The organism is Ruegeria sp. AL1 (genome assembly GCF_056540905.1).
Genome location: NZ_JBQFXP010000013.1, coordinates 1 through 111,584 on the forward strand (window position 1 = coordinate 1; position 111,584 = coordinate 111,584).

Here is a 111,584-nt window from a genome sequence, read left to right on the forward strand (position 1 = left end):
CGTCGCGCTTTGCGCGGCGCCCGGCCCAATGCCGCAAGGGGTATCGGCGGAGCCGATGGCACGCAGCGGGTGCGGGAGTGCCCCCGTTTTGGCTTTACACCTGACGGACCGCGCCTTTGGCGGCACTGGTGGTCAGCTTGGCATAGGCTTTGAGCGCGGTTGACACTTTGCGCTTGCGCGGTGCGGCAGGCTGCCAGCCGATTTCATCCTGCGTTTCGCGCCGGGCGGCCAGTTCCTCATCGGAGACGGCCAGATGGATCGTTCGGTTGGGAATATCGATCTCGATCCTGTCGCCGGTTTGCACCAGCCCGATCTCACCACCTTCGGCGGCCTCCGGCGAGACATGACCGATGGACAGACCCGAGGTGCCGCCCGAGAAACGCCCGTCGGTCAGCAACGCGCAAGCTTTGCCCAGACCTTTGGATTTCAGGTATGAAGTCGGGTACAGCATCTCCTGCATCCCCGGTCCGCCGCGCGGACCTTCGTAGCGGATGACGACCACGTCGCCTTCTTTCACCTTGCCGGTCAGAATGTCGTTCACCGCCTGATCCTGACTTTCGCAGACATAGGCCGAGCCGGTGAATTGCAGGATATTCGCGTCCACGCCCGCCGTTTTTACGATACAGCCGTCGCGCGCGATGTTGCCGAACAGCACGGCCAGACCGCCATCCTGACTGAACGCGTGTTCCTTGGACCTGATCACGCCGCCCTCGCGGTCTGTGTCCAGTTCCTTGTACCGGTTCGATTGGCTGAAGGCCTGAGTCGTCCGTACGCCACCCGGCGCGGCCTTGAACAGGTCCTGGGCCTTTGGGTTGTTGGCGACCTTGATGTCCCAATTGGCAATCGCTTCGCCCATCGTGCCGGAGTGGACTGTATTGCAATGCTCATGAAACAGCCCCGCGCGGCTAAGCTCGCCAAGGATCGAGAAAATACCTCCGGCGCGGTGCACGTCTTCCATATGCACGTTTTCGGTGTTGGGCGCGACCTTGCACAGGCATGGGACGCGGCGGCTGAGGCGATCCATGTCCTTCATGGTGAAATCGACCTCGCCCTCATGCGCGATGGCCAACAAGTGAAGCACGGTGTTGGTCGAGCCACCCATGGCGATATCCAGCGACATGGCGTTTTCAAACGCATCAAACGTGGCGATCTCGCGCGGGAGGAAACCTTTTTCGTCCAGATCATAATGGCGCTTGGTGATCTCGACGATACGGCGACCGGCCTCAAGGAACAACTCTTTCCGGTCTGAGTGCGTAGCCAAGGTCGAGCCGTTGCCCGGCAGGGCCAGACCCAGCGCCTCGGCCAGACAGTTCATCGAGTTCGCGGTGAACATGCCCGAGCACGACCCACAGGTGGGGCAGGCATTTTCTTCGATATGTTGGACCTGCTCATCGGTGAACCGGTCATCGGCGGCGGCGACCATGGCGTCCACAAGGTCGATCTTCTTGGCGTCCAGATCGGCGATGTCGATCTTGCCCGCCTCCATTGGCCCGCCCGAGACAAAGATCGCTGGGATGTTCAGACGCATCGCGGCCATCAGCATGCCGGGGGTGATCTTGTCGCAGTTCGAGATGCAAACCATCGCATCCGCACAATGAGCGTTGACCATGTATTCCACCGAATCCGCGATGACCTCGCGCGAGGGCAGGGAATACAGCATCCCGTCATGGCCCATGGCGATACCGTCATCCACGGCGATTGTGTTGAACTCTTTGGCAACGCCGCCCGCAGCCTCAACCTCGCGCGCGACCATCTGGCCAAGGTCCTTCAGGTGGACGTGGCCGGGCACGAACTGGGTGAATGAGTTGACGATGGCGATGATCGGTTTGCCGAAATCATCGTCGCCCATACCGGTCGCGCGCCACAGGCCGCGGGCACCGGCCATGTTGCGGCCATGGGTTGAGGTTCTGGAACGGTAGAGTGGCATGATGCTGTTTCCCTATTGCCTCGGGTTGCACGTCTTCAGGTTTGTGCGTTATAGCGCACGTATCACATGTGCGCTATAACGCACAAGAGGATTCGGAAGATGATGGCATGGCACCGGACGAGATTACGCTGAAACTACGGGATGTGCGGGCGGCCTCGGGGCTGAGCCTGTCGAAAGTGGCCGAGATGACCGGCGTGAGCAAAGCCATGCTGGGCCAGATCGAACGCGGCGAATCCAGCCCGACCATCGCAACCTTGTGGAAGATCGCCAAGGGGTTTCAGCTACCGCTCAGCGCACTGATTGACCCCGTGAAAGGCGAGGCCTCGGTGTTTCAAACGGTCACCTTCCCCGGCAGTATCGAGGTCAAGATCGTCTTTCCCTATGACCCTGCGCTGGGGGCCGAGACCTTTCACGTCAGCCTGCGCCCGAACCAGAGTCACGAGTCGCCTGCCCACGCGGCAGGCGTGACCGAAGAGGTTTTTGTACTGTCCGGAGTGCTCGAGATTCTGCGTGGCCCTGACTGGGTGCCGCTGAACACTGGGCAAGGGCTGCGGTTTGCGGCAGATATCGCGCATGGCTATCGCGCCGGGGCAGAGGGGGCGGAGTTTCTGAACATGCATCATTATGCCCAACACAGTGAACATTCTGAAAACGACAAGGCCCACCCATGACCGCTCTGCTTGACAGCCTGACCATTGCAGACGCTATCGGCTCATTCGGGGCGCTGATCGTGGTGGCCGCGTATTTTGCGACGCAGATGCGGATGATGAATTCCGACGATCTGGCCTTTCCGGTGGTCAACCTGCTGGGGTCGGTGCTGATCGTTTATTCTCTGATCCACAATTTCAATCTGGCCTCGATGCTGATCGAAGGGTTCTGGATTCTGATCAGCCTGATCGGAATTATTCAGTATTTCCGCCTGCGTCAGGCCTCGTAATAGGTTGAACCTGTTTCCCGGCGCGTATAGGGAAAAATCAAGCTCGCTCAGGGGAGGCTTTGATGCAGGACGATCCGAAAACCCTTGTTTCAACCGAATGGCTGGCCGCACATCTCAAGGACCCCGATCTGAGGGTTCTGGACGGGTCGTGGTATCTGCCAGCGCAGAACCGCGATGCGAAGGCCGAATATGATGCGGGCCACATCCCCGGCGCGCGGTTCTTCGATATCGACGATATCTCGGACCACCGGTCGGACCTGCCGCATATGGCGCCTCCGGTCGAGAAGTTCATGTCGCGCCTGCGGGCGATGGGCGTGGGCGATGGCCATCAGGTTGTGGTCTATGACGGGGCCGGGCTGATGTCTGCGGCGCGCGTCTGGTGGCTGTTTCGCTTGATGGGGCAGGACAATATCGCCGTGCTGGATGGCGGTTTCCCGAAATGGCAGGCCGAAGGACGCGCGGTCGAAGACCTGCCGCCCGTCATCCGCGACCGCCATATGACCGTTCGCGTACAGAACCATCTGGTGCGCGACGTAACGCAGGTGTCAGCTGCCGCCAAGCTGGGCGATCATGAGATCATCGACGCCCGCGCGGCCGACCGCTTTGCCGGGTCCGCGCCCGAGCCGCGCGAGGGTCTGCGCTCGGGTCATATTCCCGGTTCGCGCAATGTGCCTTTCGGTCAGTTACTGAACAAGGATGGCACGATGAAGTCACCCGAAGACTGCCGCGCCGTGTTCGAGGGTGCCGGGGTCGACCTGTCGAAACCCGCAATCACCTCCTGCGGCTCGGGCGTGACTGCCGCGATCCTCAGCCTTGCGTTGGAACGCATGGGCAAGAAAGACCACTCGCTTTATGACGGCTCATGGGCTGAATGGGGTGCCTTCCCGACCCTGCCCGTCGCAACCGGAGAGACCTGATGTTTGAGAACCTCAAACCCCAACCTGCCGACAAGATTCTGGCGCTGATGCAGATGTACCGCGACGACCCGCGCGATCAAAAGATCGATCTGGGCGTCGGCGTCTACAAGAATGCCGAAGGCGTCACGCCCGTGATGCGCGCGGTCAAGGCCGCCGAGCGCCGTCTGGTCGAAGAGCAGGAGACCAAAGCCTATACCGGTCTGGCCGGTGATCCGGCTTTTGCCGATGCGATGATCGGTCTGATCCTCGGGACGTCCGTGCCCCGCGCCAATATCGCCGCCGTGGCAACGCCGGGCGGCACCGGGGCCTGCCGTCAGGCGTTTGAGATGATCCGCATGGCCAACCCTGAGGCCCGCGTGTTCGTGTCGAACCCCACATGGCCGAACCACCTGTCGATCCTGAATTATCTGGGCATGGAGACGGTCCAGTACCGCTATTTTGATGGCGAAACCCGCGGCGTCGATTTCGACGGCATGATCGCTGATCTGAAAACCGCCAAAGCGGGTGACGTGGTTCTGCTGCATGGCTGCTGTCACAACCCGACCGGGGCCAATCTGAATTTGGTCCAGTGGCAAGAGGTCGTGAACGTCATCAACGAACTTGGCCTCGTGGCGATGATCGACATTGCCTATCAGGGCTTTGGTGACGGTCTGGAAGAGGATGCGCAGGCGACCCGACTGGTGGCCTCATCCGTCAAGCGCTGCCTTATCGCGGCGTCTTGCTCGAAGAACTTTGGCGTGTATCGCGAGCGCACCGGCCTGTTGATGGCGATCAGCGATGATGCAGCGCAAACGGCGCTGAATCAGTCCACGTTGGCCTTCCTGAACCGTCAGAATTATTCCTTCCCCCCCGATCACGGCGCACGCGTGGTGACCACGATCCTGAACGACGACGCCCTGCGCGCCGACTGGGCTGCTGAACTGGAAGAGGTACGGCTGTCCATGCTGGGTCTGCGCCAGAACCTGGCCGATGAATTGCAGCGCCTCAGCGGCTCGGACCGGTTTGGATTCATTGCTCAGCATCGCGGAATGTTCTCGCGTCTGGGGGCGGCCCCGGAACTGGTCGAGCAACTGCGCAACGATCACGGCATCTATATGGTAGGCGACAGCCGCCTGAACATCGCCGGTCTGAACGCCAATACCGTTCCGGTTCTGGCCAAGGCGATTGTAGACGTCGGCGTCTGATCCCGGCCATAGCAAACCAAAAGCCGCGCCCTAAAGCGCGGCTTTTTTTGTTGTGAAACGAAAAAGGCCGGGCGTAAATGCCCGGCCTTTGACTTGTTTTCTCAGGTCTTAACCCTTGGAGAATTCCGGGTAGGCTTCCATACCCAGCTCGCCCATATCCAGACCGTTGATCTCTTCTTCTTCGCCAACCCGCAGGCCAACGGTGGCCTTGAGGATCGAGAACAGGATGAAGCTGACCACGAAGACAAAGATGCCGATGGCCGCGAAGCCGATGATCTGGGTCACGAAAGACGCGTCGCCGTTGGTCCATGCCACGATGAACGTACCCCAGAAGCCTGCGATCAGGTGAACCGGGATGGCACCGACCACGTCATCGATCTTCATGCGGTCCAGCATCGGAACGGTGAAGACCACGATCACGCCACCGATTGCACCGATGATCAGCGCCTGAAACAGCGACGGAGCCAGCGGTTCAGCGGTGATCGAGACCAGACCGGCCAGCGCGCCGTTCAGCACCATGGTCAAGTCGACCTTGCCATACATAACCTGCGTCAGGATCAGACAGGCAACGGCACCGGCTGCGGCAGCCATGTTGGTGTTGGCAAAGATGCGGCTGATATCAGCCATATCACCGATGGTGCCCATAGCCAGCTGCGAGCCGCCATTGAAGCCGAACCAACCCAGCCACAGGATGAACGTACCCAGAGTGGCCAGCGCCAGATTCGAACCGGGGATCGGAACAACCTTGCCCTCTTTGTTGTACTTGCCGATCCGCGGGCCCAGTACGATGGCACCGGCCAGCGCTGCAAAACCACCTGCGGCATGGACCAGAGTCGAGCCTGCGAAATCGCTAAAGCCCATTTCGGATAGCCAGCCGCCGCCCCACTGCCAGGACGCCTCGATCGGGTAAATGACGCCGGTCAGGACGATCACGAAGATGAAGAAGGGCCACAGCTTGATCCGCTCGGCCACGGTGCCCGACACGATCGAAGCGGTAGTGGCGCAGAACATCAGTTGGAAGAAGAAGTCCGAGCCGACAGAGGCATAGGACAGATCGGTTTCAACACCCGCAAGGCCTACCGGCTCTAGCGATGTGGGCGAGATCGAGCCGAAGATACCCGGGATAATCCACGCATCGCCGGGATACATCAGGTTGAAGCCCACCAGCCAGTACATGATGGCGGCAAACGAAAACAGGCCCATGTTTTTGACCAGCTGCATGGCCACGTTCTTGGACCGCACCAGACCAGCTTCGAGCATGGCAAAACCGGCTGCCATCCAGAACACCAGAAAGCCGCCCATCAGGAACAGCAGCGAAGTCAGGATATATTGCGTGTGCTGCGCGGTCTCGCCGGCGGCGGCCTCTTGCGCAAGGCCCATCTGCGGCAGCGCGACAATCGCGGCAGCAGGAATGAGGGATTTCATCAGGTTCATGTGTCTTCCTCGGATAGTGTTGAGCGGCGGCGCTTACAGCGCTTCCTCGTTGGTTTCCCCGGTCCGCACGCGCAGCGCCTGCTCGACATCGAGGACAAAAATCTTGCCGTCACCGATTTTGCCGGTCTTGGCGGTTTTGGTGATGGTTTCGACGATCTGGTCGGCCATCGTGGCAGGAACCACGATCTCCAGTTTGATCTTGGGCACGAAGTTCACGGCATATTCCGCGCCGCGATAAATCTCGGTGTGACCGGATTGCGAGCCGAAGCCCTTGATTTCGGTCACCATCATGCCGCGCACGCCTGCCTGGGTCAGTGCCTCGCGCACCTCCTCGAGCTTGAACGGCTTGATTGTCGCAATGATCAGTTTCACGTTGATCCCCTCTGGTTCCCCGGTCTGTCCGGCGTGTTTGCACCTGCAGAAAAAAGCGCGGTCAGACGCGGTATGGAACGGTTTCCTATGGGGGACCTGCGTGGAAAAGCGGCAAAGTTGCACAATTTTTGCACAAATATTGTGATATGATTAAATATTGTGCGAAACAAGGAAGGGGAATTGCAGACATTTCGCACCTCTACACCAGCGCGAAGGCAGGGTATGGTGCCCCAAAAGTAAAATCGGGCAGAGTTTGAGCATGACTGAGTCCAGGCGCCGCAAGACACCGCTTGTCGCGGATAAAAGGTACCCGTCAAAAGGGCGGAAGAAAGCCGCCTCCAAGCGCACGACCAAGCCTGCGGGAAAGAAATCCACGGCGCGCAAGACGACGACCCGCCGGACCACGCGCAAAAAGACACGCCGTAAATCGGGCGGGGGCGGGGGCATCTTCCGACGGATGTTCAGGTGGCTGTGGCGTCTGTTCTGGGGCGTGACCTGGCGGGTCGGGGCGGTTTGTGGCCTGCTGTTGGCACTGGCGATTGGGGTTGTCTATACCACTTTGCCCGATGTTGACGCCCTGCTGGACGGTCGAGCCCGCGGGTCGGTTACGATGCTGGATCGTGACGGCAAAGTATTTGCCTGGCGCGGCGATCAGTTTGGCGGGGTGATCACAGCGGATACGGTGTCGCCGCATCTCAGGAACGCGGTGATTGCGACAGAAGACAAAAGGTTTTACCGCCATTTCGGTGTCAGCCCACGCGGAGTCGCCAGCGCGGTCCGCATTAACCTTAGCGAAGGGCGTGGGCCATTGTCGGGTCATGGCGGTTCGACCATCACTCAGCAGACCGCAAAGCTTTTGTGTCTGGGTGTGCCATATGAGCCCGACGAATGGGAATCAGAGGCCGCGTATGAATCCGATTGCCGTCAGGGCTCGTTGTGGCGCAAGGCCAAAGAGGCCGTGTATGCCATGGCGATGGAGGTCAAGTATACGAAAGACGAGGTACTGACGATCTACCTCAACCGCGCGTTCCTGGGGGCAGGTGCCCGCGGGTTCGAAGCCGCAAGTCAGCGCTATTTCGGTATCTCTGCGGCCGAAGTGTCGCCTGCAGAAGCCGCCATGTTGGCCGGGCTGCTGGTTGCGCCGACACGCTATGCACCGACAAACAATTTGCAGCGTTCGCAGGACCGGGCGCGATTGGTTGTCGGTTTGATGGAGGATCAGGGCTATCTGACCACCGCACAGGCCAGCGAGGCGCGCAGCCGTCCGGCCGTGCTGTCGGACGCCGCTGCAGCGCGGGCCGGCGGGTATTTTGCTGATTGGGTCATGGCCAGCGGGCCCGAGTTTTTCACGCGAAACACGACCGAGGATGTGGTGATCCAGACAACTCTGGACCAGCGCATTCAGCAATCGGCGGAAGAGGCGCTGAAATTCATCTTTCAGGAAAAGGTCCGCGAAGGGTCCAAGGCGCAGGCCGCGATTGTGGTGATGTCGGCCGACGGGGCCGTGCGCGCCATGGTAGGCGGTCGCAAGACCCGCGTGTCCGGGGCCTTCAACCGGGCGACCCAGGCGCTGCGGCAGACGGGATCCTCATTCAAGCCGTTCGTCTATGCCACCGCACTGGAGCTGGGCTATTCTCCGTTGGATACGGTGATGGACGAGCCCTATTGCATCGACATTCCGGGGTCCGGTCAGTGGTGCCCCAAGAACTACACCAACAAGTTCTATGGCCGCGTGACGCTGGCGGATGCGTTGAAGAACTCGCTGAATATTCCAGCCGTTAAGGTGGCCGAGATTTCGGGCCTTGAAAACGTGCGCACAGTCGCAAGTGAATTCGGCATCGCCAGCAATCTGGCCGAAGGTCCGGCGCTTGCGCTGGGCGCGTCGGAAAGCACGCTGATCGAGATGACGGGCGCTTATGCGGGTATTCTGAACGGAGGCTCGGCGGTCGAGCCTTACGGCCTCACCGAACTCAAGTTGTTGGGAGACGAGACTCCCGTAATGGTAACAACCACCGGAATCGGCGAGCGGGTCATTAATGACAAAGCGGCCAGGCAACTGACCTGGATGATGGAGCGTGTGGTATCCGAAGGCACCGGTGGGCGGGCGAAACTGCCCGGATGGCAGGTTGCCGGCAAAACCGGCACGACTCAGGCCGCGCGCGATGCTTGGTTTGTGGGGTTCACCGCAGACTATGTGGCCGGTGTCTGGATGGGATACGACGACAACACTCCGCTGTCCGGCGTAACGGGCGGGGGGCTGCCGGCGGAAATCTGGAAAGAGACGATGCTGCGGGTGACCGAAGGTATGACGCCCACGCCGCTGCCGATGGCGGCACCGGACCCGCCGGTGCGCACCCCTCAACCCAGTCAGTCCCGGCGGCGTCAGGGCAATGGGTTCGAAAATGCGATCAACAACCTGCTGAATAATCTCTTTGGCAACTGAGGATTAAGAAAAAGGCGGTGCGCATGGCACCGCCTTTTGACTTTCAGAGGCTTTCGTCCAGTGCGGCGACAATCGCATCGCCCATTTCCGAGGTCGATACCGGTTCGACACCTTCTTCCGCCAACAGGTCTGCTGTGCGGACACCATCAGCCAGAACTTTCTCGATCGCGGCTTCCAGACGACCTGCCTCATCCCCCTGATCAAAGCTATAGCGCAGCGCCATGGCAAAGCTGAGGATGCAGGCGATCGGATTGGCCTTGCCCTGACCGGCAATGTCTGGGGCCGAGCCATGTACGGGTTCGTACATTGCCTTGGGACGGCCATTGGCCATCGGCGCGCCCAACGAGGCCGAGGGCAGCATGCCCAGCGAACCAGTCAGCATCGCCGCGCAATCGGACAGCAGATCGCCAAACAGGTTGTCAGTAACGATCACATCGAACTGCTTGGGCGCGCGTACCAGCTGCATCGCGCCGTTGTCGGCATACATATGGCTCAGTTCGACCTCCGGGTAATCCTCGCCCACACGGGTCACAACCTCGCGCCACAGGATGCCCGATTCCATCACATTAGCCTTTTCCATCGAGCACAGTTTCTTGTTCCGGCGCATCGCCAGTTCAAAGGCCGAGCGTGCGGCGCGTTCGATTTCGGATTCGGTGTAGCGCTGGGTGTTTATGCCCACGCGCTCATTGCCTTCCTCGAAAATCCCACGCGGCTCGCCGAAATAGACGCCCGAGGTCAGCTCGCGCACGATCATGATGTCGAGGCCCGCGACCACGTCTTTCTTAAGCGACGAGAAATCCGCCAGCGCGTCAAAGCACTGAGCAGGACGCAGGTTGGAGAACAAATCCATTTCCTTGCGCAGCCGCAGCAGGCCACGTTCGGGTTTCACGCTGAAATCCAGATCGTCGTATTTCGGCCCACCAACGGCACCAAGCAGAACCGCGTCGACCTCTTGCGCCTTGGCCATGGTTTCGTCCGTCAGGGGCGTGCCGTGCGCGTCATAGGCCGCGCCGCCGACCAGATCCTCGCTCACGTCAAAGTGAAGGCCGCGCTTGTCGCCGAACCAGTCGATGATTTTGCGCACTTCGGTCATAACTTCCGGGCCAATTCCGTCTCCGGGCAGGATGAGGAGCGAGGGGTTGGACATAGACGGTCTCCTTGCGTTTTGTTGCATTGGCCCTAGCGTCTGCATCGCATCGGGTCAATGAGACGAACCCGCCAAACGACGAGGAAAACACATGCTGACACCCGGAAATCCGGTTCCTGAGCTGAAAATTGAAACGGTTGCCCATGGTGACTTCGATCTTGAACGTGACAAGGGTGAAAACGGGACTCTGGTGATCCAGTTTCGCGGCCTGCATTGTCCGATCTGCATCCGGCAGATGGGCGAAATCGAGGCCGCACTGGATGATTTTGCCGAGTTGGGAGTCGAGGTTGTTATGATCACCACCGACACTGCCGAACGCGCTGCCGAGACCGCCGAAAAGGCAGGTGTGTCGCGTCTGCGTATTGGCCATGGCTTGCCGCTGGCGCAGGCGCGCGAGGCATGGGGTCTGAACATTTCCAAGGCGCGCGAAGGCAGTACCGAACCCGACCTGTTTGCTGAACCCGGGCATTTCTACATCGCCCCCGACCAGACGTTGTATTATGCGTGGCAGCAAACCACACCGTTTGGGCGGCCTGCCACGTCGGACATCGTGGGCGGGCTGAAATTCACCCTTGGCAACAACTATCCGCCCCGTGGAACTTACACCGGCGCGCTGTGACCGTCACAAGCTGGCTTTCAAGCCGTGCGCCAGCAAATCCCAGACCCTGCGAATGCGCGGGGTTTGACGCATCGCCTGTGGCGCGGCCAGCCAGACGGGCAGGATCGGGATGTCCACACCCAGTGAAACGACCTCGACCGCCGGATCGGCCTCGACAACCTGCAATTGGCCCAGGCCAACGCCACAACCGGCGCGAATAAGCTCCCAATAGGCGCTTTGCAGGTCACACCGGGTTGCAAAGCTGTCGCGGCTGATGGGCCAGCCCCGATCCCGCATCTTGTTGATGATCAGCTCATTGGCATCGAAGCCAACAAGATCATGCGTGAACAGTTCCTCAGGTGTTTCGGGTCGTCCGCACCGGTCCAGATACGAGCTTGCGGCGCAGAAGCAGAATTTCACATCGCCCAGGTATTTTGACACGATGTCCACTTGCGTGGGCCTATACATCCGCACCGCGATATCAGCTTCGCGGTACAGCAGGTTTTCGCTGGTGTCGGTCGCCACCAGCTCCAGCTGGATCGCGGGTTCTTCGCGGCGGATCGTGGCGAGGATGGGTGGCAGAAGGTGGTGGGATGCAAAGACCGAAGCGGTAATACGCACCGTGCCTTCCAGTTGCTGGGACTGCCCTGCAGCGGTCAGGCTGATGACTCCTATGGCTGCCTGCATCTGTTGCGCCATCGGCAGCAGTTGCGACCCTACGGGGCTAAGCTTCAATCCACGCGCGTGTCGTTCAAACAGCGACACGCCCAATTCCGCCTCAAGGGCCTGAATCTGACGACCAAGGGTGGGTTGGCTGCGGCCGGACTTTCGGGCCGCCGCCGAAAGTGAGCCGGTCTCGGCCACGGACAGAAAGCTTTGGATCAAGGACCAGTCGGACAGGGTTAGGGCACGTTCCATGCGAAAATGAATACATGATCTGCGATAGGCAGCAATTCCCTCGTCGATCTGAATGCGCGATCAACATGACAGCGGGACGCCGGGACTTTGATTCGGGTCCGGTAAGTTCTTGGCCTCTTGGCAGCGACTTATTTGTCGATCAGATCAACCCATACAATACGATGGCGACTGGCGGCCGCGGCTGCGGCGCGCCCGGCGCTGTCTTTGTCGGGCCAGTACACGCCGGACCCGACAATTGTCCAGTCGGCAGATGGCAGGACATAATCCACCCGCAGTTCTCCGACTCCTTTCCAGACGACGGTGGATAACGATCCCTGAGGGTCGCTTGGACGAGGGTCCTGAATTGCCGGATTGGCCAGCAAGTCCTGAATCGCCTGGTTGCGCCCATCGCCCCCAACGGGGTCCAGATTGGCGTCGCCTGCGATGACGAACCGGTCCGAAGGTGCGGGTCCAAGCGATCCGTTCAGCAACAATGTCCAGAGTCTGACCTCATCCCGGTTGCGAAGGCCATTGCGGTCTTCAGGGCCGTCGAATACCGGCGGGCTGGCGTGAAACGTCAAAACGGATATCCGTCCGCCCGGGGCCTGAATAGGTACGACCCAATGGGCGGTAGATGACAGTCTTTGAACGGCCTGGGCCTGAGGTGACGGAAAGGGTTTGCCGTTGATGGTTGGCAGTTCGGCACCGGGCAGGTCGCGCCAAAGCATATCCGAGAATGAGACGACTTCGTCCTCAAGGATGGGGTAGCGGGACAGCAGCGCGATCCCATTCTGGCCCGAGAATCGCCCCCACCCCTGTGCGTCGCCCGGGCCATGCGTGCGGCCATCCCCATCCAGATCAAGGTCGGTTGTATGCCCTGAATTTGGCTGTGCAGCATAGCTGTATGGGTAGTCGATCCCAGCCTTCCTCAGGGTCTTCACCAGTGCGGCGCGCGCCAGCCCATCATAATCCCAATCGAGTCCCTGCAGCGCCACAATATCGGGCGAGACCTTTGCCAAAACCTCTGCGATGGCCTCGGCCTGAGGGTCGCCGCGTCGCAAATCGCGCAGCAAGACGCCCGGTCCGTCCCGCCCAAGCTCGGTGTTGAAGGTGGCCACGCGCAATGTGTCTGCCTGCGCCGAAAGCGGCAGCAGCATCAGCGCAAGAACGCGGATCATGCAGTTTGAGTGGTTTCAGTCGTGGAATAAGCGCGGCGTTTTTCGACGATCAGCCCGGCAATGCGCAGGGTCGCCATGCCGCGCATGATCATGCTGGCGGGCAAAAAGGCCCAGGCACACAAGGTCCAGATCAGCGTTTGCGGGTTGCTGAGGGCAATCGGCGTCAGAAATCCTGCCGACATTTTGATCAGGGCAGGGATCAGGAAGGGCAGCAATGCGCCGATCGCGATGTTCAGTTTTCCGTCGCGCTGAAGTCGTGCGACCACGTCTCCGCCCTTGGTCGGGTCGAACAAGGGCAGGTTTGTCCAGACATTGAAGGCGCCATTGCCGGTGGGCCAGCTGCGGAATTTCACCGCGTAGGCAAAGCTGGCAATCGTCACCAGTGCAGCAACATAGGCAATACTTGCCGAGATTCGAACCAAATCCTGCAATCCCTGGCTGGCGTCGCCGGGCAGTACCAGAACGATCAACCGGACCGGCGAATAGGGGAAATCCGCCAGACTGGCGACGGCGTAACCGATTGTGAAGAACAGGCTGGTCAATTCGGTGGGGGCATAAATGTTCTTACAGATCAGCGTCAGGAACATGACCATCGACATCAGCCCGACAAAGCGCAGCCGGTTGACGGGTGGCGCGTCGCGAAATTCGATGAAGCTGGGGAAGGCCGAGTTGTATTCGGAAAAGGTCAGGATGAACGCAAGGATCGCGAGAAATACGATGATCTCGGTCCCGTTTGATGTTGAGGCAGGCAGATACAACGCTGGAGTGAGCACCATAAGTGCCACCAGCAATCCCCTTATCGCCGCTCCCGTAGTGCGTGCAATCACTATCCGTACCCTTTCCAAACTGGAGCAGTCGATTCTGTGCCGACTTGCGATCCAACTTGAACCCATCGATTGTTTTTTGACGGATGTCAGTTTGTCGCCAAGACTGGCGGCAAAGGACAATCAGCTCAAGCCAAGGTGCAGAAAACACGGAATTTCAGGCAAAATGATGGCGAAACTGGTGCGCTAATGCATCATTTTGGACGCAAATCCGACGTGAAATTTGGGATTTCCCCTACATGTTGTGGTTGCCGGCGACGGTGCCCCAAAATGAAAAAGGGGTCGCCGGGGCGACCCCTTTAGGTTGAGTGTTGTCAGATTCGACCCCGGAATCACACCCAGGGGCGGGCCTGGCTGGCATGTTCCTCGAACTTGTCGATGTGGTGATCTTTCTCCATGGTCTGGCCGATATCATCCAGACCATTCAGCAGGCAGTGCTTGCGGTGCGGGTCGACATCGAACGCGATGACCACGCCGTCCGAGGTTGTGATCTGCTGATCTTCCAGATGGACGGTCATGCGAGCGTTCTCGCCCTTGTGCGCGTCTTCCATCAGGATCGCGTGGTGTTCTTCCTCGACCACGATGGGCAGGATGCCGTTCTTGAAGCAGTTGTTGTAGAAGATGTCGGCGAAGCTGGTCGAGATCACGACCTTGATGCCGAAATCCTTGATCGCCCAGGGCGCGTGCTCGCGCGATGAGCCGCAGCCGAAATTGTCACCGGCCACCAGAATCTCGGTATTGCGATAGGCGGGTTTGTTCAGAACGAACTCTTCATTCTCGCCGCCATGATCGTGATAGCGCATCTCGTCAAACAGCACGACGCCAAGGCCGGACCGTTTGATGGTTTTCAGATGCACTTTGGGGATGATCATATCGGTGTCGATATTAATCAGCGGCATCGGGGCGGCCACCCCGTGGACTTTGTCAAACTTTTCCATGTCTACACTCCTGCGGGGTCGGGCCGCGCCCGTGCCTCGCGTTTAAGCTTCTTTCGTTTCGTCTTTGGGTGCGTTCCTGACAAAGAGCGCCATGAAGACCAGACCGAACCCGTTGAACAGCATCTCGATGCCCAGCAAAATGCCCAGCAGTTGCAACAATACGGCAGGGTCTGTGGCAGCAAAACGCCAGATCAGAACCGCCAGCACGATGGACATGATGCCAGAGATCAAGGTGGCCCAGAAGAACTGCGTGCCTTTCATCTGGAACGACAAGATGATCCGCGCGATGCCGCCTGCCATGAACAGGATCAGCATCACGGTTGCCAGTGTCAGCGTGCCCTGCAGCGGATGATCCAGAAAGGACCAGCCCAGAAACAGCATGACCGCACCCATGATGAGCGACAGGATCTTGTTGCCAACGCCTTCGACGGTAAAGCCGCCGACGACCTGCAAGACGCCCGAGATCAGCAGCAACACACCGGTCACGACCGTGACGGCAATGGAGGCCACCACGGGCGCACCCAGCACAAAGATGCCGAACGCTATGGACAGAAGCCCCAGCAGGAGCCATTTGATCCAGTCACTCATTTGTTCAATCCCTCAAATATCTAGATATGAGCGGACCTTACATCAATTCACGGACGTCCGTAAGACGTCCCGTGATGGCAGCTGCGGCGGCCATTGCGGGGCTCAGCAAATGGGTTCGTCCCCCCCGTCCCTGACGCCCTTCGAAGTTGCGGTTCGAGGTCGCGGCGCAGCGCTCGCCCGGTTGCAACTGGTCGGGGTTCATCGCCAGACACATGGAACATCCCGCCAAACGCCATTCGAAACCGGCCTCTTTGAAAATGTCTGCCAGTCCTTCTTCTTCGGCCTGTGCCCGCACAAGACCCGAGCCGGGAACGACCATGGCGCGCATCCCGTCCTTTATCTTCTTGCCCTTCAGGATCTCGGCAGCGGCGCGCAGGTCTTCGATCCGGCCATTGGTGCAGGACCCGATAAAGACAGTGTCGATTTCCACGTCACTGAGTTTCTGACCGGCTTCCAGGCCCATGTATTCGATCGACCGGCGGGCCGCGTCGACCTTCCCGCCTTCGAAATCTTCCGGGTGCGGTACTGAGGCGGTAATCGGCAGAACATCCTCGGGGCTGGTGCCCCATGTGACAACCGGTGCGATGTCTTCGCCGCGCAGGGTCACGACCTTGTCGAAATGCGCGCCTTCATCGGTATAGAGCGTCTTCCACCAATCCAGCGCGGCCTCCCATTGGGCACCCTTTGGTGCATGGGGCCGGCCTTTGACATATTCGTAAGTAGTTTCGTCCGGGGCAATCAGACCCGCGCGGGCACCGCCTTCGATCGCCATGTTGCAGACGGTCATACGACCTTCCATCGACAGATCACGGATCGCTTCGCCGCAATATTCGATGACATAGCCGGTGCCGCCAGCAGTGCCAGTCTCACCAATCACGGCCAGAGTGATATCCTTGGCGGTCACACCCGGCTGCAGTTTGCCGGTGATTTCCACCTTCATATTCTTGGATTTCTTCTGGATCAGCGTCTGCGTGGCCAGAACATGTTCGACCTCGGAGGTGCCGATGCCGTGCGCCAGCGCACCGAACGCGCCGTGGGTCGCGGTGTGGCTGTCGCCGCAGACAACAGTCATGCCGGGCAGGGTCCAGCCCTGTTCGGGGCCGACGATATGCACGATACCCTGACGGACGTCATGCACCGGGTAATAGTGAATGCCAAAATCCTTGGCGTTCTTGTCCAGCGCCTCGACCTGGATGCGCGATTCTTCGTTTTCGATCCCGTTCACGCGGTCATGCGTGGTCGGGACGTTGTGATCCGGCACCGCGATGGTTTTTTCCGGCGCGCGTACATTGCGGCCCGCCATGCGCAGCCCCTCAAAGGCTTGCGGGCTGGTGACCTCGTGCACAAGGTGACGGTCGATATACAGAAGACTGGTGCCATCTTCGGCCTCGTGGGCGACATGGGCATCCCAGATTTTATCATAGAGCGTTTTGGGGGACATCGGTCCTCTCCCCGTATGTAGATGAGAAATGGCTGGCGAATTGGCTCAGGCGACGGGTAGGCGTGCAAGAACCGTGCGGGCGGCCCCAAAGAACCGTTCGCGCAGGCGCGCGCGGTCTTCCAGGTTCTGGATTTGGGCCACAGTGAGTCTCATGCGCACCAGATATATCGGGGGGTGCCGTCAATCAAGGTTCAATCCGGCTGCGGGCTTGCATCGCCGCGCCGGGATGGTCAAGCTGACGGTATGAACCAGGACCTGCTACCGGAAACACTGTCCGAGCTTTACGCCAATCTGACAGCGGCCTTCTCCTCTCAATTCGACAACCTGACCGAGCTGATCGTCACTCCGGGCTGGCGTCAGTACCAACTGGTGATCATCCTGTTTCTGTGGGGTCTGGCCTTTTGCCTCAGGCTGTTGACCCAGCACCGGTGGGAGAGTTGGGCCCGCGCCCGGACCGGTTGGCCGAAATGGCGGCTGCGCACCCTGATTCAGCTGATGCGGCGGCTGACGCTGGTCTATTTCGTTGTGTTGTCCTGGGGCCTGTATTGGGTGATGCAGCAGGCCACATGGCCGTCGCGCAGCTATCTGATCGGCGTTGTGGCGACGCTTGCGGTGGCGTGGCTGGCCATTGCGATGGTCGCCCGGCTGGTGCGCAACCGAACGCTTCGGGTGATTTTCAAGTGGTCCATGTGGATCTATGCAACGCTGGCTGCACTGGGGCTGACGGACGATGTGGCCGATTTCCTGGACGGGGTTGCGGTCTCTATCGGCGATCTGCATATCTCGGCGCTGGGGATCATAAAGGCGGTTCTGCTGATCGGTATCCTGCTGACATTGGCCCGGGTGGGCACCCGCGCAGCCGAGAGGGGTCTGAAAAGCAACGACGATATTACGCCCTCGATGCAGGTGCTGTTGGCAAAGGGCATTCAGGTCCTGCTTTATGGCGCGGTTTTCATGGCCGCGATCCGCACGCTGGGGTTTGATCTGACCGGTATTGCCCTGCTGTCCGGTGCGATTGGTGTGGGGATCGGTTTCGGGCTGCAGAAAGTGGTCTCGAACCTGATTTCGGGCATCATCATCCTGATGGACCGGTCGATCAAACCGGGCGACGTGATCTCGCTGGGCGACACGTTCGGGTGGATCAATGCACTGGGCGCGCGCTATGTGTCGGTTGTCACGCGGGACGGGCGGGAATACCTGATCCCGAATGAGGATCTGATCACCAGCCAGGTGGTGAACTGGTCGCATTCCGACAAGTTCGTCCGTCTGGATCTGGATTTCGGGGCCAGCTATTCCGACGATCCCCACAAGGTGCGCGCCACGGCGATTCGCGCCGTCAAAACCGTGCAGCGTGTGCTGAGCGGCAGCACGCATGAACCAGTTTGCCACATCACCAGTTTTGGCGATAGCAGCGTTGATTACCTGCTTCGGTTCTGGATCAGCGATCCGACCAAAGGGCTGACGAATATCCGCGGCAATGTCTATCTGGCGCTGTGGGATGCGTTTCAGGCCGAAGGTATATCATTACCCTTCCCGCAGCGCGAAGTGCGCCTGCTCAAGGACGATCCCGACGACGCAGACGCGCAACAGCTCGCCAAAGAGTGAGCCGCCGTGGCCCGCCCGGATGCGGGTTTCATTGAAATGTTGCAATCCCCTTGTTACCTTAATAGTACCCCGGCGCCGGGGTTTTGACGGCGCGCAGCAAAGGAGGACTATGTCCTGTCTCTACATACCCAGGCGGGTTTGCCCGCCGAAGACGGGGCCAGCGTAATGGCCCACTCTCAGTCAATCAGCGACAAGCTGCTTGAACGCATCCTTTCCTCACTTTCCGATGACAAGGCCGAAGACGTCGTGCAGATCAACCTGCAGGGCAAGTCGTCTGTCGCGGATCACATGGTGATTGCCTCGGGTCGGTCGACCCGTCAGGTCTCGGCCATGGCGGAAAAGCTGACGGATCGCATCAAGCAGGAATTCGGTTTCACCTCGAAGGTCGAAGGCAAGGACGCCGGCGACTGGGTGCTGATCGATACGGGCGACGTGATCGTCCATATCTTCCGCCCCGAAGTGCGTGAATTCTATCAGCTGGAAAAGATGTGGCTGCCTCAGGGCGGCAGCGCCTCGGCGAACTGAGGCGCTATCCCGGCCCGTATTGAGGGGCCGGAGGCGAGAGAGATATGCGTATCAGCATAGTTGCGGTCGGGCGGTTGCGCGCCGGACCCGAGAAAGCCCTGCTTGACGATTACCTGACCCGATTTGACCGTACCGGCCGTGGGCTGGGTCTTGGCCCCGCGCGTGTCTTTGAGGTTGAGGATAAGAAAAATGCGGGTATGGGGGCTGAGGCGGCATTGCTGCGCAAGGCCCTGCCCAAAGGCGCTGTGATCTGTACTTTGGACGAACGCGGGCGGGTCATGTCCTCGCCGGATTTCGCCAGGAAACTGGGCGGCTGGCGTGATGCCGGGCGGCAGGATCTGGCGCTGATCATCGGTGGGGCGGACGGAATAGACCCTAATCTGCGGGCTGAGGCCGATTTTTCGATCTCATTCGGGTCGATGGTCTGGCCTCATATGCTGGTCCGTGTGATGCTGGCGGAACAACTGTATCGGGCCGCAACCATCCTAGCAGGCGGTCCCTATCACCGGGTCTGACATGGCGCAGCTTCTGATCGTTTACCATTCGCGCACCGGCGGTGCCCGGCAGATGGCCGAGGCGGCGGCTGAGGCTGCGCGCGATGAGGCAGATGTTGTCCTGAAACCCGCCGATCAGGCCAGGCCGGATGACCTGCTGGCCGCCGATGGTTATATCTTTTGCGCGCCCGAGAACCTGGCCGCGATTTCAGGTCTGATGAAGGAATTCTTCGACCGTAGCTATTACCCCGTGCTGGGCAAGATCGAGGGCCGCCCCTATGCCCAGATGATCTGCGCCGGGTCCGACGGGCAGAACGCCGCGCGCCAGATCGCCCGGATCGCTACCGGCTGGCGGTTGAAAGAGGTGCAGCCGCCGCTGATCATGTGCACCCACGCGCAGACGCCCGAGGCTATTCTGGCCGAAAAGACCATTCCGCAGGATCAGTTGGATCAATGCCGCGAGATCGGCGCGGCGCTGGGCGCAGGCCTGACGTTGGGTGTGTTCTAGATCGCCTTGCGTTTGATTTGATCCGAAATACGCTGTCTCTCACTGCGGTCGAACGTGCATTTCGGTCGCTTTGACTTGGAAAAACGCAAAACGCTTTAGTTCAGGGGGACCACAAAGGTCTCTTTGGCCCAGCCATCCACATTGGTGCGGGGCTGCACCTGAACCTGTGAAGTCCCGTCCGGGATGGCAACACCACTCAGCGAGCGTGTAAAGGGCTGTTCGTTCTCGTGCGGGTGGTGCAGCACGCGCATCCCCAGCTCTTTCCCATCCATATCCAAAATACGCCATCCGTCGGCATAGTCGTCCCATCCGGTTTCAGGGTGCGAGACGGTGACTTCGAATCGCCATGTGTCACCGCTGCGTTTGGCGACAACGTTTTCGATCACGGGATCATCGGCATAGGCCGGAGTGGCCAATAGGGCGGTCAGAACAAGATATCTCATGGTATGAACCTATCGTTTCGAATGCAGGCATGGGATCACGATTCGGTGTTGAGCAGAACTGTTCGGGAATGCGATGCGAACTCGCGCCGATACAGCATGGCGAGCGTGATCGCCGCGCCAAGGATCAAAGCAACCGGACCCAGTATCCAGGCCACTGCGGCCAGAGCGAAATACGTGGCTCGCAGACCCCGGTTGAAACTGCGTGCAGCGGTGACACATATTTCAGCCGCCTGTGCGGCACGGGGATAGGCGCCCGGGTTGTCGGGGTCATTTGGAACAGCGGCCATAAGAACGGCGCAATAGCCAAACAGACGGTGCGCCCAGACATATTTCAGGAATGCATTCGCCAAAAACAACAGGATGATCAGGATCTTGACCTCCCACACCAGCGCTGGGGCCGTTCCCAGCGCCAGATCCTGCGCCAGCCCGGCCAGTCGTTCGGTATTGCCCAGCAAGGCCAGCCCACCTCCGATGGCGATCATCGTCGTCGATGCAAAAAACGTGCTGCCCTGCCGCATCGTGCCCACCACCTGCGCGTCGAACATGCGGGGCTGGCGGGTCACCATCTCTTTCATCCAATCGCGCCGGTAGGAATCCATGATCATGCCCACAGATGGCTTTTGCGGCGCAGGGTTCTCGATCCGCCAGCCGATCCATAACCAGGACCCGATCAGCAGGGCAATCGCAGCAAAGTCCAGCGGCGAGAACAGCAGTGATTGATCAATCCACGACATGGGCGCGACACTACGTCGTGGTGTTGTAACTTGCCAGATCGGAAAATTGGTAATATTATTTTACCAAATTGGAGGACCAGTCATGGAAATGCCACCGCCAAACACCGAGGTGCTGCGTCGCAAGGATGCGGTTCTGCTCCGGTTGCTGCAAGTGTTGCCTGAAGATGCCGTGATCCATGATCCGGCGGAGACGCGCGCATATGAATGTGATGCGCTGACCGCCTACCGCTGCCCGCCGATGCTTGCGGTTTTGCCGGCGAGCACTGAGGAGGTCTCGGATGTGCTGCGCATCTGCAATGAGGAAGGCGTGCCTGTGGTGCCGCGCGGGGCAGGTACCTCGCTGGCGGGTGGGGCATTGCCAACGGCGGATTGCGTCATTCTGGGCATTGCCAAGATGAATGAGGTTCTGGAAGTCGACTATGACAACCGCGTCATCCGGGTGCAAACCGGCCGAACAAACCTGAGCGTGACCGGAGCCGTGGAAGAGGATGATTTCTTTTACGCGCCTGACCCGTCGTCGCAATTGGCCTGTGCAATTGCGGGCAACATTGCGATGAACTCCGGCGGCGCGCATTGTCTGAAATATGGCGTGACCACCAATAACCTTCTGGGCGTCAAGATGGTCATGATGGACGGCAGCGTGGTTGAGATTGGAGGCGCTCATCTCGACTCTGGCGGGCTGGATCTTCTGGGTGTTGTTTGCGGGTCCGAGGGGCAGCTGGGTGTGGTCACCGAGGCCACCCTGCGCATTCTGCGCAAACCCGAAGGTGCACGACCGGTGCTCATGGGTTTTGATGACAATGAGATTGCCGGGCAATGCGTGTCGGACATTATCAAATCGGGCATCCTGCCGGTTGCGATCGAGTTCATGGATACGCTGTGCATCCGGGCCTGCGAGAATTTTGCGCAAGCCGGGTATCCCGATTGTACGGCCCTTTTGATTGTTGAGGTTGAAGGGTCCGAGGCCGAGATCGACTACCAGCTCTCCAAGATCATCGAGATCGCCAAGCGTCACAATCCGGTTGAATTGCGTGAGAGCCAGTCGGCGGAGGAAAGCGCGAAAATCTGGCTGGGCCGCAAGTCGGCCTTTGGGGCGATGGGGCAGATGAATGACTACATGTGTCTGGACGGAACCATACCGGTCTCGTCATTGCCCGAAGTGCTGCGGCGGATCGGAGAGATGAGCGAGGAGTATGGCCTGCCGGTGGGCAATGTGTTCCATGCCGGAGACGGAAACATGCACCCGCTGATCCTTTTTGATGCAAACAAACCTGGCGATCTGGAGAAATGCGAGGCGTTCGGGGCCGATATTCTGAAGCTTTGTGTCGAGGTCGGAGGGTGCCTGACCGGCGAGCATGGGGTCGGGATCGAAAAGCGGGATTTGATGGTTCATCAATATACATCTGCAGACCTTGAAGCGCAGATGGCGGTGAAGGATGTTTTCGATCCCAACTGGTTGCTGAACCCTGCAAAAGTGTTCCCGCTGGGTGTGTCCGAGGCGCGCAGGATTGCGGCCGAGTAGGGGGCGCTGCCCCCGTCGCGGCGGGCCGCGACTCCCCCGGAGTATTTTGGAAAAGATGAAGTATCATGAGACCTGAGACAGAGGCCGAGCTGGCCGAGATGGTGGGCGGGCTGAATGGGCCGGTTCGTATTGCCGGAGGCGGAACGCGCGGAATCGACGGGCCGGAGCAGGTGATCGAAACGACGGGGTTGAGCGGCATTATGCTGTACGAGCCCGGCGCGTTGACGATTGTCGCAAGGACCGGGACTCGGGTTGCGGAGATTGAGGCGGCGCTGGAGGCAGAAGGTCAGCAACTGGCCTTTGAACCCATGGATCATCGCGGTCTGTTGAGCTCGGACGGAGCGTCGACAATTGGTGGCGTTGTTGCGGGCAATATTTCGGGGCCAAGGCGGATACAGGCCGGGGCGTGTCGCGACTTTCTGCTGGGCGTTCGATATGTCGATGGCGCGGGGCAGGTGGTCAAGAACGGTGGGCGGGTGATGAAGAATGTCACCGGCTATGATCTGGTGAAGCTGATGGCCGGGTCCTGGGGTACCTTGGGCGTGATGACAGAGGTGTCGCTGAAAGTGTTGCCGAAGCCAGAGGCGACGGCGACACTGGCGGTTCAGGTTGCTGATGTGGCAGGCGCGATTGGCGTTATGTCGGCTGCCTTGAAATCTCCTTTTGAGGTGAACGGTGCGGCCTATGATCCCGAGAAGGAACAGGCGCTGTTGCGGGTCGAAGGGTTCGCGGATTCTGTGGCCTACCGGCGTGCGCAGCTGAAAGCCTTACTGGCAGGATTTGGTGAGATTGCCGAACAGGGCAGCTCGGACAGTTTATGGCAGGCTGTTCGGGACGTCGAAGCGTTCCGTGGCAAGGACGGTGATGTCTGGCGCCTTTCCGTAAAACCCTCGGATGCGCCCGAGGTTGCTGCGCGGATTGAAGCGGATCAGATGCTGTTCGATTGGGGGGGCGGGTTGATCTGGGCGTTGGTTCCGGCCGGGACCGATTTGCGCGCGCGTCTGGGTCATGTGGTGGGGCATGCAACCCTGGTTCGTGCGGCGCCTGCGACGGCCCGGCGGCTGGGGCGGTTTCAGCCTGAATCCTCGGGCGTTGCCGCGTTGAGCAAGGGTTTACGTCAGAGATTTGATCCGCGCGGTTTGTTCAATCCGGGACTGATGGGGTAGGCACATGCAGACGACGTTTACCGAAGACCAGCTTCGGGACCCAGGCATCAAACGTTCGAACGAGATTCTGCGCAATTGTGTGCATTGTGGGTTCTGTACCGCCACATGTCCGACCTATCAGGTTCTGGGCGATGAGTTGGACAGCCCGCGCGGGCGGATCTACCTGATCAAGGACATGCTGGAAAACGCGCGTGTTCCGGACGACAAGACGGTCAAGCATATTGACCGGTGTTTGTCCTGTCTGGCTTGCATGACCACCTGTCCGTCCGGTGTGCACTATATGCACCTTGTGGATCATGCGCGTGAGTATATCGAGCAGAACTACAAGCGGCCCATGACCGATCGCGTTCTGCGATGGGTTTTGGCGCAAATCCTGCCTTATCCGATGCGGTTTCGCTGGGCGCTGATCGGAGCCAAGCTGGGACGTCCGTTCAAATTCCTGATGCCGGATGCGCGGCTGCGTGCAATGCTGGACATGGCCCCCAAGCACATCCCTCCGGTCAGTCGCAATGATGATCCTCAGAGTTTCGCACCCCAAGGTGCGCGCCAAAAACGCGTGGCGCTGATGACGGGCTGTGCGCAGAAGGCGCTGAATACGGATATCAACGATGCCACCATTCGATTGCTGACCCGGTTTGGATGCGAGGTTGTGGTGGCCGACGGGGCCGGATGCTGCGGGGCCCTGACCCATCATATGGGGAAGTCCGACGCCAGTCACAAAACCGCGGCTGCCAATATTCGGGCCTGGACCGCCGAGATGGATGGGGACGGGCTGGATGCGATCGTCATCAATACGTCGGGATGCGGAACCACGGTGAAGGATTACGGGCATATGTTCCGCAATGACCCGCTGGCCGAAGATGCTGCGCGGGTATCGGACATTTCGATGGATATCAGCGAGCTTCTGATGACGCTGGACCTGCCGGATGGTGATGAGAAAGAAATGACCGTGGCCTATCACGCGGCCTGTTCGCTACAGCACGGGCAGAAAATCAAGACCTATCCCAAGGATCTGCTCAAACGAGCGGGGTTTCGGGTGGTCGAACCCGCAGACAGTCACCTGTGTTGTGGCAGTGCCGGGACATATAATCTGATGCAGCCCGAGATTTCCGGAAAACTGAAACAGCGCAAGGTGAAAACACTGGAGACTAAGAAACCGGATGTGATCGCCGCTGGTAATATCGGTTGCATGATGCAGATCGGGTCAGGCACCAGGATTCCGATCCTTCACACAGTCGAATTGCTGGACTGGGCGACAGGCGGGCCAAAACCGCGCGCCCTGCAGGCGGGCTACGGCTCGGCATCGCAGGTGCCGATCCTGAGGTGAGGTCGATCAGGTCAGGTTTGAGCGGCACACCCGTATCGCGCCCTAATTTTGCCGCACGTACTGCTTAAGAGCGGAGGTCAGAAGACATGACCGGAGACCTGCGTGCGACATTGGATCATAGCCGCCGTGCTCAGCGTACTGCCATTGGTGGTACAGGCTAAAGATACACGACTGAAAAGCCTTGAAACCACCGATTCCGGGCGGGAGTGGATGGCCGTCGGGCGGTTGGATATCGGTGGAACAGGGTTTTGCACCGGGGCTTTGATCTCGCCCACATTGGTTTTGACGGCGGCGCATTGCCTGTTCGACAAGGCCACGCGCGAGCGAATTGATCCGGCCCGGATCGAGTTTCTCGCCGGATGGCGCAGAGGTCATGCCTCGGCCTATCGGGCGGCACGTCAGGCGGTCATTCATCCGCGATATCAATATGATGCAAGTGTATCGGCGGACCGGGTTCAACATGACATCGCGTTGATCGAGCTGTGGCAGCCGATCCGGAATACCTCGGTCGTTCCGTTCGAAACCGGACGCCGCCCGGCCCGGGGCGAAGATGTTGGCGTTGTGTCCTACGCACATGACCGGGCCGAGGCCCCTTCGTTGCAAGAAGTTTGCTCGGTCATGGCCCGGCAGTCAGGCATTCTTGTCATGTCCTGCGATGTGGATTTCGGGGCATCCGGTGCGCCGATTTTTTCATTCGATGGTGAAAGACCGCGCATCGTATCCGTTGTGTCCGCAAAGGCCGAATTGCGGGGCCAACGCGTCGCACTGGGAACGGCGTTGGAGGAATCGCTGCAATTGCTGCAGTCGGAATTGTCGGAAGGACGGGGATTTGGCCTGTCCAGCGGTTCGGGAACGGCCGGAAAAACCTTGGGAGCGAGATTTCTTAAACCATGATCAGATTTGTTTCTGCATTTCTTTTTTTGATTTTGGCGGCCACGAACAGTCAGGCTCAGTTGGCGGAAAAACGGCGGTTGACCGACCGCAATGATCTTTACGGCTGGGAGGCCGTGGGTCGGTTGGACATTGGTGATGACGGGTTTTGCACCGGCACATTGATTGCCAAGGACATTGTTCTGACCGCCGCGCATTGCGCCTTGGATAAGGCCACGGGCAAACCCTATGAGCCTGGCAAGGTCACGTTTCGGGCCGGTTTGAGCGATGGCGAGGCGCTGGCTGAACGCAAGGTGATCCAGATCGCATCACATCCCGAGTATATTGCCGACCAACCGGTTTCGGCCGCAAGTGTGCGCGTGGATGTCGCCTTGATGCGGTTGGAAGAGCCGATCCCTTATTCGATTGCGGATCCATTCGCGCTGCATAGCGGTCGCGTTGCGGGTAACGAGATCAGCGTCGCCTCTTACGGACGTGGACGGGCCGAGGCAATTACCCGTCAGCGTTCGTGCGAGATTTTGCGCCGCGCGCAGGGGGTGATCAGCTTCAACTGCGATGTGACATTCGGCTCGTCCGGATCTGCCATTCTGGCCAGAAACGGTCCGCGCTGGCAAATTCTGTCGGTTGTTTCGGCAGTGGGTTTCAATGGTGCGATCAAGGTCGGCTACGGTATGGAATTGGCAGACTCGGTATCGCAACTCAAGGCGATCCTGCGCCGCGACGCGCCCAGACCGACGGCCTCGATCCGCCGGTTGCAGCCGGGTTCGGGCAAGTCGGGTTCCGGGGCCAAATTCATCAGCGCAGGAGGGTCTTGAACCCGGTCAATACGCTCCCCATGTGAAGTGTACCGGATCGCCGCAAACGGGGTCCGGATAACATCACCGCCCGTCCGAACGGAGGGCTCAACTCGTAAATCGCTCAACCATGAGGATACGACACATGCGTACATTTGACTTTGCTCCGCTGCACCGCGCCACCATTGGCTTTGACCAAATCGCCGACATGATGGATCGCGTTCTGACCAACGACGTCGCGCAACCCACTTATCCACCGTACAACATTGAAAAGACCGATGCCGACACCTATCGCATCTCGGTCGCTGTGGCCGGGTTCGCGGAAAACGATCTGTCGGTTGAAGTGAAAGAAAACTCACTGGTCGTCGCCGGTAAGAAATCCGCCGAGGACAAAGACCGCAGCTATCTGCACCGTGGCATCGCCACGCGCGCGTTCGAACGCCGCTTTGCCCTGGCCGATCACGTGCGGGTCACAGGCGCCAGCCATGAAAACGGCATGCTGAACATCGACCTGAAGCGCGAGGTGCCCGAGGCCCTGAAACCGCGCCGGATCGAGATTTCCTCGGCCAATGCCATAGAAAAGGATGTGGTTGACGCCAAAGCCGTGAACTGAGGCCGTCTGACCACATGGCGGTAGTCCTGCCTCTCGGGATTATCGCCCCATACGCCCCGCGTTCCTCCAGGCGCGGGGCGACGTCATTGTGACCTGTTCTGAAATGATGCTGTGCGGTTCTCTATGACAGGATGGAAAACCGCTTGCGGATCGCCGCTTCTTGTTCTGCGGTCAGGTATGTCGGGTGATGCTCTTTCAGGATTTCCTGCGCCCGCCGCTTTGCCGCCGCCCACGCATCGGGGGCCCCGCTGTCCGCCCAGCTTCGCGGCTCGCTGCGGTCAGCGATTGACGGATAGAAATAGTCCCGCTCCATCGCGGCAAGAGTTTGTGCGCCGCCCAGAAAATGCCCTTCGCCCAGAACGGCATCGACGATGGCGTCAAACCCCAGGTTGGTTTCCGTCACCTCGACTCCGCGCAACGCGCGATAGATGCCAGAGTGCATCTCGTCATCCAGGATAAATGCCTCGAAACTTGCGCCCAGCAGCGAGGCGGTCATACCCGAACTTTCGTAGATGAGATTACCGCCCGCCAGTGCGGCGGCCAGTGCGGTGACGCCCTTTTCGCTGCCGTATTGGGCGTCAATGGCCTTGGCATCCGTCATCGAACTGGCCACACCAGAAGGCAAACCCAGCCAGTTGGACAATTGCGCCGAGGCCGCGTTCAGCAAAGCGGTTTCGCCGCTGCCACCGGAAAACGCGCCGGTGCGCAGATCGATGACAAACGGCCAGTTTGAAAAGATCATGGGAAAGCCCGGTTGGATCACGTTGACCATAACCAGGCTGGCCAGAGTTTCCGCGAGCGACTGGGCCAGAAACCCGGCCAGCGTCGCAGGCGCGGTCGCCCCGGCCTGAGCCGCCGTGATGCAGGATATCGGGATGTTATGAGCGATGCATTCATACACCACGTCGACCGCATCGGCCCCAAACCGCATGGGTGAAATCACCGGGCTTATGTGTGCCTTCAGAAAAGGCCGGGCGGCAAATTCACCGTCTCCGCCTGCTGCGATATTCAGCATCTCCATCATCGGCGCGACATGATGGGCATATGTGAATGCGGTTCCAACCGGTTTGGTGGTGTTCTTCAGCAATGCAAAAACGGTGTTGACGTCCAGGTCATAGCTGTCGGGAACATCGGTTGCGATGCAGCATCGGGTGAACCACGCAACGTTGGCCAGCGTATCCTGCAGTCGCGTAAAGTCGTGCAGATCAGAAAGGGTCGAAGAGCGATACAGCCCGGTATTCAAATCCAGCGTCTGAACTGCCGCGCCGCCGGTGCCAAAATAGACCCGCTCGCCGCCCACCTTGATGGACCGGGACGTGTCCCGGCCATGCAGTGTGAACGTCTTCGCGGCATCGGTGATGGCTTTTTCAACCAACGTCTCCGGCAGCACGATCCGACCGTCGCCGCGATCTTTCGCTCCGGCATTCAGCAGATCCCGGGCCAGCCGCTCCGGTACCTCACCCATTCCAAGATGCGACAGCAGCTTTAACGCCGTGTCATAGATTGCCGTCAATTCGGACGATGTCAGGGGTTGGTAACGCCCGCCGATCTGTCCCGGAGGACAGGGGTTGACCTCGGGTTTTGCCTCACGCTTGGCCAGTCGCGTCTTGCGGCCGCGTCGCGTTCCGGTGCTTTGAATCTGTTCAGTCATGCGCCCTCTTGCCGGTCAGCTGGTTCAACTACACAGAATGCGGGGTGAATCTCCAAGAGGTATTTTTAAAGTCCGAGGCGTTAAAGCTGGAAACAGCCTCCGCTCCTCTGTCTCACCCGAAGCGTCTTCGACGCTGTCATTGGCTGCTTCAGCGGGTTGTTTGTCCGCGTGAACGGTGATGACGTTTCATCCGGGCCGTTGTCGGCACTCGGACTTCGCGTTGCACCATTGCCGCGCGGGCACCTTTCTGTTCGCGCCTTGGTTGTCCCGCCTATCTTTTTCCACCCGAGTTTGTCAGTCTTTGCAGGAATTTAGCACCCAAGGGGATGTAAAAAGGCGTAACATTGCCTATCTTATTGGGGATATAAACAAAAAAGGGATAGCAGATGTCGAACCAGCAGTTTGATGCGTTGATTCAGGAAACTCAGACCAAGGTGCGCGAAAGCCAGTCGCAGATACAAAGCCTGACATCGCGGATCGAAGCCGCGCGCGCCAAAATCGGCACCGCCGAGGCGGATATCGACATCGAAAACGCCACGCTTGAGGATGTGCACGCCCATACCGAGGTGATGAACGCCAATATCGCCGAACTCATCATGGGGTTGGATGACGTCACCAACGCGTTTTCCAAGGATTTCGACGAGATGCGCTCGAAAACCGGGTGGGAGTCGTTTGTTGGCATCTTCGCCAAGGGCAAATCCGAGTCGATGCGGCAGGAGCGGATGCGCACCGCCAATATCGACGACAAGCTGCAGGACCTGATCGCCAAATCCGACGTGATCGTAAAACTGCTGGAGGGCCAGCTGTCCGTGCTGGAGGACCAGCGCGTGAAGGTTGAGGACAACCTGACCGTCACGCTGGATGACCGTGAGGCGACCGTGGCTGAGTTGGAGGCGCTGCGCGCTGAAATTCAGGACATGGACCCGACGATCATCACGTTGGAAAACAAGATCAGCGTTGAACAGGACGCCGCCGCGCGCACTCAGCTAGAGACTGAACTGGCCGAGCTGAACAAGCAATACAACGCCAAGGTTCAGGACGAGCAGGTCAAGCTGGCCAAATCCCAGACGCTGGAGCGCTATATCGAAAAGGGCAAGACCTGGGTCGATTCACTGCAGAACCAGGCGGCGACGCAGATGGTGTTGATCAACAAGCTGCAGACAGACACGCAACAGCGCGTGGTGCTGTATGACGCCCTGACCAAATCGCTGAAAACCGCGCAGCAGCAGGACGTCGCCCACCGCATCAATGAGATCGGCGTGCAGACGGACCAAGAGGCGCAAACCGCCATGGCCGCCATCGGCACCGCGACCAACCAGAAAATGGCCGACATGCTTGAGGCGCATGAGGGCCACATGGTTTTCGCTCGTGACGTGCTGGAGAAAAAGGCCAAGGCGGATGAACGCTTTGCCCGCCGGTTCGCCTCGATCGTCGAGAAGCACGATAAGAACTTGTATGGTGGTTAAGTGCGTTTCGCTCACCAGCAATTCCTCATGTTAACTGCAAGTCTTGGACCATTGGAACTGCCGCGAATACTGGAGCAATTGGGGTTCATCGAAGAGAAACCGGATTATCCAGAAGTCGTCCAGGCACTGCTGATGATGGTCGTTGTAGCTTCGTTAATAAGGCTGCTGTGTTGGCTCAGTTGGGGCAGTGAACGGGGGCATCGGTTTCAGCGATCAGTTGGAATTAATCCCGAAGTGGTCCTGAATAGCATGGGTTCGCCGTTATACCGGTGGTGGTTCCACATCGACAAAAATGGGAAGGACTTGGACGCTCCTAGATGAACGACATTGACCCCACCCAAGACCACGTTTGCCTGACCGACACCTTCGCCTCGCGCCGCTATTTCCGCAAATTCGAGGTGATCACCGTCCACCTCCTGCGCGTGGCTGCAACGATGGAAGCGGAGGGCGCGATCAGCAAGCAAGAGGTGCGGATCGTGTCGCGGTATCTCTCGGGGTTGCTCTACACCTTCCGCGCACTCAGCATGAAATACCTGCTGGTCGGGCGTGATACGGGGCGGTTCTTTGGCAGCCTCGCCATGGACAAGCGCGACAGCGGGTTTCCCGTGGCGACCGAGTTGCTGACCATGGCCAATGACGCGCAGCAGGCGCAGGTGCATCTTGCGAATATGCCCTCGGAGGATGATCTGAAAACCGACATGGTGCGGACGATCATTGGCGATCAGGAAATACCCACCAAGCTGCAATTCGCTCTGTCTCAAAGGCTCTACTACGAGGAATTGTTGAAAGGTCAGCTGTTCTGGGCGCGCAACGATCCCGAGTGCCACTGGATCGGGAATGAGGGTGAACGGCGCAAGTTCATGATCCACTGGGCGGTCTATGACAGCCAGATCAATCTGCCGGTCATCTACCTGATGCAGTTGGAGGACAGCGGTAAGACGGCCCTGCCCAAAGACCAACGTCGCTGGCCGGAGGTGCAGGCGCATCTGATGGCGCAATCCTTGGGCGGGCTGAAACTGGTAACGATTGCCAAGGGCTTTGATCAGGATTTCGACGACCTGCACCCCAAACACCTGCGTCGCATTCATGTGGGGCCGATGTATTCCTCGGCGTTCACGGAGCAATCCGGCCCCTTGCGGCAGGTGTTGGAAGGTGCCCAAGCGCCAGAGGGTCAGGACTGGGCACTGGCATGGACCACCGAAGAGCTGGAAAGCGAAGATGTCATCGAGGAACGCGCCGGGTGGTTCTCGACTGTTGAGCGCGAGATTTTTGCTTTGGATCCGTTTGGTGGGCAGGGGGCTGAAACCGGGGCAACACGCACCCAGCGATCGATCATCCTGCCTCAGCGTCCGTTTCAGGTTCTGGCCGAGCGTGACCCGCCGGGCTTTGGTGACGTGCGCAAGTTTGTGGTCAGCAAAACGGGGCAGGTGTTGAGGTATTGAATGACAAAGGCGGTAACAACTCTTGTTTTGTTTCTAACCGTTGCAGCTTGTGGTTTGGACGGCGCCGTCCAACGCAACTGGTTCTTTGAGAACAGCGAGGCCGGCACTTCCGCTGACGAACTGCGAAAAATGCTGGATAAGCGCGGCTTCCCATTGGAGTACGCGGAGGCAATTGAATTGCACGGTGACGCTATTCCAGCAGGTTCTGAGTGCTATCAGATACCCCCGGTAAACTTGGGCGGTTACTATCTTGCCTGCTTTACCGCTGATGAGAGCGGACACGTGAAGAGCCATAAGTTTTTCAACTATACCTATTGGTGAGAAGATGAGTTTGACGTCAGATCAGATGGAATTGCGGGAAGACGATATTCGCAAGCATTATCCGGCAGCGACCGCTTTGCTGAACGGATTTGAACATGCGCCTCGGATTGCCAAGGTGACTGAGGTGGCGGTCGAGCGGTCTCCGGGTGTGTCCACAGGGCGGCGGTTTCGGTCGACGACTCCGGGGTTGGCGACACGGCGGACGGTCCACGCGGATGGGGTGCATCTGGTCGAGCGGATCGAAGCGTCGGATGATGGTGATACGCTGGTCTCACCCCCTCAGGCCACCGCGCAGCAAGCCATTCGGCGCGCGATTGCCATCGCTCTCGCCGTTGCCGAAGCATATGCAGAGCAGACTCCGTTGGCCGATTTGAAGCGGGCCAATCTGGCGGGGGATTTGCCTGTTGCGCGCAAGACCGAGTTTTCGGAATTGCTGACGGCTGAGGCTTTGATCACATCTCATGTGCTGGGCAATGCGCTAGCTTATCTGATGTCGTCTCATCTGGGCGAAACCACGGTTGATCTGGGTGAGATCGAAGAGGTGTTGACGGACAATGGCCAGCTTGCCCTGCACGGCACCTTGTGGGAGCTGGATCAGGTGCTGGCGAAACATGCGACCGACGATGCGCATCTGATTGCCGCCACCAGTGTCTATGCCGAACAACTGATGGACAAGGCCGCCCTGCGCGCTGGGTCCGCTGGCCATCTGGCCCCGTTCCAGAACACCGCTTGGCATATCGAGGCCGACGATCTGACGATCCGCGGATTTGAGCCTGCGTCAAAGGCCAAATCCACCACCCTCACCATGACGTTCAAGAAACCGAATGAGGTGGTGGGCAACCATATCGCCAAGTATCAGGGGATGAAGCTGGCCAAGATGCTGATGGCCTATGATTTCGAACGCCGCCTGAACCCCTTTGCGGAACTCGGCGGGTTCATCTTTACCTTCATGGGCGACGGCAAACCGGGCACGGGCAAGACCACCCTGATCCAGATGATGGCCGGGCTGATCAACGACTATTGCCAGAACGCGGGCTATCCGTTCCGCTATCAGAACCTGAGCACCGACAATATCGACAGCTATCAGGGCAAGTCTGGCCAGAACGCCAAGGCGTTTATCAACTCGATCATTGATCCCTCGGTCATCGGGTTCGGCACCATCGACGACATCGACCAACTGGCGGGCAAACGCGGCGACCGGCAATCGTCAGCCGGGCAGCTGGAAATCACCGCTGTTCTGATGGAGAGCTTTGCAGGCGCCAACACCGTCGTGCGCGGCAACTGCACCTTTGGCATGTTCTCAAACTACCCCGAGAATGTCGACGACGCCTTGCGTCAGCGGGCGGGCGCGCGGTTTCTGGTGGACGGACCTCAGACGCGCGAGGATTACATCGACATCCTGCACCTGTTGATGGGTCGCAACCACGACATCCCGCTGGGCGAGCACGACGCCTATGCCGAGCAGGAGATCAAAAAGGCCGTCGCCGCCAGTTTCGAAAGCCATTCCCGCCCGCATGAGGATGCTCTGCTACAGGTCTATGAACGGGTTTCGGCTCAAATCGGCCAGATGGACACGATTGCCAAGCTGGGCACCTACCTCAAGGCGATCCAACAGGCGGATGAGCGGTTCACAGGCCGCGCGATCAAGAACATCACCGACGCGGTCAAGGTCCGTGCGATGGATTTCGAGCTGCCCGACGAATGGATGGAAAACCCTGACCTGTTCCTGTTCCGCGACTACGACACCAAGAAAGCGATGATCGAGGACCTACGCCAGCCGATCACGGTTGAGATGGTGATGCAGGAGATCAACCGCTACGCCGACAGCGAGTTCCGCTATGCCGACAAGAGCGACGAGGTCGCCATCGAAAACGCCGTGCGTGAGATGGGCCGGATGGAAGAGGCCAAACGACGGTATCTGGAGGGCAAGGGATGACAGGCGGCCTGATCCTGATCTTTGCAAGCCTGATCGGCGCGTGCCTCTTTTTCGGCAGGGCCATCGCGCGCCGTCGTCCTCCATCTGGCTGGGCCTTTGCCATGCTCACGCTGATCATCTTTGCGGTCACCTATATCTGGAGTTCCCTGTTCGAGATCTGGATGAACGGCGCATCCATCTTGCGCCCGATCTCGCTGCTCCACGCCTTTGGCCCCGGTGAAATGCCTTCACATTTCCTTGGCCGCGCGTTGTTCTGGTTTGTCCCCGCAATGATCTTGGCCGGAGGCGCGTATGCAACAACGCGCCATTGGTCAAAGGAGGCAAAGACATGACGTTGACACTTGCGATCACCGGTTTAGCACTCGTTCTGGGTTTCATCTTGCCTGTACGCTGGGGCGTGTTCGGCTTTCTGGGCGCAGTGGCGGTGCTGTTTCTGACCCAGTTCGGCGTGAACACAGGCGGCGGGTTTGAGGGCACGACATGGGAGGAAACGCTGATCCTGTTCGAAGGCAGCGTAGTGTCTTACATCGGGTTCAACTTGCAGATCACCGCGCGGGCATTTGCGTTGCCGTTGTTGGTGTTGGCGGTTGTGGTTGTGGGTCGGTTTAAGAGGAACGGATAGGACAAGTGGTGCAACGAACGAACAACCAAGCCGACGGCGAATTCCGCTATGCCGACATGAGCGACGAGGTCGCCATCGAGAACGCCGTCCGCGAGATGGGCCGGATGGAAGAGGCCAAGCGGCGGTATCTGGAGGAGAAGGGGTAGTGAACGAAGCGCATTGGGCAACGGGACCCGCTGAAATTCTTAGGCATGGCTTTTCACTTTTGGTGAATGATACGGACACAAACCGTCGACTTGCCATGATCAATATCGACAACGCTGTGGAGCTTATGCTTCAGACTTTCATAACTTTGCCGAAGCGTATTTCTGGAATAGATATATCGAGGAAGCAACGAGACGATTACTGCCAGAGTTTTCCGGGGTTGCTTGACGGTGTTGAGAACCATGCAGCCGAAAAAATCGTTGGGATAGATTTAGGGGTTATCGAGTGGTTTCACAGGCTTCGCAACGAACTATACCATCAAGGAAACGGCCTAACTGTCGAACGCTCAAAGGTAGAGGCTTACGCAGAACTCGCAGAGAAGTTGTTTGAAAGCCTGTTCGACTATTCGCCGAAACTGCCTAGCTCCAAATCTACAGAGCGTCTTGGACGGTTTCTACAAGCGTGGATACAGATCGAACGCTCGGTTGTCGGGCAAAATGCGCTTCGAAACGGGAATATCCTCGGACACGCAAGAGATATGCTGGCGTCCGAACCAGATGGGTCTAAGCTATTTTCGGAGCTTATAGGATTCCGTAAGCTAAGAAACATGTTGGTACATGGCGAAGAAGTTCAGGATACAGCGTTATCAGAGGAGAATTTAGCTAAAATCGAAGCGATTGCCACGACATTGGCTAGGTTGCGGGCAAATGATGAATAACCTGCTGAGAAGCATTCGCGACCCTTCAATTGAGGCCCTGGGCAAAGGGAGCGCCCCATGATCCGCCTCATCGAAAAAGGCCTGATGTTCGGCAATCTCGTCCACATCTCCAGCCCGGCTCTGGTCGAGCGGTATAACCGCGCGTTGCAGCATCTGGCGGGCAAGACCACAGCGCTTACGGATTTCCACGTCGATATCTCGGGCTATTCCCCCGAGATCGGGCAGGAGTTTGACGATCCGCTCTATCTCAACCCCAATGGGGTCAACCGGCAGTTCATTCTGCTGACGACCGAGCAGAAACGCGCGCCGCTGCTGAACGTCAAATTCTCGACCTCGCGCGACATCCTGCGCGACTTCATCGAAATGAACGAGGCGCAGCTGTTTGCCCTGACCGCCACCGACGCGGTGGCCGGAGAGCTGGTGAACTCTGTCTTCAAACTGACCGCACCTGCCGACCTGCTGAACCTGCGCAAGATAGAAATTGAGGCCGACACGGTGGGCGGCACCCTGCGCAAAGCGACGCAGCTGGCGGGTATGGTCGAGCGGTTCAAAACTGAAGAAGACGCCTGGTTCGACGACGTGCTGATCGCAAAAATGATCGAGACAGCCAGGGAGACTGGTGATGTCATGCGCAACCCGGTGCGACTGCGCCATACCGCGTTTGTCCAACCGAATTTCTGGACGGCGCATTACGGGGGGCTCTACCTGTTTCCGGATTTGGATCATCCGACCGCGATTTTCATGGGCGACCGGCCAGATGATTTGCCGTTTGACCATGTCATTGGCAAATCACAACAAAACAAGATTGCCAGTTTCCTCAGTTCAAACAACCTGACCGAGACCATAATCGAGGCGCGTGGCGTGAACTCTGCAGCAATCCTGCAGCAGAAGATGGATTTCCTGACCATCGCGGCCGCCGCGGATGCTGATGTTGATTTGTCGGGGCTGGATCGCACCGATATGCGCCGTCTTGCCCGCAACCATTCGGACCACTTGCCCGAAGCCTATCACGGGTTGGCGCAGCTGCAACGCTGGGCCCGGGACGGGGGGGCGTGGCCGCGCATCACCTCGGATCATCCGGCTTATTTCTATACGCTGCGCGCTGCCGATACACCGAACCGCGATCTCGTGAATATGCTGTTGGCCGAGATGGCGCCGTTGGACCCGCGCCAGATGTTCATTTGCCACAAAGAACTATTCTACAGCACATACGCCAAGTGGTCCGAGGCCAAAAAAGCCTATGTTGCCGACTTCCTTGTGCGCGAGTATCAGGTGGACAAAGCCGGTGCTCGGGCGGCGTTGTTCGGGCATGAGCAGGATATGGACGGCAATGATCGAATCAGCGATGCGGTGATCACACGTGTCGGGCCATGGGGCGCAGTAGGTAGAGTTTGAATGTTCGTCGCACTTCGTTTTCTTATCCCTTTGATGGTCGTGCTGACGGTGATTTATGTCGCCGTTTCGATCTATTCCCGTTGGGTGCGACGCGGTAAGCTGATCGCGCATTGGGAGAAAAAAGGGATGGTCGGGGATCGCGACGCTTTTGTTCAGCGCGGTCTCAGGAAATATGACGGATCATTTCGCCGAAAGCTGATCCTGGGGATCTATATCGTGCCCCTTGGCCTGATCATGATCCTGATTTATGTATCGAATTTCATGTGAGGGCATTGCCTATGCGCTATATCAAATGGGCCATTATCATCCTGTTCTGGGGAAGTGTCGCCTCGGTTCTGAATTACACGTTGCCGCAGCATGATATTGTCCGAATTTCAGATACTTATGAAAAGCGGATCGATCCGGGCGAAAACAGCATCTTCTGGTCGTCACAGGATGTGGGCAGCAACCCAAACACGCCCAACCGGGATGTATTTTTTATTCAAACCCGGAAGGCCAATGGCAAAGTCATGGTCTACAGAAACGAAGACACGGGTTGGGGTTGGCCGCCTTACTTCAAGCTGAACTCTTCCAACCTGCAGGCCGAGGCGGCTGATCTGAAGTCAGCCGAAGTCAGCCCACGATGGGTGGTTGTCCGGCATTATGGCTGGCGGAGCGAGTTTCTGTCGATCTTTCCGAATGCCGTGAAAATCTGGCAGGTCGATACGCCCGATCATCGCATCATTCCCTGGTTCAATATCATTTTCCTGACGGTTTTCTTTGCCCTGCTATGGGCCCTTTGGGTGCGCTGGCGCAGGTTCCGCGAAGCCCGGATCGATCCGATGATCGAAAACGTAGAAGACAGCCTTTATGCGGCTGGCGACGCGGTGGAAGAACAGGGCACCAAGGCGCGACGCTGGCTGGACAGTTGGAAATCAAAATAACCCCAGTCGCCGTTTGTGTGCCTGATCCCCGTGGGAAATGCCCTAGCGAACGACAAATTCTGCGTGCAGAGCACCAGCCGCCTTGATGGTTTTCAGAATGTCGATCATATCGCGGGGGGACACGCCAAGCGCATTCAGACCTGCCACCACTTCGGACAGGGTCGTTGCATCGGGGATTTCCGCAAGCCCGGTGCCTTCCTCCTCTTCGATGCCGGCAATTGTGCGGGGCACGACAACAGTTTCGCCCTGTGCGAACGGGTTGGGTTGCACCGCAATTGGTGCCTCCTCAACTGTAAGGGTCAGATTGCCCTGTGAGACAGCCACACGTGAAATGCGCACATCCTGCCCCATAACGATGGTGCCAGAGCGTTGATCCACAACCACGCGCGCCTTGCTTTCCGGCTCAATCAGGATGTTCTCGATGCGACCGATTGCATGGGCCGTGGACAGGGCCTGAGTCGCTTGGATATTGAGTTCAACGGTTCCTGAGTCGCGCATGATTGCAACGGGACGGTTGAATTCGGTGTTGATCGCAACCTCAATACGGCCCGCCGTTGTGAAATCCGGTTCCCGCAAGGCCAGACGCATTTGTGTCAGATCGGCAAGTTCGAAACCGACTTCGCGTTCGACCCGCGCACCCGACGGGATCACACCCGAGGTGGGCACGCCGCGAACTACCGAAGCGGCCTCTCCCTCCGCCGCTGCGCCGCCGGCCAGAACAGTGCCCTGCGCAACCGCGTATATCTGGCCATCGGCGGCATTCAGAGGAGTCATAATGAGGGTCCCGCCCAGCAAGCCCTTGGAGTCTCCGATGGCAGAAACGGTCACATCGATTTGCCCGCCAACCCGTGCGAAGGGTGGCAGACTGGCCGTGACCAGAACAGCCGCTACATTCTTGGGTCGAAAATCCTCTCCGTTCACGTTTACGCCCAATCGCTCGAGGATATTGGTCATGATTTCCTCGGTAAAAGGAGAGTTTCTCAACCCGTCCCCTGTTCCGTTCAGGCCGACCACCAGCCCATAGCCGACAAGGTCGTTGCCCCGAACACCATCGAAATCCACCAGATCCTTCAGCCGAATTGCTCCGGCATGCGCCAGGCAGGGTAGCAGGAAAAACAGGAACGCCAGAAGTCTCATCTCAGGAAATTCACCAGTGAAAGGTTGGCATTGCGCACTGTGACCGCGTAGAGGCTTTCCAGCTGGAACTGTACCGTTTGCAACCGTGCGGCGGTTTCATACGGATCAGCAGCAATCAATTCGTTACGTGCGAACTCCGTGCTGGTGCGTGCCGCTGTGTTGCGCGTGTCTGCTTGCTCGATACGCGCCTCTGCGGTCCCGATCTCGCCGCGAAGTTTGACGAGCTCGTCTGTCGCGCCAGCGAGATCAACGCCGAGATCTTTGAACAATGCAGTTCGCTGGGACGGAGGGAAACCCAGGGCAGCATCAGCGACAAGCGCGGTAAGGGCGACGTCACGGATCGCGGCTTTTATCGCTGGATCAAGGGCCGTTATTGGAAGATCAATCTGTTCCCCGTCCGAAATCTGCATCGGGGCCAGAGCATTTGCCGACCCACCATAGATAACCGCGTCAAACTTGGTCGGATCGTTCATCCAGTTATCGGCGGCCTGACGGATCGCGCTGGTCGTGACCAACCCGGTCAGTTCGGATTGTAGCGAGCTCAAAATGCTGTCCGCATCCGGTAAGGGCGAGACATCGGTCGCCGTCCCTGAAAAAAGGCTTCGCCCGCCCGTGCGGGCGTTGAGAGCGGACACCATCGTATCCAACTGATTGCGTGCCTGAACCGAGGCTTGTTGATGAGTAACCGCCTGGTTCGATGTTCCGAAAGACAACAAATCTGCCGACATATCCGAGGTCGATTCTGCAATAGTCTTCACGCTTGTCTGCATCGCTTCGGTAAACAGTCGCGCTTCGGTTGTCGCGATCGCATAGGCGTCCAGCCGTTCCAGACCGCGATCTAGTTCCAGCAGATAGGCGTAATCGCCACCTAATCGGCCCGAGATATCCTGAACCCGCCCTGTCGACATTTCATGAGACAGGGTTTCGATCTGAGTTTTGATGTCAGTGCTGCGCGCGCGCAGGGTCAAACCACGCGCCAGATCGCCGATGGAAGTCAGTGTCATGTTCAAAGCCTCAGCAAAGTGTCCATAAGTTCATCAACCACGGCGACAATTCTGGCGTTTGCGGCATAGGATTGTTCAATTAGTATCAACCGCTGAAGCTCGGCATCGCTGTCAACACCTTGCTCTGCTTCAATCTTTTGCATTTGCAGCTGAGCGTTTGCGGCAAACGCCCTGCGTTCCGTCGCCGTATGGGCTTTGGCTCCCGCGAACGACTGCAGCGCCCGAAACAGATCGGACATTCGCATATCTCCGGTCCCCAGGCCGGGCCCAGAAATTGGTCGTGCGGTCGTGAGAATTGCGCCAAATGCCTGCAGCTGGGCGGCGGTCCCGGGGTCGCCCGGGCCTGTGGCCCCCAGTCCGGTACGCAGCCGCCAGCTGTCACCGCCTTGGTTGGGAACGACAATCTCATTCACTTCGATCCTTGATGCAAGACCGGGAGGCGCGAGGGGATCAAACCGGGTGCCGCGATCGGTGAAAAGACCAGGATCCGAAGGCAAGGCTGTCGGGTCCAGACCCGGAGTTTCAAATCGTTCGATCAGATCGCGCGCGATGGTATCCAGATTAATCTGAGCCTCTACGGCCAGTTCGTCGCGTATTTTGAACTGCGCGGCCAACGCGCCACCTCGAATCTGCGCGAAATCTCCACTGACACGCACGGGCTGACCGTTGAGCGAAAGACCCGATAGCAAACCGTTAGCGACCGTCATATGGGGTTTGGTGTCCCCGGTGGTCGAGAATGCGAACTCGGCGGCAGTGCCTTCCAGAAGGATCAAGCCGCCATCGGAATAAAGTGACACCTGATTGTTGTCGCGGGCCACCACATTGACCGGAATCAACGTATTGATCTGATCGATCAGCCTTTGACGCTGATCCAGCATTGCGCCGACATCTCCACCGGAATTCTGAACGGCGACGATACGGGCATTCAGATTCTCGACATCTTGCAGAGTCTCATTCAAAGACGCCACCTGAGTGCCAATCGTCCGATCCGCGTCCGAGCGCACGTGGCGCAAGCCTTCGGAGGCTTTGTTTAGTGCGATACTGACCTCTTGTGCCGCCTGGACGGCCTGATCCAGACGCTGGGCCGAATCTGGAAGGCTTGCAGCCGTTATCAAACTGCTCTCGAACGTGGCCAAGCGCGAAGATACCGAGGCCGGGTCGTCCGCGGTTCCAACCAGCTTTTCGAAGCCGACATAAAAATCCGACATCACGCTGGCATGTGAGAGTTCCGCGTCCGTTTCACGCCGGTTCGCAACCAGGACAGGATCCTGATGTCTGGTGACGCCGACAATTCGTACGCCATTGCCCGAAACCGTACTGGTCGTCAGTTCCAGCGTGCGGCGGGCGTAACCTGGCGTCAGAGCATTTGCGATGTTGCCTGAAACAACCGCAGCCCCCCGGCTGGCGGCGTTCAGGCCACCTATGGCGTTGTTCAGCGCGGTTGAAATGCTCATTGAAAGGCTCCTTTCTTCAGGTCAGCGCGGCGATCAGCGTTTGATATTGGTGGTTTCCTGCAGCATCTCGTCCACTGTCTGGATGACCTTTGCGCTGGAGGAATAAGCGCGCTGCGTTTGGATCATTGAAGTCAGTTCCGTGGCCACGTCGGTTGTTGATTCTTCGCGCGCAAATGAAATCAGATCACCGGTCGGACCTTCGCCTGCGTTCCACAGAAAGAACGTCCCACTTTCGCGTGACGGTGCGTAGGTTTGACTATCCAGTGCAGTCAGCCCGTTCGGATTTGGCACATCTGCAAGAGGAATCTGGAACATGCGACGGCTGACACCGGTATCGTAGAAGGCGTAGACATATCCGTTCTCATCCACCTGCACGCTTGTCATCGTGCCTACGGCGGAGCCGTCGCGCGTGATGGAAACGGGGGCGAACGTATCCGAAAGCTGGGTAATGCCATCGGAATCCCCGATCTGGCCGATGTTGATCTCCATGGGTCCGCCTGCAACGTTGACCACGACACTGCCGGTCACCGGATCATATGCCCCGCCCGATATCGCTGTGACACTGGCCAATGTTCCCCCGGACGCGCGGCTGTTGGTGAAGGTTAACGTGTATTCACCTATGATCGCCCCGCCCGACGCGGAATCGCGCAGGGTCATGGTCCAGGTGTTGCTGGACCCCGTTGCCGGTACTGTGGGCGTTAACTCGATATCCACGCTTTCCGACTTGCCCAGATTGTCAAAATACTCGACCGAAAGCGGTTGAATGTCACCAGGAGCGCCGGCGTCGGTGGCAGTGGCGGGCAGATTCATGCGCAGGTTCATCTGGGTCGTTGGCGCCCCGGACAATTGGTTGACGCTCAGCTGGATCGGTTCCAGGGCGGCTGGCGTGTCGCGGGGCACCGACGGGATCGAGCCGTCAGGTGCGGCGCGCCATCCCAGCAGAACCAGACCTGATTCCGTGACGAGATAGCCTTCCTCATTCGTACGAAAGGACCCGGTTGTAGTCAGCAGCATCTCATTCGAGCCGCCCGCGATTTGCGAACTGGGCCGTACGGGCAGCATTCCGCGCCCACGTACGGCCAGATCAGTGGAATTGTTCGTCGTCACCAATGACCCGCGCTGGTCGATCAGGCGCTGGCTGGTGGTTCTGACACCGCCCGCCGAATAGCTGCCACCCTGACCAGAGGTGACCATGGAATGAAAATCCGTTTCGACCCGTTTGTATCCAAAGGTTGAGGAATTGGCGATGTTGTCCGAGATCGAGGCCAGCCGGTTGGCATTGGCCTTCAACGCCGCCACACCGGCATTCAGCGAAGAGGAAATGGTCATTGGCGCGCCTTTCTGTTGCGTCACTTATCGGTGCAACAGCTAACGCGTGGGGTCTTAACAGCGGGCTAACATCTAAAATCCGTCCAATATTAAGAGGGTTAAGGGTTGCGAAGAAAGACGATCTCGATCCGGTTGTTGCGTACAGCCATGGGGTTTGGAACGGACAATTCCCGGTCAGCATGGCCGGTGACACGGGCCATGCGATGATCCGGAATGCCCTTGTTTTCAAGAATTTTGCGCACGACACGCGCACGCGTTGTCGACAGCGCCCAAACCGGTTTTTCCGCCAGAACAACCGGAGCAGAGCGGACATGGCCTTCGACCGAAATGGCATTGGTCACCAGATCCGAGGAACGGGCTACCAAAAGAATCAGCGCCCGCATCATCTGGGTTGGCTTGTCGGAATCGGGCTCGAACAGCGGCTGATCCTCGGTGTCGAACAGTTCGACCACCAATCCTTCTTCTGTGACGCGGGTGACAATATGCTTGCGCAGCTTGTCAGACACCATGCTCTCTCCGGTTCGGCCAAGGAGGTGTGCTTCGAGTGTCGAAAAGTCCTCGGAAATCTTTTTGCCGCCCTGATCATTCACACCGATTGATCCACGCGCCTGTTGCGCGCGGGTTGGACTGCGGTTGCTTGCTCCCGATCCGTCCATCACCATGGTTTTTTCCGAGAACATGTTGTCGCCGCCAAAGGCCCCGTCCCCCCCGCCTGACACGGGATTCACGGGAATGGTCGGCGAGAAGTAATCTGCCAAACCTTTGCGTTGTTTTTCCGTCGTTGCGTTCAGCAGCCACATCAACATGAAGAACGCCATCATGGCCGTGACAAAGTCTGCATACGCGACCTTCCACGCACCACCGTGATGACCATCGCCACCCGTTACACGTTTCTTCTTGATGATGATCGGCGCCGCATTGGATTGCGCACCCATCTCCACCACCTTTTCTATCACCCGAAAACAGGAGTAACCGGGCAGGTCTTAAGGCGGGTTTAACGTTTAAAACTGTCTCGATTTTTTCATGCGGGCAACTTGGTGCCGGCGCGCCGCAGAATCAACTGCAAACGGTTGAAGCTATTTTGAATGTCGTCTGTTTCCGCCTTGCCGAAAAAGGCGTCCAATTCATCATGCACGCGCACTGCCTGGTCCAGAAGAAGGTCTGACCCCTCGGTGTATAGCCCCGCTTTGATCATCACCTCGGATTGTTCGTAACTTCCGACCAGTTTGCGGGTTTCCGTAATCATCCGGTTTTCGTCCTCGGTCGCAGCACCAGGCAGGCTGCGCGAGACGGAGCGGCTGAGGTCGATGGCAGGAAACCGGCCACGTTCAGCGATTTCGCGGCTCAGGACAATATGCCCGTCCAGCACGCCGCGCAGAATGTCGGCGATCGGTTCTTCCATGTCCGATCCGGCGACCAGAACGCTGAAAACGGCGGTGATATCGCCCTGATTGGCAATGCCGGGGCCAGCACGTTCGCACAAGTTGGCGATGAGTGGCGTGACGGAAGGCGGGAAGCCGCGCAACGATGAAGTTTCGCCCATGGCGACGGCGATTTCGCGATGTGCCTCGGCAAATCGGGTGACGGAATCCGCCAGAAACAGGACATTCAGTCCCTGATCACGAAGATATTCCGCAACTGACATCGCCGACCAGGCGCACCGCCTGCGCGCCAGCGCTGACTGATCCGAGGTTGCCGCCACGATAACCGCGCGTTTCAACCCGTCTGCGCCCAATGCGTGTTCGACAAACTCATTCACCTCACGCCCGCGCTCTCCGATCAGCGCAACGACGACGACTTCGGCCTGTACCGACCGTGCCAGCGTGGCAAGCAAGGTGGATTTTCCGACGCCAGAGCCAGCAAACAGGCCGATCCGTTGTCCCTGAACGAGGGGCAGCAAAGTATTGAGCATGGCCAGCCCGGTTTCAATCCTCTTGCCCAGTGGTTTGCGCGCAACGGCAGGTGGTGGGGGGGTCATGATGTCTCGATCTTGGGTGCCGGGTAGCAAAGGCTTGCCATCCAGCGGTTTGCCAAAAGGGTCGACCACGCGCCCCAACCAGTGCATTCCCGGCGCAAAGGCAGGCGTATGCTCGAGAATCACCTGATCGCCAAGACACACTCCGTCGGCCGCCGCCGCTGGCAGCATGTGAATGTATTTTGCTTCGACTTGTAGAACCTCTCCGTCCAGATCGGGCCCTGTGCGGCGGCGTAGGGTCAAGTGATCTCCGATCCGCGCATGACCTTCCAGCCCTTCAATTTCTATGGCTCCACGTCCGACGCCGGACACACGGCCCGTGTGATGCACGGCGGAAAGCCGGTCGAGCTGGCATTTCAGAAGAATCGGATCGAGAGCGGACATCTTTAGGCCTCCAGAGAGTTTCTGAAAACGGTTTCTAAAGGAATCGGGGTTAAGCCTTGATTGAAATTGATCGAGGGAGAAGCCCCGATGTTCTATGACCTGAACGTCTTTAAGACAGCGTACGCAATGGCAACCCATGCCGGACAACGGCAGGCGGTGATTGCGCGCAACATGGCCAATGCGGATACGCCGGGCTATCAACCCCGCGATCTTGAGGCTTTTCAGAAGGCCTTCGAAAAGTCTGGCCGCGAATCCGGCATGATCTCCACGCGTATGGGGCATTTGAACGGATCCGTCACCACCCGCCCCTGGACAGAATATGAGGCTACGCCCTCAGGTGATCCAAACGGAAACGGTGTCTCGTTGGAAGAGGAGATGCTGAAAGCGGTCGAAGTCAAACGCCAGCATGACCGCGCGCTGGCGATCTACAAGTCTTCCATCGGCATTCTGCGCACCTCTTTGGGCCGGGCATAAGGAAGGGATGACATGAGCGATTTTTCCCATTCCCTTACCGCGTCGGCCAGCGCGTTGCGTGCGCAGGCCGCGCGCCTGCGACATGTGTCGGAAAACATCTCGAACGCTGACACGCCCGGTTATCGGCGTAAGACCGTACCTTTTGAGTCGATCGAAAGAGATGGGCGCGAGATTGTGCAGGCCGGGCAGGTAAAGCTGGATCGTCGCGCGCTTTCTCGGATCTACGATCCCGGCCATGCGATGGCGGATGAGACCGGCCACTACCGCGGCTCGAACGTCGATCTGATGATCGAGATCGCTGACGCGCGCGAAGCGCAACGCAGCTACGAGGCCAATCTCAAGATGTTCGACCAGACACGCCAGATGTCGTCGAGCCTGATGGAACTTCTCAGAAAATAAAGGACACCAGAATGGATATCCGAGCCCTGAATGCCGCTCAGAATTATGCCGGCGCACGCCCTGCGACGCAGGCCGATCCTGGTCACGCCGGACTGTCGCAAGGGACGCGTTCGGCTTTTCAGGATTTTGCCGCAACGCTGAAACAGTCTGAACATATGTCGCAGGCCGCGATGACGGGGCAAGCCGATCCCCATGCGCTGGTTCAGGCGCTGGCACAAACCGAACTGGCTGTGGAAACGGCCGTAATCGTACGCAACAAGGTTGTCGAGGCGTATCAGGAAATCTTGCGGATGCCGGTCTGACAGGATGCTGGGCGAAGGACTTTTCTATGACATCGTGCGTCAGGCGCTGTGGGTCGCGGTGATCACTTCGGTCCCCATTCTGACCGTGGCGCTGGTATCGGGACTGGTTGTCGGCCTGTTTCAGGCCCTGACCTCGGTGCAGGAGATGACGCTGACCTTCGTGCCAAAGCTGATCGCCATCGTCGTCGTGTTTTGGATTTCGATGGGTTTCATGACCCAGACACTGGTCACGTTCTTCACTGCCACCCTCATCCCCTTGATCGCCGGAGGTCGCTGATGGATACCGCTTATACAACTTTGTCCCGCCAAACGGGTCTGATGAATGAAATGCGGCTGGTCGCCAATAACATCGCCAATGCCAATACCACCGGGTATCGTCAGCAAGGGCTGGTTTTTTCTGAATTCGTCCGGGATATGCCGGGTAATCCCTCCCTCTCCATGGCGCGGGCCGAGGCGCGAAATACCTCGTTGCAACAAGGCGTGCTGACCGAGACCGGAGGGCAGTTCGATTTTGCCATCGAAGGCGATGGTTTTTTCATGGTTGAGACACCGGATGGCAACCGTCTTACCCGCGCGGGGGCTTTTTCGCCAAGCGCCGAAGGCGATCTGGTCACCATGGATGGCCATCGGGTTCTGGACAGCAACGGCGCGCCCGTTTTCATTCCGCCCGACGCGGCCTCAATCGATGTGGGCACGGACGGCACGCTCAGTGTCGAGGGGCAGGCGCTGGGCCAGATCGGGGTCTATCGCGTGGCTGATCCGTCAACACTGGTGCGCGAAGGCAGCACCCGGTTCCGGGCCGAGGGGGACATTGCGCCGGTTGATAACCCGCTGGTTGTGCACCGGTTCCTGGAGGGGTCGAACGTAAACGCAATCGGACAGGTCACGCGGCTGGTCGAGATCCAGCGCGCGTACGAGCTGGGCCAGAGTTTTCTGGAGACAGAAGACGAACGCCTGCGCGGAGCCCTCAAGGCGCTGATGCGCTGATTTAGGAACGGAGGATTTGACATGCGAGCTTTGAAAATTGCAGCGACGGGCATGACGGCGCAGCAGATGCGGGTTGAGACGATCTCGAACAACCTGGCGAACATGAACACCACCGGTTACAACGCGCGCCGGGCCGAGTTTGCCGATCTGCATTATCAGCAGATGGCGCGGGCCGGAACGGTGAATGCCAATGATGGCACTGTATTGCCGACCGGTATTCAACTGGGACTGGGTGTCCGGCCGGCCGCTGTCACTGTGCATCTGGAACAGGGGGCTTTGTCCGCGACAGGCAGTGATCTGGATATCGCAATCGAGGGGCGCGGGTACTTGGAAGTGACGATGCCCAATGGTCAGTCAGCGTTTACCCGCGATGGCAGTCTGAAACGCTCTGCGGAAGGTCTGATTGTGACATCCGATGGGTTTGCCGTGGCCCCGGAAGTCACCATTCCGGATGACGCCCGATCCATTTCGATCAATGCAGCGGGTGAGGTCTATGCCTATTTCGACGACACCGCGGAAGGTCAGTTGTTGGGTGAGTTGACACTGGCCAGTTTTTCGAACGCCAAAGGCCTGGAGGCGGTTGGGAATAACCTGTTCAAGGAAACCGAAGCCTCTGGCACACCCACAACAGGCACACCCGGTGAGGATGGGTTGGGCACATTGCGGCAGGGGTATCTTGAGGACAGTTCGGTTGATGCCGTACGCGAAGTGACAGAGTTGATCGAGGCGCAGCGCGGATATGAGATGAATGCCAAGGTCATATCCGCTGTCGATCAGATGATGGGTGCAACAACGCAGGTGCGCTGATGCGGGGACTGATTCTGATACTCATCATGGCTCCGGCCATTTTACAGGCCGAAATCGTCGTGCCCAATCGCACAATTCGCGCCAAAGAGGTGATTGCCGCTGCAGACCTGGTGGTCAAAGACATGTCTGCAACCGGCGCCATCCGTGACGCTGCCCGGCTGGTTGGCCAGGAGGCGCGGATTGCGCTTTATCCGGGTCGACCAATTCGCCCATCCGATGTCGGCCCCCCGGCGATTGTCGATCGCAATGAACTGGTCACATTGGTTTTTGTTAGACGCCCGATATCCATCAAAACCGAAGGTCGCGCGCTGGGACGGGGGGCAGAAGGCGAGAGAATTCGGGTGATGAATCTGTCCTCTCGCACGACCGTGACCGGGGTTGTCCGCCCGGACGGGCAGATAGAGGTAAAGTGATGCGAAACATGACAAAAACCATCTTGATGGGAGTTGTGACCCTGTCTGCCTGCGCTCGCCTGGATCATCTGGGGAAGCCGCCCAGCCTGACACCCAATACGGAATCGCCTGAACATGTGGCAATGCTTTGGCCGGGCCTGCCGCTTCACGCGCAATCTCAGCGTACGGTCGATCAATCATCGCTTTGGCGTGGGGGGCAGCACTCTTTGCTCGGAGACCAGCGGGCGATGAAGAAAGGGGACATTCTGACTGTGGTGATCGAGCTGGATGAAAAGGCCGAAATCTCAAATGACACCAACCGCTCACGTTCGGGATCCGAGAGCCTGGAGGTGCCAGGCTTGTTTGGCCTGCCGCAGCGGGCAGCCGAACGTTTGCCGGATGGTGCTTCGCTGGATGATGCGGTCTCCATCGATTCATCGTCGGTCAGCAAAGGCAAAGGGTCGGTCAAACGGAAGGAGAAACTGACCTTAAGGGTTGCGGCAACCGTCGTTGACGTGCTGCCCAACGGGGTGCTTTCGATTGCCGGGTCGCAAGAGTTGCGGGTTAACTTCGAACTCCGCGAGCTGTTGGTGGCCGGATACGTCCGCCCCGAGGATATCTCGCGCCAGAATGAGATCACCTATGACAAGATCGCCTCGGCGCGGGTGTCATATGGTGGGCGTGGTCAAATCAGCGACGTTCAGCAGCCCCGATATGGGCAACAAATCCTTGATAGCCTGCTGCCATTTTAAGGTGTTGCAATGATTAAGAAGCTTCTGCCTGTTGTGTTGCTTGTCGCAGGGCTTGCAGCTGGTGTGGGTGCAGGTATCGTGCTTGCCCCGAAGGACGGCACAAAGGCTGATCCGCCCACGGTTTCCGCTGAGGAGAAACCTGGCGAAAGCACATCCAAGGACGATAGTATCAAGAAATCCATGGATGAGTCTGGTGCCCATGATTACTTCAAATTGTCCAAGCAATTTGTTGTGCCAATCGTGGAACATGATCGGATTTCGGCGCTGGTTACGATGTCGCTGAGTCTGGAGACCCGACCAGGATTGGAGGAAGAAATCTACAAGATCGAACCCAAGCTGAGAGATGGATTCCTTCAGGTATTGTTCGATCACGCCAATACCGGTGGGTTTGATGGCGCGTTCACCGAGTCCGGCAATCTTGAGACCTTGCGCCGGTCGCTGTTGGACGTTGCCAAACAGGATATGGGTGATGATGTCTCGGGTGTTCTGATCATGAGCGTCAGCCGTCAGGATACCTGAAACGGCTGGCGTATCGCTGTCATTCGCATGATCCTGCTTGTCAGGCGTTTCCCAGCCGGTCTTTGGGACGGGTTTTCTCTGCCAGAGAAGCCACGGCCTGTTTTCGCCCGAAGGTTTGGCGCAGCGTGTCCAACGCATCCAGCTTTTGCGCCCGCGCGCGCGCGAGTTCGATATTCAGCCTCCGACGTGCCGTGGCCTCCCAACTGTGCCACATCAAGTCCGCACCGGTCAGAAGGTATTCCTGCGATTGCGCCTCTGCGGTCCGAACCTCTGCCATCTGACTGTCCAATTGCGCCAGCTGTCCGAGAATGCGGGCTTCGTCGAGCAGGATCGGACGCAATCGTTCGTATTCGCGCTGAAACGCCAGTTCAGTCACTTTTGCAAGTTTGGACAATTGTTTCTGGGTCACGACACTTGCTCCTTGGCGCGTTTTCGCATCGCTTCGGCAAAACGAATGGCAGCGGCAACGGGGCGGTAATGGGCTTCGTCAATCTCAGCTCCAATTTCGACCGTTGCGTGCAGAGCACGCGCTGTTGGTGGGTCAGAATGGATCGGAACGCCTGCGTCACTGGCCTTGGTCCGGATCGCTGCGGCCACCTCATCCACGCCTTTTGCAACGCAGACGGGGGCTGTTCCGGTGGCGCGGGACCATTTCAGGGCGACCGCGAAATGGGTTGGGTTGACAATCACAACGTCAGCCGCGGGAACTTCGGCCATCATTTGGTTGCTGGCGATGTCCTGTGCGCGCTGACGCCGTTGTTGTTTGACATGTGGGTCGCCTTCGGAATCTTTGGTTTCATCCTGAAGCTCTTTCCGCGACATTCGGTTTTTGCGCAGGTGTTCAGCATGTTGCCAAAGGTAATCGATCAGACCAATTGCCAGTGCAACAAGCGTGACGATGAACAAAAAACGCAAAAGCAGGGTTATCATGAGCAGTATTGACGACCGGGCAGGAGCCGCGCTGGCCGTGAGAATCTCGGGCAGGTTCCAGTGGAGATACAAGGCCAGGCAGGCGCTGTAGACCAAAAGCTTGACGCTGCTCTTGGCAAACTCGAACAACCCGCCGCGCCCGAATTTGTTTTTGGCATTCGAGATCAGAGAGATACGCGAGGCACGCGGTTTCAACTTTTCCGGCGCGAAGATCAAGGCACGTTGCGCGATCAGATTGAGCAGAACTGCAAGGGCCGGAAGTACAAATAAGGGTGCGATGGATACGAGAGCTGACAAAAACAGGCCCCCGACCACACCCGTCGATGGGCCGGTGATCAGGAGGGCTCCGATTTCGTCGGACCGATCGATCAAGACCACAAATGACGTGCCCAGACTGCTGACCATGTGATGCCCCGCCAGCAGAAGCGCAATCAGTACTCCTGCATACGCGGCCACGACTGAAAGGTCGTTGGACTTGGCCACTTCGCCTTTCTTGCGTGCTTTTTCGAGTTTCTGAGGTGTTGCTTCAAAGGACTTGTCGCTGTCGTCGTCCTGCGTGCTCATGGTCCGACCTCAATCGGATTCAACAGAAAGGTCGAAAAGGCGTCAGACCAAACCGATAACACCAGCGGCGCCCCCGCGAATAACAGGAACAATCCCGCGAAAGTTATTGCCGGGGCGCCAACAAAGGCCACCATCAGTTGCGGCATCGCGCGATTGATCACGCCAAGCGCCAAATTGTAGATCAGCGAGGCGATGACAAACGGAGTGGCCAGCGCGAATGCCAATCCGAAACTGCGCGCGACTTGCTGAACGCCCCATTGTGACAGATTTGACGCGATGGGCAGCATTCCCATCGGCAGCAGAGTATAGCTGTGGATCAGAAACTGAGCGGCGTGCACGTGCAGCCCCATCGACGCGGCCAGCGCCAATCCCGCCATGGTCAGAAAATACCCCATGGCCGGAACCGGTTCCGTCGCTGCGCCCCCAAGGATTTGTGACAATGAGGTTGCCTGCGCGGCAATCGAGCCAGCGGTTTGCAATGCGAGAACAAACAAGCGCAGCCCGATGCCAAGAGCCAGTCCAACCAGAATCTCGGTTCCGATCAGGAGAAGGCTGACGTCAAAGCCATAGGAAGGGGCCGGGCCAGAGATCGCAGGCGCAACAATCAGGGTAAAGGCAGTCGCCACGCCGAATTTCACCCGTGTCGGGATGCTGCGCTCCCCAAAAGCGGGCATCAGCGAGACGATGGCCGAGACCCGCAAAAAAACGGCAAAACCAAGCCACAAACCTTCGCCGAGTTGCGACAATAGAGCGGTTGGCAGACTGATCACGCGGGCACCGTTCCAACCAAAGCGGGTCGCGCGTCCAGCCCGATCTCTTCGAAGGAAAGAACCGGATTGGCCACGCCACGAGCCTGCATGATCGTGCGCAACAATCTGCGGCGGCGGGTAGAGGTCACAACCGCAGGGAACAGGCCGTGGTCGGCCGATTGCGCGACCGTCGTGCTTACGCCATCCGCCAGTTTGTTGAACAAATTGGGCGGCAGTGCCACGTCCAACGAGGCATTTGGGGCATCAATCTGGTAGGTTGCAAAGGTATCTTCCCACTCTGGTGCTAGCTGGATGAGAGGGATCGAGCCGTCTTCGCGCTTCATGTCGGCGATCAGTTGGAAGCCCAGCCTTTGGCGCACCAATTCACAGATACCTTCGGGTTGGGTCGTGGTCAGCCGCGCTTCGGCAACCGTTTCAAGGATCAGCGCCATATTCCGGATCGATACTTTTTCATCCAGCAGTAGCCGCAGCACAGCGTGCAAGGTGTCGATCGGAACCTTGTCGGGTATGAGTTCGTCCAGCAGTTTACGGTTGGCCTCAGCCCTTGTCGGATCGCTTAGCCGCGTCATCTCGGACAGAAGGCGTCGCAGGGATTTCAGCGTTAGCAGGCGCGAGAAGTTCTGTTTGATGATCTCCAACAGGTGTGTCGCCAGAATTTCGGGCGGGGTGACAATCGTGGCCCCGTTCAGCGCAGCGGCTTCCTGATCCTTGGGCAGAATCCAGCGGGCCGGAGCGCCGTAGACAGGTTCGGTGACATCATTGCCATCCGGAAGCAGGTCATGGCCATCCTGTACCAGCGCCAGAACCAGATCAGAGTTCAGAACTCCCCGCGCCTGTTCCACACCCTGAACCTTGATCACGTAAGTTCCCGTAGGCAGGTCAGCGCGGTCGGTCAGACGGATTTCGGGCAGGATCAGGCCAAAACTGGATGCCACATATGTCCGCATATTGGCGATCCGTGCATCCAGCCCGGTGCCCGGATTCAGGACCATGCTCACCAGATCGGGCGCGAATTCCAGATGCACGTCATCCAGGTCCAGAATGTCTCCGATCGCTTGTGGCGTGGAGTGATCGCTGACGGGACTAGGGGTTTCGGCGGCGACGGCCTGTGCCTTTTGTTTCTTCAAACCGCTGTATGCGGCAAAGCCCAGAACTCCGGCCCCCAATATGAACGGAACAAAGGGCAACCCGGGCACCAGTGCAAACAGGATCATCAGCACCGACACCGCGCCCAATGCAGCTGGATGCCGCCCCAACTGCGCAAAGATCGCACTGTCCGTGGCACCCTGAGTGCCACCGCGCGCCAGCAGCAATGCAGATGCGATCGAGATAATCACCGCCGGGATTTGCGAAACCAGCCCATCGCCCACCGTCAGGATTGCGTAGGTTTCGAATGCGGACCCCACCGGCATCCCGTGCACGATCACGCCCATAACGAGACCCATTACAAGGTTCAACAAAGTGATCAGTAGGCCGGCAACCGCATCGCCTTTGACGAATTTAGATGCTCCGTCCAACGAGCCGAAGAACGTGGTTTCCTGCTGTTCCCGTTCACGACGCTCTTTCGCCTGTTGGTGGTCGATGGCCCCGGCCGACATATCGCTGTCGATGGCCAGTTGTTTGCCGGGCATTCCGTCCAGCGCAAACCGAGCGCCCACCTCAGCCATACGGGTTGCGCCTTTGGTGATGACCATGAAATTCACGATCAGCAGCACACCGAACACAACCAGCCCCAGAAAAATACTGCCGCCCATGACAAACTGGGCGAACCCTTCGATCACATTGCCCGCAGCGCTGGTTCCCGTATGCCCTTGCCCTATGATCAGCTTGGTGGACGACACGTTAAGCGACAGTCGCAACATCAGGGACGCCAGAAGGATGGTCGGGAAGGAAGAGAAATCCAAAGGTCGTTCTATGAACAACGTCAGGGTGAAGATCAGTATAGCCAGAGCAAAGGAGGTGGCCAGGCCGATATCCAACACCCAGGCGGGCATCGGCAGGATCATCATCACGATGACTGCCATCAAAGCCATCGCCAGCAAAACCGTGGGGGAAAAGAGCGCGCGAATATCGATCCGGGGCACCTGGGCCTCCTAGTTGATGGGGATGAAAGGGACGGTGCGTTTGTTATCTGGAACCAGTGACCCCAAAGCGGTGGGCCGGGCATCTGCTTGCAACGGGATCAGCGGGTTCGGCCGGGCCAGTATGATTTCGGTATTTTCCAGTGGGTTTGCGCCGGGTGAGTCCAACCCGGCCAGAACATTCCGGAACCGCTCGGTGTACCGTTGTGCAAGTGATTGCGTTCGCGAATGGTACGCACCGGCAGCAGCGGGCCACGAGCCGAGCTCTACGTAGAGTTGCCTCAGAAATCGCGCTGCATATGTTGCATTTTCGTCCGGGTCGAACATGGCGTCGATGGATCGAAAAGCCTGCCCGTGCCAGCGATAGTTGATCTGGAAACAGCCCACATCAAAACTGCGCGCGCCGGTTCTGAAAACATCGAAGAGGTATGTCTTCGCCTCTGCCTCGGTCTTAAACCAGAACCCTTTGCCCTCAAGATTGACGGTCCAGGGCCAGGGTTCAAACTGTCCGCCCTGTGTTCTTCCGGTTTCCACCCGGGAAATCGCGCGAAGAACGTTCAACGGGACGTTTTCGGCCCGAGCCGCCCGCTCGGCCGCGCGATCGCATGGATTTGTCATTGCCCAAGCGCCTGACGCTGTGAAAACCAGCGCCACCGCGGCAAGCGATTGAAATGTAAGGTTCTGCATTCTGCCAACCCGGGGATTCTGACATCGTCCCGCAACGCTAGCCGGTTTTCGGTTTACAGACCGTTAGCGACGTCTATGTCCTGTCGATCTTTCGACCGAACACAACGCTTGTGTTGGTGCGCAAAACCCCGGGTATCTTGGCCAATTCGTCCACCAGAATATCCAGATCTTCCAGCCGTGGAGCCTCGGCAGTCAGCAACAGGTCAAAGTCGCCGTTGATCGAGAGGCACAGCCTAACTTCGGGATAGGCTTCGAGGCGCTTGATGATGCGGGTGGTCTCTTTCTGCTGGACTTCGAGCAAGACAATCACCTGAACCTTGGGCGTGTCTTCGGTTTCGCCGAGCACCACCGAGTATCCCTGAATGACGCCCCGCTCCTCCATCCGGTGAATGCGTTCGTGTACGGTTGTGCGCGCAACCCCAAGCGTGGCAGCGATGCGTGTGGTCGAGGCGCGGGCATTGTGCTGAAGGGCGGCGATAATGCGACGGTCGAGCGGGTCCATTTAAGCTCCGGTTCAGGCTGGTATCGCCCTGATTTTGGTCGGTTTGGCTGTCGCGCTCAAGACAGACGCGGGAAATTCGGGTGCAGATCGTCGATCACGATGGGATGCGCATGTGGCGCGGGTCCCGAAAGATGCGGATGCGTTCGGGGCAGTTCGGGATGATCGTGGATAATGGCACCTTGCGTGGGGCGCGGCCACACGATCAGGCCAAGGCCAAGGCCCAGAACGGCGGCAGTCGCCATGCCGGCCAGTGCCACGGTCGTGCCAAACTGCGTCATGAGCCAGCCGGCCAGAGGGTATAGGAACAGCCAGCATCCGTGGGACAAGGTGAACTGAGCGGCAAACACAGCTGGTCGATCCTCGGGATGGGCCGAACGTGTCAGAAGGCGGCCCGAAGGCGTCAGCGTGGCGGCATATCCAAACCCGACCAGAGCCCAGGTCCCGGTCAGTGTCGCCAAAGACGGAGGTATTACCGCCGAAAGGGCTGCGGCCAGGGACATGACTCCGGTGGCTATTGTGGCGCCACTCAGCATCACGCGGCGATCCGGGAAACGCTCCAATATCCGGGGCAGCGCAAATGCCGCCAGCATCGAACCGCCGCCGAACCCGGCCAGCGCGATGGCCACGGCGCTTTCCGACAGACCCATCTGCGCGCGCACGATCACCACCGTGTTGACGATGACCATCGCGCTCAGCGCCGCCGCCGTCCAACTCAATGCCAGCAGGCCACGCAAGCGCGGTGTTTTCAGGTAGATGCGGATGCCCCGTGTTGTGCGATCGTAGATGCCACGCCTCTGGGTGGGTTTTGGCGATGGCAACGTGACCGATACCACCAGTATGGCAGAGGCCACAAACCCCAGGCAGGTTCCCCAGAACAGGTTGTCGAAGCTGACAATCAGCAATAACGCCGCCGCCAGCATCGGGCTGAGCAGGCTTTCCAGATCATACGCCAGACGGGACAGAGACAATGCCTTGGTATATTCCTGCTCATCGGTCAGAACATCCGGGATGGTTGCCTGAAAAGCCGGGGTAAACCCGGCCGAGGCCGATTGCAGCACGAATATCAGCACATAGACTTGCCAGACCTCGGTGACGAAGGGCAGACACAGGGCAACAAGAGCCCGCACCAGATCCAGCGCCACCAGCATACGCCGCCGGTCCAACCGTTCAGCAAAAGCCGCGGCCAGAGGCGCAATCGTGACATAGGCCACCATTTTGATGGTCAGCGCCGTGCCCAAAACCAGGCCCGCAGCCCCTCCGGCCAGGTCGAAGGCCAGCAACCCGAGCGCCACTGTGGCCAGCCCCGTTCCGGTCAGGGCGACCACCTGCGCGGCCAGCAGATGGCGATATGTGCGGTTTTTCAGAACGCTGAACATGTCTCAGAGATACTTTGTTATTTCTTTGAAACCCTCAACCTCTTCGCCCTTGGAAGACAGGCAGTGGTCGATGTGGTCATGTATCAGCGCGCGTTTCGCGTTGGTAATCGCTTTTTCCACGGCAAAAAGCTGTTGCGCGATATCTGCGCAGGGGGCCTGGTTGTCGAGCATGTCGATAACCTTGGCCAGATGACCATGGGCACGCTTCAGTCGCGCCGTGATCTGCGTATGCGCCTGGTGAGGGTTGGTTTTCATTTCTTATCCCTATCCTCCCCATGGGGATACAGTCAAGCAAGTATGGGGGTCGCGTGTGTGGCGAAGAGACGGCGTTGAGTTTGTGAACAAAACCTCCTATTTCGGGGTCAAGACCGGACAAAGGAATGTCGCGTGGCGAACCATTTATACAAGAACGATCTGCCGGACGGGCTGGATCTGGGGCCTGTTGTGGCCATCGATTGCGAGACGATGGGGCTGAACCCGCATCGCGATCGCCTGTGCGTTATCCAGATGTCGGGCGGGGACGGCAACAGTCACATCGTTCAGGTGGAAAAGGGGCAGACGACGGCACCCAATCTGTGTGCGATGCTCGAGAATCCCGAAGTTCTGAAGTTATTCCACTTTGGCCGCTTCGATATTGCTGCCATGTATCACACGTTCGGAGCGCTCGCGGCACCCGTCTATTGCACCAAGATCGCCAGCCGTCTGGTGCGGACCTATACGGATCGGCACGGGCTGCGAAACCTGTGTCAGGAACTGATCAGTGTCGATATTTCGAAACAGCAGCAGATGAGCGATTGGGGCGCGGAAACCCTGACAGATGCGCAGTTGGAATACGCGGCTTCGGATGTTTTGTATCTGCATCGGCTGCGGGACGAATTGAACCTCAGACTGGCTCGTGAAGATAGGACTGACGTCGCGCAGGCTTGTTTTGAATTCCTGCCGACCCGCGCGAAACTGGACCTGGCTGGTTGGCCTGAAACGGATATCTTTGCACACTCATGACCGACAACGAATCATTTCTGAAAACCGCCCGACAGGTTGTGACCGACGAAGCCCGGGCACTGGATGTTCTGGCCGACAGTCTGGATGATCATTTTGCCGAGGCAGTTCATCTTATTCTGCAGGCGACGGGTCGCCTTATTGTAAGCGGAATCGGTAAATCCGGGCATATCGGGCACAAGATCGCGGCGACCTTGGCCAGCACCGGTACGCCTGCGTATTTCGTGCACCCCGCCGAGGCCAGCCACGGCGATCTGGGCATGGTGTCGAAGGGTGATGTTGTCCTGGCCATCTCGAATTCGGGCGAAGCGCCGGAACTTGCCAACCTGCTCGCCTTTACGCGCCGGTTCGACATCCCTCTGATCGGGTTGTCCAGCAAGCCTGAAAGCACGTTGATGACGCAGGCGGATGTCCATCTGCTGATCCCGTCTCTGGGTGAAGCCTGCGGGTATGGCATGGTGCCCTCGATCTCGACCACGCTGACTTTGGCGATGGGTGATGCGTTGGCAATCGCGCTCATGAAATATCGCGACTTCAAACCAGAAAACTTCCGAGACTTTCATCCCGGCGGGAAGCTCGGAGCACAGCTGAGCAAAGTGCGCGACCTGATGCACAGGGACACCCCAGTGGTTCCATCCGGCACCCCCATGAGCGAGGCGCTTTTGGTAATGAGTCAAAAGGGCTTTGGTGTCGTCGGTGTTGAAAACGAAGATCATCGTATGCTGGGCATTGTGACCGACGGTGACCTTCGGCGGCATATGGACGGGCTGCTGAACCTGACGGTCGATCAGGTCATGACCACAAATCCCCGCACCATCGGCCCGGACGAGCTTGCCGAGGGCGCGGTGTCGCTCATGACGATGCAAGATCCCAAGATCACCTGCCTTTTTGTCATCGACCCGGAAAAAGACGGCCGCGCCGAGGGTATTCTGCACATTCATGACTGCCTGCGGGCTGGTTTGGGATAGGGGGCTGACGTGGATCGTTATTCCCGCATGGTGCAGTTCCTCAAGGTTCTGCTGCCGCTTGCGGCGATATTGCTGCTGTCCACGGTCTTTCTGCTTTCGCGCAGTGTCGACACCAATGTGAATGTCCCGTTTTCGGGTCAGGAAATCGATGAGCGCCTGTCCAATCAGGTCGTCACCCGCCCAAACTACAAGGGCGTGACCCGGGATGGTGAAGAGATTCAGGTTGTCGCGCGCCAGGCGCGTCAGGGGGCCGAGGCCACTGACCCGACCGCTTCCGAGTTGCAGGGCCGGTTCGGATTGCGCAACGGCGGTGAAATCACGCTGGAATCCAATTCCGGCAGAATTCGCCCCGACAAGGGCACTGCAACCTTTGTCGGCGATGTGGTGATCACCACAGCCGATGGAATTCAGGTGACAACCGATCTGTTGAATACGTCACTTAATGAGATCCGTGGGGATACGCCCGGTCAGATCAATGGCACCGGCCCCATCGGTGATTTTACAGCCGGACGAATGACATTCGGAACGGAAAAAAAGGACGGACCTGTCCATATTCTTTTTACAGATGGCGTGAAGCTGATATACGAACCTCAGAAAGCAGAAAGATAACCTGTGTATGATTTCCGTGTAGCCCTTGTTTGTATTGCCCTGACTCTGTCCGCTCTGCCATCGCTGGCGCAAGAGGCGCAGGTCGCCTTTGGGGCGGTCAAGGCCGACCCGACGCAACCGGTCGAAGTGACGTCCGAGTCGCTGAATGTGAATCAAGAGGATGGCTCGGCCGAATTTCTGGGCAATGTCATCGTCATCCAGGGCGAAATGCGTCTTACGGCGGAACGCGTGCTGGTGATTTACAATCAGGAACAATCGGCGATTGAGCGGATGGAGGCCACCGAGAATGTCGTTCTGGTCAGCCCTCCGGATGCGGCGGAAGGGGATTGGGCGGAATACACCATTGATACCGGCGTCATCGAGATGCGGGGCAATGTCTTGCTGACGCAGGGGCCCAGTGTCATCAGTGGCGATCAGATGACCGCGAACCTGACCACGGGCACCGCGACGATGACGGGTAACGTCAAAACCATCCTGCAGCAGGGGCAGAACTGATGGCACGCCCAAAGCTCTCGGTGGCCGAAGGGTCCTCGGGCCTGCGGATCGAGAAGCTGCGCAAATCCTATCGCAAGAAAACGGTCATCCGCGATGTCTCGATGACGCTGGATCGCTCAGAAGTGGTTGCGTTGCTGGGGCCGAACGGATCAGGCAAGACGACGACCTTCTATTCCGTGGCCGGGCTGGTGTTCCCCGAGGCGGGAACCGTCACCATTGATGGCCAGACCGTCACGACCTTGCCGATGTACCGCCGCGCCCGCTTGGGAATTGGCTATCTGCCACAGGAGATGTCAATCTTTCGCGGCATGAGCGTGGAAGACAACATCGCCGCTGTACTGGATATCACCGTCGATCACGCCCATCGCCGCAAGGAACGTCTGGAAGAGCTGCTTTCGGACTTCTCGATCGAACATTTGCGCCGCGCCCCGGCGCTGGCCTTGTCCGGCGGAGAGCGCCGCCGGGTCGAAATCGCGCGCTGCCTTGCAGCGGACCCGAAATACCTGCTGTTAGATGAACCTTTTGCGGGTGTTGATCCGATCAGCGTTGGCGATATCCGGCATCTGGTGGCCGATCTGAAAAAACGAGGTATCGGTGTCTTGATTACCGACCACAATGTGCGCGAAACGCTTGAGATCGTGGATCGCGCCTACATTCTGCATGACGGACAGGTCCTGATGTCCGGAACCCCCGACGAGGTTGTCGAAAACGAAAATGTACGCCGTGTCTATCTGGGCGAAAATTTCAGGATTTCATGAGGTTGCGCAGAATTGCGTCGGCTGCATGGCGGAAATCGCGTATATACACGGCTGTTTTGATTGACTTTTCCGCTGTGTCTTGCCTCAATTGGTTCATGGCATTTCTACGGTTCCAACCTGGATCGGATGGCTCCTTCATCGAAGGGCCGGGACGGGGACAACCGCAGCATATGTCGCGACCCCCCACCCGATAAAAAACAGGCGCATCTATTCGGATGACGTCAATAAGGGTGTGAATTGTGAAGGAGATCACATGCGTTACCAAATCAGCGGAAAACAGATCGACATCGGCGCGGCTCTGCAGACTCACGTGCAGACCGAACTGGGCGAGGTCGTTGGCAAATATGCCCAGCGACCGACAGATGCCAATGTCGTCTTTTCCCGTTCGGCGCATGAATATGTATGCGAAACCACCGTCCATCTGTCGACCGGTCTGACGGCGCAGGCCAAGGCCCATGCCACCGAGATTTACGCGGCCTTCGAGGGATGCTGTGACAAGATGGAAACACAGTTGCGGCGTTACAAACGTCGCCTGAAGGACCATCACAAGGATCGGTCCGAACCGGTTGAACTCTTTGGTGCGTCGTCTTATATCCTCGCCTCTGACGAATCGGATACAGCGGACGAGCCCGATTCTCTGCAGCCTATGATTGTGGCAGAGATGGAGACTAAGATTCCGTCGCTGAGTGTCGGTGAAGCTGTTATGCAGATGGAACTGGCCGGTGCCCCGGTGCTGGTGTTTCGAAATGAGAACAAGGATGGGTTGAATGTCGTATACCGTCGCGAGGACGGCAATATCGGCTGGATCGATCCTTAACAGGCAGGAAATTTTGGCCCGTCCCCGTGACAGTCGGGGGCGGCGCGCAGGAGCAAATCAATGGAGCTTTCGAGCATTCTAAAGCCCGAAGCGGTGCGCGTGTTGTCCGCGGCTTCCAGTAAAAAACGTTTGTTTCAGGAAATTGGCGATGTTGCTGCCGTAACTCTGGGTCTGGATGCGCAAACTGTCGTCGACAGTTTGCTCGAGCGTGAGAGTCTTGGTCCAACTGGCGTCGGGCACGGCGTAGCCTTGCCACACGCGCGCCTGACCGAGCTTGAGGCAGTGACCGGTGTATTCGTCATGCTGGAAAAGCCGATTGATTTCGGTGCGGTTGACCGCCAGCCCGTCGACATTGCGTTTTCCCTGTTCGCACCCGAAGAGGCCGGTGTCGATCATCTGAAGGCACTGGCACTGGTGTCACGCACGTTGCGCGAGCAGTCGGTCTGCGCAAAGCTGCGCGCCAACCCTGATCCGGTCAAGCTGTATGCAATACTGACCGAAGCGCAATCGGTTCAGGCCGCTTAACGCCGAAACAAAAAAGCCCCCGGTTTTCGGGGGCTTTTACGGGTGGCGACCGAGATCAGCCGCCGGTTCCCATCTCCAGCGTCCACCAGATTTTCCCGCCGTTTTCCTGGTGCCAGGCGAATCCCATTTGTGTCGCTTTCGGGTCCATGATGACCGACCGGGGCCCGGGCTCCTGCATCCACGCGGCGAGGGTTTCGGTCTCGGTTTCAAAGGTTTCCGAGATTGCCTCGCCCAGGAACGTGCCGAAATACCCAACGCGGGCAACCCGATCTATCGGTGACGAGCCGTCTGAACCAAAGTGCCACGGACGGTTCTGACGGGCCATGTCCTTGGAGTGGGTCGCGGCCGCCGCGTTGAGTTGTGCGTTCAATTGCACCGGCTGCAACCCGGAGGCCTGACGCAACGCATTGACAGAATCCAACATGCGAAACTGCAGTTTTTCGGGGTTGCCCCGGATCTTGTAAACCGTCGGCAGCGGTCTGCCATCCGCCCCCAACGTGCTGGTGCGCGAATCGGTACATGCCGCCAGCGCGACAAGACAAATCAGGATCAGGGAAAAAATGCGTGTCATGATGGGCCTTAAATCAGAGTTAACACGGGAAATACCTTGCCTCAGGGCGCAGGGCAAATGCCCATTGGGTCCGCCTTGCATGATTTTGCCGGTTTGATTTGCGACTGAAGCATTCTGGCCATAGAATGCCTCAGATTTCGCTTCTTTTCTTATCAAAGGACCGCACATCATGGTCAATAAACGCATACTCGTTCCGTCGCGCCGAGGATTTATGGCAGGCGCTGCCGCGAGTCTGGCGTCTCCGGCGATCGCGCAATACATCCCCGGAGACCCATTGCGTCCCGCGCCCGAGCCGGAAGCGCCGGTGCGCCGCAACGTATCGGGATTCCGGGCGCAGGACTGGCAACCTTACTTTTCGAACACAAAAAACGGGGCCATTCTGGTCGATACCGTGTCACGGGCGCTGCATTATTGGTCAGAAGATGAATCTGTCTATAAACTCTATCCCTCATCGGTGCCTTTGACCGAAGAACTGACCAGACGCGGACGCACCAGTGTTATCCGCAAGGTCGAAGGCCCAAGCTGGTCGCCGACACCATCTATGAAAAAGCGAAATCCGGAATGGCCGGATCATATTCCGCCGGGCCCCGATAACCCGTTGGGAACACACGCTTTGTACCTTAGCTGGAAGTACTACCGCATACACGGTACCCATGACACGCGCAAAATCGGACGTCGGTCTTCGAATGGCTGCATCGGTCTGTTCAACGAAGATATCGCCGAGCTTTTCGCGATGGCCGAGGTTGGCACGCAAGTGTTGCTAATTTGACGACATTTTCGCGCACGAACCCGCTTGTTTCGTAAGTAATAATTGCATTCCATCAGGATAGCTGATTAGAAAAAAACACGAGGTAAGTCTTAGATGTGCGGTTTCGCCAAATGAAACCGTGCAAATTCTGGAGGTTAATTATGAAGAAACTCGTTCTCGCCGCCGCACTGACCGCTGCTGCTTCGACTGCGTATGCTGGCAACCTGGAAGAGCCGGTTGTTGAAGCACCTGTCGTTGTTGAAGAGACTCAGGGTTCGTCGCAGGGCATCATCCTGCCGCTGATCCTGCTGGTTGTTGTTGCTGCTGCTGTTGCCGCAGGCTAATTCGACGAGCGATATCAAAAGAAAAGGCGGTGGGGCAATCCACCGCCTTTTTTCGTTCCCGGATGAAGGGCCGGATCAGTCCAGCCAGCCTTTCAAATTGGTCTCGATCACCTTGCTTAGCGCGGCAATGTGCGAATCATCATCGTTGAGGCATGGGATATAGGTGAAGGTCTCGCCGCCTGCTTCTTCAAAGCTTTCCTTGATCTCTTCGTTGATCTCTTCCAGCGTCTCGATGCAATCGGCTGAGAACGCGGGCGCGATGACGGCGATATTCTTTTTGCCCTGACGGGCCAGGTCGGCGACGTGATCGACTGTATAGGGTTTCAGCCACTCTTCGGGGCCAAATCGTGATTGGAAGGTGGACACCAGTTGATCATCTGACCAGCCCAGCCGCTCTTTCAGCAGCCGTGTCGTTTTAGCACACTGGCAATGATAGGGATCGCCTTGCTGCAAATACCGTTCCGGCATGCCGTGGTAAGAACAGACCAGAATGTCCGGCTTTGTGTCCATCTTGGCATACGCGGCCTCGACAGATCCGGCCAGTGCATCGATATAGGCCGGCTCATCGAAATAGGCCGGTACCGTGCGGCTGGCGGGCTGCCAGGCTTCCTCCATCAGGGCGCGGAAAAACTGATCGTTGGCGGTGGCGGTCGTAGCTCCGGCATATTGCGGGTACAGCGGGAAAAACAGGATGCGGTCACAACCAGCGGCAACCATCTCGCGCACTTTGGATTTGGTTGACGGGTTGCCATAGCGCATACAGAAATCAACCATAACCTGACCGCCATACCGGGCTTTCATCGCGTCATGCAGCTTGGCCGTCTGGTCCTTTGTAATGGTCATCAAGGGGCTTTCGCCCTTGTCATGATTCCAAATCGATTTGTAGGCTTCGCCCGAGCTGAAGGGGCGTTTGCTCAGGATGATGCCCTGCAGGATGGGCTGCCATTTCCACTTTGGATAGTCGATCACGCGCTGATCGGACAGGAACTCGTTCAGGTAGCGGCGCATCGGCCAATAGGTATAGTCGTCGGGGGTGCCCAGATTGGCCAGCAGAATGCCGACGCGGCCCATTTTGACCTTAGGATGGTCGGCAGGCGCATGAGCGGGGCGGAGGGCGTCAAACATATCGTGCTTCCTGAAAGTTTGCGTTCTGGGCTGAGATAAACGGAATTGGTGCGCCGTCAATCGGACAGTTTGCCTTCTTTGGTGCCCAGAGCGTCCGCAAGTCGTGTTTGTGCCGATCCGGGACGCAACGGTTTTTGCTGGCTGGCATCCGGCGACCAGCCGGTCAGGCAGATCAGGTCGAACGTGGCCGTCAACCGCCCGCTGGCTGTGCTGAAATGCTCGGAATAGATTTGCTGGGCCCGATCAAAAACCTGTCGCCGTGTCAGATGCTTCACACGCGCAGACAGGCAGTTGCTTTCACCCATGGCGCGCAAGTCATGCATCAGGTGCGACAGGTCTCGGTACTCTGCCGTCAGGCGCGCCGTGTCCGCCACAGGCAGCGCCAGCCCGGCGCGTTGCAACAAACCGCCCAAGTCGCGCAGCTCGGCCATCGGGGCGATGCGAGGGCTGAGCCCGCCGGTGACCTCGATCTCGGCTTGTCCGAGTGACGCGCGCAGCTCATTCAGCGTCTCGCCGCCCAGACAGATCACCAGCAACAGCCCGTCGGGGCGCAATGCACGGTGGCATTGAATCAATTGACCGACCGGGTCATTTGCCCAATGCAGCCCCATGGCATGGATCACCAGATCATGCGCGCCGGGGGTCAGCGCCAGCACCTCATCATCCCTTACGACCTGTGCCGTAGGAAACACACCCTGCCAGATTTGCGGGAAGGGGGTCACCACACCCGGTGCCGTAAAGGATTTGTTTACCATCAACAACCGATCCTGCACTTCGTCGATGGCAGCATGGTGCAGAAACAGGGCGTCATCCCGTGCGCGGGTGCGGTGCAGGGCAAGAGCTGGGCGATCAAACAGTGAGGGTGTGTTGGACTCGGGCAGTTTCATGAGGCGCAGTTACCGCAAATGGCCGCGGATTCAAACTGCGATAAAGCTGATCTACCCACCGCGATGCATGGGGTGTGGCGCGTTGACTGAATCCGATTTCGGTCTGTGCGGGTCCTGCTGGCGCGATACGCCGTTTATTGGTGGAGTGGTTTGCGAAAGTTGCGGGATACCCTTGCCGGGTGAGGCCGACGGGTATCGCACCGAATGCGATGACTGCATGAAATCGCCGCGCCCCTGGGCCGATGGACGTTCTGCCCTTTTATATGGCGGCAAGGCGCGGGCTTTGATCCTGGCGCTGAAACACGGCGACCGACCGGAACTGGCCCGCCCGGCGGCGCAGTGGATGGCGCTCGCCGGGCGAGACCTGTTGCGCGACGATGTGCTGATCGCTCCGGTGCCGCTGCATTGGTCGCGCCTGCTGAAACGGCGGTATAACCAATCGGCTCTGCTGGTCAGGCAACTGGGGCGGTTGACGGGGCTTGAGATATGCCCGGACTTATTGACCCGGCGGATAAGAACACCGGTTCTGGACGGTAAGACCGCGAAGGAACGTGCCGAGGTGCTGGAAAAGGCGATTGCGGTACATCCCGGACGCAAACACCGGATGCGGGGTCGGGATGTGGTGCTGGTGGACGACGTGATGACCTCGGGCGCGACGCTGACGGCCTGCGCCCGTGTTTGCAAAGAGGCAGGGGCAAATCATATTTTCGTGTTGACCCTAGCGCGCGTTGCCAAGGATGCCTAATTCCCGGAAGATCACGCGAAACCCGAAGGGACGGATTATGAAACCGGTAGAAATCTATACCTCACCGCTATGCGGCTTTTGCCACGCGGCCAAGCGGCTGCTGAAACAGAAGGGCGTCGAGTTCAAAGAGGTCGATGTGCTGATGCATCCCAAACGCAAGCCTGAGATGATTAAACGCGCGGGTGGCAAACGCACCGTGCCGCAGATTTTTATTGGCGCGCAGCATGTGGGCGGCTGTGATGACCTCTATGAACTGGACCGCCAAGGCAAGCTGGACCGCCTGCTGGCGGCATGAAGACAGCCCTGCTGCAGATCACCGCTTCGGACGATCCGGCCGAAAATCTGGACATGGTGCGCGACCTGATGGCCCAGGCGGCTGATCAGGGCGCGCGCTTTATCCTGACGCCTGAGGTGACGAATTGTGTCTCCACCAGCACCACACGGCAGCGCGCGGTTCTGCAGTTTGAGGAAGACGACTTCACGCTAGCGGGCCTGCGCGATCAGGCCGCTGCGCTGGGCGTCTGGCTGCTGATCGGCTCGCTGGCGGTCAAGACCCATGACACCGATGGGCGCTTTGCCAATCGCTGTTTCATGATCGACCCGCAGGGGCAGATCGTGGCGCGCTATGACAAGATCCATATGTTCGATGTGCAGGTCACTGAAACCGAGACCTTTCGCGAATCGAAGAACTACCGCCCCGGCGACCGGGCTGTGATTGCCGAAACCGAATTCGGCAAGGTCGGCCTCACCATCTGTTACGATATCCGCTTTCCGCATCTTTACGCTGCGTTGGCGCAGGCCGGTGCGCGAATCCTGACGGTCCCGGCGGCGTTTTCGCCGGTGACAGGGGCCGCGCATTGGGAATCGCTGTTGCGCGCGCGGGCGATTGAGACCGGCTGTTGGGTTCTGGCCCCGGCCCAGACCGGAGAGCACCCGAAAACGCGCGGCAAGACGCGGTACACCTATGGTCACAGCATGGTTGTCGCCCCGTGGGGAGAGGTGCTGATCGACGCAGGTACCGATCCGGGCATTCACATTTTCGATTTGGATGATAGTTCTGTGTCCGAGGCGCGCCGCCGGGTGCCCTCGCTGACCCATGTGCGGGCCTTCGACGGCCCCTGAACCAGAACCGGACTATGGCAGACGATACCAATGCCCTTGCGGTCACGCTGTTCAGCGAGATCCTGACCGCCGACCAATTGTTGCGCAACCGGCTGAGCCGGGTGCTGCCCAAGGGCATGGAAATCTCGCATTTTTCGGTGCTGAACCATCTTGTGTATGTGGGCGACGAACGCACCCCGGCCCAACTGGCCAGCACCTTCCACGTCACGCGCGGAGCAATGACCAACACCTTGGCCAAGCTGGAATGGGCCGGCTACATCCACATCCGCCCCGACTGGGACGATGCCCGCCGCAAGATGGTCGCCATCAGCCCCGCCGGCCGCCGCGCGCGCGATCAGGCGATTTCTTCGATTGCGCCGCTGATCAACCGAGTGGTCGGAGAGCTAGGGCTCGAGCGGGTCCGCAGCACGTTGCCCGTACTGCGGGATTTGCGGTTGCAGTTGGAGGGGGAGTAGCCTCAGGCGGGTTTCACACTCGCCGTCACATAGTTCACGCTCAAATCCCGATCCGAGATCGACCAACTCCAGAGGATCGGGTTGAACACGAACCCCTTGCGGTCCACCGGCTCCAGCCCGGCTTGGCGTAGCAGGTCGAACAGCTCATCGGGCGTGATGAACTTGTTCCACTCATGCGTGCCGCGGGGTAGCCAGCGCATGACGACCTCGGCCCCGAAAATGGCCATCGCATAGGATTTCGGGTTGCGGTTGATGGTGGAACACACCTGCAACCCGCCGGGTTTCAGCAAGTGTTGCGTGGCGGTGAGATAACCAAGTGGATCGGCCACATGCTCGACCACCTCCATGTTCAGCACCACATCAAACTGTTCACCCGCGGCGGCCATATCCTCGGCGGTGGTGTGGCGATAGTCGATCTGTAGGCCCGATTGTTCCGCATGGATGCGGGCGACGGGTAGGTTGCGTTCGGCGGCGTCAGCACCCACGACCGTCGCGCCCAAGCGTGCCATCGGTTCGCTCAGCAGCCCGCCGCCACAGCCGATATCCAGCAGGCGCAGGCCCTCGAAGGGGTTCGGAGCGGTCAGGTCGCGGTCAAACTCACCCGCGATTTGCTGGGTGATATAGTCCAGACGACAGGGGTTCAGCATGTGCAGCGGCTTGAATTTCCCGTGAGGATCCCACCATTCCGCCGCCATCGCCTCAAATTTTGCGATCTCGGACGGGTCAACCGTGTTCGGATGCGCTTGCATTCCTGTCTCCGTATGCTCTTTTACGTCTTAAGGACTATATAGGGCCATAATGGACAAGTACCCGGACCAAAAGCGCGCAGTTCAATATCTGTACCCGCCGATCGATCCTTTCGATCAGCGCATGGTCGATGTTGGCGACGGGCATCGTATCTATGTGGAACAATGCGGCAATCCTGATGGGATACCGGTGGTGATTCTGCATGGTGGGCCGGGGGGTGGCTGCAGCCCGGCGATGCGGCGGTATTTTGATCCGCGCCATTACCGGGTGATTCTGTTCGATCAGCGCGGCTGCGGGCGGTCGCGGCCCACGGCCTCGGTCGAGAACAACACGACATGGGATCTTGTGGCGGATATTGAGCGGCTGCGGGTCCTGTTCGATATCGACGAATGGATCGCCTTTGGCGGCAGCTGGGGCGCGACGCTGGCCCTGATCTATGCGCAGACGCATCCCGACCGGGTCAGCCGGTTGGTGCTGCGCGGCGTGTTTCTGGCCACGCAGGCCGAGCTGGATTGGTTCTATGGCGGCGGCGCGGGCAAGTTCTGGCCCGAGCAATGGGCCAAGTTCACCTCGCTTCTGTCTGAGGGCGAGATGGGCGACACCATCGCCGCGTATCACAAGCGCCTGTTTTCCGGCGACCGCGCAACCGAGGTTCTTTATGCCCGCGCCTGGTCGCATTGGGAGAACGCTCTGGCCTCGATCCACACGAACGGGTCGGTGGGGGAAAGCCCGGGGGAATATGCGCGGACCTTCGCGCGGTTGGAGAATCACTATTTCACCAACAAGGCGTTTCTGGAAAAGGACGGTCAGATTCTGGACCAGATGGATCGGATCGCCCATATCCCCGGACATATCGTGCAAGGCCGGTATGACATGATCTGCCCGCCTCAGGCCGCGTGGTCGCTGGCTGAGCGTTGGCCGAATGTCGAGCTTAAAATGGTCCGCCATGCAGGTCACGCATTGTCTGAACCCGGCATCAGCGCCGAACTGGTCCGCATCATGGACCGTGTAGCCGAGGAGAGCGCATGACCCGGATCGACCGCCGTGCTCTGTTTGCTTCGGGTGCCGCCGCTGCACTGCTGGCGGCCACGGGGGCTTCGCTGGCGGATACGCCCAAGACAGGCGGCACGTTGCGTCTGGCGGTGCCGCGCGATGACAGTCTGGACCGGGTGGCGCGCGGTGCGGTGTTTGACACCCTGACCGAAATTGCGCCAGACGGTACCCTGCGCGGAGAGCTTGCGTCGGGTTGGCAAACCGACGAACGGGCGCGGGTCTGGAGTTTCGATCTGCGCGACGATGCCCGGTTCCATGATGGCGCTGCCTTGAATGTTCAGGATGTGATCGCCGTTTTGCACGACGTTGGCCGGGCCGAGGCACTGGGCCCCAACCGCTTCCGTATGGAACTCGCCGAGGCGAATCCGGGCCTGCCCTTCCTGCTGGCCGACAGCCGGTTTGTTATCACGCGCGCGGGACAGGACGTCTCACCGCTGCACGAGGCCAACGGCACTGGCAGCTACAAGGTCGAACGGGCCGAGGATTCGCGTCATTTCCTGGGCCGCAGGGTTGAGGATCATTACAAGACCGGGCAGGCCGGATGGGCGGACCGTTTCGAGGTGATCGTCATCCCCGATCCGCATGTCCGGGCCGAGGCGTTGCGCGATGGTTATGTGGACGTCGCGGCGTTGCCTGACGCGGATGGTCTGAAAGATCAACGCGGTCTGCGCTACCACCCCAGTCAGACAGATATGGCGCTGGCCGTGGCGGCGCATGTCGGTATGCCGCGGCAGATTGGCAAAGCGACACTGGATGACGGGCGCATCGCGGAAAGGTGGTGGCTGGCCTGATTTGATCACGTTTTACGCCGGGGGTTGCAGACTCGGGAACTCCTGCGTATATGCATCTGCAACAGCGGCGCGTTGGACTTCTGGTCCAAGGCTCCACCGGAAAATTCGACGGGCCGCGCGCCCGTTTTTTTGTGCCCGATAGCAGGGTAGAGACCCGAATGACAAACGACCTGATAGCCAAAGCAGCCATCGACCGGCGACTGGCCGAGATTATCACCCCCGTGATCGAAGATCTGGGGTATGAGCTTGTACGCATCCGTCTGATGAGCGGCAAGACCACAACGATGCAGATCATGGCGGACAAGCCCGATGGCGGTATCGAGGTGGACGATTGCGCCGAGATTTCCAACGCGGTCAGTGCCACGCTGGATGTCGAGGACCCGATCTTGGACGCCTATACGCTGGAAGTATCCAGCCCCGGTATCGACCGGCCTTTGACCCGTCTCAAAGACTTTGAGACGTTTGAAGGGTATGAGGCCAAGATCGAAACCGCTGAATTGATCGATGGCCGCCGCCGCTTCAAGGGCGAATTGGCCGGAATCGAAGGGGACGAGGTTCTGATCAACATCCCCGAGGGGGACGAGACCATCACCATCGGTCTGCAATTCGACTGGCTGAGCGACGCCAAGCTGGTCCTGACCGATGACCTGATCAAGGAAATGCTGCGCCAGCGCAAAGACGCCGGTGCCCTGAACGAAAACGCTTTCGACGAGATTGAGACCGAAGGGTCCGAAGAGGAGACGAACTGATGGCAATCACCTCAGCCAACCAGCTGGAGCTGCTGCAGACCGCCGAGGCCGTGGCCCGCGAAAAGATGATCGACCCCGGTCTGGTTGTCGAAGCGATGGAGGAATCGCTCGCGCGAGCCGCCAAGAGCCGCTATGGCGCGGAAATGGACATCCGTGTCAGCATCGACCGGAAGACCGGTAAGGCGACATTCACCCGCGTCCGCACCGTGGTCGAGGATGAAGAGCTTGAGAACTACCAGTCCGAGTTCACCGTCGAACAGGCCAAGCAGTACATGGAAAACCCCGAGGTCGGTGACGTTTTCGTGGAAGAAGTCCCGCCGGTCGAAATGGGCCGGATTGCCGCCCAATCCGCAAAGCAGGTGATCCTGCAGAAGGTTCGCGAAGCCGAGCGGGATCGTCAGTACGAAGAATTCAAGGATCGCGCAGGCACCATCATCAACGGTGCGGTCAAGCGCGAGGAATTTGGCAACGTCATCGTCGATCTGGGCGGGGCCGAGGCCGTTCTGCGCCGCAATGACAAGATCGGCCGCGAAAGCTATCGCCCGAATGACCGCGTGCGCGCGTATATCAAGGAAGTGCGTCGCGAGGTGCGTGGCCACCAGATCTTCCTGTCGCGCACCGCGCCGGAATTCATGGCCGAGCTGTTCAAGATGGAAGTGCCGGAAATCTATGACGGCATCATCGAGGTCAAGGCTGTGGCCCGTGACCCCGGCTCGCGCGCGAAGATTGCCGTGATTTCCTATGATGGCTCGATTGATCCCGTCGGTGCCTGCGTTGGTATGCGCGGCAGCCGCGTGCAGGCTGTCGTGAACGAGCTGCAAGGTGAGAAAATCGACATCATCCCATGGAACGAAGATCAGCCGACCTTCCTTGTGAACGCTCTGCAACCCGCCGAGGTCTCCAAGGTGGTTCTGGACGAAGAGGCCGGCAAGATCGAAGTTGTGGTGCCCGAGGAACAGCTATCGCTGGCAATCGGCCGCCGCGGTCAGAACGTTCGTCTGGCCAGCCAGTTGACCGGTCTGGACATCGACATCATGACCGAGGCCGAAGAATCGGCGCGCCGTCAGAAGGAATTCGAAGCCCGCACCCAGCTGTTCATGGAAACGCTGGATCTGGACGAGTTCTTTGCCCAGCTGCTGGTCTCGGAAGGCTTCACCAACCTCGAAGAGGTGGCCTATGTTGAGATCGACGAACTGCTGGTCATCGACGGTGTCGACGAAGGCACCGCGCAGGAGTTGCAGACCCGCGCGCGCGAATTCCTGGAAGCACAGGCCAAAGCAGCGCTTGATGCGGCGCGTGCATTGGGCGCCGAGGACAGCCTTATTGACTTTGAAGGCCTGACGCCCCAGATGGTAGAGGCGCTGGCCAAGGACGACGTGAAGACGCTGGAAGACTTCGCAACCTGTGCCGACTGGGAACTGGCCGGCGGCTGGACCACAGTTGATGGCGAGCGCATCAAGGATGATGGTGTTCTGGAACCTTTCGGCGTGACGCTGGAAGAGGCTCAGGACTTGGTCATGACGGCGCGCATCATGTTGGGCTGGGTTGATCCGGCCGAACTGGAGCAGGCCGAAGAAGACGGCGAAGCAACCGACGAGGAGGTCGAGGCCTGATCTCAGGCCTCGGGTGGCTGACATGGGTCGCGGTGGCGTCCATAAGGATCGGTCGGAAGGCCCTGAGCGCAAGTGCATCGCCACGGGCGAGGTTCAGCCCAAATTCGGGCTGATCCGCTTTGTGACGGGGCCGGATGGTCAGGTCTATCCGGATGTCGCGGCGAAATTGCCGGGGCGCGGGGTTTATGTTGCGGCGGATCGCGCCGCGCTGGACAAAGCCGTTGGCAAGAAACTGTTCTCGCGCGGGTTCAAGGCGCAGGTGAGCGCGTCGAAGGACCTGACCGACGAGGTCGAAAAACAGATCGCGCGCCGTGTGGTTGAATTGCTCAGCCTGGCGCGCAAGTCCGGTGACGCGGTTGCCGGGTATGAAAAGGTCAAGACGTGGCTGGACCGGGAAGAAGCAAGCGTGCTGATTCAGGCCAGCGATGGATCGGGGCGCGGTAAGTCGAAACTCAGCACGCCGCACTTCGGCAAATACATCGGCTGGTTGACTGCGGACGAGCTTGGGGCAGCATTTGGGCGCCAAACCGTGATTCATGCGGCCTTGGCCTCTGGCGGACTCGCCAAACGTGTTGTAGAGGAAGCGCAGCGCCTGCGTGGCTTGCGCGAAAAGGATGACGGCGGCAAGGGCCGCGCGGAAGGGTAAGAAGCTTTATGAGCGATACTGACGGCAAAAAGACATTGGGTCTTCGTGGCGGGGCACGCCCCGGAAATGTGAAACAGAGTTTCAGCCACGGACGCACCAAGAATGTCGTGGTGGAAACCAAACGCAAACGCGTGGTGGTCCCCAAGCCGGGTGCCGGAAAGCCGAGCGGCGGTGCAACGCCTTCGGGTGATCCGTCGCGCCGTCCTGCCGGGATTTCCGACGCCGAGATGAACCGCCGCCTGAAGGCCCTGCAAGCCGCCAAGGCGCGTGAGGCCGAAGAGACCGCCGCCCGTGAGGCGGAAGAAAAGGCGCGTGAAGAAGAACGCGCCCGTCGTCGAGCCGAGCAAGAGGCCAAAGAGCGCGAGCAGCGCGAGGCTGAAGAAAAAGCCCGCGCCAAGGCCGAAGAAGAAGAACGCAAGCGCGTTGAGGCAGAAGAAGCTGCCAAACGTGCCGCTGCGGCCCCTGCGCCGGAAGAGCCTAAAGCCGCACGCGCCCCAGCCAATAAACCGGCCCCCGCAGCGACCCCGCGCAAGCAGGATCGCGAGCGTGAGCAGCGTGGTCGTGGCAAGGGCCGTGACGACAACCGCCGCTCGGGCAAGCTGACACTGGGTCAGGCCACCGGTGGGGAAGGCAATCGACAGCGGTCCATGGCCGCGATGAAGCGCAAGCAGGAGCGTGCGCGTCAGAAGGCCATGGGCGGCACGGTCGAGCGGGAAAAGGTGATCCGCGACGTGCAGCTGCCCGAGGCGATCATGGTTTCGGAACTGGCCAACCGTATGGCCGAGCGTGTGGCTGACGTTGTCAAATCGCTGATGCAAATGGGCATGATGGTTACGCAAAACCAGACCATCGACGCAGACACCGCCGAACTGATTATCGAAGAATTCGGCCACAAGGTGACCCGCGTCTCCGATTCGGACGTGGAAGACGTCATCAAAGAGGTCGAAGACAGTGAAGACGATCTGCAGCCGCGTCCGCCGGTCATCACCATCATGGGTCACGTTGACCACGGTAAGACCTCGCTGCTGGATGCGATCCGCGACGCCCGCGTTGTGGCGGGCGAGGCCGGTGGCATCACCCAGCATATCGGTGCCTATCAGGTGAAAACCGATGGCGGCACCACGCTGACCTTCCTGGACACGCCGGGCCACGCGGCCTTTACGTCGATGCGGTCGCGCGGGGCGCAGGTCACGGATATCGTGGTTCTGGTTGTGGCTGCCGACGATGCGGTGATGCCGCAGACGATCGAGGCGATCAACCACGCCAAGGCGGCCGGAGTGCCGATGATCGTGGCGATCAACAAGGTTGATAAGCCGGATGCGAATCCCGACAAGGTCCGTACCGATCTGCTGCAGCACGAAGTCATCGTCGAGAAAATGTCGGGTGAGGTTCAGGACGTCGAAGTGTCCGCCATCACCGGTCAAGGTCTCGATGAACTGCTGGAAGCCATCGCGCTGCAGGCCGAGATTCTGGAACTGAAAGCCAACCCCGACCGCGCCGCCCAAGGTGCCGTGATTGAGGCGCAGCTGGATGTGGGCCGCGGTCCCGTGGCCACCGTTCTGGTTCAGAACGGCACGCTGCGTCAGGGCGATATCTTCGTTGTGGGTGAGCAATACGGTAAGGTCCGTGCGCTGATCAACGACAAGGGTGACCGCGTTAAGGAAGCCGGGCCTTCCGTTCCGGTCGAGGTTCTAGGTCTGAATGGTACACCCGAGGCCGGTGACGTTCTGAACGTGACCGAGACCGAAGCGCAGGCCCGGGAGATTGCCGCGTATCGCGAACAAGCCGCCAAGGACAAACGCGCCGCCGCCGGTGCCGCGACCACCCTTGAACAGTTGATGCAGAAGGCCAAGGAAGACGAAAACGTCACCGAGCTGCCGATTCTGATGAAAGCGGATGTGCAGGGCTCTGCTGAAGCGATCGTTCAGGCGATGGAGAAGATCGGCAATGACGAAGTGCGCGTGCGCGTGCTGCATTCGGGCGTTGGTGCGATTACCGAAACGGATGTGGGTCTGGCCGAAGCGTCTGGCGCACCGATCTTTGGCTTCAACGTCCGTGCCAACGCCTCGGCGCGGAACACAGCGAACCAGAAGGGCGTTGAGATTCGCTATTACTCGGTGATCTATGACCTCGTGGACGACGTCAAAGCCGCCGCATCCGGCCTGCTGAGCGCCGAGATCCGCGAAAAGTTCATCGGTTACGCCGAAATTCGCGAAGTCTTCAAGGTCACTGGCGTCGGCAAGGTTGCTGGCTGTCTGGTCACCGAAGGTGTGGCGCGTCGTTCCGCAGGTGTCCGCCTGCTGCGCGACAACGTGGTGATTCACGAAGGCACGCTGAAGACGCTGAAGCGCTTCAAGGACGAAGTGGCCGAGGTTCAGTCGGGTCAGGAATGCGGTATGGCGTTCGAGAACTACGACGATATCCGCCAAGGCGACGTGATCGAGATTTTCGAACGCGAAGAGGTCACCCGGACGCTGGACTGACCCGGGTTCAAATTTAAACAGGAAGCAGCGGCTCAATTGGGCCGCTGTTTTTGCTGTGAAACCTTACGGCCTTTGATTTTCGAAATTTAGTTTGAAAGTCAGTATTTTACAGGTTTGATAGTCTTTCCTGTTCCATCCGTTGACTTGGAGCCCAACGGGCGCACTTTTTTGTGCTACCGCCATATTCGCTCCACAATTCATTCGCCCTATAGGTGATGAACCACCACTTGATTCAATGTTTCGTTTAGGAAGACTAAGAGATGCTTCGCAATCTTTTCAAATCCCGCCAGCACCGCCATGAGATATTTGTTCCTGCATCTGTGCTCGCAAAGGACGCGAAAGAATACGCTTTTGTTGGCTCAGTTGTCAGTTGGGTGAACGCCGTGCGTGATCGGGGTGCCTACTCCGCCAATGAGATCGTGGAGGAGGCTCAAGAAGCATACAATGCCGACTATTACTACGCACAGGTATGCAATGGGGGTCATTCCCAATTCCGGCACAATTCACAGATGGACCCTATGACGCTGGCTTATGCGCAGAATGGCTTGAAAAACGCAGGCCTGTCGGAGCTGGCGGCATGTTTGGATGCGCTTATCGAAGCCCCAGAGATGGAAGGCGCCGTCTTGGAAGCGCTGGATTCCCGGTTTTTTGCGTCCTATTCGGACTACCACAAACGGATCAATGCCTGGCTTCAGCCGCGCGTGCATGTGGTGCCGGATGGGGATTACCCCGCGAAATTGGAACAATTCCTGAAACTGGACGGAGCCCGAGGTCAACGTTTTCGGGACCGCGAAGCTGTGGGCCTTCAGGCCAAGATTGAGAATGCTCAACTCGCGGGCTACGCACAGGTAGCATATGAGGTTACGGGTGGCCTATTCCTTGGTGTGCGTCCTGGTAGTTTTGCAAGCGTTTTTGGCCAGCAAACAGTGATCTGGGGTATCCCTGTGCGTACCGAGCAGGGAGAAGAAATCGTCTTCAACGGGATAGAAGTGGCCGAGAGGTTTCTGCTTGTCCCGAAAATGCCGAAAGAGACCGTGGAAACAGAAGAGCAGCTACTAGCACTGTTTAACTCTGGTCGCAATTTGAAGAAGGAAGTCGTAGTCCAATATTGCGAACTTGCACGAAAAGAGCGTCTGGGCCTGATCGCTGCGCTCTTGCTTGACATGGCGCCTGATCTGTCATCCCAAGATGTTGTCGCCCTGCACCTGATGATCGACAATGACCCTGAAAGGAAAGAGCGCTATGTGGCGATCCACTGCGCAAGTCACAACAGGCCTTTCGTCCTACGTATCGATGATTCCAAAACGATGATCATCAGCTTGGCTGACAAGGCGGCCATAGCTGTCTTGAGCAATCGCGAGGTAAAGAAAGCGCTGCGTCAGTTTGATGCTCGGAATCGTGTACACTAACTTTTCTGGCTTTGAAGGGGTGCAAATTACGAGACTGCCTCTGACGCAAGCAAATATCAGTTGCATCGCAAGCTGCCCCGGAGTTTGATCTCGAATCTGATATTTTCCGGGGATGCTACGGCTCTACGTTCGTAGGACTTGAGTCGGTTTGTGAAACCAGGGTCAGATTTGTCCGAGGTCAAACCCCCGACTACTGCGATCCCGCCAGGAACGTGCCCGGATGCATGATGATGTCGAAATGCTGCATTCCCTTTTGCAGATCGAAACTAACCGAATGCCCGCCTTTGCGCAGCAGCTCGGCGTAGTCCCGGCTTTGGCGGATAAACTCGGGCGTGTCGCGCTCGGCGACTGTCACCCGGTATCGTGGGCCGGGGGCGGGCAGGTGCAGGATCGGGGACAGATCATGTATCTCGACCGGAGTCAGCTGCAAGGGATCGTTCACCGGCGTCAGGCTGATTGGCTCCAGATCATATACTCCGCTGATCAGGATAACGTCGCGCACACGCAGCCCAGCACGGGCCAGCGCATCAGCCGAAGTCGCCATGACCATACTTGCCAGATGTCCGCCTGCGCTGTGGCCTGACAGGGTGATGCGGGTCGGGTCGAATCCTAAATCAAACGCGTTGTCGGCCAGCCACAACAAGGCCTTGCGGCATTCCGCAATCATGTCGCCGATGCGCGCATTCGGGGCGAGCGTGTAGTTCAGTGTGGCAAAGGACTGTTCCGCCTCGATAATGGCGGGGGCGACCATCGCCGATTCCCGCTGACTGAGGGCCTGCCAGTACCCGCCGTGGATAAACACATGCAACGGCGCGCCAGCGCCCTTTGCAGGAAAGAAATCCAGAACTTGTGCCGGACCGTCGCCATACGCCAGATTTTCGCGGCATTTCATCTGCGCCCGGTGTTGTGCACTCAGCGCGGCGTAACTTTCAACATAGGGTGTCAGATCGCCGCCAATCATCGATCGGGGAGAGTATTCCCGATCCAGTTCATCCTGCGTGAAACCCCGATACAACATGGCTTACTCCTGTTCGGAATACATCAGTTCAGTGCGCATGTCGTACAGATCATGGAAAAAGCGCAAATCCAAGGCTTTGCGCAGGAAAGACACGCCGCTGGACCCTCCGGTGCCGGGTTGATTGCCGATCACCCGTTCGACCGCTGTGACGTGATCGAAGCGCCAACGCTGGAACAGCGACTCGACGTCCATCAGCTTTTCTGCCAGCGCATAGAGGTCCCAGTATTTCCCGGTGTTGCGGAACACCTCGACCCAGATTTTCACAATCCGCGGATCGCCGGAATAGGGCATGGCATAGTCGCGTTCAAGAAGGTCCTGAGGTACATCGAAACCCTGTCGCGCCAACATGTGCAGCACCTCGTCATAAAGCGAGGGTTTGGTCAGCGCGGCGTTCAGCAGACCCATAATTTCAGGGTCATGCTCGTGCACTTTCAGGGTCGAGGCATCCTTGTTGCCCAGAATGAATTCGATCTGACGGTAGCCATAGCTTTGGAAACCCGAGGAATTGCCCAGCGCCTGCCGAAAGGTCATGTAATCGGCCGGCGTCATGGTCAGCAAGGTTTCCCATGCGGCGATCAATTGCCTCTGGATGGCCTTGATCCGGTCGAGATTCTTCATCGCCGGGCCAAACTCGTCCTGTTGCAGAAAGCGGCGCACCTCGACCAGTTGGTGATGCATCAGTTTCAGCCACAACTCGCTGACCTGATGGATGATGATGAACAGCATCTCGTCCGGTTGCGCCGGATCCTGAAAGGTCTTTTGCAGGTTCAGCAGCGTCTTGAGCTGAAGAAAATCGCCATAGCTTTTACGGTGCGTTTCCGCGAAATCGGTGACCAGAGAATCCTCGATTCCGCGTTCCAGAAACCGGTCTGTCTTGTCGCTCATGTGGCCTCTTTGATGTGCAGTTTACATCTGTGTATGGCCTGCTTTTGCAACTTTCCAGTGCCTTACGTCCAGTCCAGCACCACCTTACCGGATTGGCCGGACTTCATTGCCGCAAAGCCCTGTGCGAAATCGTCGACCCCGAAACGGTGCGTGATCACGCGGGTGACGTCCAGACCATTTTGCAACATGGCGATCATCTTGTACCAGGTCTCGAACATCTCGCGCCCGTAGACGCCTTTGATGGTGATCGCCTTGAACACGATGCGCGACCAGTCGACCGGGGATTTGCCCGGCGGAATGCCCAGCAGCGCGATTTTGCCGCCCATTACCAACGCCTCGACCATCTGGTCCAGTGCGGCCTGAGAGCCCGACATCTCAAGCCCCACATCAAAACCCTGCGACATACCCAACGCGACGATGACGTCCTGCAGGTCTTCTTTCGAAACATCGACCGTGCGCACGGTTGGCACCACATGCTCGGCTAGCGACAGGCGGTCCGGGTTGATGTCCGTGATCACCACATGCCGCGCCCCAGCGTGGCGAGCGACGGCGGCGGCCATGATGCCGATGGGGCCGGCGCCGGTGATCAGCACATCCTCGCCCAGCAGATCAAAGCTGAGCGCGGTGTGCACGGCGTTGCCCAGTGGATCGAGGATGGCTCCGATCTCGTCGGGGATATCGTCGGGCAGCGGTACAACGTTGAAGGCGGGCAGTTTCAGGTATTGCGCAAACGCGCCCTGTTCATTGACCCCGATCCCGCGCGTGCCGGGATCGAGATGGAACTTGCCCGCCCGGCTCTGACGGCTGTCATTGGTGATCAGGTGCCCCTCGCCGGAACACCGCTGGCCGATCTCAAGCCCGGTCACGTTGCGGCCCATTTCGACGATCTCCCCGGCGAATTCGTGCCCGGTGATCGTCGGCACCGGGACCGTCGCGGCGGCCCACTCGTCCCAGTTCCAGATATGAATATCGGTGCCGCAGATGCCGGTTTTATGGATGCGGATCAGAACCTCGTCGGGTCCGATTTCCGGGACCGGGGCCTGAATCATCCACAACCCCTCTTTGGGATGAGATTTTTCAAGGGCTTTCATGGTGTTGGGTCGCATCAGATCACTCCCACAAATCGGTGGACAGGTATTTCAGCCCGCTGTCACACATTACAATGGCGACGCAGCCGCCTTTTTCGGGTCCGCGCAGAAGATCGATGGCTGCGGAAAGATTGGCGCCTGCGGAATACCCCGCGAATATCCCCTCGGCCCGGGCCAGCAACCGGGCACCTTCGCGCGCGGCGTCGCCGGACACCGACATATGGCCAGCCAACGTGGTTCTGTTCAGATGAACAAGGTCTCCCATAGCATATCCACCGCCCTGGATGGGATGATCGGGGGTACTGATGGTTTCTCCGGCCAATGCGCGTGCGCCTTCAGGTTCGACAGCATAACAGCGCACGCCAAGGGGGGTCAGATAAGCGGCCGCTCCGGCTAGCGTACCGCCGGACCCGGCAAAGTCGCAAAAGGATGTGACGCTGCCACCGGACTGTTCCCAGATCTCAGGCCCCGTACCGGCGGCATGCGCCTTCGGGTTTCCTGCGTGACCGAACTGATCGGCGCGAAACGCCCGGCGTTCGGTCGTGATACGCTGTGCGGCGGCGTCGACCAAAGCCAGATCGACCCCCGAGACTTCGCCGGGTTTGCTGCCTTCGGCTTGCGGAACGATGACAACCTCGGCCCCGAGGGCGCGCATCATGCGCGTACGCTCGACCGAGTTGCCTGCGCTCATCACTGCCACGAACGGGTGTCCCAGAATGCCGCAGACAATCGCCAGCCCGGTGCCCATATTGCCCGATGTCAGCTCGACCACCGTCTGGCCGGGCGACAACGTGCCATCCGCGCGGGCCAGTTCAATTACGGATTTAGCGGCGCGGTCCTTTTTGGAGAAACCGGGCAACAGATAGTCCAGCTTGGCCAGAATGCGCCCGTCCAGATCGAGACGTTGGCAAATACGGGTAAGATCGACGAGGGGCGTGTTGCCAATCGCGTCGATGACGGACGGCAAGATCATGCGATCACACCCAGGTCTTTGCCGACCTTGCCGAACGCGGCCAGCGCACGGTCCAACTCGTTACGCGTCAGGGCGGCGTTCATCTGGGTTCTGATCCGCGCCTGTCCGCGCGGGACCACGGGGAAGAAAAAGCCCGAGACATAGACACCTTCCTCAAACAATTTGGCGGCCATGTCCTGCGCCAGTTGCGCCTCGCCAAGCATCACCGGGATGATCGGGTGCTCACCTGGAAGCAGGTCAAAGCCCAGTTTCTCCAACCCGGCGCGCCAGTATTTGGCGTTGCCGAACAGTTGCGCGCGCAGCATGTTGCCCTCTTCCACCAGTCGGATCGCTTCCAATCCGGCTGCGACGATGGATGGCGGCAGCGAATTCGAGAACAGGTAGGGCCGCGCCCGCTGCCGCAGCAGGTCGATTACTGGCTGAGGTCCGGCGATGTAGCCGCCGATGGCTCCGCCCAATGCCTTGCCCAAAGTTCCCGTCAGAATGTCCACATCGACGTCGAAATGATCCGGCGTGCCCGCGCCGCGCGGCCCCATGAAGCCGGTGGCGTGGCAATCATCCACCATGACGATGGCGTCGTATTTGTCGGCCAACTCGCGGATTTTTGGCAGGTTGGCCAGATAGCCATCCATCGAGAAAACGCCATCAGTGGCGATCATGATGTGCCGCGCGCCGTCCTCGCGCGCCTGTTTCAGCCAGGCTTCGAGATCGTTCATGTCGTTGTTCAGATAGCGATAGCGCTTGGCTTTGCACAACCGTACCCCGTCGATGATCGAGGCGTGGTTCAGGCTGTCCGATATGATGGCGTCTTCGGGTCCCAGAAGCGGTTCGAACAACCCGCCATTGGCGTCGAAACAGGCGGCGAACAGGATCGCGTCGTCCTTGTTCAGAAACTTTGCCAAGCGCTGTTCCAACTCTCGATGAATGTCCTGAGTGCCGCAGATGAAACGAACCGAGGCCATGCCGAAGCCCTTGGGTTCCATCGCACCCTTGGCGGCGTCGATCAACGCCGGGTGGTCGGCCAATCCCAGATAGTTGTTGGCGCACAGGTTGATGACCTGCCGGTCGCCCACTGTGATCTCTCCGCCCTGAGGCGAGGTGATCATTCGTTCGCGTTTGTAAAGACCCTCGGATTCGATCTGCGCGAGTGTGTCCGAGATATGGGACAGGAATGCATCTGCCATGGCGGCCTCCGTTTACCTGAGTCGTGCATCTAACATAACGGAGGTAATTCCCAAATAGGGGAATTACAGTATGAAGGAAAAATATCCGTGAAGATGGATTTTTTACGTATGTCAGGCGTTCTTGACGATCAGGAAGACCCGCGCCGGTTCGGCGGCGGATATGGAATGAGCGATGTCCGCAGCATAGCGGGCGGTGTCACCGTGGCCAAGTTCAGAGACCGCAGTTCCGGATGTGACGCGAACCGACCCTTCCAGCACAGTCAGTTGTTCGCGCGCGCCACGGGCATGAGGTTGACTGTTCAAAGCACCGCCAGCGTCGAACTGAATGTCATAGACCTCGTGCCCGCCCGCTTCTTCGGGTGGCGACAGGATGCGGATCCTGCATCTCTGGCCCATATTGTCGATGCTGGGCACTTCGGATTTTTGCAATACCTCGATCCGATCTGTGGATTTTGAGTCTTCGAGCAGACCCGCGAAATCCACCTGCAAGGCGCGGGTCAGGTTCCACAGGGTCGAGATGGTCGGGCTGCTCTCGCCGCGCTCGATCTGACTGACCATTGAACGAGACACGCCGCTGAGGTTGGCAACAGCTTCTAATGACAGCCCCTTTGCGCGACGGGCCTCTTTCAGGCGGGCGGGCAAGCGGTTCAGGATATCGTCTGTGTTTTCCGTCATGACGGAAAACACATGTGCGAGGCGCACCGGTTTGTCAATTCCGGGCGTGACAGAGAGTCCAATATGCAACTTATGCTGCAAGTGCATAATGCGCGCAAATTCAGGAGGAGTAAGACATGACTGACGTAGTGATTCTGGACGGTGCACGGACCGCCATCGGAACATTTGGCGGCGCTTTGGCATCCACTGCACCTATTGATCTGGCGACTGTTGCCACCGAGGCGGCGCTGGAGCGGTCCGGGGTCGAAGGCGGTCAGATCGGGCATGTTGTCTTCGGTCATGTCATCAACACCGAGCCGCGCGACATGTACCTGTCGCGGGCAGCGGCAAAACAGGCCGGTATACCTGATGAGACACCCGCGATGAATGTGAACCGCCTGTGCGGGTCCGGGGCGCAGGCGATTGTTTCGGCAACGCAGTCTCTGATGCTGGGGGATGCGGATTTCGCTCTTGCTGGCGGTGCGGAAAGCATGTCGCGCGGACCTTACATCATGCAGCAGGCACGCTGGGGCGCAAAGATGGGCGATATCAAATCGCTGGACATGATGGTCGGTGCCCTGAACTGCCCGTTTGGGACGGGGCATATGGGTGTCACAGCCGAAAACGTGGCGGATGAGCATCAGATTACCCGTGAGCAGATGGATGAGTTTGCTGTGGTCAGCCAGACTCGGGCCGCGGCGGCGATCGAGGCGGGGTATTTCCAAAGCCAGATCACGCCGGTTCAGGTCAAGGTCAAGCGCGACATGGTCGATTTCATGGTGGATGAGCACCCCAAAGCGACCACCGCAGAGGTGCTGGCCGGTCTGCGCCCGGTCTTCAAGAAAGAGGGTCGCGTGACAGCGGGCAATGCCTCGGGAATCAATGATGGTGCGGCGGCGATGGTTTTGGCGACTGCGGATGCGGCCGAAAAGGCAGGTTTAAAGCCCAAGGCACGCATTCTGGGTTATGCTCATGCCGGTGTACGCCCCGAGGTGATGGGGATCGGGCCCGTTCCGGCAGTTCAGAACCTGTTGGCCAAGACTGGCTTGTCGATTTCGGATTTTGACGTGATTGAAAGCAATGAAGCCTTTGCGGCGCAGGCGTTGGCGGTGAACAAGGAATTGGGTCTTGACGCAGCCAGAGTGAACCCCAATGGGGGCGCAATTGCTCTGGGTCATCCGGTCGGCGCGACCGGTGCCATTATCACGCTGAAAGCGCTGTACGAACTTGAACGCACCGGTGGCTCCAAAGGGCTGGTCACCATGTGCATAGGTGGTGGTCAGGGCATCGCAATCGCTATCGAGCGGCTCTGATCCGGGATCGGGTAACGGGGGGGCTGTCCGCCCCCCATCGCGCCTGGTGGCGCGATTCCCCCCGAGGATATTTTTGGCCAGATGAAGCTGCGGGCTTGTGATTAACTGAGAGCGACAAGCAGGGCCGTGACTGTGGCGCCGACCAGGGCGCCTATGGCGGCAGGCCATATCACTTGCGACAGTCGGGCGCCTTGGGGCTCATCCTTCAAGGTTTGGGAAATCAAGGCGCTTTCGACCAACCCGGGCAGACGAGGGCCGAAGCGGGCCAGGACCAGCGCGGTTTTGCCCAGATCGTGCAGGGCCGCGCGGGGGCCGATGGATTTCTTGATGTAGTCCTCGACGACCGGGCGAGCGACTTCCCAGATGTTCATGTGAGGGTCAAGCGAGCGCGCGACGCCTTCGACCACCACCATCGTGCGTTGCAGCAGGATCAGTTCTGTGCGGGTTTCCATGCCGAAGCGTTCGGTAACCTCGAACAGGTAGTTCAGCAGGCGGCCCATCGAGATGTGGGTGGCATCCATGCCGAAGATCGGCTCTCCCACGGCGCGCAGGGCGCGGGCGAATTCGTCCACGTCTTGATTGGCGGGGACGTAACCGGCTTCGAAATGCACCTCGGCCACACGTTTATAGTCGCGGCGGATGAAGCCGAAGAGGATCTCGGCATAGACCCGGCGGGTATATTCGTCGATATGGCCCATGATGCCATAGTCATAGGCGATGATGTCTCCGTTCGCGGCGACCTTGAGGTTGCCCTGATGCATGTCGGCGTGGAAATAGCCATCGCGCAGGGCATGCAGCAGGAACAGGCGCAGGACGCGTTCCGCCAGATCGCGGCGGTTGTGGCCGGCGGCGTCCAGTGCATCGTTGTCGCCCAGTGGAATGCCGTCCGCCCAGCTGAGCGTCATGACGCGGCGCGCGGACAGGGACCAGACCACGGGGGGCAGCCAGAAGCCTGCGTCGTCCTTGGTGTTGGCGGCGTATTCCGAGGCGGCGGCGCTTTCCAGACGCAGGTCAAGCTCGCCGCGCACTACGCCGTCGAAATGCTCGATCACCTCCATCGGGCGCAGGCGGCGTGCGCCGGGGGCGCAGAGGGAAACGATGCGAGCAGCGAAATAAAAGGCGTCGACGTCCTTGCGGAAGGCACGCTCGATGCCGGGGCGCAGGACTTTGACGGCGACATCCTCGCCTGTGCTGGTTAGCTTGGCCTTGTGGACCTGTGCGATTGAGGCGGCGGCGATGGGTTCGCTGAAATCGCTGAAGATTTCTGACACCGGTTGGCCTAGCTCCCGTTCGACCTCTGCCATGGCTTCGGCCTTCGAGAAGGGCGGCAGTTTGTCCTGCAGCACACGCAATTGCGCGGCCAGTTCGTCGCCGACCACATCGGGGCGGGTCGAGAGCACCTGACCGAATTTGATATAGGCCGGTCCCAGCGCGGTCAGCGCGCGGGTTGCGGGCGGCATCTCGGGGTCGCCCTTGTAGCCGAGCCATTGGAAGGGTTTGCCCAAGCTATGCGCCACGATGCGCAGGGTGCGGGGCGCTTCGAACGCGTCCAGCACCACGTTCATGGCACCGGTGCGCTCCAAAGTGGCACCCGTGCGTATCAGGCGGATGATGTTGTGAGGGCCACGCATCTAGATTTTCCAGCCGGAATGCAGCGCGGCGATGCCCATGCTCAGGTTGCGGTATTTGGCGTTTTCGAATCCGGCGGTGCGGACCATCGACAGGAAAGTGTCCTGATCGGGGAAGTTGCGGATCGACTCGACCAGATACTGATAGCTGTCGTAATCGTTGGCGATCAGCTTGCCCATGCGCGGGATGACGTTGAAGCTGTAGAGGTCGTAAAGTTTCTGCAACCCGTCATTGGGCAGCTGGCTGAATTCCAGCACCATCAGGCGGCCACCGGGTTTCAGCACACGGTAAGCCTCGTTCAGCGCCTCTTGCGGGCGAGTCACGTTCCGGATGCCGAAGGAGATTGTGTAGACGTCGAATGTGTTGTCCTCGAACGGCAGGGCCATCGCGTCGCCCACCACCCAGTTCAGGCTGTCGGCCATCTGGTCGGCCTCAGCCCGTTGGCGGCCTTCGACCAGCATCGGCTCGGTCAGGTCCAGAACGGTGGCGTGGCCGTGGCCTGCTCGTTTGAGGAAGCGAAAGGAGATGTCTCCGGTGCCGCCCGCCACATCCAGCAGACGCTGCCCGGGGCGCGGGGCCAACCAGTCCATCATCGCGTCTTTCCAGACCCGGTGGATGCCCATCGACATGACATCGTTCATCACGTCGTATTTCGAGGCGACCGAGTTGAATACGCCCTGCACGCGCCCGGCCTTTTCAGCCTCGCGCACGGTTTCGAACCCGAAATGAGTGGTCTTGTCGCTGTTGTCGGACATTTGCCTTGCCGTTCGTCGAATTTCGCCTCTGTTATAGGGCCAAGAGAGGCGGGCACAATGCGGCCCTTTGGAATAGGAGCCATCTAATGCCCGAATTGCCCGAGGTCGAGACAGTAAGACGCGGCCTGTCCCCGGCGATGGAGGGGGTGGTGATCGAACGGGCAGATGTGAACCGGCCCGATCTGCGCTGGCCCTTTCCCGCGCGGATGGCCGAGCGGCTGACCGGGCAGCAGGTTCAGCGGCTGCGGCGGCGGTCGAAATACATCTTGGCCGATCTCAGCAGCGGTGAAACCCTTTTGATCCATCTGGGCATGTCCGGGCGGATGACGGTGTCTGGTGACCCTCTGGGGCAGTTCGTGCATGATCATCCGGCGGCGCAAAAGCATGACCATGTGGTGTTCCACATGGCTAACGGTGCGCGCGTCACCTTCAACGATCCACGCCGGTTCGGAGCGATGGATTTGCTTCCCACAGCCACGGCTGAGCAGCACAAGCTGCTCTCGGTCTTGGGGCCGGAGCCTTTGGGGAACGACTTTCATGAACAACACCTGATCGATGCGTTCAAAGGCAAGAACTCCCCGATCAAATCGGCGCTTCTGGATCAGGGAATCGTTGCCGGTCTGGGCAATATCTACGTTTGCGAGGCGCTTTATCGCGGCAAGGTGTCGCCACGTCGCAAGGCGGGGCAGATTTCTGCGCCGCGCGTTGCGGCACTTGTGCCGATCATCCGGCAGGTGCTGCAGGATGCCATCGAGGCCGGAGGATCGTCGCTGAGGGATTTCCGTCAAGCCGATGGAGAACTTGGATATTTTCAGCACAGCTTCGACGTCTACGGGCGCGAAGGCGAGCCCTGCCGGACCGAAGGATGCGGCGCGTCGATCAAGAGAATCACCCAGTCCGGTCGCTCATCCTTCTACTGTGCGCAATGCCAAAGATAGCTTGATCCAGCTTTTGCGCGTGATAATGAATCGTATCTGAACGGAACAACCGGAAGCTTACACCTCATGGCTTTTGAGACGATCATCGTCGAAATTGAAGACCACGTCGCCCTCATCAAACTCGACAGACCCGACGCAATGAATGCGCTGAACACCCAGCTGCTGGGTGAGCTGTGCGAGGCGTTGGAGGATGCCGACAAGAACGACAAGGTGCGCTGCATCGTCATCACCGGCTCGGAAAAGGCTTTCGCTGCTGGCGCGGATATCAAAGAGATGTCCGAGATGAGCTTTGTTGACGTCTTCGACATCAACCTGTTCGCGGATGCCAATGATCGCATCTCGGCCATTCGCAAGCCGATCATTGCGGCCGTGGCAGGCTATGCGCTGGGTGGCGGGTGCGAGTTGGCGATGTTGTGCGACTTCATCATCGCCGCCGATACCGCCAAGTTCGGTCAGCCCGAGATCAATCTGGGCGTCATTGCCGGGCTGGGTGGCAGCCAGCGCCTGACCCGTTTCGTGGGCAAGTCCAAATCGATGGACATGAACCTGACCGGGCGTTTTATGGATGCTGAAGAAGCTGAACGTGCCGGGCTGGTCAGCCGTGTGGTCCCCGCCAAGAAACTGATCGAAGAGGCGACCGGTGCCGCCCAGAAGATTGCGGAGAAATCCCAGATCTCGACCCTGGCGGCAAAAGAGGCGGTGAACCGCAGCTATGAGCTGCCGCTGAGCGAGGGCATGCTGTTCGAACGGCGCGTGTTCCATTCGATGTTCGCCACCGAGGATCAGAAAGAGGGCATGGCCGCGTTTCTGGAAAAACGCGCCGCGCAGTTCCGCGACAAGTAAGCGGCCTTCACGAGGGGCAACCGGGCGGGCTTTTGCCCGCCTTTTTCTTGCCGGATCCGCACAGTCAAGATTCCGCTTGGCAAACCCGCACAACTTGGATAGTAAGCGCCGTCATACATGCGCGTGCGGCCCGCCTGGCCCGACTCACACTCGTGATTTCTGATCCGGTGCGGATAATTCCCGTGGCGCGCAACCCAAGATAACCGTACCGAACAAAGGTCAGAGACACATGGCAAATTCGCCCCAGGCAAAGAAACGCGCCCGTCAGAACGAAAAGCGTTTCGCCGTAAACAAAGCGCGCCGTTCGCGCATCCGCACCTATCTGCGTAAAGTTGAAGAAGCGATCGCATCCGGCGACAAGGACGCGGCCACCGCAGCCCTGCGCGCCGCTCAGCCCGAGCTGATGCGCGGCGTCACCAAAGGTGTCTTCCACAAGAACACCGCAGCCCGCAAAATGTCGCGCCTGTCGGCCCGCGTCAAAGCGCTGGGCTAAGCAGTACGTGACCCATGGTCACGTCAGCAAAGCTGAATTATTTTGAAAGGCGTCGCCCCGTGCGGCGCCTTTTCTAATGTTGCCGGAAAGTCGCGCCTTCACGAAACCGAGAGATTCTTTCGGGTCCAGACACGAGTCAATATCAGAGTTTCGTTGCCGCAACCGCCGACCTGTTGTTACCACTGATATCAGCGATTCACTCGCTTGGGGGGACAGGCGGTTTCTGCGTTCCAACTGACGGGCATCAGTTGATCCGGAGACGAATGTTCGTTCGCTGGCTTTCGAGCCGGCTGGCGACCTGCAAAAGGTACCGGGCTGCCCGGATACCCGAGCCCTGTCGGAAATTGGGATTTGGACCTGTGGCCCGGCTTTTCGGGACATGTCTTGTTGCGGGACGATGTCTGCGCTGCAGTGTGCTGAATTTCCAAGTTGTACCCGCCAGACCATTGGTCTGGCGAAACGGTACCCTTGTGCGTGAACGTCATACACCCGGGAAACCGGGCCATATTGAATAAGGCCGAAGGGCCAATAAAGAATGGGATGCGTGAGGCGCTGGATGACACAAGAGAAATGGGGACAACTGCGAAGCAAGTTGATCAAGGCCGTTGGACAAAACAATTACACCACCTGGATCGAACCTCTGGAGTTCAAAGAGCTTCAGGACGGGGTGGCGGTGTTTTCTGCGCCGACGAACTTTATGGGCAATTACGTCAGTCAGAACTTTGCCGACCATATTCTCTATGAGCTGAAAACATCCGGTGAAACCGTGCAACGATTGGCGTTTCGCACGGCGGCCAACTCCTCGGCGCGCCCTGCCGCCACACGCGCGCCTGTGCAGGACTCTGTCACAGAACCGAGCCCTGCTGTGGCAGCCGATACAGGCGCGAGTGCGCTGGAATCGCTTCAGGCGGCGCCTTTGGATGCGCGTTTTACCTTTGACAGTTTCGTTGTGGGTAAGCCCAATGAATTGGCCCATGCCGCAGCCCGCCGTGTGTCCGAGGGCGGTCCGGTCACATTCAATCCGCTGGTGCTGTATGGCGGTGTCGGTCTGGGTAAAACCCACCTGATGCACGCCATCGCGTGGGAATTGAAGACCAAGCATCCCGAACTGAATGTTCTGTATCTGTCGGCAGAGCAATTCATGTACCGCTTTGTGCAGGCCCTGCGTGAACGCCGGATGATGGATTTCAAACACCTGTTCCGGTCGGTCGATGTGCTGATGGTGGATGACGTGCAATTCATCGCAGGCAAAGATTCCACGCAGGAAGAGTTCTTTCATACGTTCAACGCGCTTGTGGATCAGAACAAGCAGATCATTATTTCTGCCGACCGTGCGCCGGGTGAGATCAAGGATCTGGAAGATCGCGTGAAGTCCCGCTTGCAATGTGGCCTTGTGGTCGACCTGCACCCCACCGATTATGAGCTGCGGTTGGGTATCCTGCAAAACAAGGTGCAGCACTACAGCGCCACCTATCCGGACCTCAGCATCGCGGATGGCGTTCTGGAATTTCTCGCGCAGCGTATCTCGACCAATGTGCGGGTGCTTGAGGGGGCTCTGACCCGGTTGTTTGCCTTTGCCTCGCTGGTGGGGCGCGAGATCGACATGGAGCTGACTCAGGATTGCCTGGCGGATGTGCTGCGTATGTCCGAGCGCAAGATCACGGTCGAGGAGATTCAGCGCAAAGTGTCCGAGTACTACAATATCCGTCTGTCGGACATCGTCGGCCCCAAGCGGCTGCGCTCTTATGCCCGCCCGCGTCAGATCGCGATGTATCTGTGCAAGCAGTTGACCAGCCGGTCGTTGCCCGAGATCGGTCGGCGGTTCGGTGGCCGTGACCATACGACGGTCATGCACGGCGTTAAACGCATTGAAGAGCTGAAGCTGACAGATGGCCAGATTGCGGAGGATGTCGAGATTCTGCGTCGCGCTCTCGAAGCCTGAGTTTTTAGTCGGGTGTTTTTGCTATGCCCCGGGCCGACAGGTCTGGGGCGTTCGCTTGTGCGCTATCGTCCACAATCTGCAGTGATCTGTGTCAGATAGACCACGCGACCCTTGACGCACCGGTCAATCCGGCTGAGAAATCGATAGAAAGTCCTTGTGCCTCGGGGCAGAGCCGCTAACGTGCCAGTCCCGCCCATTTCGGCACGAAAGTCAAAGGAATTGAGGGTATGAAGATCAGCATCGAACGCGGCACCCTTCTCAAGGCCGTTTCGCAGGCCCAATCTGTTGTTGAACGTCGCAATACGATCCCGATACTTGCCAACGTTTTGATCGAGGCCGAAGGCGATCAGGCTCAGTTCCGCGCCACCGATCTGGATATCGAAGTGGTGGACAAGGCCCCGGCACAGGTGGAAAAGGCTGGTGCAACAACGGTGGCTGCGACCACGTTGCATGAAATCGTCCGCAAGTTGCCGGACGGTGCGCTGGTCACCCTGACCGCGGACAGTGCGGCAGGGCGTCTGACGGTCGAGGCCGGGCGGTCGAATTTTTCGTTGGCGACCTTGCCGAAAGAGGATTTCCCGGTCATGGCCTCCTCGGAATACCAGTCGAATTTCAAAGCGTCTGCTGCGCTGCTTCGGCGGCTGTTTGACAAATCCAAATTTGCCATTTCGACAGAAGAGACGCGGTACTATCTGAATGGCGTCTATATGCATGTGGCTGACGGATCAGATGGCGGAAAAGTACTGCGCTGTGTGGCCACGGATGGCCACCGTTTGGCGCGTATCGATGCCGATTTGCCGGAAGGCGCAACAGGCATGCCGGGTGTTATTGTCCCCCGCAAAACCGTGGGTGAATTGCGTAAGCTGCTGGATGATGACGAGATGGAGATCGCGGTTTCGGTCAGCGAAACCAAGGTGCGGTTCGCGACGCCTGACATAACGCTGACGTCCAAGGTGATCGATGGCACGTTTCCGGACTATACACGCGTTATTCCGCAAGGGAACACGCGTCAGCTGGAAGTGGATGCGGCTGAGTTCGCTCAGGCCGTGGATCGGGTTGCGACCGTGTCCTCCGAGCGGTCGCGAGCGGTAAAGCTGCAACTGGATGCGGACAAGCTGGTGCTGTCGGTCAATGCGCCCGACAGTGGCGCCGCCGAAGAAGAGCTGGCTGTTGCTTATGGTGACGAGCGGCTGGAGATCGGGTTCAACGCAAAATACCTGTTGGAGATTGCATCTCAGGTGGATCGTGAGAATGCGGTATTTCTGTTCAATTCCGCAGGTGACCCGACCCTGATGCGCGAAGGCAATGATCAGAGCGCGGTTTACGTTGTCATGCCGATGCGCGTCTGATCGCGCTGACGCGCGATGCCTCCCCTAACGGCGGCAAAGCCGCCTGCCGGGCAGAGGGACGGGAGTATTTTTGAAAAGATGAAGGGAGGGGTCATGGGATTGGCCCTGACCGAGCTTACGGTCTCGCATTTTCGGTCTCATAAGCTGGCGCGGTTGTCCTTGGACGGGCGACCGGTGGCGCTCCATGGGCCAAACGGGGCCGGGAAGACCAACATTCTTGAAGCGGTGTCGTTGTTTTCGCCCGGTCGCGGGATGCGGCGGGCCAGCGCGGCGGAGATGACCCGGCGGCCCGAGGCCTTGGGCTGGAAGCTTTCCGGCCTGCTGAGCGCGCAGGGCGGGCGGTATGAGATCGAGACATGGTCCGAAGGTGGCGCGGCGCGTCAGGTTCGGATTGATGACAAGGCCGCGAGTCAGATTGATCTGGGCAAGCTTGCGCGGGTGGTCTGGCTGATCCCGTCAATGGACCGGCTCTGGATTGAGGGGGCGGAGGGGCGGCGGCGGTTTCTGGACCGCATCGCGCTGAGCTTTGATCCGTCGCACGCCGAGGCATCTCTGACTTATGAAAAATCCATGCGCGAACGCAACCGCCTGCTGAAAGAGCAGGTGCGGGATGCGCATTGGTATGCTGCGCTAGAGGGGCAGATGGCCGAGATGGGGCATCGCATTCATGCGTCCCGTTTGGCGGCGTTGGAGCATTTGCGTACGGCGCAGGATCAGGCGGAAACGGCGTTTCCCTCTGCCGAGCTAGAGTTGGTGCAGTCTGAGGGTGCGATGCCGGAGACTGCGGGCGACTTGCGCGAGGCGTTGAATGAAAGCCGGTTTCGGGACCTGGCGGCGGGGCGCACGTTGGTGGGGCCGCATCGGTCGGATTTATTTGGCGTCTTTGCGGCCAAGGGCGTACCTGCCAAGGATTGCTCGACCGGAGAACAGAAGGCGCTGCTGGTCTCGTTGATCCTGTCGAATGCGCGGGCTTTGGCGGGGATGGTCGGCGCCCCGCCGATCGTGCTGCTGGACGAGGTGGCGGCCCATCTCGATGCCGAGCGACGTGCGGCGCTCTATGACGAGATTTGCGCGCTGGGCGCTCAGGCCTGGATGACGGGCACCGGGCCTGAGCTGTTTGAAGAATTGGAGGGTCGGGCCCAGACGCTGACTGTCACTGACAGCGGTGAAGGCTCGGTCGTGGCTTAGGCAGGCTCGCCGACTTTGCGTTCCCACAGGAAGCCGCGCATCACTTCGTCGACCGGGGTTTGTGCCATGTGGTTGACGTAATTCGACATGGTTTTCTGCGCCAGCCCCAACACCACGTCCAGAACTGCCCGATGAGAGTAACCTGCGTCAAAGAAGGCCTGCAGCTGCGCGTCTGTGACATTGCCGCGGCTCTGCATCAGTTGCAGGGTAAAGCTGCGCAATGCTTCAAGTTTGGCGGAAGGGAGCGGGGTTTCATTGCGCAACGCCTCGGTGATATCATCCGACACCTTCATCATCTTGGCGATGCCGGTATGGGCGGGAACGCAGTAGTGGCACTCGTTTTCCACGTTGATGGTCTGCCAGACGACGGTTTTTTCGTCGTTGTCGAAATCGGTTTGTAAGAACAGGTGGTGCAGCAGCTGATAGGCCTCAAGATGTTGCGGGCTTTCGGACATCACCTTGTGCAGGCCGGGCAGACGGCCAAAGGCGGCCTGCGATTTCTCCAGCAGCGGTTTGGATCCTTCTGGGGCGGTTTCGAGGTCGTGGGAGGGGAAATTTGCCATATCAAAACTCCTGTTTCTGGCGCGATGAGTCGTATTTAGGCTTTCTTGAGCGATCACTCAAGTATATATTTGAGCAAACGTTCAAAAATTGGTGACGCTGATGCCTCGCAAACCCTCATACGACCGCGATGCGCTGATCGGGCAGGCGCGGGATATCTTCTGGCGACAGGGTTGGGCTGGGACATCGTTGAAAGACCTGGAGCGGGAGTTGAAGCTGAAGCCCGGAAGTTTCTATGCGGCTTTTGGGTCCAAGGATGCGCTGTATGCGCTGGCGCTGGAGAAATACGCCGAAGAGGGGGTGGCGCGTTTGATGGCGCTGGCGGATGATCTGGGGCCGCTTGGCGCGCTCAAGGCGCAGCCGGGCATTGTTGTGGCTGGATCGGGCGCACCGGCCAAGGCCTGTATGCTGGCCAAAACCTATGCCGAGCTTTGGGCCAGAGATCATGAGCTTGCGGCCCTTGCCAGCACGCATTTGGCCGAGATGATGACTTGTTTTTCGACCCTTTTCCAACAAGCCCAACAACGTGGCGAGATCGGGGCGTCGAGCGATCCGGATCGTCTCGCGGCGCGGTATCAGTCTGACCTTCTGGGCTTGCGGCTGTCGGCGGAACGCAAGGATGTGGATGCGCAACAGATTGCTGCAGATATCGCCGCCGATCTGGATCGATTGTAACCGGTTGGAGAGCGGTTTCCAAAACGGTTGGAAAGCACGGTTGGGAACACAAAATGTTGGGGGACCGCGTGACATTCCCCACCAGAGAACGTATAAGTTACCAAAATAATATAGGTACTGACTGAATGTCCGAAGACACACAGGCTCCACAGGAATACGGCGCTGATTCCATCAAAGTTCTCAAAGGGTTGGAAGCTGTTCGCAAGCGCCCCGGCATGTATATCGGGGATACGGATGATGGCTCGGGTCTGCACCATATGGTGTACGAGGTCGTGGACAACGGAATTGATGAGGCGTTGGCCGGTCATGCCGACCATGTGACGGTGAAAATCCACGCCGATTCCAGCGTTTCAGTTAGCGATAACGGGCGTGGGATTCCGGTGGATATCCACCCCGAAGAGGGCGTTTCCGCCGCCGAGGTCATCATGACCCAACTGCATGCGGGCGGGAAGTTCGACAGCAACTCGTACAAAGTGTCGGGCGGTCTGCACGGAGTGGGTGTTTCGGTGGTGAATGCGCTGTCCGATTGGCTGGAGCTGCGCATCTGGCGTGCCGGCAAGGAACACGTGGCCCGGTTCGAAGGCGGCGAGACGGCAGAGCATTTGAAGGTGGTCGGGGATTGCGGTGATCAGACGGGAACCGAGGTGCGGTTCCTGGCCTCGACCAACACATTCTCGAACCTCGAGTATTCTTTCGAGACGCTGGAGAAGCGCCTGCGCGAACTGGCGTTCCTGAACTCGGGCGTGCGGATTATCCTGATCGACGAACGCCCCGCAGAACGGTTGGAAACCGAGCTGTTCTATGAGGGCGGGGTCAAAGAGTTCGTTAAATATCTCGACCGGTCGAAAACCCCGGCCATGCCCGAACCGATCTATATCAAAGGCGAACGTGACGATATCGGCGTTGAAATCGCCATGTGGTGGAATGACAGCTATCATGAGACGGTCCTGCCCTTCACCAACAACATCCCTCAGCGGGACGGCGGGACGCATGTGGCGGGGTTCCGGGGCGCTCTGACCCGGACGATCAACAACTATGCGCAATCCAGCGGGATCGCGAAAAAGGAAAAGGTCAGCTTTACCGGCGATGACGCGCGCGAAGGTCTGACCTGTGTGTTGTCGGTCAAGGTGCCCGATCCCAAGTTCTCATCCCAGACCAAGGACAAGCTGGTGTCGTCCGAGGTGCGTCCGGCTGTTGAGGGCCTGATGAACGAAAAGCTGGCCGAATGGTTCGAGGAAAACCCGAACGAGGCCAAGGGAATTGTCGGCAAGATTATCGAGGCGGCCTTGGCCCGCGAGGCTGCGCGCAAGGCCCGCGAGTTGACCCGCCGCAAGACGGCGATGGATGTGAACTATCTGGCGGGTAAGCTGAAAGATTGTTCCGAGAAGGACCCATCCAAAACCGAAGTTTTCCTCGTCGAGGGTGACTCGGCTGGTGGGTCCGCGCAGACGGGTCGGGACCGGCTGACTCAGGCCGTATTGCCCCTGCGCGGGAAAATCCTGAACGTGGAACGGGCTCGGTTTGACCGGATGCTGTCGTCGCAGGAAATCGGCAATCTGGTCATGGCGCTGGGCACCGGCATTGGCCGGGACGAGTTCAACATCGAAAAACTGCGCTACCACAAGATCGTTATCATGACCGACGCGGACGTGGACGGCGCGCATATCCGAACCTTGCTGCTGACCTTCTTCTACCGCCAGATGCCTGAGCTGATCGAGGGCGGGTATCTCTATATCGCGCAACCGCCGCTTTATAAGGTTTCGCGCGGCAAATCAGAGGTTTATCTCAAGGATCAGGCTGCTCTGGATGACTACCTGATCAATCAAGGGGTCGAGGGCGCGGTGCTGAAACTGGGCTCGGGCGAGGAGATCATCGGGCAGGATCTGACCCGTGTGGTCGATGAGGCGCGGCAGTTGAAGCGCGTACTGGACGCCTTCCCAACGCATTATCCGCGCCATATTCTGGAACAGGCCGCCGTTGCAGGCGCTTTCGTTCCGGGGGCGGTCGATGCCGACCTGCAAGGCGTTGCCGACAAGGTCGCTGCCCGCCTCGACCTGATTGCGCTTGAATATGAGCGCGGTTGGCAGGGCCGTATCACCCAGGACCACGGCATCCGTCTGGCTCGCATCCTGCGTGGCGTTGAAGAGGTCCGCACGCTGGACGGCCCCATGCTGCGTTCGGGCGAGGCGCGCAAGACCGGCAGCTTTACCCAAAGCCTGCAAGAGGTCTACAACTCGCCCGCAACCCTGATCCGCCGGGATCGGTCGCAGGCCATCCACGGGCCTTTGGATTTGCTGCGCGCCATTCTTGAGGAAGGTGAAAAGGGCCTGTCTCTGCAACGTTACAAGGGTTTGGGTGAGATGAACCCGGACCAGCTTTGGGAAACCACACTGGACCCGGACGCCCGTACACTCTTGCAGGTGCGCGTTAACGACATGGTCGAGGCCGACGATTTATTCACCAAACTGATGGGCGACGTCGTCGAACCCCGCCGCGAATTCATTCAGCAAAATGCGCTGAGCGTCGAGAACCTGGATTTTTAGGCTCATGTACGATTGCCCAAAAACGTTCGCGAACCTACTGTGGCCAGTTTTTTGGTTTTGGGAGTAGCTACAACTGACACCGACGCATTCTTGCAATAAGAATGGTCCAAACTTCGCTTGAAATTTCTCGCTGCAGATACGAGAGATACAATAGCCCGCGGCCAAAGCAGACAATCATCCACATACTTGGTAAGGGCTCAGTTATTTCCTCAAATCTAAGAGCTTGCCGAGGCTGGTATGCTGCGGCGAATTCGCGTTGGATGAAAGACAGGTCTCAAACCGCTTGCCTGGATATGACGCTGTGTTCAGCAAAACGCTAAGAGAGCTGTTGAATGCCTTGACCTGGCACCAAACGGTAGCTTCATTGAAAAAGAACATGACCTTATAGTTCGACAAATGAGCCACCGGTTATTTGGCGGATTAAGTTAACAAGGAGATGCTTGCTGTTAGAGCGCATGTAGAGATCATGTTGCTACCGCAAGCAAAACTTATTGATGTCCGATACAGCGTCCTGGCTAAAGAAAAATGGGTTGTCCAAGTATGCTGCTGCTTTTGCTGAACACGAGGTCGAATTCGGCGAACTGTCTGAATTAACTGACGCAGACCTTGTCGTCATCGGCCTCCCTCTGGGTCCGCGGAGGCGTTTCCTGAAAGCCGTTCGCGCCAGGTCGGAAAATGGGTTGCACCCGCCCGTCATATCCGGCGGTCCCGAGATCGTGGCGGAGCGGCGACAGCTTACGGTCATGTTTATCGATCTCGTTGGGTCAACGGAAATAGCGCAACGCGTTGATCCGGAGGATCTGGCCGATGTTCTGCGACTTTTCAAAGAAACCTGTGCCACGGCTGTTGCTGCGTTTGATGGCCATATTGCCAGCTATTATGGCGACGGGATCATGGTATTTTTTGGATTTCCACATGCGCATGAAGACGATGCCGAACGGGCCATTCGCGCGGGCCTGCGGATCATCGATGAGGTTCCGGCTATCCGAACCCACGCGAAACTCAATGTTCGAATAGGGATTGCAACCGGATTGGTCGTCGTCGGCGATCTGCGGGGCGAAAAAATGTTCGAAGACGGCACGGCGATGGGCGAGACGCCCAATCTGGCCGCACGCCTTCAGGCAATGGCGGACCCGGGCACAATGATCGTCGCCCCAACCACTCATCAGTTGGCCGGAGATGCTTTCGAGTATGTCCTGCGAGGCGCGTTCAAGCTCAAGGGCTTTGTCAAAGAAGTCGAAGGTTGGCAAGTGACCGAGGCACGAGAGACGGTCAGCCGCTTCATGGCGATAGATGACGTGATGCTCAAACCGTTGATCGGGCGAACGGCCGAACTGGAAGACCTGAACGACAAGTGGGACCTTGCAAATAGTGGCCAGGGGCAAGTTGTGCTGGTGTCAGGTGAACCAGGCATTGGCAAGTCGCGCCTGATTGAAGAATTTAGGCAGAACATTTCGGAGTTGCCCCACAAACAAGCGCGGTATCAGTGTTCTCCATACCATTTTGCGACCACACTCTATCCCGTTATTCGGCGTCTCGAAGGGGCCGCTGGTCTTCGATCCGACGAGGCAGACGAAGTCAGGCTTGAAAAAATCCGCGCCGTATTGAGTGATAAATCCGACGAAGCGTTGAAATTGGTGGCATCGCTTTTGTCGATACCTTTCGAAGATCGTCTGGGGCCTTTGGATTCGACACCACAACAGATCATGGATCAATCTCTGGATGTGTTGCTGAACAATCTGTCGTCCGAGGCCACGGATCATCCGGTTCTTGTCCTGTTTGAAGATGCACATTGGGTTGATCCGACGACCAAGCTGCTACTGGATCGGATCGTGGCCCGAATTCGTCATCTTCCCGTGCTTGTCATTATCACATTCCGGCCCGAGTTTGATCCGGGTTGGACGCTGCAGTCGAACCTTAAAAAGGTCGTTTTGAAACCGTTGGATTTTCAGCATGTCAAAAACATCGTGGACGAGGTCGCCAAGGGCGAGGCGATCGCCGATGAGATGTACGATCTGGTCGCGGCAAGATCGGATGGTGTGCCGCTATACGTGGAAGAGGTGACCAAGGACCTCCTTGAATCGGGCCTCCTGATCAAGGGTAGGGACACCTACACGTTGGGTGGGGCATCGCCGGCAAATTCTGTTCCGAGCACCTTGCATGATGCACTGATGGCGCGCCTGGACCGCTTGAGCTCGGCCAAAGAGGTCGCACAGATCGGCGCTGTTATTGGGCCTCAATTTACCTATCCGTTGATTTCAAAGGTGGCTGGCATCAGCGACAAAGCGTTGCGTGCCAATCTGGATCTTTTGGTAGAGGCAGGCATCGTTTCAGTTGATCGGACCGCCGATTTTGAAACGTTCAGCTATTGCCACGCTCTCATTCGTGACACTGCCTATAATAGTCTGCTGAAACGGGAGCGGCGAATTCTGCACGCGAGTGTCGCGCAACATCTGGGTGATGTGTCAGTACACACTGGTGATGCAAGCCCGGAAATTCTGGCGCACCATTACACTATGGCGGGCATGAACAAGGAAGCCGTCGATTATCGATACCTTGCAGGTCAGCGGGCAGTCCAGCGATCTGCCAATACGGAAGCAAGCACCCAATTGTCCCTTGCGATAGAGCAGCTTTGGAAGCTTGATCAGAGTGTTGAAAGGGACAGAAGGGAAATCGAGGTTCAGGTTCTCAAAGCTGGTGTTCTGCGATCGACTGCGGGAATCGCTGCCGATGAAACCGGTTCCGTTTACGCAAGAATACGTGACTTATGCGAGCGTGTCGGAGAAACGGAGCAACTGTTCCCGGTTCTCAATGGATTGTATTCCTTTCATTTGGTGCGTGCAGAATATGATTTGGCCAGAACTGTTGCTGCGCAATTGCTGAAGTTGGCGACCGCGACGCGTGAAACGCAGCATCAGATGGTCGCACATCGCGCGATGGGTGCGGTACTGTTCCATATCGGAGAGCTGAGACCGGCCCACAAGCATTTGAGCAAAGCGCTAGACCTCTACAGCCGGGAGCGCGATGGGCATCTGGCCTTCATTCACGGTTCGGATCATGCGGCCATCACCTCATGTTTTCTGAGTTTGGCTGTCTGGATGCAGGGAGACCCGGACAAAGCCCTGGATATCCAGAATCGAGCTGTGGCTGGTGCAAAAGAGCTGGAGCACGCGCATAGCATTGCACAGTCTTTGACCTATCTATGCATGATTCACCTACTGCGTCGTGAGCCAGAGAAAGTGCTGGAAGTGGTAGAACAGCTTGAAGAGCTGTCCATTAAACACTCCTTCGGATTCATGAAATTGACTGCGAGCCTGTGGCGAAGTTGGGTGAACGCCGATGTCTCGCCAAATCAGGAAACGATCAGCGCATTACACGAAGCGTCGATAGCCTGGTGGGAAAGTGGTGCAGGAAACTACAAACCGTTCTTTATAACTTTAGTTGCCGAGCTCACTCTGAAAATAGGTGACCGTGAAGGGGCCTTGAGCTTGTTGGCTCAGGCGCGTGAGCAACAGCATTCGACAAATGAAGGGTGGGCCCGATCCGAGACGCTTCGAGTCTACGCGCTCGCACGTTGCGAGAACGAGCTGGCGGAAAAGGAATTTCTTGAAGCTTTGGCCGCTGCCAGAGAGCAGAACGCAAAGATGTTTGAACTCCGAACGTCGGTAGATTACGCAGAGCAATGTAAACTGTTTGGGCAGATGCACAGGGCAATATCTGATCTTCGTACTGCTTTGAATGGCATTGCAGGAGGTGAGTCTACGATCGATGTGACGGATGCATCCAAGCTCCTGGATTGAAGACCACTAAACTAAACCTCATATTTTTCCAGGCATCCTGATCTACTCCCCAAAACTCCCGCGCTGCATGTCAAGTGTTGGAAGTTCAGCTGCAAAACGCGTGCAATAACAACGTGAGCCGCGCAATAGCGCGCTTTCTGTGTAGTATGAAACGCATCGTGGGGTGTACTTGAAAACGCGGCCGGGATTTCGGGTATCCAGAAAGATCGCGCACCAAATTCAGTAACCAGATATGCCTTTTGTTTAACCCATTAGGCAATTTGGACGGTGATAACCGCTTCACGGACACTGATTTTTGTATAAGAAGAACTTCACAAAGCGTTCACGCATTCTAAACTTGAAACTGGCACTGCTGGTTTTTTAGCTGGCGCATACGAAGATCAATGACGTCAACGACCCAGAGGATGAGCATATGAAACCCCTCCTGCCCGCACTGCGTATTTCGTCTCTTCGGCCCTGGGTGACAGGGTTTGGTGTTTCGGCGTTGCTGGCGCTTGGCGCCGGAAGCGGGGCGATTGCGGCAGAAGACAAGATCACCCGCAGCCATGGCTATTCCTATTTTGGCAACCTCGACTATTCCGCTGATTACCCGCATCTGGATTACGTCAACCCGGATGCGCCAAAAGGTGGACAGTTGTCGCTGGCCGGATCTGGCACATTTGACTCGTTGAATCCCTATTCACGCAAAGGGCGGGCCGGGGCGCTGACAACGCTGCAATATGACTCGCTGATCGACAGCACAGCAGACAGTGTCGGGCAGTATTATGGCGTGTTGGCCGAAAGCATGGAGTATGATGAAGGGCGCAACTATGTGATTTTTCACATGCGTCCCGAAGCGACCTTTTGGGACGGAACGCCGGTGACGGCCGAGGATGTGGTTTTCAGCCACCGTTTGTTCATTGAACAGGGCCTGCCTTCATATGCGCAAGCCGTGGGCCGCATGGTCCAAAACGCCGAGGCGCTGGATGATCACACCGTCAAATTCAGTTTCAGCCCCGAAGTAACCCGTCGGGGACTGATCGAGACCGTCGGCTCAACCCCTGTGTTTTCCAAGGCCTGGTTCGAAGCGGATGAAAGCCGTCGTCTGGATGAACCCCGGCTTGAGGTGGCAATTGGTTCGGGGCCTTATAAGCTGGACAGCTACGACATCAACCGCCGGATCGTTTACAAGCGACGTGATGATTACTGGGGGCAGGACCTGCCGATCAATGTGGGTCGTAACAATTATGATGTTATCCGGGTCGAGTATTTCGCCGATCAGACAGCGGCGTTCGAAGGATTCAAGGCCGGTGAATACACCATGCGGATCGAAAGCGACCCCAAGCTTTGGGCGTCAAGCTATGACTTCCCGAAACTGAACGAAGGCACGGTTGTACAAGACGAGATTGCGGATGGCAGCCCGCCCACGCCATCGGGATTTGTTTTCAATCTGGGCAAACCGCAATTTGCCGACAAAAACGTCCGCAAAGCCATTGCGCTGGCGTTCAACTTTGAATGGGCCAACGAGTCGCTGATGTTTGGTCTGAACACTCCACGCAGTTCGTTTGTGCAGGGCACGCATCTTGAGGCCACTGGCGCACCTGAAGGAGCCGAGCTGGCATTTCTGCAAACTTTGGGCGACGTTGTTCCGCCAGAGGTGCTCAGTGAACCGGCGCTGGTGACTCATGAATCCAATCCGGCACGTCTGAATGACCGTCGCAACCTGCGCAAGGCGTCGAAACTTCTGGATGAGGCCGGCTGGCCGGTCGGAGACGGGAATCTGCGCCGCAACGCGGAAGGCCAGACTTTGAAGATCAACATCCCTTATGCATCCAGTATTCCGACATCGACCGCGACGATGATCGAGACTTTTGTGCAGAATTTGCAATCCATCGGTGTAGATGCCTCGGCGGAAAAGGTGGATCCGTCACAGTTCACCCTGCGCCGCCGCGAGCGGGATTATGACATGGTGTATTCGACACGTTACGGATCATTCCTGTCCACCGGTGGCGGTCTGAGCCAGATGTATGGCTCGGAAGAGGCCGCGTTCAGCCTGTTCAACCCGGCCGGTCTGGCCAGCCCCTTGGTGGACGCGGTGATCGAAGCATCCTTCGATACCACAAATCAGGCGGAACAGGATGCGGCCCTTATGGCGTTGGATCGCGTGTTGCGTTATGAGTTCTTCGTCATACCGGACGGGTATGTCGCGGACTACTGGACAGCCTATTACGACATGTATGAATACCCCGAAAACCTGCCGCCCTTCACGCTCGGCTATCTGGACCTGTGGTGGGTGAACCCCGAAAAAGAGGCCGCTTTGAAAGCGAAAGGCGCGCTGCGATAATATGGGCGCCTATATTCTAAGACGCCTGTTGCTGGTCATTCCGACCCTTCTTGGCATCATGATCGTCAATTTCACTTTGGTGCAGTTCGTGCCGGGTGGACCGATTGAGCAGATTATCGCGCAGATCGAAGGTCAAGGCGACGTGTTTGCGGGTTTCGCGGGCAGTGGCGATGCGGGTGCTGCCGCAGAGCCCGCCGTTGGAGGGTTCGACGACAAATATGTCGGCGCGCGTGGTCTGCCGCCAGAATTCATCGCAGAGCTTGAGAAAGAGTTCGGGTTCGACAAACCGCCATTGGAGCGGTTCCTGTCGATGATGGGCAACTACCTGACGCTGGATTTTGGCGAGAGTTATTTCCGCTCGATCAGCGTGATTGATCTGGTGCTGGAAAAGATGCCTGTGTCGATCTCGCTGGGTCTTTGGTCCACGCTGATCGCCTATCTGGTGTCGATCCCGCTGGGTATTCGCAAGGCGATCAAGGATGGCTCGACCTTTGATACCTGGACCAGCGGAGCGATCATTGTCGCCTATGCCATTCCCGGTTTCCTGTTCGCGATCCTGCTGCTGGTGCTGTTCGCCGGTGGCTCCTATTGGCAGATTTTCCCGCTGCGGGGGCTGACCTCGGACAACTGGGACAGCCTTAGCCTGTTCGGTAAGATCACGGATTACTTCTGGCACATCGCGCTGCCGATCATCGCGCTAACCATCTCGGCCTTTGCGACGCTGACGCTGCTGACCAAAAACTCGTTTCTGGATGAGATCAAGAAGCAATACGTCATGACCGCCCGCGCCAAAGGCCTGAGTGAGGGCCGCGTGCTGTATGGCCATGTGTTCCGCAACGCGATGCTGATCGTGATCGCGGGTTTCCCGGCGGTGTTCATCGGCGTGTTCTTTGGCGGGTCTATCATCATCGAGACCATCTTCTCGCTGGATGGTCTGGGCCGTCTGGGCTTCGAGGCCGCCGTGGCGCGTGATTATCCGGTGATCTTTGGCACGCTGTTCATCTTTGGCCTGATGGGGCTGGTCGTCGGCATCATCAGCGACCTGATGTATGTGCTGGTCGACCCACGCATCGATTTCGAAAAGCGGGAGGGATAAATGGCGCTTTCCCCCCTCAACCAGCGCCGCTGGCGCAACTTTCGGCGCAATGGCCGGGCGTTCTGGTCGCTGATCATCTTCTCGGTGCTGTTCGGCCTGTCGCTGTTTGCTGAGTTCATCGCCAACGACAAGCCGATCCTGGTGAAGTACCGGGGTGAGTTCTACACGCCCGTCTTCAGCTTCTATGCCGAGACTGAATTTGGCGGCGATTTCCAGACCGAGGCGATCTATCGCGACCCCGAGGTTATGTGTCTGATCGATAGCGGCGGGCTGGATCAGTGTTTCGACGACCCCGAAGGCATCATCGACGAGATCAAGGCAGGCACATTCGAAGCCGAAGGCTATGAACGCGGCTGGGCGATCTGGCCTCTGATCCCCTATTCCTTCAACACCAGCGTGGATCGCCCCGGGGCCGCGCCACTTCCGCCCAACGGTCAGAACCTGTTGGGTACAGACGACACCAAACGCGATGTGCTGGCACGGGTGATCTACGGCTTCCGCCTGTCGATCCTGTTCACGCTGATCGTCACCGGGGCCGCCAGTCTGATCGGCATCTTCGCCGGGGCCATTCAGGGCTTTTTCGGTGGCTGGCTGGACCTGATTTTTCAGCGCATCATCGAGATCTGGTCCTCCACGCCCTCGCTTTACGTCATCATCATCATGTTCGCGATTCTGGGGCGAAGTTTCTGGCTGCTGGTCATCCTGATGATCCTGTTCAGTTGGACCGGATTGGTGGGCGTTGTCCGCGCCGAATTCTTGCGCGCGCGGAATCTTGAATATGTCCGCGCCGCGCGGGCGCTGGGCGTCGGCAACATGACCATCATGTTCCGCCACATGCTGCCCAACGCGATGGTTGCCACGCTGACGTTCATGCCCTTCATCGTCACCGGCACCATCGGCGGGCTGGCCTCGCTGGATTTCCTTGGCTTTGGTCTGCCGTCCTCGGCCCCGTCGTTGGGGGAGCTGACCTTGCAAGCGAAACAGAACCTGCAAGCGCCGTGGCTGGCCTTCACCGCATTCTTCACCTTTGCCATCATGCTATCGCTGCTGGTCTTCATCTTCGAAGGCGTGCGCGATGCGTTTGATCCCAGAAAGACCTTTTCATGAGCCTGTTGGATGTGAACAACCTCAAGGTCTCGTTCCGGCAGGACGGGCAGGTGTCGGCGGCGGTCAAAGGCGTGTCCTTCACCGTGGATCGGGGTGAGACGGTGGCGTTGGTGGGCGAATCCGGCTCGGGCAAATCCGTGACCGCGCTCAGCACGGTGTCGCTGCTGGGCGACAGTGCGATTGTCGAAGGGTCCGTTACTTATGACGGGCAAGAGATGATCGGCGCGTCCGACGACAAGTTGATGGATGTGCGCGGCAACGATATCAGCTTTATCTTTCAGGAGCCGATGACCTCATTGAACCCGCTGCACACGATCCAGAAACAGATGGCGGAATCGCTGGCGCTGCATCAAAACGTTTCCGGGGATGGTGCGCGGGATCGGATTATCGAACTGCTCACCAAGGTCGGCATTCGTGATCCTCAGGATCGGCTGGACAGCTATCCGCACCAGTTGTCCGGCGGGCAGCGCCAACGGGTGATGATCGCCATGGCGCTGGCCAACAAGCCGGACATTCTGATTGCGGATGAGCCGACCACTGCGCTGGACGTGACCATTCAGGCACAGATTCTGGAACTGCTGGCCGAGCTGCAGAAATCCGAGAATATGGGGATGCTGTTCATCACCCATGACCTTGGAATTGTACGCCGGATAGCCGACCGGGTCTGTGTGATGAAAGACGGCGAGATTGTCGAAACCGGTGTCACCACTGACATCTTCGACAACCCGCAACATCCCTATACGCAAAAGCTCCTGGCGGCTGAGCCCTCGGGTCACCCCGATCCGGTTGCGACCGACGCCGAAGAGGTCGCCCGCACTGATCACCTCAAGGTCTGGTTCCCGATCCAGCGCGGGTTTCTGAAACGCACCGTCGGCCATGTGAAAGCGGTCAATGACGCGACGCTCAGCGTCCGCGCAGGCGAGACGCTGGGCATTGTCGGCGAAAGCGGCTCGGGCAAGACGACGCTTGCCTTGGCCATCATGCGGCTGATCGCGTCCGAGGGCGGGATCACCTTCCGCGATCAGGACGTGCGTCGTTGGTCCACGCGTGAGTTGCGGCGACTGCGCAAGGATATGCAGATCGTGTTTCAGGACCCGTTCGGCAGCCTCAGCCCGCGTATGACCTGCATGCAGATCATTGCCGAAGGGCTGGCGATCCATAAAATCGACCCCCACCGCGCCCCTCGTGAGCTTGTGGCCGAAGTCATGACCGAGGTGGGTCTGGACCCCGAGGCGATGGATCGCTATCCGCACGAGTTCTCAGGCGGGCAGCGCCAACGGATTGCAATCGCGCGCGCCATGGTTCTGCGCCCCAAACTGTTGGTGCTTGACGAGCCCACCAGTGCGCTGGACATGACCGTGCAGGTGCAGATCGTCGATCTGCTGCGCGATCTGCAGCGGAAATACGGGCTGGCCTATCTTTTTATCAGCCACGACCTCAAGGTCGTGCGGGCGATGTCCCACAACGTCATCGTCATGCGAAACGGCGACGTGATCGAAATGGGCAAAGCCGACGATCTGTTCGAAAATGCCCAGACCGATTACACCCGCGAACTGATTGCAGCGGCGGGATAGGGCGGGTCTGACCCCGCCCTAAAAGGCATTAAAGGCCCAAATCTTTCGAAATCTTGTTGAATTTCGATTTGGCTGCGTCCCCGTTGACCTGTTTTTCCGGTTTGTGCCGGTACCACTCGGTCTTGTCGGGCATGTATCTTTCCCAAATCTGACCATCCGGCGCGGTCACGAATTCCCAGCATTCCTCGTAGGGGTCGGACTTGGTTTGTCCATTTTCGGACCAATACCATGTGGTCTCGTTACAAAGCCGCCCCCGCGTGGTGACAAACCACTTACCGATTCCGACCGCGTCACCCTTTTTGTTGATGCCCTTGTACTGCCCGCCCGGACCCCAATAGGCATGGCCACCACCGTTCCAGTTCGACGTTTTTCCGTTATAGAGCTGGGCGATGACCTGCGGGTCGGTTTTCTCGGCCCCTTTGGGTTTGCCCTTGGCGGCGGCTTGGCCCGCCCCCGCAGCGATCAGGGCGCAAATTGCCAGCGCTCGAAACGCTGTGTTTGAAATTGTCATCATAAACTCTCCTACAAAAAATGGGCTGAAATAGCCCGAAACAACCTAGGCCCCTGAATGCCCGGGGCCCAGGATTACGGATCAGGTCAGTGCGAATGCGCCAGTTTTTCTTTGTTCTGGGCATTTGGCACAGGCCCGCGCAATTCTTCGTAATGATCAAAGCTCAACTTGACCCAGCCGGTGCCGCGTGTTGCGCTGGCCAGGGTCCGGTGTAACTCGTCTTCGGCGACAGCGGGCAGTTGGGCGTTGAAAATCTCCCATCCCGAGGCGTTGGGATTGCCTTCGAAACCCAGTACCTGCCCTTGCAGAGAGCTGATGGTCGGCACCAGATCGCCCACGAAATCCGAGGGCAAGTGGATCTCGGCATTGAGAATCGGCTGCAGGACAACGGGTTTCGCCTGCGGCAGCGCCTCGCGCACCGCGTTCTTGCCTGCGGTGCGGAATGCATAGTCCGAGCTGTCGACATTGTGGTGCTTGCCATCACTTAAAGTGACTTTGACATCGACCACCGGAAAGCCTTCGGGGCCTTGCTCCAGCGCGTCCTTGGCACCGTGTTCAACCGACGGGATATAGTTGCGGGGCACCGCGCCGCCCTTGACGATTTCTTCGAACTGAAAGCCCGACCCGCGTGGCATCGGAGCGATTGTGATCACCACATCCGCGAATTGTCCCGCACCGCCCGATTGCTTGCGGTGCCTATGGCGGTGCTCGATCGGCGCGCGGATGGTTTCACGATAGGCGGTTTCGACCGCGTCGGTGGCGATCTCGATCCCGAAATCCTCGGCCAGTTTCGCGGCGACCCGGCGCATATGCTGCGGGCCTTGCGAGCCCAGCACCGCGTGACCGCTGAGTTCATCCTGCTCCAGATGCAGGCCCGGGTCGATCTCGACCAGACGGGACAGCGCGTTTGACAGGCGCACGTCATCGCGTTCATGCGCCGGCATCACCACCTGCCGGTGCGCTGCCGGGTGCGAAGACGCCCATTCCGGCAGCGGCGTCGCCGTGCTGCTGTCATAGAGGTTGCCGGGATTGAGGTGGTCGGATTTCACCGCCAGCCCAATCTGCCCGGCTTCCAGCGCGCCAATCTGCGTCTTGGCGTCCAGCGTGGTCAGATTGCCGACCGTCTCGCCACCCAGATCAGCGTGGGCTTTGACACCCTCGCCCAGACCGCGCAGGACGGTGATCTTGCCGATATGCTTCTTCACATCCGCAAAACCGGCAATGGCACGCGCGTTTTCGGCGGCCTCGTCACGCCCGGCGGCGATGTCGAACTCGGGCGCTTCGTGGCGCAGGGCTTTCATCAGCCGGGTCAGGCCGTTGCCATGGCTGGCGGCCCCAAGACAGGCCGGGATCAGCTGGTGGTTCTGCAGGACTTGCGCCGCCAGATCATAGACCTCGGCGCTGGGGGGCTGCTTGTCTTCGATCAGTTGCTCCAGCAGATGATCGTCGAAATCCGACAGGGTCTCCAGCAACTCGGTGCGTGCTTCTTGTTCGCGATCTTCGACCGATTGCGGCAGTTCGATCAGGGCCGAGGGCTGCCCTTCCTGATACTTCCACGCCCGCTCCGAGATAAGATCGACCGCGCCGATGATCGTGTCGCCTTCGCGGATGGGAACCTGCCGCAGCGCGATGTGATGAGTGCAATAGGTCTGCAGCGCCGAGATGATGTCGCGGATACGTCCGTTGGGATTGTCCATGCGATTGATGAACAGGAAACAGGGGATGCCAGCCTCTTCCACCAGCCGCAGATAAGGCGCGCACAGAACGGCGGCATCCGGGTCCGGGGGTACAACCACCACAGCCGCGTCAGATATGGCCATGGCAGGGCCGACATAGGCCAGATTGTCGCCGCCCCCGTCCACATCAATGGCGCACCACGGTTCGTCCAAATAAGAAAAACCGTGCAAATGCACGGTTCCGGACACATCAAATGTTGTCGGCCGGGCGTCGAGGCGGCTGATGGCCTCGACCAGGGTTGTTTTGCCCGATTGGCTGGGGCCGAGGACGGTGAAAACGCGCATGGGTGCTGTCCCTCTTTCAGTTGCAATTTGGCTGCACGAAAGGGGTTGTCGAACGCGGATGCGTCGGCACGGTCTGTCTGGTACTCGGCCTGCCTCGGGCGGCGGAGAGATGCGGCTCTCCACCGCTCAAGTGTGGAGAATATCAGAGGCGGGCGTCAAGCCCCTCATGCAGGTTTGAGGTGAACCGGTCGAGTGGCCGACCGGTTCAAATAGGTCATATTGCCGAGCTGTGCCCCGCCTTGCTTAGGTCATAGGTGTCAAAGCTGCGGGCGATCATACGGGTCAGTGCGCGGGCTTCGGGCGGGATGAACAGGCCCTTGTCGGTGATGTTCAGCAGGTTCTCGAACGCCGCATTGGCCGAAAGATACATCTGCTGCAACTCGCTGGCCGAGATGTCGTGGTCTCTCAGAATCTCGGCGGTGTCGATCTGGAAATCGCACATCAAGGCCTCGATCAGGCGTGAACGCAGAATGTCCTGCCCTTTGAACAGATGTCCGCGTGCCGTCGAGAACTGACCATCGCGAATGGATTTGGTATACGCGGACGTAGCTGACGCGTTCTGCGCGTAGCCCTGTGGAAACCGAGAGATCGAGCTTGCGCCCAGACCGACCAGAACGTCTGCCTGATCGTCAGTATAGCCCTGAAAATTCCGCTTGAGCTGTCCGGCCTGCAGCGCCCGTGTCAGGCCGTCTTCCTGCGTGGCGAAGTGGTCAATGCCGATTTCTGCGTATTTATCCCACAGGAACAGGCGTCGCGCCGTTTCGAACAGCTCCAACCGTTGTTCCGGCGTTGGAAGGGCGTCTGACGGGATCATCTGCTGCCGTTTTGCCATCCATGGCACATGGGCATAGCCGTACAGTGCCACGCGATCCGGTGTCAGCGACAACAACTTTTGCACACTTTCCGTCATGCGCGCCTTGGTCTGATGTGGCAGACCGTAAAGGATGTCGGCATTCAGGCTGGTGATGCCGCGGGCGCGGATCATGTCCACGGCCTTGCGAGTGACGTCATATCCCTGAATGCGACCGATGACTTTCTGGATTTCATCATCGAAATCCTGAACTCCGATCGAAGCGCGGTTCATTCCGGCTTCTGCAAGCGCATCAAGACGGGCCTCATCGATCTCATTCGGATCAATTTCGACCGAGAACTCGGCATCCGGGCCCAGCGGCACCACGTCGAGGATGCACGCGGCCAAATCGCGCATCAGATCGGGATTCAGCAGCGTTGGCGTGCCGCCGCCCCAATGCAGACGCGACAGCGTCACGCCTTCGGGCAGGCGCGCCGCCAGCAGGTCCAGCTCGGCCTTAAGCACATCCACATAGGCAACCACCGGATTGTCGGTCTGCGTGCCCTGTGTGCGGCAGGCGCAGAACCAGCACAGCCTGCGGCAGAAAGGAACGTGGACATAAAGCGAAATGGAGCTTCCGGGAGTGATTCCGGATATCCAGTTTCCAAACAGGTCGGGGCCCACATCGTTGCTGAAATGGGGGGCGGTTGGATAGCTTGTATAACGCGGAACCTTCGCGTCAAAAAGTCCAAGCCGCGCCAATTGTGGTTTGATTGTCATAG

The 111,584-nt window shown here is 58.7% G+C and carries 114 protein-coding genes; 70 read left to right on the top strand and 44 right to left on the bottom strand.

What is annotated here, in order from left to right; translation table 11 throughout:
* Nucleotides 1-94: 94 nt before the first annotated feature.
* Complete coding sequence (gene ilvD, locus ACRZ9X_RS18995; protein WP_480521653.1) at nt 95-1,927, bottom strand: dihydroxy-acid dehydratase; 1,833 nt, start codon at nt 1,925-1,927, stop codon at nt 95-97.
* A gap of 107 nt (nt 1,928-2,034) precedes the next feature.
* On the opposite strand from ilvD, the gene ACRZ9X_RS19000 reads away from it, so the two are divergent.
* From ACRZ9X_RS19000 to ACRZ9X_RS19015, 4 genes are all read left to right on the top strand, one after another.
* Nucleotides 2,035-2,598: a helix-turn-helix domain-containing protein gene (locus ACRZ9X_RS19000; RefSeq protein WP_480521654.1), complete on the top strand. Its 564-nt coding sequence runs from the start codon at nt 2,035-2,037 to the stop codon at nt 2,596-2,598.
* Nucleotides 2,595-2,864: a CBU_0592 family membrane protein gene (locus ACRZ9X_RS19005; RefSeq protein ID WP_480521655.1), complete on the top strand. Its 270-nt coding sequence runs from the start codon at nt 2,595-2,597 to the stop codon at nt 2,862-2,864. Before ACRZ9X_RS19000 ends, ACRZ9X_RS19005 begins: the two co-directional genes overlap by 4 nt.
* Before the next feature lie 62 nt (nt 2,865-2,926).
* Nucleotides 2,927-3,781 (top strand): 3-mercaptopyruvate sulfurtransferase, encoded by an 855-nt coding sequence (gene sseA, locus ACRZ9X_RS19010; RefSeq protein WP_480521656.1) that lies wholly within the window; start codon nt 2,927-2,929, stop codon nt 3,779-3,781.
* The gene (locus tag ACRZ9X_RS19015) at nt 3,781-4,965 is read left to right on the top strand and encodes an amino acid aminotransferase (protein ID WP_480521657.1); all 1,185 of its coding nucleotides are present in this window, start codon (nt 3,781-3,783) and stop codon (nt 4,963-4,965) included. Before sseA ends, ACRZ9X_RS19015 begins: the two co-directional genes overlap by 1 nt.
* 108 nt (nt 4,966-5,073) lie before the next feature.
* On the opposite strand, the gene ACRZ9X_RS19020 is transcribed toward ACRZ9X_RS19015, so the two are convergent.
* Together ACRZ9X_RS19020 and ACRZ9X_RS19025 are read right to left on the bottom strand one after the other, a co-directional pair.
* Nucleotides 5,074-6,399 carry an ammonium transporter gene (locus ACRZ9X_RS19020; RefSeq protein WP_480521658.1) on the bottom strand — a complete coding sequence of 442 codons (1,326 nt, stop codon included), beginning with the start codon at nt 6,397-6,399 and terminating at the stop codon, nt 5,074-5,076.
* Nucleotides 6,400-6,432: 33 nt separating this feature from the next.
* Nucleotides 6,433-6,771: a P-II family nitrogen regulator gene (locus tag ACRZ9X_RS19025; protein ID WP_480521659.1), complete on the bottom strand. Its 339-nt coding sequence runs from the start codon at nt 6,769-6,771 to the stop codon at nt 6,433-6,435.
* A gap of 259 nt (nt 6,772-7,030) precedes the next feature.
* Between ACRZ9X_RS19025 and ACRZ9X_RS19030 the strand changes: the two genes are divergently transcribed.
* Complete coding sequence (locus tag ACRZ9X_RS19030; protein WP_480521660.1) at nt 7,031-9,214, top strand: transglycosylase domain-containing protein; 2,184 nt, start codon at nt 7,031-7,033, stop codon at nt 9,212-9,214.
* Between the two features lie 43 nt (nt 9,215-9,257).
* Here the strand turns inward: ACRZ9X_RS19030 and leuB are convergent, their stop codons facing one another.
* The gene (leuB, locus tag ACRZ9X_RS19035; RefSeq protein WP_480521661.1) at nt 9,258-10,361 is read right to left on the bottom strand and encodes a 3-isopropylmalate dehydrogenase; all 1,104 of its coding nucleotides are present in this window, start codon (nt 10,359-10,361) and stop codon (nt 9,258-9,260) included.
* Between the two features lie 91 nt (nt 10,362-10,452).
* Here leuB and ACRZ9X_RS19040 point away from each other — a divergent pair, with 91 nt between their 5' ends.
* Nucleotides 10,453-10,980, top strand: a complete 528-nt coding sequence (locus tag ACRZ9X_RS19040; protein WP_480521662.1) for a redoxin domain-containing protein — start codon at nt 10,453-10,455, stop codon at nt 10,978-10,980.
* A gap of 3 nt (nt 10,981-10,983) precedes the next feature.
* Here ACRZ9X_RS19040 and ACRZ9X_RS19045 read toward each other — a convergent pair whose 3' ends face one another.
* The 7 genes from ACRZ9X_RS19045 to ACRZ9X_RS19075 form a co-directional block, all read right to left on the bottom strand.
* The gene (locus tag ACRZ9X_RS19045; RefSeq protein ID WP_480521663.1) at nt 10,984-11,877 is read right to left on the bottom strand and encodes a LysR family transcriptional regulator; all 894 of its coding nucleotides are present in this window, start codon (nt 11,875-11,877) and stop codon (nt 10,984-10,986) included.
* 128 nt (nt 11,878-12,005) lie between these two features.
* Nucleotides 12,006-13,034 carry an endonuclease/exonuclease/phosphatase family protein gene (locus ACRZ9X_RS19050; protein WP_480521664.1) on the bottom strand — a complete coding sequence of 343 codons (1,029 nt, stop codon included), beginning with the start codon at nt 13,032-13,034 and terminating at the stop codon, nt 12,006-12,008.
* Entirely contained in the window at nt 13,031-13,861 is an 831-nt protein-coding gene (locus tag ACRZ9X_RS19055) for a hypothetical protein (RefSeq protein ID WP_480521665.1), read from the bottom strand. The genes ACRZ9X_RS19050 and ACRZ9X_RS19055 overlap by 4 nt, the downstream gene beginning before the upstream one ends.
* A gap of 329 nt (nt 13,862-14,190) precedes the next feature.
* The gene (gene leuD / locus ACRZ9X_RS19060; RefSeq protein ID WP_480521666.1) at nt 14,191-14,796 is read right to left on the bottom strand and encodes a 3-isopropylmalate dehydratase small subunit; all 606 of its coding nucleotides are present in this window, start codon (nt 14,794-14,796) and stop codon (nt 14,191-14,193) included.
* A gap of 42 nt (nt 14,797-14,838) precedes the next feature.
* Entirely contained in the window at nt 14,839-15,384 is a 546-nt protein-coding gene (locus ACRZ9X_RS19065; RefSeq protein ID WP_480521667.1) for an HdeD family acid-resistance protein, read from the bottom strand.
* 37 nt (nt 15,385-15,421) lie between these two features.
* Nucleotides 15,422-16,825 carry a 3-isopropylmalate dehydratase large subunit gene (gene leuC, locus ACRZ9X_RS19070; protein WP_480521668.1) on the bottom strand — a complete coding sequence of 468 codons (1,404 nt, stop codon included), beginning with the start codon at nt 16,823-16,825 and terminating at the stop codon, nt 15,422-15,424.
* A gap of 45 nt (nt 16,826-16,870) precedes the next feature.
* Entirely contained in the window at nt 16,871-16,966 is a 96-nt protein-coding gene (locus ACRZ9X_RS19075; RefSeq protein ID WP_480521669.1) for an isopropylmalate isomerase, read from the bottom strand.
* A gap of 102 nt (nt 16,967-17,068) precedes the next feature.
* Between ACRZ9X_RS19075 and ACRZ9X_RS19080 the strand changes: the two genes are divergently transcribed.
* The 4 genes from ACRZ9X_RS19080 (at nt 17,069) to ACRZ9X_RS19095 (ending at nt 19,957) form a co-directional block, all read left to right on the top strand.
* Nucleotides 17,069-18,430, top strand: coding sequence for a mechanosensitive ion channel family protein (locus tag ACRZ9X_RS19080; protein WP_480521670.1), 1,362 nt, complete (start codon nt 17,069-17,071; stop codon nt 18,428-18,430).
* Between the two features lie 165 nt (nt 18,431-18,595).
* Nucleotides 18,596-18,955, top strand: a complete 360-nt coding sequence (gene rsfS, locus ACRZ9X_RS19085; RefSeq protein ID WP_058276550.1) for a ribosome silencing factor — start codon at nt 18,596-18,598, stop codon at nt 18,953-18,955.
* A gap of 44 nt (nt 18,956-18,999) precedes the next feature.
* On the top strand, nt 19,000-19,470 hold the full coding sequence (gene rlmH, locus ACRZ9X_RS19090; protein WP_480521671.1) for a 23S rRNA (pseudouridine(1915)-N(3))-methyltransferase RlmH: 471 nt from the start codon (nt 19,000-19,002) through the stop codon (nt 19,468-19,470).
* A gap of 1 nt (nt 19,471) precedes the next feature.
* On the top strand, nt 19,472-19,957 hold the full coding sequence (locus tag ACRZ9X_RS19095; RefSeq protein ID WP_480521672.1) for a flavodoxin family protein: 486 nt from the start codon (nt 19,472-19,474) through the stop codon (nt 19,955-19,957).
* Nucleotides 19,958-20,052: 95 nt separating this feature from the next.
* Here the strand turns inward: ACRZ9X_RS19095 and ACRZ9X_RS19100 are convergent, their stop codons facing one another.
* Together ACRZ9X_RS19100 and ACRZ9X_RS19105 are read right to left on the bottom strand one after the other, a co-directional pair.
* Nucleotides 20,053-20,400: a hypothetical protein gene (locus ACRZ9X_RS19100; protein ID WP_480521673.1), complete on the bottom strand. Its 348-nt coding sequence runs from the start codon at nt 20,398-20,400 to the stop codon at nt 20,053-20,055.
* A gap of 35 nt (nt 20,401-20,435) precedes the next feature.
* Nucleotides 20,436-21,134 (bottom strand): DUF599 domain-containing protein, encoded by a 699-nt coding sequence (locus tag ACRZ9X_RS19105; protein ID WP_480521674.1) that lies wholly within the window; start codon nt 21,132-21,134, stop codon nt 20,436-20,438.
* An 82-nt stretch (nt 21,135-21,216) separates the two neighbouring features.
* Between ACRZ9X_RS19105 and ACRZ9X_RS19110 the strand changes: the two genes are divergently transcribed.
* The 6 genes from ACRZ9X_RS19110 to ACRZ9X_RS19135 all read left to right on the top strand — a co-directional run bounded on the left by ACRZ9X_RS19110 (nt 21,217) and on the right by ACRZ9X_RS19135 (nt 27,447).
* A complete protein-coding gene (locus tag ACRZ9X_RS19110) occupies nt 21,217-22,656 on the top strand; it encodes an FAD-linked oxidase C-terminal domain-containing protein (RefSeq protein WP_480521675.1) in 1,440 nt (479 codons plus the stop codon).
* A gap of 65 nt (nt 22,657-22,721) precedes the next feature.
* Nucleotides 22,722-23,822 carry an FAD-binding protein gene (locus tag ACRZ9X_RS19115; RefSeq protein WP_480521676.1) on the top strand — a complete coding sequence of 367 codons (1,101 nt, stop codon included), beginning with the start codon at nt 22,722-22,724 and terminating at the stop codon, nt 23,820-23,822.
* Between the two features lie 4 nt (nt 23,823-23,826).
* On the top strand, nt 23,827-25,149 hold the full coding sequence (glcF, locus tag ACRZ9X_RS19120) for a glycolate oxidase subunit GlcF (protein ID WP_480521677.1): 1,323 nt from the start codon (nt 23,827-23,829) through the stop codon (nt 25,147-25,149).
* Nucleotides 25,150-25,251: 102 nt separating this feature from the next.
* On the top strand, nt 25,252-26,043 hold the full coding sequence (locus ACRZ9X_RS19125) for a trypsin-like serine peptidase (protein WP_480521678.1): 792 nt from the start codon (nt 25,252-25,254) through the stop codon (nt 26,041-26,043).
* 77 nt (nt 26,044-26,120) lie between these two features.
* Nucleotides 26,121-26,855, top strand: a complete 735-nt coding sequence (locus ACRZ9X_RS19130) for a trypsin-like serine peptidase (RefSeq protein ID WP_480521679.1) — start codon at nt 26,121-26,123, stop codon at nt 26,853-26,855.
* Nucleotides 26,856-26,979: 124 nt separating this feature from the next.
* Complete coding sequence (locus ACRZ9X_RS19135; RefSeq protein ID WP_480521680.1) at nt 26,980-27,447, top strand: Hsp20 family protein; 468 nt, start codon at nt 26,980-26,982, stop codon at nt 27,445-27,447.
* A 121-nt stretch (nt 27,448-27,568) separates the two neighbouring features.
* Here ACRZ9X_RS19135 and ACRZ9X_RS19140 read toward each other — a convergent pair whose 3' ends face one another.
* Nucleotides 27,569-29,098 carry a trimethylamine methyltransferase family protein gene (locus tag ACRZ9X_RS19140; protein WP_480521681.1) on the bottom strand — a complete coding sequence of 510 codons (1,530 nt, stop codon included), beginning with the start codon at nt 29,096-29,098 and terminating at the stop codon, nt 27,569-27,571.
* 386 nt (nt 29,099-29,484) lie between these two features.
* Between ACRZ9X_RS19140 and ACRZ9X_RS19145 the strand changes: the two genes are divergently transcribed.
* The 11 genes from ACRZ9X_RS19145 to ACRZ9X_RS19195 all read left to right on the top strand — a co-directional run bounded on the left by ACRZ9X_RS19145 (nt 29,485) and on the right by ACRZ9X_RS19195 (nt 38,065).
* Nucleotides 29,485-30,564 carry a hypothetical protein gene (locus ACRZ9X_RS19145; protein ID WP_480521682.1) on the top strand — a complete coding sequence of 360 codons (1,080 nt, stop codon included), beginning with the start codon at nt 29,485-29,487 and terminating at the stop codon, nt 30,562-30,564.
* A 317-nt stretch (nt 30,565-30,881) separates the two neighbouring features.
* A complete protein-coding gene (locus ACRZ9X_RS19150) occupies nt 30,882-32,006 on the top strand; it encodes a hypothetical protein (RefSeq protein WP_480521683.1) in 1,125 nt (374 codons plus the stop codon).
* The gene (locus tag ACRZ9X_RS19155) at nt 32,007-32,327 is read left to right on the top strand and encodes a hypothetical protein (RefSeq protein ID WP_480521684.1); all 321 of its coding nucleotides are present in this window, start codon (nt 32,007-32,009) and stop codon (nt 32,325-32,327) included.
* Between the two features lie 4 nt (nt 32,328-32,331).
* The gene (locus ACRZ9X_RS19160; protein ID WP_480521685.1) at nt 32,332-34,263 is read left to right on the top strand and encodes an AAA family ATPase; all 1,932 of its coding nucleotides are present in this window, start codon (nt 32,332-32,334) and stop codon (nt 34,261-34,263) included.
* Nucleotides 34,260-34,595 (top strand): hypothetical protein, encoded by a 336-nt coding sequence (locus tag ACRZ9X_RS19165; RefSeq protein WP_480521686.1) that lies wholly within the window; start codon nt 34,260-34,262, stop codon nt 34,593-34,595. Before ACRZ9X_RS19160 ends, ACRZ9X_RS19165 begins: the two co-directional genes overlap by 4 nt.
* On the top strand, nt 34,592-34,885 hold the full coding sequence (locus ACRZ9X_RS19170; RefSeq protein WP_480521687.1) for a hypothetical protein: 294 nt from the start codon (nt 34,592-34,594) through the stop codon (nt 34,883-34,885). Before ACRZ9X_RS19165 ends, ACRZ9X_RS19170 begins: the two co-directional genes overlap by 4 nt.
* 8 nt (nt 34,886-34,893) lie before the next feature.
* Nucleotides 34,894-35,031 (top strand): hypothetical protein, encoded by a 138-nt coding sequence (locus tag ACRZ9X_RS19175; protein ID WP_480521781.1) that lies wholly within the window; start codon nt 34,894-34,896, stop codon nt 35,029-35,031.
* The gene (locus tag ACRZ9X_RS19180; protein WP_480521688.1) at nt 35,031-35,747 is read left to right on the top strand and encodes a hypothetical protein; all 717 of its coding nucleotides are present in this window, start codon (nt 35,031-35,033) and stop codon (nt 35,745-35,747) included. The genes ACRZ9X_RS19175 and ACRZ9X_RS19180 overlap by 1 nt, the downstream gene beginning before the upstream one ends.
* A gap of 57 nt (nt 35,748-35,804) precedes the next feature.
* On the top strand, nt 35,805-37,142 hold the full coding sequence (locus tag ACRZ9X_RS19185; protein WP_480521689.1) for a DUF6638 family protein: 1,338 nt from the start codon (nt 35,805-35,807) through the stop codon (nt 37,140-37,142).
* Entirely contained in the window at nt 37,143-37,409 is a 267-nt protein-coding gene (locus ACRZ9X_RS19190) for a hypothetical protein (protein WP_480521690.1), read from the top strand. It abuts the gene before it with no gap.
* A gap of 11 nt (nt 37,410-37,420) precedes the next feature.
* Nucleotides 37,421-38,065: a DUF1523 family protein gene (locus ACRZ9X_RS19195; RefSeq protein ID WP_480521691.1), complete on the top strand. Its 645-nt coding sequence runs from the start codon at nt 37,421-37,423 to the stop codon at nt 38,063-38,065.
* Nucleotides 38,066-38,107: 42 nt separating this feature from the next.
* Here the strand turns inward: ACRZ9X_RS19195 and ACRZ9X_RS19200 are convergent, their stop codons facing one another.
* From ACRZ9X_RS19200 to ACRZ9X_RS19225, 6 genes are all read right to left on the bottom strand, one after another.
* Nucleotides 38,108-39,202, bottom strand: a complete 1,095-nt coding sequence (locus tag ACRZ9X_RS19200) for a flagellar basal body P-ring protein FlgI (RefSeq protein WP_480521692.1) — start codon at nt 39,200-39,202, stop codon at nt 38,108-38,110.
* Nucleotides 39,199-40,206 carry a flagellin gene (locus ACRZ9X_RS19205; RefSeq protein ID WP_480521693.1) on the bottom strand — a complete coding sequence of 336 codons (1,008 nt, stop codon included), beginning with the start codon at nt 40,204-40,206 and terminating at the stop codon, nt 39,199-39,201. The genes ACRZ9X_RS19200 and ACRZ9X_RS19205 overlap by 4 nt, the downstream gene beginning before the upstream one ends.
* Nucleotides 40,207-40,208: 2 nt before the next feature.
* On the bottom strand, nt 40,209-41,660 hold the full coding sequence (gene flgK / locus ACRZ9X_RS19210; RefSeq protein ID WP_480521694.1) for a flagellar hook-associated protein FlgK: 1,452 nt from the start codon (nt 41,658-41,660) through the stop codon (nt 40,209-40,211).
* Nucleotides 41,661-41,693: 33 nt separating this feature from the next.
* Complete coding sequence (locus tag ACRZ9X_RS19215) at nt 41,694-42,989, bottom strand: flagellar hook protein FlgE (protein ID WP_480521695.1); 1,296 nt, start codon at nt 42,987-42,989, stop codon at nt 41,694-41,696.
* A gap of 98 nt (nt 42,990-43,087) precedes the next feature.
* Entirely contained in the window at nt 43,088-43,924 is an 837-nt protein-coding gene (locus ACRZ9X_RS19220; protein WP_480521696.1) for a flagellar motor protein MotB, read from the bottom strand.
* A gap of 86 nt (nt 43,925-44,010) precedes the next feature.
* Nucleotides 44,011-45,348 (bottom strand): FliI/YscN family ATPase, encoded by a 1,338-nt coding sequence (locus ACRZ9X_RS19225; RefSeq protein WP_480521697.1) that lies wholly within the window; start codon nt 45,346-45,348, stop codon nt 44,011-44,013.
* 87 nt (nt 45,349-45,435) lie between these two features.
* On the opposite strand from ACRZ9X_RS19225, the gene ACRZ9X_RS19230 reads away from it, so the two are divergent.
* Genes ACRZ9X_RS19230 through ACRZ9X_RS19270 form a run of 9 tightly spaced genes read left to right on the top strand, consistent with a single transcriptional unit; the run spans nt 45,436 to nt 49,980 of the window.
* The gene (locus ACRZ9X_RS19230) at nt 45,436-45,822 is read left to right on the top strand and encodes a FlgB family protein (RefSeq protein WP_480521778.1); all 387 of its coding nucleotides are present in this window, start codon (nt 45,436-45,438) and stop codon (nt 45,820-45,822) included.
* 12 nt (nt 45,823-45,834) lie between these two features.
* On the top strand, nt 45,835-46,221 hold the full coding sequence (gene flgC / locus ACRZ9X_RS19235) for a flagellar basal body rod protein FlgC (protein WP_480521698.1): 387 nt from the start codon (nt 45,835-45,837) through the stop codon (nt 46,219-46,221).
* Between the two features lie 11 nt (nt 46,222-46,232).
* Nucleotides 46,233-46,523 carry a flagellar hook-basal body complex protein FliE gene (fliE, locus tag ACRZ9X_RS19240; RefSeq protein WP_480521699.1) on the top strand — a complete coding sequence of 97 codons (291 nt, stop codon included), beginning with the start codon at nt 46,233-46,235 and terminating at the stop codon, nt 46,521-46,523.
* A 4-nt stretch (nt 46,524-46,527) separates the two neighbouring features.
* Complete coding sequence (locus ACRZ9X_RS19245) at nt 46,528-46,800, top strand: flagellar biosynthetic protein FliQ (RefSeq protein ID WP_480521700.1); 273 nt, start codon at nt 46,528-46,530, stop codon at nt 46,798-46,800.
* Nucleotides 46,800-47,510, top strand: coding sequence for a flagellar hook-basal body complex protein (locus ACRZ9X_RS19250; protein ID WP_480521701.1), 711 nt, complete (start codon nt 46,800-46,802; stop codon nt 47,508-47,510). Before ACRZ9X_RS19245 ends, ACRZ9X_RS19250 begins: the two co-directional genes overlap by 1 nt.
* A 21-nt stretch (nt 47,511-47,531) precedes the next feature.
* Complete coding sequence (gene flgG / locus ACRZ9X_RS19255) at nt 47,532-48,317, top strand: flagellar basal-body rod protein FlgG (protein WP_480521702.1); 786 nt, start codon at nt 47,532-47,534, stop codon at nt 48,315-48,317.
* Nucleotides 48,317-48,730, top strand: coding sequence for a flagellar basal body P-ring formation chaperone FlgA (flgA, locus tag ACRZ9X_RS19260; RefSeq protein WP_480521703.1), 414 nt, complete (start codon nt 48,317-48,319; stop codon nt 48,728-48,730). Before flgG ends, flgA begins: the two co-directional genes overlap by 1 nt.
* Before the next feature lie 8 nt (nt 48,731-48,738).
* Nucleotides 48,739-49,461 carry a flagellar basal body L-ring protein FlgH gene (gene flgH / locus ACRZ9X_RS19265; protein ID WP_480521704.1) on the top strand — a complete coding sequence of 241 codons (723 nt, stop codon included), beginning with the start codon at nt 48,739-48,741 and terminating at the stop codon, nt 49,459-49,461.
* A gap of 9 nt (nt 49,462-49,470) precedes the next feature.
* Entirely contained in the window at nt 49,471-49,980 is a 510-nt protein-coding gene (locus tag ACRZ9X_RS19270) for a flagellar basal body-associated FliL family protein (RefSeq protein WP_480521705.1), read from the top strand.
* Nucleotides 49,981-50,020: 40 nt separating this feature from the next.
* On the opposite strand, the gene ACRZ9X_RS19275 is transcribed toward ACRZ9X_RS19270, so the two are convergent.
* The 8 genes from ACRZ9X_RS19275 to ACRZ9X_RS19310 all read right to left on the bottom strand — a co-directional run bounded on the left by ACRZ9X_RS19275 (nt 50,021) and on the right by ACRZ9X_RS19310 (nt 57,145).
* Nucleotides 50,021-50,389 carry a hypothetical protein gene (locus tag ACRZ9X_RS19275; RefSeq protein WP_480521706.1) on the bottom strand — a complete coding sequence of 123 codons (369 nt, stop codon included), beginning with the start codon at nt 50,387-50,389 and terminating at the stop codon, nt 50,021-50,023.
* Nucleotides 50,386-51,474, bottom strand: coding sequence for a flagellar type III secretion system protein FlhB (gene flhB, locus ACRZ9X_RS19280; RefSeq protein WP_480521707.1), 1,089 nt, complete (start codon nt 51,472-51,474; stop codon nt 50,386-50,388). Before flhB ends, ACRZ9X_RS19275 begins: the two co-directional genes overlap by 4 nt.
* Nucleotides 51,471-52,244 carry a flagellar biosynthetic protein FliR gene (locus ACRZ9X_RS19285; protein ID WP_480521708.1) on the bottom strand — a complete coding sequence of 258 codons (774 nt, stop codon included), beginning with the start codon at nt 52,242-52,244 and terminating at the stop codon, nt 51,471-51,473. Before ACRZ9X_RS19285 ends, flhB begins: the two co-directional genes overlap by 4 nt.
* Nucleotides 52,241-54,277, bottom strand: a complete 2,037-nt coding sequence (flhA, locus tag ACRZ9X_RS19290; RefSeq protein ID WP_480521779.1) for a flagellar biosynthesis protein FlhA — start codon at nt 54,275-54,277, stop codon at nt 52,241-52,243. The genes ACRZ9X_RS19285 and flhA overlap by 4 nt, the downstream gene beginning before the upstream one ends.
* 60 nt (nt 54,278-54,337) lie before the next feature.
* The gene (locus tag ACRZ9X_RS19295; protein ID WP_480521709.1) at nt 54,338-54,943 is read right to left on the bottom strand and encodes a transglycosylase SLT domain-containing protein; all 606 of its coding nucleotides are present in this window, start codon (nt 54,941-54,943) and stop codon (nt 54,338-54,340) included.
* 142 nt (nt 54,944-55,085) lie between these two features.
* Complete coding sequence (locus ACRZ9X_RS19300) at nt 55,086-55,514, bottom strand: Lrp/AsnC family transcriptional regulator (RefSeq protein WP_480521710.1); 429 nt, start codon at nt 55,512-55,514, stop codon at nt 55,086-55,088.
* A gap of 56 nt (nt 55,515-55,570) precedes the next feature.
* Nucleotides 55,571-56,890: an MFS transporter gene (locus ACRZ9X_RS19305; protein WP_480521711.1), complete on the bottom strand. Its 1,320-nt coding sequence runs from the start codon at nt 56,888-56,890 to the stop codon at nt 55,571-55,573.
* 3 nt (nt 56,891-56,893) lie between these two features.
* Nucleotides 56,894-57,145, bottom strand: a complete 252-nt coding sequence (locus ACRZ9X_RS19310) for a metal-sensing transcriptional repressor (protein ID WP_480521712.1) — start codon at nt 57,143-57,145, stop codon at nt 56,894-56,896.
* Between the two features lie 132 nt (nt 57,146-57,277).
* Here ACRZ9X_RS19310 and ACRZ9X_RS19315 point away from each other — a divergent pair, with 132 nt between their 5' ends.
* The 7 genes from ACRZ9X_RS19315 (at nt 57,278) to ACRZ9X_RS19345 (ending at nt 62,061) form a co-directional block, all read left to right on the top strand.
* Nucleotides 57,278-57,892 carry a ribonuclease D gene (locus ACRZ9X_RS19315; protein ID WP_480521713.1) on the top strand — a complete coding sequence of 205 codons (615 nt, stop codon included), beginning with the start codon at nt 57,278-57,280 and terminating at the stop codon, nt 57,890-57,892.
* Entirely contained in the window at nt 57,889-58,857 is a 969-nt protein-coding gene (locus tag ACRZ9X_RS19320) for a KpsF/GutQ family sugar-phosphate isomerase (protein ID WP_480521714.1), read from the top strand. Before ACRZ9X_RS19315 ends, ACRZ9X_RS19320 begins: the two co-directional genes overlap by 4 nt.
* A 9-nt stretch (nt 58,858-58,866) precedes the next feature.
* Nucleotides 58,867-59,466 (top strand): LPS export ABC transporter periplasmic protein LptC, encoded by a 600-nt coding sequence (locus ACRZ9X_RS19325; RefSeq protein ID WP_480521715.1) that lies wholly within the window; start codon nt 58,867-58,869, stop codon nt 59,464-59,466.
* Between the two features lie 3 nt (nt 59,467-59,469).
* A complete protein-coding gene (locus ACRZ9X_RS19330; RefSeq protein ID WP_480521716.1) occupies nt 59,470-59,961 on the top strand; it encodes an LptA/OstA family protein in 492 nt (163 codons plus the stop codon).
* Nucleotides 59,961-60,719, top strand: coding sequence for an LPS export ABC transporter ATP-binding protein (gene lptB, locus ACRZ9X_RS19335; protein WP_480521717.1), 759 nt, complete (start codon nt 59,961-59,963; stop codon nt 60,717-60,719). The genes ACRZ9X_RS19330 and lptB overlap by 1 nt, the downstream gene beginning before the upstream one ends.
* Nucleotides 60,720-60,972: 253 nt before the next feature.
* Entirely contained in the window at nt 60,973-61,536 is a 564-nt protein-coding gene (hpf, locus tag ACRZ9X_RS19340; protein WP_480521718.1) for a ribosome hibernation-promoting factor, HPF/YfiA family, read from the top strand.
* A 60-nt stretch (nt 61,537-61,596) separates the two neighbouring features.
* Nucleotides 61,597-62,061, top strand: a complete 465-nt coding sequence (locus ACRZ9X_RS19345) for a PTS sugar transporter subunit IIA (protein WP_480521719.1) — start codon at nt 61,597-61,599, stop codon at nt 62,059-62,061.
* Nucleotides 62,062-62,116: 55 nt separating this feature from the next.
* Here the strand turns inward: ACRZ9X_RS19345 and dalA are convergent, their stop codons facing one another.
* Nucleotides 62,117-62,632 (bottom strand): divisome-associated lipoprotein DalA, encoded by a 516-nt coding sequence (dalA, locus tag ACRZ9X_RS19350; RefSeq protein WP_480521720.1) that lies wholly within the window; start codon nt 62,630-62,632, stop codon nt 62,117-62,119.
* A gap of 169 nt (nt 62,633-62,801) precedes the next feature.
* Between dalA and ACRZ9X_RS19355 the strand changes: the two genes are divergently transcribed.
* On the top strand, nt 62,802-63,401 hold the full coding sequence (locus tag ACRZ9X_RS19355) for a L,D-transpeptidase (protein ID WP_480521721.1): 600 nt from the start codon (nt 62,802-62,804) through the stop codon (nt 63,399-63,401).
* 140 nt (nt 63,402-63,541) lie between these two features.
* Nucleotides 63,542-63,724, top strand: a complete 183-nt coding sequence (locus tag ACRZ9X_RS19360; protein WP_005979327.1) for a hypothetical protein — start codon at nt 63,542-63,544, stop codon at nt 63,722-63,724.
* 75 nt (nt 63,725-63,799) lie between these two features.
* Here the strand turns inward: ACRZ9X_RS19360 and hemH are convergent, their stop codons facing one another.
* Nucleotides 63,800-64,849, bottom strand: coding sequence for a ferrochelatase (gene hemH / locus ACRZ9X_RS19365; protein ID WP_480521722.1), 1,050 nt, complete (start codon nt 64,847-64,849; stop codon nt 63,800-63,802).
* Nucleotides 64,850-64,905: 56 nt separating this feature from the next.
* The gene (locus ACRZ9X_RS19370) at nt 64,906-65,736 is read right to left on the bottom strand and encodes a methyltransferase domain-containing protein (RefSeq protein ID WP_480521723.1); all 831 of its coding nucleotides are present in this window, start codon (nt 65,734-65,736) and stop codon (nt 64,906-64,908) included.
* Between ACRZ9X_RS19370 and ACRZ9X_RS19375 the strand changes: the two genes are divergently transcribed.
* Genes ACRZ9X_RS19375 through ACRZ9X_RS19390 form a run of 4 tightly spaced genes read left to right on the top strand, consistent with a single transcriptional unit; the run spans nt 65,735 to nt 68,058 of the window.
* Nucleotides 65,735-66,481 carry a ComF family protein gene (locus tag ACRZ9X_RS19375; RefSeq protein ID WP_480521724.1) on the top strand — a complete coding sequence of 249 codons (747 nt, stop codon included), beginning with the start codon at nt 65,735-65,737 and terminating at the stop codon, nt 66,479-66,481. The two genes, ACRZ9X_RS19370 and ACRZ9X_RS19375, sit on opposite strands and share 2 nt — an antisense overlap.
* Before the next feature lie 37 nt (nt 66,482-66,518).
* On the top strand, nt 66,519-66,776 hold the full coding sequence (gene grxC, locus ACRZ9X_RS19380; protein ID WP_170657874.1) for a glutaredoxin 3: 258 nt from the start codon (nt 66,519-66,521) through the stop codon (nt 66,774-66,776).
* Nucleotides 66,773-67,603, top strand: a complete 831-nt coding sequence (locus ACRZ9X_RS19385; RefSeq protein ID WP_480521725.1) for a carbon-nitrogen hydrolase family protein — start codon at nt 66,773-66,775, stop codon at nt 67,601-67,603. The genes grxC and ACRZ9X_RS19385 overlap by 4 nt, the downstream gene beginning before the upstream one ends.
* Before the next feature lie 14 nt (nt 67,604-67,617).
* The gene (locus ACRZ9X_RS19390; protein ID WP_480521726.1) at nt 67,618-68,058 is read left to right on the top strand and encodes a MarR family winged helix-turn-helix transcriptional regulator; all 441 of its coding nucleotides are present in this window, start codon (nt 67,618-67,620) and stop codon (nt 68,056-68,058) included.
* Between the two features lie 2 nt (nt 68,059-68,060).
* Here ACRZ9X_RS19390 and ubiG read toward each other — a convergent pair whose 3' ends face one another.
* Complete coding sequence (gene ubiG, locus ACRZ9X_RS19395) at nt 68,061-68,807, bottom strand: bifunctional 2-polyprenyl-6-hydroxyphenol methylase/3-demethylubiquinol 3-O-methyltransferase UbiG (protein ID WP_480521727.1); 747 nt, start codon at nt 68,805-68,807, stop codon at nt 68,061-68,063.
* A 49-nt stretch (nt 68,808-68,856) separates the two neighbouring features.
* On the opposite strand from ubiG, the gene pip reads away from it, so the two are divergent.
* From pip to ACRZ9X_RS19430, 7 genes are all read left to right on the top strand, one after another.
* Entirely contained in the window at nt 68,857-69,834 is a 978-nt protein-coding gene (gene pip, locus ACRZ9X_RS19400) for a prolyl aminopeptidase (RefSeq protein ID WP_480521728.1), read from the top strand.
* Nucleotides 69,831-70,649 (top strand): ABC transporter substrate-binding protein, encoded by an 819-nt coding sequence (locus ACRZ9X_RS19405; protein ID WP_480521729.1) that lies wholly within the window; start codon nt 69,831-69,833, stop codon nt 70,647-70,649. The genes pip and ACRZ9X_RS19405 overlap by 4 nt, the downstream gene beginning before the upstream one ends.
* 158 nt (nt 70,650-70,807) lie before the next feature.
* Nucleotides 70,808-71,398 (top strand): ribosome maturation factor RimP, encoded by a 591-nt coding sequence (rimP, locus tag ACRZ9X_RS19410; RefSeq protein ID WP_010442531.1) that lies wholly within the window; start codon nt 70,808-70,810, stop codon nt 71,396-71,398.
* Nucleotides 71,398-73,011 carry a transcription termination factor NusA gene (gene nusA, locus ACRZ9X_RS19415; RefSeq protein ID WP_480521730.1) on the top strand — a complete coding sequence of 538 codons (1,614 nt, stop codon included), beginning with the start codon at nt 71,398-71,400 and terminating at the stop codon, nt 73,009-73,011. Before rimP ends, nusA begins: the two co-directional genes overlap by 1 nt.
* A gap of 22 nt (nt 73,012-73,033) precedes the next feature.
* On the top strand, nt 73,034-73,657 hold the full coding sequence (locus tag ACRZ9X_RS19420; RefSeq protein WP_480521731.1) for an RNA-binding protein: 624 nt from the start codon (nt 73,034-73,036) through the stop codon (nt 73,655-73,657).
* Between the two features lie 8 nt (nt 73,658-73,665).
* Nucleotides 73,666-76,140 carry a translation initiation factor IF-2 gene (gene infB, locus ACRZ9X_RS19425; protein WP_480521732.1) on the top strand — a complete coding sequence of 825 codons (2,475 nt, stop codon included), beginning with the start codon at nt 73,666-73,668 and terminating at the stop codon, nt 76,138-76,140.
* Nucleotides 76,141-76,400: 260 nt separating this feature from the next.
* On the top strand, nt 76,401-77,549 hold the full coding sequence (locus tag ACRZ9X_RS19430; protein WP_480521733.1) for a DMP19 family protein: 1,149 nt from the start codon (nt 76,401-76,403) through the stop codon (nt 77,547-77,549).
* A gap of 190 nt (nt 77,550-77,739) precedes the next feature.
* Here the strand turns inward: ACRZ9X_RS19430 and ACRZ9X_RS19435 are convergent, their stop codons facing one another.
* From ACRZ9X_RS19435 to ACRZ9X_RS19460, 6 genes are all read right to left on the bottom strand, one after another.
* Entirely contained in the window at nt 77,740-78,567 is an 828-nt protein-coding gene (locus ACRZ9X_RS19435; protein ID WP_480521734.1) for an alpha/beta hydrolase, read from the bottom strand.
* 3 nt (nt 78,568-78,570) lie between these two features.
* Nucleotides 78,571-79,452, bottom strand: coding sequence for a tryptophan 2,3-dioxygenase (locus tag ACRZ9X_RS19440; RefSeq protein ID WP_480521735.1), 882 nt, complete (start codon nt 79,450-79,452; stop codon nt 78,571-78,573).
* Nucleotides 79,453-79,514: 62 nt separating this feature from the next.
* Complete coding sequence (tdh, locus tag ACRZ9X_RS19445) at nt 79,515-80,543, bottom strand: L-threonine 3-dehydrogenase (RefSeq protein WP_480521780.1); 1,029 nt, start codon at nt 80,541-80,543, stop codon at nt 79,515-79,517.
* Nucleotides 80,544-80,562: 19 nt separating this feature from the next.
* Entirely contained in the window at nt 80,563-81,513 is a 951-nt protein-coding gene (locus tag ACRZ9X_RS19450) for a PLP-dependent cysteine synthase family protein (protein WP_480521736.1), read from the bottom strand.
* Nucleotides 81,510-82,697 carry a glycine C-acetyltransferase gene (locus tag ACRZ9X_RS19455; RefSeq protein WP_480521737.1) on the bottom strand — a complete coding sequence of 396 codons (1,188 nt, stop codon included), beginning with the start codon at nt 82,695-82,697 and terminating at the stop codon, nt 81,510-81,512. The genes ACRZ9X_RS19450 and ACRZ9X_RS19455 overlap by 4 nt, the downstream gene beginning before the upstream one ends.
* A 111-nt stretch (nt 82,698-82,808) precedes the next feature.
* Nucleotides 82,809-83,372, bottom strand: coding sequence for a helix-turn-helix domain-containing protein (locus ACRZ9X_RS19460; protein WP_480521738.1), 564 nt, complete (start codon nt 83,370-83,372; stop codon nt 82,809-82,811).
* Nucleotides 83,373-83,488: 116 nt separating this feature from the next.
* On the opposite strand from ACRZ9X_RS19460, the gene ACRZ9X_RS19465 reads away from it, so the two are divergent.
* The gene (locus ACRZ9X_RS19465; RefSeq protein ID WP_480521739.1) at nt 83,489-84,664 is read left to right on the top strand and encodes an acetyl-CoA C-acyltransferase family protein; all 1,176 of its coding nucleotides are present in this window, start codon (nt 83,489-83,491) and stop codon (nt 84,662-84,664) included.
* Between the two features lie 101 nt (nt 84,665-84,765).
* On the opposite strand, the gene ubiB is transcribed toward ACRZ9X_RS19465, so the two are convergent.
* Entirely contained in the window at nt 84,766-86,295 is a 1,530-nt protein-coding gene (gene ubiB, locus ACRZ9X_RS19470; RefSeq protein WP_480521740.1) for a 2-polyprenylphenol 6-hydroxylase, read from the bottom strand.
* Nucleotides 86,296-87,048 (bottom strand): bifunctional demethylmenaquinone methyltransferase/2-methoxy-6-polyprenyl-1,4-benzoquinol methylase UbiE, encoded by a 753-nt coding sequence (gene ubiE / locus ACRZ9X_RS19475; RefSeq protein ID WP_480521741.1) that lies wholly within the window; start codon nt 87,046-87,048, stop codon nt 86,296-86,298.
* An 86-nt stretch (nt 87,049-87,134) separates the two neighbouring features.
* On the opposite strand from ubiE, the gene mutM reads away from it, so the two are divergent.
* The 6 genes from mutM (at nt 87,135) to recF (ending at nt 93,801) form a co-directional block, all read left to right on the top strand.
* Nucleotides 87,135-87,986: a bifunctional DNA-formamidopyrimidine glycosylase/DNA-(apurinic or apyrimidinic site) lyase gene (gene mutM, locus ACRZ9X_RS19480; protein ID WP_480521742.1), complete on the top strand. Its 852-nt coding sequence runs from the start codon at nt 87,135-87,137 to the stop codon at nt 87,984-87,986.
* A gap of 66 nt (nt 87,987-88,052) precedes the next feature.
* Nucleotides 88,053-88,829 (top strand): enoyl-CoA hydratase, encoded by a 777-nt coding sequence (locus tag ACRZ9X_RS19485; RefSeq protein WP_480521743.1) that lies wholly within the window; start codon nt 88,053-88,055, stop codon nt 88,827-88,829.
* A gap of 229 nt (nt 88,830-89,058) precedes the next feature.
* Complete coding sequence (gene rpsT / locus ACRZ9X_RS19490) at nt 89,059-89,322, top strand: 30S ribosomal protein S20 (RefSeq protein ID WP_039541017.1); 264 nt, start codon at nt 89,059-89,061, stop codon at nt 89,320-89,322.
* A gap of 556 nt (nt 89,323-89,878) precedes the next feature.
* A complete protein-coding gene (dnaA, locus tag ACRZ9X_RS19495) occupies nt 89,879-91,264 on the top strand; it encodes a chromosomal replication initiator protein DnaA (RefSeq protein ID WP_480521744.1) in 1,386 nt (461 codons plus the stop codon).
* A gap of 227 nt (nt 91,265-91,491) precedes the next feature.
* Nucleotides 91,492-92,613 (top strand): DNA polymerase III subunit beta, encoded by a 1,122-nt coding sequence (dnaN, locus tag ACRZ9X_RS19500; RefSeq protein WP_480521745.1) that lies wholly within the window; start codon nt 91,492-91,494, stop codon nt 92,611-92,613.
* A gap of 93 nt (nt 92,614-92,706) precedes the next feature.
* Nucleotides 92,707-93,801, top strand: coding sequence for a DNA replication/repair protein RecF (recF, locus tag ACRZ9X_RS19505; RefSeq protein WP_480521746.1), 1,095 nt, complete (start codon nt 92,707-92,709; stop codon nt 93,799-93,801).
* Here recF and ACRZ9X_RS19510 read toward each other — a convergent pair.
* Entirely contained in the window at nt 93,798-94,364 is a 567-nt protein-coding gene (locus tag ACRZ9X_RS19510) for a carboxymuconolactone decarboxylase family protein (protein WP_480521747.1), read from the bottom strand. The genes recF and ACRZ9X_RS19510 overlap by 4 nt on opposite strands.
* A 100-nt stretch (nt 94,365-94,464) precedes the next feature.
* On the opposite strand from ACRZ9X_RS19510, the gene ACRZ9X_RS19515 reads away from it, so the two are divergent.
* The 7 genes from ACRZ9X_RS19515 to ACRZ9X_RS19545 all read left to right on the top strand — a co-directional run bounded on the left by ACRZ9X_RS19515 (nt 94,465) and on the right by ACRZ9X_RS19545 (nt 107,480).
* Nucleotides 94,465-95,037, top strand: coding sequence for a TetR/AcrR family transcriptional regulator (locus ACRZ9X_RS19515; protein WP_480521748.1), 573 nt, complete (start codon nt 94,465-94,467; stop codon nt 95,035-95,037).
* A gap of 125 nt (nt 95,038-95,162) precedes the next feature.
* Nucleotides 95,163-97,580, top strand: coding sequence for a DNA topoisomerase (ATP-hydrolyzing) subunit B (gene gyrB / locus ACRZ9X_RS19520; protein WP_480521749.1), 2,418 nt, complete (start codon nt 95,163-95,165; stop codon nt 97,578-97,580).
* Nucleotides 97,581-98,074: 494 nt separating this feature from the next.
* A complete protein-coding gene (locus ACRZ9X_RS19525) occupies nt 98,075-101,380 on the top strand; it encodes an ATP-binding protein (protein ID WP_480521750.1) in 3,306 nt (1,101 codons plus the stop codon).
* A gap of 412 nt (nt 101,381-101,792) precedes the next feature.
* On the top strand, nt 101,793-103,703 hold the full coding sequence (locus tag ACRZ9X_RS19530; protein ID WP_480521751.1) for an extracellular solute-binding protein: 1,911 nt from the start codon (nt 101,793-101,795) through the stop codon (nt 103,701-103,703).
* A 1-nt stretch (nt 103,704) separates the two neighbouring features.
* On the top strand, nt 103,705-104,799 hold the full coding sequence (locus ACRZ9X_RS19535) for a microcin C ABC transporter permease YejB (RefSeq protein WP_480521752.1): 1,095 nt from the start codon (nt 103,705-103,707) through the stop codon (nt 104,797-104,799).
* Nucleotides 104,800-105,906: an ABC transporter permease gene (locus ACRZ9X_RS19540; RefSeq protein WP_480521753.1), complete on the top strand. Its 1,107-nt coding sequence runs from the start codon at nt 104,800-104,802 to the stop codon at nt 105,904-105,906. It begins immediately after the preceding gene.
* Entirely contained in the window at nt 105,903-107,480 is a 1,578-nt protein-coding gene (locus ACRZ9X_RS19545; protein ID WP_480521754.1) for an ABC transporter ATP-binding protein, read from the top strand. The genes ACRZ9X_RS19540 and ACRZ9X_RS19545 overlap by 4 nt, the downstream gene beginning before the upstream one ends.
* Nucleotides 107,481-107,508: 28 nt before the next feature.
* Here the strand turns inward: ACRZ9X_RS19545 and ACRZ9X_RS19550 are convergent, their stop codons facing one another.
* From ACRZ9X_RS19550 to hemN, 3 genes are all read right to left on the bottom strand, one after another.
* Entirely contained in the window at nt 107,509-107,991 is a 483-nt protein-coding gene (locus ACRZ9X_RS19550; RefSeq protein ID WP_480521755.1) for a DUF995 domain-containing protein, read from the bottom strand.
* A gap of 86 nt (nt 107,992-108,077) precedes the next feature.
* Complete coding sequence (locus ACRZ9X_RS19555; protein WP_480521756.1) at nt 108,078-110,012, bottom strand: elongation factor G; 1,935 nt, start codon at nt 110,010-110,012, stop codon at nt 108,078-108,080.
* Between the two features lie 214 nt (nt 110,013-110,226).
* Nucleotides 110,227-111,582 (bottom strand): oxygen-independent coproporphyrinogen III oxidase, encoded by a 1,356-nt coding sequence (gene hemN / locus ACRZ9X_RS19560; protein ID WP_480521757.1) that lies wholly within the window; start codon nt 111,580-111,582, stop codon nt 110,227-110,229.
* Between the last annotated feature and the right edge of the window lie 2 nt (nt 111,583-111,584).

What these genes read in the sequence shown, in the direction of transcription:
- ilvD (WP_480521653.1), bottom strand. Translation starts at nt 1,927, where the DNA reads ATGCCACTCTACCGTTCCAGAACCTCAACCCATGGCCGCAACATGGCC.
- ACRZ9X_RS19000 (WP_480521654.1), top strand. Translation starts at nt 2,035, where the DNA reads ATGGCACCGGACGAGATTACGCTGAAACTACGGGATGTGCGGGCGGCC.
- ACRZ9X_RS19005 (WP_480521655.1), top strand. Translation starts at nt 2,595, where the DNA reads ATGACCGCTCTGCTTGACAGCCTGACCATTGCAGACGCTATCGGCTCA.
- sseA (WP_480521656.1), top strand. Translation starts at nt 2,927, where the DNA reads ATGCAGGACGATCCGAAAACCCTTGTTTCAACCGAATGGCTGGCCGCA.
- ACRZ9X_RS19015 (WP_480521657.1), top strand. Translation starts at nt 3,781, where the DNA reads ATGTTTGAGAACCTCAAACCCCAACCTGCCGACAAGATTCTGGCGCTG.
- ACRZ9X_RS19020 (WP_480521658.1), bottom strand. Translation starts at nt 6,399, where the DNA reads ATGAACCTGATGAAATCCCTCATTCCTGCTGCCGCGATTGTCGCGCTG.
- ACRZ9X_RS19030 (WP_480521660.1), top strand. Translation starts at nt 7,031, where the DNA reads ATGACTGAGTCCAGGCGCCGCAAGACACCGCTTGTCGCGGATAAAAGG.
- leuB (WP_480521661.1), bottom strand. Translation starts at nt 10,361, where the DNA reads ATGTCCAACCCCTCGCTCCTCATCCTGCCCGGAGACGGAATTGGCCCG.
- ACRZ9X_RS19040 (WP_480521662.1), top strand. Translation starts at nt 10,453, where the DNA reads ATGCTGACACCCGGAAATCCGGTTCCTGAGCTGAAAATTGAAACGGTT.
- ACRZ9X_RS19045 (WP_480521663.1), bottom strand. Translation starts at nt 11,877, where the DNA reads ATGGAACGTGCCCTAACCCTGTCCGACTGGTCCTTGATCCAAAGCTTT.
- ACRZ9X_RS19050 (WP_480521664.1), bottom strand. Translation starts at nt 13,034, where the DNA reads ATGATCCGCGTTCTTGCGCTGATGCTGCTGCCGCTTTCGGCGCAGGCA.
- leuD (WP_480521666.1), bottom strand. Translation starts at nt 14,796, where the DNA reads ATGGAAAAGTTTGACAAAGTCCACGGGGTGGCCGCCCCGATGCCGCTG.
- ACRZ9X_RS19065 (WP_480521667.1), bottom strand. Translation starts at nt 15,384, where the DNA reads ATGAGTGACTGGATCAAATGGCTCCTGCTGGGGCTTCTGTCCATAGCG.
- leuC (WP_480521668.1), bottom strand. Translation starts at nt 16,825, where the DNA reads ATGTCCCCCAAAACGCTCTATGATAAAATCTGGGATGCCCATGTCGCC.
- ACRZ9X_RS19080 (WP_480521670.1), top strand. Translation starts at nt 17,069, where the DNA reads ATGAACCAGGACCTGCTACCGGAAACACTGTCCGAGCTTTACGCCAAT.
- rsfS (WP_058276550.1), top strand. Translation starts at nt 18,596, where the DNA reads ATGGCCCACTCTCAGTCAATCAGCGACAAGCTGCTTGAACGCATCCTT.
- rlmH (WP_480521671.1), top strand. Translation starts at nt 19,000, where the DNA reads ATGCGTATCAGCATAGTTGCGGTCGGGCGGTTGCGCGCCGGACCCGAG.
- ACRZ9X_RS19095 (WP_480521672.1), top strand. Translation starts at nt 19,472, where the DNA reads ATGGCGCAGCTTCTGATCGTTTACCATTCGCGCACCGGCGGTGCCCGG.
- ACRZ9X_RS19100 (WP_480521673.1), bottom strand. Translation starts at nt 20,400, where the DNA reads ATGAGATATCTTGTTCTGACCGCCCTATTGGCCACTCCGGCCTATGCC.
- ACRZ9X_RS19105 (WP_480521674.1), bottom strand. Translation starts at nt 21,134, where the DNA reads ATGTCGTGGATTGATCAATCACTGCTGTTCTCGCCGCTGGACTTTGCT.
- ACRZ9X_RS19110 (WP_480521675.1), top strand. Translation starts at nt 21,217, where the DNA reads ATGGAAATGCCACCGCCAAACACCGAGGTGCTGCGTCGCAAGGATGCG.
- ACRZ9X_RS19115 (WP_480521676.1), top strand. Translation starts at nt 22,722, where the DNA reads ATGAGACCTGAGACAGAGGCCGAGCTGGCCGAGATGGTGGGCGGGCTG.
- glcF (WP_480521677.1), top strand. Translation starts at nt 23,827, where the DNA reads ATGCAGACGACGTTTACCGAAGACCAGCTTCGGGACCCAGGCATCAAA.
- ACRZ9X_RS19135 (WP_480521680.1), top strand. Translation starts at nt 26,980, where the DNA reads ATGCGTACATTTGACTTTGCTCCGCTGCACCGCGCCACCATTGGCTTT.
- ACRZ9X_RS19140 (WP_480521681.1), bottom strand. Translation starts at nt 29,098, where the DNA reads ATGACTGAACAGATTCAAAGCACCGGAACGCGACGCGGCCGCAAGACG.
- ACRZ9X_RS19145 (WP_480521682.1), top strand. Translation starts at nt 29,485, where the DNA reads ATGTCGAACCAGCAGTTTGATGCGTTGATTCAGGAAACTCAGACCAAG.
- ACRZ9X_RS19150 (WP_480521683.1), top strand. Translation starts at nt 30,882, where the DNA reads ATGAACGACATTGACCCCACCCAAGACCACGTTTGCCTGACCGACACC.
- ACRZ9X_RS19155 (WP_480521684.1), top strand. Translation starts at nt 32,007, where the DNA reads ATGACAAAGGCGGTAACAACTCTTGTTTTGTTTCTAACCGTTGCAGCT.
- ACRZ9X_RS19160 (WP_480521685.1), top strand. Translation starts at nt 32,332, where the DNA reads ATGAGTTTGACGTCAGATCAGATGGAATTGCGGGAAGACGATATTCGC.
- ACRZ9X_RS19165 (WP_480521686.1), top strand. Translation starts at nt 34,260, where the DNA reads ATGACAGGCGGCCTGATCCTGATCTTTGCAAGCCTGATCGGCGCGTGC.
- ACRZ9X_RS19170 (WP_480521687.1), top strand. Translation starts at nt 34,592, where the DNA reads ATGACGTTGACACTTGCGATCACCGGTTTAGCACTCGTTCTGGGTTTC.
- ACRZ9X_RS19185 (WP_480521689.1), top strand. Translation starts at nt 35,805, where the DNA reads ATGATCCGCCTCATCGAAAAAGGCCTGATGTTCGGCAATCTCGTCCAC.
- ACRZ9X_RS19190 (WP_480521690.1), top strand. Translation starts at nt 37,143, where the DNA reads ATGTTCGTCGCACTTCGTTTTCTTATCCCTTTGATGGTCGTGCTGACG.
- ACRZ9X_RS19195 (WP_480521691.1), top strand. Translation starts at nt 37,421, where the DNA reads ATGCGCTATATCAAATGGGCCATTATCATCCTGTTCTGGGGAAGTGTC.
- ACRZ9X_RS19200 (WP_480521692.1), bottom strand. Translation starts at nt 39,202, where the DNA reads ATGAGACTTCTGGCGTTCCTGTTTTTCCTGCTACCCTGCCTGGCGCAT.
- ACRZ9X_RS19205 (WP_480521693.1), bottom strand. Translation starts at nt 40,206, where the DNA reads ATGACACTGACTTCCATCGGCGATCTGGCGCGTGGTTTGACCCTGCGC.
- flgK (WP_480521694.1), bottom strand. Translation starts at nt 41,660, where the DNA reads ATGAGCATTTCAACCGCGCTGAACAACGCCATAGGTGGCCTGAACGCC.
- ACRZ9X_RS19215 (WP_480521695.1), bottom strand. Translation starts at nt 42,989, where the DNA reads ATGACCATTTCCTCTTCGCTGAATGCCGGTGTGGCGGCGTTGAAGGCC.
- ACRZ9X_RS19220 (WP_480521696.1), bottom strand. Translation starts at nt 43,924, where the DNA reads ATGGGTGCGCAATCCAATGCGGCGCCGATCATCATCAAGAAGAAACGT.
- ACRZ9X_RS19225 (WP_480521697.1), bottom strand. Translation starts at nt 45,348, where the DNA reads ATGTCCGCTCTCGATCCGATTCTTCTGAAATGCCAGCTCGACCGGCTT.
- ACRZ9X_RS19230 (WP_480521778.1), top strand. Translation starts at nt 45,436, where the DNA reads ATGTTCTATGACCTGAACGTCTTTAAGACAGCGTACGCAATGGCAACC.
- flgC (WP_480521698.1), top strand. Translation starts at nt 45,835, where the DNA reads ATGAGCGATTTTTCCCATTCCCTTACCGCGTCGGCCAGCGCGTTGCGT.
- fliE (WP_480521699.1), top strand. Translation starts at nt 46,233, where the DNA reads ATGGATATCCGAGCCCTGAATGCCGCTCAGAATTATGCCGGCGCACGC.
- ACRZ9X_RS19245 (WP_480521700.1), top strand. Translation starts at nt 46,528, where the DNA reads ATGCTGGGCGAAGGACTTTTCTATGACATCGTGCGTCAGGCGCTGTGG.
- ACRZ9X_RS19250 (WP_480521701.1), top strand. Translation starts at nt 46,800, where the DNA reads ATGGATACCGCTTATACAACTTTGTCCCGCCAAACGGGTCTGATGAAT.
- flgG (WP_480521702.1), top strand. Translation starts at nt 47,532, where the DNA reads ATGCGAGCTTTGAAAATTGCAGCGACGGGCATGACGGCGCAGCAGATG.
- flgA (WP_480521703.1), top strand. Translation starts at nt 48,317, where the DNA reads ATGCGGGGACTGATTCTGATACTCATCATGGCTCCGGCCATTTTACAG.
- flgH (WP_480521704.1), top strand. Translation starts at nt 48,739, where the DNA reads ATGACAAAAACCATCTTGATGGGAGTTGTGACCCTGTCTGCCTGCGCT.
- ACRZ9X_RS19270 (WP_480521705.1), top strand. Translation starts at nt 49,471, where the DNA reads ATGATTAAGAAGCTTCTGCCTGTTGTGTTGCTTGTCGCAGGGCTTGCA.
- flhB (WP_480521707.1), bottom strand. Translation starts at nt 51,474, where the DNA reads ATGAGCACGCAGGACGACGACAGCGACAAGTCCTTTGAAGCAACACCT.
- flhA (WP_480521779.1), bottom strand. Translation starts at nt 54,277, where the DNA reads ATGGCTTTGATGGCAGTCATCGTGATGATGATCCTGCCGATGCCCGCC.
- ACRZ9X_RS19295 (WP_480521709.1), bottom strand. Translation starts at nt 54,943, where the DNA reads ATGACAAATCCATGCGATCGCGCGGCCGAGCGGGCGGCTCGGGCCGAA.
- ACRZ9X_RS19300 (WP_480521710.1), bottom strand. Translation starts at nt 55,514, where the DNA reads ATGGACCCGCTCGACCGTCGCATTATCGCCGCCCTTCAGCACAATGCC.
- ACRZ9X_RS19305 (WP_480521711.1), bottom strand. Translation starts at nt 56,890, where the DNA reads ATGTTCAGCGTTCTGAAAAACCGCACATATCGCCATCTGCTGGCCGCG.
- ACRZ9X_RS19310 (WP_480521712.1), bottom strand. Translation starts at nt 57,145, where the DNA reads ATGAAAACCAACCCTCACCAGGCGCATACGCAGATCACGGCGCGACTG.
- ACRZ9X_RS19320 (WP_480521714.1), top strand. Translation starts at nt 57,889, where the DNA reads ATGACCGACAACGAATCATTTCTGAAAACCGCCCGACAGGTTGTGACC.
- lptB (WP_480521717.1), top strand. Translation starts at nt 59,961, where the DNA reads ATGGCACGCCCAAAGCTCTCGGTGGCCGAAGGGTCCTCGGGCCTGCGG.
- hpf (WP_480521718.1), top strand. Translation starts at nt 60,973, where the DNA reads ATGCGTTACCAAATCAGCGGAAAACAGATCGACATCGGCGCGGCTCTG.
- ACRZ9X_RS19345 (WP_480521719.1), top strand. Translation starts at nt 61,597, where the DNA reads ATGGAGCTTTCGAGCATTCTAAAGCCCGAAGCGGTGCGCGTGTTGTCC.
- dalA (WP_480521720.1), bottom strand. Translation starts at nt 62,632, where the DNA reads ATGACACGCATTTTTTCCCTGATCCTGATTTGTCTTGTCGCGCTGGCG.
- ACRZ9X_RS19355 (WP_480521721.1), top strand. Translation starts at nt 62,802, where the DNA reads ATGGTCAATAAACGCATACTCGTTCCGTCGCGCCGAGGATTTATGGCA.
- ACRZ9X_RS19360 (WP_005979327.1), top strand. Translation starts at nt 63,542, where the DNA reads ATGAAGAAACTCGTTCTCGCCGCCGCACTGACCGCTGCTGCTTCGACT.
- hemH (WP_480521722.1), bottom strand. Translation starts at nt 64,849, where the DNA reads ATGTTTGACGCCCTCCGCCCCGCTCATGCGCCTGCCGACCATCCTAAG.
- ACRZ9X_RS19375 (WP_480521724.1), top strand. Translation starts at nt 65,735, where the DNA reads ATGAGGCGCAGTTACCGCAAATGGCCGCGGATTCAAACTGCGATAAAG.
- ACRZ9X_RS19370 (WP_480521723.1), bottom strand. Translation starts at nt 65,736, where the DNA reads ATGAAACTGCCCGAGTCCAACACACCCTCACTGTTTGATCGCCCAGCT.
- grxC (WP_170657874.1), top strand. Translation starts at nt 66,519, where the DNA reads ATGAAACCGGTAGAAATCTATACCTCACCGCTATGCGGCTTTTGCCAC.
- ACRZ9X_RS19385 (WP_480521725.1), top strand. Translation starts at nt 66,773, where the DNA reads ATGAAGACAGCCCTGCTGCAGATCACCGCTTCGGACGATCCGGCCGAA.
- ACRZ9X_RS19390 (WP_480521726.1), top strand. Translation starts at nt 67,618, where the DNA reads ATGGCAGACGATACCAATGCCCTTGCGGTCACGCTGTTCAGCGAGATC.
- ubiG (WP_480521727.1), bottom strand. Translation starts at nt 68,807, where the DNA reads ATGCAAGCGCATCCGAACACGGTTGACCCGTCCGAGATCGCAAAATTT.
- pip (WP_480521728.1), top strand. Translation starts at nt 68,857, where the DNA reads ATGGACAAGTACCCGGACCAAAAGCGCGCAGTTCAATATCTGTACCCG.
- ACRZ9X_RS19405 (WP_480521729.1), top strand. Translation starts at nt 69,831, where the DNA reads ATGACCCGGATCGACCGCCGTGCTCTGTTTGCTTCGGGTGCCGCCGCT.
- rimP (WP_010442531.1), top strand. Translation starts at nt 70,808, where the DNA reads ATGACAAACGACCTGATAGCCAAAGCAGCCATCGACCGGCGACTGGCC.
- nusA (WP_480521730.1), top strand. Translation starts at nt 71,398, where the DNA reads ATGGCAATCACCTCAGCCAACCAGCTGGAGCTGCTGCAGACCGCCGAG.
- ACRZ9X_RS19420 (WP_480521731.1), top strand. Translation starts at nt 73,034, where the DNA reads ATGGGTCGCGGTGGCGTCCATAAGGATCGGTCGGAAGGCCCTGAGCGC.
- infB (WP_480521732.1), top strand. Translation starts at nt 73,666, where the DNA reads ATGAGCGATACTGACGGCAAAAAGACATTGGGTCTTCGTGGCGGGGCA.
- ACRZ9X_RS19430 (WP_480521733.1), top strand. Translation starts at nt 76,401, where the DNA reads ATGCTTCGCAATCTTTTCAAATCCCGCCAGCACCGCCATGAGATATTT.
- ACRZ9X_RS19435 (WP_480521734.1), bottom strand. Translation starts at nt 78,567, where the DNA reads ATGTTGTATCGGGGTTTCACGCAGGATGAACTGGATCGGGAATACTCT.
- ACRZ9X_RS19440 (WP_480521735.1), bottom strand. Translation starts at nt 79,452, where the DNA reads ATGAGCGACAAGACAGACCGGTTTCTGGAACGCGGAATCGAGGATTCT.
- tdh (WP_480521780.1), bottom strand. Translation starts at nt 80,543, where the DNA reads ATGAAAGCCCTTGAAAAATCTCATCCCAAAGAGGGGTTGTGGATGATT.
- ACRZ9X_RS19450 (WP_480521736.1), bottom strand. Translation starts at nt 81,513, where the DNA reads ATGATCTTGCCGTCCGTCATCGACGCGATTGGCAACACGCCCCTCGTC.
- ACRZ9X_RS19455 (WP_480521737.1), bottom strand. Translation starts at nt 82,697, where the DNA reads ATGGCAGATGCATTCCTGTCCCATATCTCGGACACACTCGCGCAGATC.
- ACRZ9X_RS19460 (WP_480521738.1), bottom strand. Translation starts at nt 83,372, where the DNA reads ATGACGGAAAACACAGACGATATCCTGAACCGCTTGCCCGCCCGCCTG.
- ACRZ9X_RS19465 (WP_480521739.1), top strand. Translation starts at nt 83,489, where the DNA reads ATGACTGACGTAGTGATTCTGGACGGTGCACGGACCGCCATCGGAACA.
- ubiB (WP_480521740.1), bottom strand. Translation starts at nt 86,295, where the DNA reads ATGCGTGGCCCTCACAACATCATCCGCCTGATACGCACGGGTGCCACT.
- ubiE (WP_480521741.1), bottom strand. Translation starts at nt 87,048, where the DNA reads ATGTCCGACAACAGCGACAAGACCACTCATTTCGGGTTCGAAACCGTG.
- mutM (WP_480521742.1), top strand. Translation starts at nt 87,135, where the DNA reads ATGCCCGAATTGCCCGAGGTCGAGACAGTAAGACGCGGCCTGTCCCCG.
- ACRZ9X_RS19485 (WP_480521743.1), top strand. Translation starts at nt 88,053, where the DNA reads ATGGCTTTTGAGACGATCATCGTCGAAATTGAAGACCACGTCGCCCTC.
- rpsT (WP_039541017.1), top strand. Translation starts at nt 89,059, where the DNA reads ATGGCAAATTCGCCCCAGGCAAAGAAACGCGCCCGTCAGAACGAAAAG.
- dnaA (WP_480521744.1), top strand. Translation starts at nt 89,879, where the DNA reads ATGACACAAGAGAAATGGGGACAACTGCGAAGCAAGTTGATCAAGGCC.
- dnaN (WP_480521745.1), top strand. Translation starts at nt 91,492, where the DNA reads ATGAAGATCAGCATCGAACGCGGCACCCTTCTCAAGGCCGTTTCGCAG.
- recF (WP_480521746.1), top strand. Translation starts at nt 92,707, where the DNA reads ATGGGATTGGCCCTGACCGAGCTTACGGTCTCGCATTTTCGGTCTCAT.
- ACRZ9X_RS19510 (WP_480521747.1), bottom strand. Translation starts at nt 94,364, where the DNA reads ATGGCAAATTTCCCCTCCCACGACCTCGAAACCGCCCCAGAAGGATCC.
- ACRZ9X_RS19515 (WP_480521748.1), top strand. Translation starts at nt 94,465, where the DNA reads ATGCCTCGCAAACCCTCATACGACCGCGATGCGCTGATCGGGCAGGCG.
- gyrB (WP_480521749.1), top strand. Translation starts at nt 95,163, where the DNA reads ATGTCCGAAGACACACAGGCTCCACAGGAATACGGCGCTGATTCCATC.
- ACRZ9X_RS19525 (WP_480521750.1), top strand. Translation starts at nt 98,075, where the DNA reads ATGTCCGATACAGCGTCCTGGCTAAAGAAAAATGGGTTGTCCAAGTAT.
- ACRZ9X_RS19530 (WP_480521751.1), top strand. Translation starts at nt 101,793, where the DNA reads ATGAAACCCCTCCTGCCCGCACTGCGTATTTCGTCTCTTCGGCCCTGG.
- ACRZ9X_RS19535 (WP_480521752.1), top strand. Translation starts at nt 103,705, where the DNA reads ATGGGCGCCTATATTCTAAGACGCCTGTTGCTGGTCATTCCGACCCTT.
- ACRZ9X_RS19540 (WP_480521753.1), top strand. Translation starts at nt 104,800, where the DNA reads ATGGCGCTTTCCCCCCTCAACCAGCGCCGCTGGCGCAACTTTCGGCGC.
- ACRZ9X_RS19545 (WP_480521754.1), top strand. Translation starts at nt 105,903, where the DNA reads ATGAGCCTGTTGGATGTGAACAACCTCAAGGTCTCGTTCCGGCAGGAC.
- ACRZ9X_RS19550 (WP_480521755.1), bottom strand. Translation starts at nt 107,991, where the DNA reads ATGACAATTTCAAACACAGCGTTTCGAGCGCTGGCAATTTGCGCCCTG.
- ACRZ9X_RS19555 (WP_480521756.1), bottom strand. Translation starts at nt 110,012, where the DNA reads ATGCGCGTTTTCACCGTCCTCGGCCCCAGCCAATCGGGCAAAACAACC.
- hemN (WP_480521757.1), bottom strand. Translation starts at nt 111,582, where the DNA reads ATGACAATCAAACCACAATTGGCGCGGCTTGGACTTTTTGACGCGAAG.